This window comes from Effusibacillus sp. SKA8 (genome assembly GCF_058273125.1).
In genome coordinates this window covers 1-115,343 of sequence record NZ_JBZCSF010000010.1, presented here as the reverse complement: position 1 = coordinate 115,343, position 115,343 = coordinate 1, and the positions used below count along the sequence as shown (strand labels likewise).

The 115,343-nt window shown below is 54.4% G+C and carries 110 protein-coding genes, 2 pseudogenes and 2 riboswitches (1 of these 114 running past the window's edge); of the genes and pseudogenes, 11 read left to right on the top strand and 101 right to left on the bottom strand.

Translation table 11 applies throughout. The annotated features are described in order from the left end of the window. The 54 genes from AC4ED1_RS09950 to AC4ED1_RS09685 form a co-directional block, all read right to left on the bottom strand. On the bottom strand, window positions 1-430 hold the 5' portion of the coding sequence (locus AC4ED1_RS09950; RefSeq protein ID WP_490938131.1) for an ATP-binding cassette domain-containing protein. The gene continues 341 nt to the left of window position 1, outside the view; the window shows 430 of its 771 coding nt (coding positions 1-430); the start codon lies at window positions 428-430; the stop codon falls past the left edge of the window. A 72-nt stretch (window positions 431-502) separates the two neighbouring features. Next, window positions 503-1,288, bottom strand: a complete 786-nt coding sequence (gene ssuC / locus AC4ED1_RS09945) for an aliphatic sulfonate ABC transporter permease SsuC (protein WP_490938129.1) — start codon at window positions 1,286-1,288, stop codon at window positions 503-505. Beyond that, entirely contained in the window at window positions 1,285-2,430 is a 1,146-nt protein-coding gene (gene ssuD / locus AC4ED1_RS09940; protein WP_490938127.1) for an FMNH2-dependent alkanesulfonate monooxygenase, read from the bottom strand. The genes ssuC and ssuD overlap by 4 nt, the downstream gene beginning before the upstream one ends. Before the next feature lie 46 nt (window positions 2,431-2,476). Further along, entirely contained in the window at window positions 2,477-3,529 is a 1,053-nt protein-coding gene (locus AC4ED1_RS09935) for a sulfonate ABC transporter substrate-binding protein (protein ID WP_490938125.1), read from the bottom strand. A gap of 188 nt (window positions 3,530-3,717) precedes the next feature. After that, window positions 3,718-5,004, bottom strand: a complete 1,287-nt coding sequence (locus AC4ED1_RS09930; RefSeq protein ID WP_490938123.1) for a homocysteine synthase — start codon at window positions 5,002-5,004, stop codon at window positions 3,718-3,720. Window positions 5,005-5,032: 28 nt separating this feature from the next. After that, a complete protein-coding gene (locus AC4ED1_RS09925; protein ID WP_490938121.1) occupies window positions 5,033-5,968 on the bottom strand; it encodes an ABC transporter permease in 936 nt (311 codons plus the stop codon). After that, entirely contained in the window at window positions 5,968-6,771 is an 804-nt protein-coding gene (locus AC4ED1_RS09920) for an ABC transporter ATP-binding protein (protein ID WP_490938119.1), read from the bottom strand. The genes AC4ED1_RS09925 and AC4ED1_RS09920 overlap by 1 nt, the downstream gene beginning before the upstream one ends. Before the next feature lie 9 nt (window positions 6,772-6,780). Beyond that, window positions 6,781-7,881: an ABC transporter substrate-binding protein gene (locus AC4ED1_RS09915; protein ID WP_490938117.1), complete on the bottom strand. Its 1,101-nt coding sequence runs from the start codon at window positions 7,879-7,881 to the stop codon at window positions 6,781-6,783. Window positions 7,882-7,899: 18 nt separating this feature from the next. After that, window positions 7,900-8,631 (bottom strand): CoA-transferase subunit beta, encoded by a 732-nt coding sequence (locus AC4ED1_RS09910; protein ID WP_490938115.1) that lies wholly within the window; start codon window positions 8,629-8,631, stop codon window positions 7,900-7,902. Window positions 8,632-8,633: 2 nt separating this feature from the next. Then, window positions 8,634-9,419 carry a CoA transferase subunit A gene (locus AC4ED1_RS09905; RefSeq protein ID WP_490938113.1) on the bottom strand — a complete coding sequence of 262 codons (786 nt, stop codon included), beginning with the start codon at window positions 9,417-9,419 and terminating at the stop codon, window positions 8,634-8,636. A 27-nt stretch (window positions 9,420-9,446) separates the two neighbouring features. Then, on the bottom strand, window positions 9,447-10,124 hold the full coding sequence (locus tag AC4ED1_RS09900; protein ID WP_490938111.1) for a 3-oxoacid CoA-transferase subunit B: 678 nt from the start codon (window positions 10,122-10,124) through the stop codon (window positions 9,447-9,449). Further along, window positions 10,111-10,779, bottom strand: a complete 669-nt coding sequence (locus AC4ED1_RS09895) for a CoA transferase subunit A (RefSeq protein ID WP_490938109.1) — start codon at window positions 10,777-10,779, stop codon at window positions 10,111-10,113. The genes AC4ED1_RS09900 and AC4ED1_RS09895 overlap by 14 nt, the downstream gene beginning before the upstream one ends. 45 nt (window positions 10,780-10,824) lie before the next feature. After that, window positions 10,825-11,649, bottom strand: a complete 825-nt coding sequence (locus AC4ED1_RS09890; RefSeq protein WP_490938107.1) for an alpha/beta hydrolase family protein — start codon at window positions 11,647-11,649, stop codon at window positions 10,825-10,827. A gap of 61 nt (window positions 11,650-11,710) precedes the next feature. Next, window positions 11,711-12,871 (bottom strand): sulfate/molybdate ABC transporter ATP-binding protein, encoded by a 1,161-nt coding sequence (locus AC4ED1_RS09885; protein ID WP_490938105.1) that lies wholly within the window; start codon window positions 12,869-12,871, stop codon window positions 11,711-11,713. Beyond that, window positions 12,868-13,746 (bottom strand): sulfate ABC transporter permease subunit CysW, encoded by an 879-nt coding sequence (cysW, locus tag AC4ED1_RS09880; RefSeq protein WP_490938144.1) that lies wholly within the window; start codon window positions 13,744-13,746, stop codon window positions 12,868-12,870. Before cysW ends, AC4ED1_RS09885 begins: the two co-directional genes overlap by 4 nt. 39 nt (window positions 13,747-13,785) lie before the next feature. Beyond that, entirely contained in the window at window positions 13,786-14,622 is an 837-nt protein-coding gene (cysT, locus tag AC4ED1_RS09875) for a sulfate ABC transporter permease subunit CysT (RefSeq protein ID WP_490938104.1), read from the bottom strand. Between the two features lie 67 nt (window positions 14,623-14,689). Further along, window positions 14,690-15,730 carry a sulfate ABC transporter substrate-binding protein gene (locus tag AC4ED1_RS09870; protein WP_490938142.1) on the bottom strand — a complete coding sequence of 347 codons (1,041 nt, stop codon included), beginning with the start codon at window positions 15,728-15,730 and terminating at the stop codon, window positions 14,690-14,692. 186 nt (window positions 15,731-15,916) lie between these two features. Further along, window positions 15,917-16,120, bottom strand: a complete 204-nt coding sequence (locus tag AC4ED1_RS09865; RefSeq protein WP_490938102.1) for a YezD family protein — start codon at window positions 16,118-16,120, stop codon at window positions 15,917-15,919. Window positions 16,121-16,378: 258 nt separating this feature from the next. Further along, on the bottom strand, window positions 16,379-17,125 hold the full coding sequence (locus AC4ED1_RS09860) for a glycosyltransferase family 2 protein (protein ID WP_490938100.1): 747 nt from the start codon (window positions 17,123-17,125) through the stop codon (window positions 16,379-16,381). Next, entirely contained in the window at window positions 17,122-18,612 is a 1,491-nt protein-coding gene (locus AC4ED1_RS09855; protein WP_490938098.1) for an alkaline phosphatase family protein, read from the bottom strand. Before AC4ED1_RS09855 ends, AC4ED1_RS09860 begins: the two co-directional genes overlap by 4 nt. Next, entirely contained in the window at window positions 18,609-19,592 is a 984-nt protein-coding gene (locus AC4ED1_RS09850; protein WP_490938096.1) for an FTR1 family iron permease, read from the bottom strand. The genes AC4ED1_RS09855 and AC4ED1_RS09850 overlap by 4 nt, the downstream gene beginning before the upstream one ends. Beyond that, entirely contained in the window at window positions 19,571-21,316 is a 1,746-nt protein-coding gene (locus AC4ED1_RS09845) for a hypothetical protein (protein ID WP_490938094.1), read from the bottom strand. Before AC4ED1_RS09845 ends, AC4ED1_RS09850 begins: the two co-directional genes overlap by 22 nt. Next, window positions 21,313-22,098 carry a hypothetical protein gene (locus AC4ED1_RS09840; RefSeq protein WP_490938092.1) on the bottom strand — a complete coding sequence of 262 codons (786 nt, stop codon included), beginning with the start codon at window positions 22,096-22,098 and terminating at the stop codon, window positions 21,313-21,315. Before AC4ED1_RS09840 ends, AC4ED1_RS09845 begins: the two co-directional genes overlap by 4 nt. A gap of 99 nt (window positions 22,099-22,197) precedes the next feature. Continuing rightward, entirely contained in the window at window positions 22,198-23,358 is a 1,161-nt protein-coding gene (locus tag AC4ED1_RS09835) for a hypothetical protein (protein WP_490938090.1), read from the bottom strand. Between the two features lie 215 nt (window positions 23,359-23,573). After that, a complete protein-coding gene (gene thiC / locus AC4ED1_RS09830; protein ID WP_490938088.1) occupies window positions 23,574-25,355 on the bottom strand; it encodes a phosphomethylpyrimidine synthase ThiC in 1,782 nt (593 codons plus the stop codon). A gap of 155 nt (window positions 25,356-25,510) precedes the next feature. Next, window positions 25,511-25,625: riboswitch (TPP riboswitch) on the bottom strand. 72 nt (window positions 25,626-25,697) lie between these two features. Continuing rightward, window positions 25,698-26,963, bottom strand: coding sequence for a phosphoribosylamine--glycine ligase (gene purD, locus AC4ED1_RS09825; RefSeq protein WP_490938086.1), 1,266 nt, complete (start codon window positions 26,961-26,963; stop codon window positions 25,698-25,700). 322 nt (window positions 26,964-27,285) lie between these two features. After that, a complete protein-coding gene (purH, locus tag AC4ED1_RS09820) occupies window positions 27,286-28,869 on the bottom strand; it encodes a bifunctional phosphoribosylaminoimidazolecarboxamide formyltransferase/IMP cyclohydrolase (RefSeq protein ID WP_490938084.1) in 1,584 nt (527 codons plus the stop codon). A 131-nt stretch (window positions 28,870-29,000) separates the two neighbouring features. Further along, on the bottom strand, window positions 29,001-29,663 hold the full coding sequence (gene purN, locus AC4ED1_RS09815) for a phosphoribosylglycinamide formyltransferase (protein ID WP_490938082.1): 663 nt from the start codon (window positions 29,661-29,663) through the stop codon (window positions 29,001-29,003). Further along, a complete protein-coding gene (purM, locus tag AC4ED1_RS09810; RefSeq protein WP_490938140.1) occupies window positions 29,660-30,703 on the bottom strand; it encodes a phosphoribosylformylglycinamidine cyclo-ligase in 1,044 nt (347 codons plus the stop codon). The genes purN and purM overlap by 4 nt, the downstream gene beginning before the upstream one ends. A gap of 83 nt (window positions 30,704-30,786) precedes the next feature. Next, complete coding sequence (purF, locus tag AC4ED1_RS09805) at window positions 30,787-32,202, bottom strand: amidophosphoribosyltransferase (RefSeq protein ID WP_490938080.1); 1,416 nt, start codon at window positions 32,200-32,202, stop codon at window positions 30,787-30,789. Beyond that, window positions 32,187-34,454: a phosphoribosylformylglycinamidine synthase subunit PurL gene (gene purL, locus AC4ED1_RS09800; RefSeq protein ID WP_490938078.1), complete on the bottom strand. Its 2,268-nt coding sequence runs from the start codon at window positions 34,452-34,454 to the stop codon at window positions 32,187-32,189. The genes purF and purL overlap by 16 nt, the downstream gene beginning before the upstream one ends. Continuing rightward, complete coding sequence (purQ, locus tag AC4ED1_RS09795) at window positions 34,447-35,127, bottom strand: phosphoribosylformylglycinamidine synthase subunit PurQ (RefSeq protein ID WP_490938076.1); 681 nt, start codon at window positions 35,125-35,127, stop codon at window positions 34,447-34,449. Before purQ ends, purL begins: the two co-directional genes overlap by 8 nt. A gap of 4 nt (window positions 35,128-35,131) precedes the next feature. Beyond that, window positions 35,132-35,380: a phosphoribosylformylglycinamidine synthase subunit PurS gene (purS, locus tag AC4ED1_RS09790; RefSeq protein ID WP_490938074.1), complete on the bottom strand. Its 249-nt coding sequence runs from the start codon at window positions 35,378-35,380 to the stop codon at window positions 35,132-35,134. Beyond that, on the bottom strand, window positions 35,377-36,096 hold the full coding sequence (purC, locus tag AC4ED1_RS09785; protein ID WP_490938072.1) for a phosphoribosylaminoimidazolesuccinocarboxamide synthase: 720 nt from the start codon (window positions 36,094-36,096) through the stop codon (window positions 35,377-35,379). The genes purS and purC overlap by 4 nt, the downstream gene beginning before the upstream one ends. A 100-nt stretch (window positions 36,097-36,196) precedes the next feature. Continuing rightward, window positions 36,197-37,558 carry an adenylosuccinate lyase gene (gene purB / locus AC4ED1_RS09780; RefSeq protein WP_490938070.1) on the bottom strand — a complete coding sequence of 454 codons (1,362 nt, stop codon included), beginning with the start codon at window positions 37,556-37,558 and terminating at the stop codon, window positions 36,197-36,199. A 28-nt stretch (window positions 37,559-37,586) separates the two neighbouring features. Further along, a complete protein-coding gene (gene purK, locus AC4ED1_RS09775; RefSeq protein WP_490938068.1) occupies window positions 37,587-38,741 on the bottom strand; it encodes a 5-(carboxyamino)imidazole ribonucleotide synthase in 1,155 nt (384 codons plus the stop codon). Window positions 38,742-38,752: 11 nt separating this feature from the next. Then, entirely contained in the window at window positions 38,753-39,247 is a 495-nt protein-coding gene (purE, locus tag AC4ED1_RS09770; RefSeq protein WP_490938066.1) for a 5-(carboxyamino)imidazole ribonucleotide mutase, read from the bottom strand. A gap of 198 nt (window positions 39,248-39,445) precedes the next feature. Then, a riboswitch (purine riboswitch) is annotated at window positions 39,446-39,547 on the bottom strand. A gap of 168 nt (window positions 39,548-39,715) precedes the next feature. Continuing rightward, window positions 39,716-40,123, bottom strand: a complete 408-nt coding sequence (locus AC4ED1_RS09765) for an HI0074 family nucleotidyltransferase substrate-binding subunit (RefSeq protein WP_490938064.1) — start codon at window positions 40,121-40,123, stop codon at window positions 39,716-39,718. After that, entirely contained in the window at window positions 40,110-40,406 is a 297-nt protein-coding gene (mntA, locus tag AC4ED1_RS09760; RefSeq protein WP_490938062.1) for a type VII toxin-antitoxin system MntA family adenylyltransferase antitoxin, read from the bottom strand. The genes AC4ED1_RS09765 and mntA overlap by 14 nt, the downstream gene beginning before the upstream one ends. A gap of 55 nt (window positions 40,407-40,461) precedes the next feature. After that, a complete protein-coding gene (gene ispG, locus AC4ED1_RS09755; RefSeq protein WP_490938060.1) occupies window positions 40,462-41,547 on the bottom strand; it encodes a flavodoxin-dependent (E)-4-hydroxy-3-methylbut-2-enyl-diphosphate synthase in 1,086 nt (361 codons plus the stop codon). 168 nt (window positions 41,548-41,715) lie between these two features. Further along, window positions 41,716-43,092 carry an NCS2 family permease gene (locus tag AC4ED1_RS09750; protein WP_490938059.1) on the bottom strand — a complete coding sequence of 459 codons (1,377 nt, stop codon included), beginning with the start codon at window positions 43,090-43,092 and terminating at the stop codon, window positions 41,716-41,718. A gap of 36 nt (window positions 43,093-43,128) precedes the next feature. Continuing rightward, window positions 43,129-44,664 carry a glutamine-hydrolyzing GMP synthase gene (gene guaA, locus AC4ED1_RS09745; protein ID WP_490938057.1) on the bottom strand — a complete coding sequence of 512 codons (1,536 nt, stop codon included), beginning with the start codon at window positions 44,662-44,664 and terminating at the stop codon, window positions 43,129-43,131. Window positions 44,665-45,165: 501 nt separating this feature from the next. After that, a complete protein-coding gene (locus AC4ED1_RS09740) occupies window positions 45,166-46,317 on the bottom strand; it encodes a murein hydrolase activator EnvC family protein (RefSeq protein ID WP_490938055.1) in 1,152 nt (383 codons plus the stop codon). A 526-nt stretch (window positions 46,318-46,843) separates the two neighbouring features. Continuing rightward, window positions 46,844-48,253 (bottom strand): group II intron reverse transcriptase/maturase, encoded by a 1,410-nt coding sequence (gene ltrA / locus AC4ED1_RS09735; RefSeq protein WP_490938053.1) that lies wholly within the window; start codon window positions 48,251-48,253, stop codon window positions 46,844-46,846. A 463-nt stretch (window positions 48,254-48,716) separates the two neighbouring features. Beyond that, window positions 48,717-50,336 (bottom strand): chaperonin GroEL, encoded by a 1,620-nt coding sequence (gene groL / locus AC4ED1_RS09730; protein ID WP_490938051.1) that lies wholly within the window; start codon window positions 50,334-50,336, stop codon window positions 48,717-48,719. Between the two features lie 42 nt (window positions 50,337-50,378). After that, complete coding sequence (gene groES / locus AC4ED1_RS09725; RefSeq protein ID WP_490938049.1) at window positions 50,379-50,663, bottom strand: co-chaperone GroES; 285 nt, start codon at window positions 50,661-50,663, stop codon at window positions 50,379-50,381. A gap of 279 nt (window positions 50,664-50,942) precedes the next feature. Next, window positions 50,943-51,608 (bottom strand): HAD family hydrolase, encoded by a 666-nt coding sequence (locus tag AC4ED1_RS09720; RefSeq protein ID WP_490938047.1) that lies wholly within the window; start codon window positions 51,606-51,608, stop codon window positions 50,943-50,945. A 67-nt stretch (window positions 51,609-51,675) separates the two neighbouring features. Then, window positions 51,676-52,416 (bottom strand): twin-arginine translocase subunit TatC, encoded by a 741-nt coding sequence (gene tatC / locus AC4ED1_RS09715; protein WP_490938045.1) that lies wholly within the window; start codon window positions 52,414-52,416, stop codon window positions 51,676-51,678. 11 nt (window positions 52,417-52,427) lie between these two features. Continuing rightward, window positions 52,428-52,961: a molybdopterin-guanine dinucleotide biosynthesis protein B gene (mobB, locus tag AC4ED1_RS09710; RefSeq protein WP_490938043.1), complete on the bottom strand. Its 534-nt coding sequence runs from the start codon at window positions 52,959-52,961 to the stop codon at window positions 52,428-52,430. Continuing rightward, the gene (locus AC4ED1_RS09705) at window positions 52,954-54,219 is read right to left on the bottom strand and encodes a molybdopterin molybdotransferase MoeA (protein ID WP_490938041.1); all 1,266 of its coding nucleotides are present in this window, start codon (window positions 54,217-54,219) and stop codon (window positions 52,954-52,956) included. Before AC4ED1_RS09705 ends, mobB begins: the two co-directional genes overlap by 8 nt. Further along, window positions 54,216-55,193, bottom strand: coding sequence for a molybdopterin-binding protein (locus AC4ED1_RS09700; protein ID WP_490938039.1), 978 nt, complete (start codon window positions 55,191-55,193; stop codon window positions 54,216-54,218). Before AC4ED1_RS09700 ends, AC4ED1_RS09705 begins: the two co-directional genes overlap by 4 nt. 12 nt (window positions 55,194-55,205) lie before the next feature. Beyond that, the gene (locus tag AC4ED1_RS09695) at window positions 55,206-55,700 is read right to left on the bottom strand and encodes a hypothetical protein (protein ID WP_490938037.1); all 495 of its coding nucleotides are present in this window, start codon (window positions 55,698-55,700) and stop codon (window positions 55,206-55,208) included. Between the two features lie 107 nt (window positions 55,701-55,807). Beyond that, window positions 55,808-56,521: an SDR family oxidoreductase gene (locus tag AC4ED1_RS09690; protein ID WP_490938035.1), complete on the bottom strand. Its 714-nt coding sequence runs from the start codon at window positions 56,519-56,521 to the stop codon at window positions 55,808-55,810. A gap of 13 nt (window positions 56,522-56,534) precedes the next feature. Then, window positions 56,535-57,143, bottom strand: a complete 609-nt coding sequence (locus AC4ED1_RS09685) for a 5-formyltetrahydrofolate cyclo-ligase (protein WP_490938033.1) — start codon at window positions 57,141-57,143, stop codon at window positions 56,535-56,537. Window positions 57,144-57,381: 238 nt separating this feature from the next. On the opposite strand from AC4ED1_RS09685, the gene abc-f reads away from it, so the two are divergent. Further along, a complete protein-coding gene (gene abc-f / locus AC4ED1_RS09680) occupies window positions 57,382-59,349 on the top strand; it encodes a ribosomal protection-like ABC-F family protein (protein WP_490938031.1) in 1,968 nt (655 codons plus the stop codon). Here abc-f and AC4ED1_RS09675 read toward each other — a convergent pair. The 8 genes from AC4ED1_RS09675 to AC4ED1_RS09640 form a co-directional block, all read right to left on the bottom strand. Next, the gene (locus tag AC4ED1_RS09675) at window positions 59,246-61,147 is read right to left on the bottom strand and encodes a hypothetical protein (protein ID WP_490938029.1); all 1,902 of its coding nucleotides are present in this window, start codon (window positions 61,145-61,147) and stop codon (window positions 59,246-59,248) included. The two genes, abc-f and AC4ED1_RS09675, sit on opposite strands and share 104 nt — an antisense overlap. A gap of 128 nt (window positions 61,148-61,275) precedes the next feature. Then, window positions 61,276-62,688, bottom strand: a complete 1,413-nt coding sequence (locus AC4ED1_RS09670) for a PAS domain S-box protein (protein ID WP_490938027.1) — start codon at window positions 62,686-62,688, stop codon at window positions 61,276-61,278. Between the two features lie 423 nt (window positions 62,689-63,111). After that, entirely contained in the window at window positions 63,112-64,212 is a 1,101-nt protein-coding gene (gene tsaD / locus AC4ED1_RS09665) for a tRNA (adenosine(37)-N6)-threonylcarbamoyltransferase complex transferase subunit TsaD (protein WP_490938025.1), read from the bottom strand. A 5-nt stretch (window positions 64,213-64,217) separates the two neighbouring features. After that, window positions 64,218-64,700: a ribosomal protein S18-alanine N-acetyltransferase gene (gene rimI, locus AC4ED1_RS09660; RefSeq protein ID WP_490938023.1), complete on the bottom strand. Its 483-nt coding sequence runs from the start codon at window positions 64,698-64,700 to the stop codon at window positions 64,218-64,220. Then, the gene (tsaB, locus tag AC4ED1_RS09655; RefSeq protein WP_490938021.1) at window positions 64,700-65,482 is read right to left on the bottom strand and encodes a tRNA (adenosine(37)-N6)-threonylcarbamoyltransferase complex dimerization subunit type 1 TsaB; all 783 of its coding nucleotides are present in this window, start codon (window positions 65,480-65,482) and stop codon (window positions 64,700-64,702) included. Before tsaB ends, rimI begins: the two co-directional genes overlap by 1 nt. Continuing rightward, window positions 65,470-65,937 (bottom strand): tRNA (adenosine(37)-N6)-threonylcarbamoyltransferase complex ATPase subunit type 1 TsaE, encoded by a 468-nt coding sequence (tsaE, locus tag AC4ED1_RS09650; protein ID WP_490938019.1) that lies wholly within the window; start codon window positions 65,935-65,937, stop codon window positions 65,470-65,472. Before tsaE ends, tsaB begins: the two co-directional genes overlap by 13 nt. An 11-nt stretch (window positions 65,938-65,948) precedes the next feature. Then, window positions 65,949-67,046, bottom strand: coding sequence for a thiamine-phosphate kinase (gene thiL, locus AC4ED1_RS09645; protein ID WP_490938017.1), 1,098 nt, complete (start codon window positions 67,044-67,046; stop codon window positions 65,949-65,951). A gap of 36 nt (window positions 67,047-67,082) precedes the next feature. Continuing rightward, on the bottom strand, window positions 67,083-67,958 hold the full coding sequence (locus AC4ED1_RS09640) for a cation diffusion facilitator family transporter (protein ID WP_490938015.1): 876 nt from the start codon (window positions 67,956-67,958) through the stop codon (window positions 67,083-67,085). Window positions 67,959-68,354: 396 nt separating this feature from the next. Between AC4ED1_RS09640 and AC4ED1_RS09635 the strand changes: the two genes are divergently transcribed. From AC4ED1_RS09635 to AC4ED1_RS09625, 3 genes are all read left to right on the top strand, one after another. Then, complete coding sequence (locus AC4ED1_RS09635; RefSeq protein ID WP_490938013.1) at window positions 68,355-68,606, top strand: hypothetical protein; 252 nt, start codon at window positions 68,355-68,357, stop codon at window positions 68,604-68,606. An 85-nt stretch (window positions 68,607-68,691) separates the two neighbouring features. Beyond that, window positions 68,692-69,777 carry a hypothetical protein gene (locus AC4ED1_RS09630; protein ID WP_490938011.1) on the top strand — a complete coding sequence of 362 codons (1,086 nt, stop codon included), beginning with the start codon at window positions 68,692-68,694 and terminating at the stop codon, window positions 69,775-69,777. Continuing rightward, window positions 69,778-70,311, top strand: coding sequence for a methyl-accepting chemotaxis protein (locus AC4ED1_RS09625; RefSeq protein ID WP_490938009.1), 534 nt, complete (start codon window positions 69,778-69,780; stop codon window positions 70,309-70,311). Window positions 70,312-70,433: 122 nt separating this feature from the next. Here the strand turns inward: AC4ED1_RS09625 and AC4ED1_RS09620 are convergent, their stop codons facing one another. After that, window positions 70,434-72,638 carry a Tex family protein gene (locus tag AC4ED1_RS09620; RefSeq protein WP_490938008.1) on the bottom strand — a complete coding sequence of 735 codons (2,205 nt, stop codon included), beginning with the start codon at window positions 72,636-72,638 and terminating at the stop codon, window positions 70,434-70,436. Between the two features lie 333 nt (window positions 72,639-72,971). Between AC4ED1_RS09620 and AC4ED1_RS09615 the strand changes: the two genes are divergently transcribed. The 3 genes from AC4ED1_RS09615 to AC4ED1_RS09605 all read left to right on the top strand — a co-directional run bounded on the left by AC4ED1_RS09615 (window position 72,972) and on the right by AC4ED1_RS09605 (window position 74,282). Next, window positions 72,972-73,259 (top strand): DUF3055 domain-containing protein, encoded by a 288-nt coding sequence (locus AC4ED1_RS09615; RefSeq protein ID WP_490938006.1) that lies wholly within the window; start codon window positions 72,972-72,974, stop codon window positions 73,257-73,259. 146 nt (window positions 73,260-73,405) lie between these two features. Continuing rightward, the gene (locus AC4ED1_RS09610) at window positions 73,406-74,008 is read left to right on the top strand and encodes a DedA family protein (protein WP_490938005.1); all 603 of its coding nucleotides are present in this window, start codon (window positions 73,406-73,408) and stop codon (window positions 74,006-74,008) included. A 28-nt stretch (window positions 74,009-74,036) separates the two neighbouring features. Further along, window positions 74,037-74,282, top strand: coding sequence for a DUF1450 domain-containing protein (locus AC4ED1_RS09605; protein ID WP_490938003.1), 246 nt, complete (start codon window positions 74,037-74,039; stop codon window positions 74,280-74,282). 6 nt (window positions 74,283-74,288) lie between these two features. Here the strand turns inward: AC4ED1_RS09605 and AC4ED1_RS09600 are convergent, their stop codons facing one another. From AC4ED1_RS09600 to AC4ED1_RS09575, 6 genes are all read right to left on the bottom strand, one after another. After that, on the bottom strand, window positions 74,289-75,149 hold the full coding sequence (locus AC4ED1_RS09600; protein ID WP_490938001.1) for a lipid II flippase family protein: 861 nt from the start codon (window positions 75,147-75,149) through the stop codon (window positions 74,289-74,291). A 23-nt stretch (window positions 75,150-75,172) separates the two neighbouring features. Then, complete coding sequence (locus tag AC4ED1_RS09595; protein ID WP_490937999.1) at window positions 75,173-75,880, bottom strand: gamma-glutamyl-gamma-aminobutyrate hydrolase family protein; 708 nt, start codon at window positions 75,878-75,880, stop codon at window positions 75,173-75,175. A gap of 98 nt (window positions 75,881-75,978) precedes the next feature. Further along, window positions 75,979-77,241: an adenosylhomocysteinase gene (locus AC4ED1_RS09590; RefSeq protein WP_490937997.1), complete on the bottom strand. Its 1,263-nt coding sequence runs from the start codon at window positions 77,239-77,241 to the stop codon at window positions 75,979-75,981. Between the two features lie 102 nt (window positions 77,242-77,343). Next, complete coding sequence (gene codY / locus AC4ED1_RS09585; RefSeq protein ID WP_490937995.1) at window positions 77,344-78,126, bottom strand: GTP-sensing pleiotropic transcriptional regulator CodY; 783 nt, start codon at window positions 78,124-78,126, stop codon at window positions 77,344-77,346. A 415-nt stretch (window positions 78,127-78,541) separates the two neighbouring features. Beyond that, complete coding sequence (locus AC4ED1_RS09580; RefSeq protein WP_490937993.1) at window positions 78,542-78,958, bottom strand: sirohydrochlorin chelatase; 417 nt, start codon at window positions 78,956-78,958, stop codon at window positions 78,542-78,544. A gap of 14 nt (window positions 78,959-78,972) precedes the next feature. After that, a complete protein-coding gene (locus AC4ED1_RS09575; RefSeq protein ID WP_490937991.1) occupies window positions 78,973-79,107 on the bottom strand; it encodes a hypothetical protein in 135 nt (44 codons plus the stop codon). A 137-nt stretch (window positions 79,108-79,244) separates the two neighbouring features. Between AC4ED1_RS09575 and AC4ED1_RS09570 the strand changes: the two genes are divergently transcribed. After that, window positions 79,245-79,727: an acyl-CoA thioesterase gene (locus AC4ED1_RS09570; RefSeq protein ID WP_490937989.1), complete on the top strand. Its 483-nt coding sequence runs from the start codon at window positions 79,245-79,247 to the stop codon at window positions 79,725-79,727. 115 nt (window positions 79,728-79,842) lie between these two features. On the opposite strand, the gene alaS is transcribed toward AC4ED1_RS09570, so the two are convergent. The 11 genes from alaS to AC4ED1_RS09515 form a co-directional block, all read right to left on the bottom strand. Further along, window positions 79,843-82,482: an alanine--tRNA ligase gene (gene alaS, locus AC4ED1_RS09565; RefSeq protein WP_490937987.1), complete on the bottom strand. Its 2,640-nt coding sequence runs from the start codon at window positions 82,480-82,482 to the stop codon at window positions 79,843-79,845. 629 nt (window positions 82,483-83,111) lie between these two features. Beyond that, a complete protein-coding gene (locus tag AC4ED1_RS09560) occupies window positions 83,112-83,882 on the bottom strand; it encodes an L-lactate permease (RefSeq protein WP_490937985.1) in 771 nt (256 codons plus the stop codon). Window positions 83,883-83,974: 92 nt separating this feature from the next. Further along, window positions 83,975-84,154, bottom strand: a complete 180-nt coding sequence (locus AC4ED1_RS09555) for a hypothetical protein (protein ID WP_490937983.1) — start codon at window positions 84,152-84,154, stop codon at window positions 83,975-83,977. Between the two features lie 141 nt (window positions 84,155-84,295). After that, entirely contained in the window at window positions 84,296-84,646 is a 351-nt protein-coding gene (locus AC4ED1_RS09550) for a type II toxin-antitoxin system PemK/MazF family toxin (RefSeq protein ID WP_490937981.1), read from the bottom strand. Window positions 84,647-84,649: 3 nt separating this feature from the next. Beyond that, complete coding sequence (locus tag AC4ED1_RS09545; protein WP_490938138.1) at window positions 84,650-84,901, bottom strand: CopG family ribbon-helix-helix protein; 252 nt, start codon at window positions 84,899-84,901, stop codon at window positions 84,650-84,652. A gap of 91 nt (window positions 84,902-84,992) precedes the next feature. Beyond that, on the bottom strand, window positions 84,993-86,138 hold the full coding sequence (gene alr, locus AC4ED1_RS09540; RefSeq protein WP_490937979.1) for an alanine racemase: 1,146 nt from the start codon (window positions 86,136-86,138) through the stop codon (window positions 84,993-84,995). A gap of 156 nt (window positions 86,139-86,294) precedes the next feature. Then, window positions 86,295-87,302 (bottom strand): outer membrane lipoprotein-sorting protein, encoded by a 1,008-nt coding sequence (locus AC4ED1_RS09535; protein WP_490937977.1) that lies wholly within the window; start codon window positions 87,300-87,302, stop codon window positions 86,295-86,297. A gap of 378 nt (window positions 87,303-87,680) precedes the next feature. Continuing rightward, window positions 87,681-88,547: an alpha/beta hydrolase gene (locus AC4ED1_RS09530; RefSeq protein ID WP_490937975.1), complete on the bottom strand. Its 867-nt coding sequence runs from the start codon at window positions 88,545-88,547 to the stop codon at window positions 87,681-87,683. A gap of 150 nt (window positions 88,548-88,697) precedes the next feature. Beyond that, window positions 88,698-88,904: a copper chaperone CopZ gene (gene copZ, locus AC4ED1_RS09525; RefSeq protein WP_490937973.1), complete on the bottom strand. Its 207-nt coding sequence runs from the start codon at window positions 88,902-88,904 to the stop codon at window positions 88,698-88,700. Between the two features lie 34 nt (window positions 88,905-88,938). Then, window positions 88,939-91,134 carry a heavy metal translocating P-type ATPase gene (locus AC4ED1_RS09520; protein WP_490937972.1) on the bottom strand — a complete coding sequence of 732 codons (2,196 nt, stop codon included), beginning with the start codon at window positions 91,132-91,134 and terminating at the stop codon, window positions 88,939-88,941. Window positions 91,135-91,181: 47 nt separating this feature from the next. Further along, on the bottom strand, window positions 91,182-91,454 hold the full coding sequence (locus AC4ED1_RS09515) for a metal-sensitive transcriptional regulator (protein ID WP_490937970.1): 273 nt from the start codon (window positions 91,452-91,454) through the stop codon (window positions 91,182-91,184). A 147-nt stretch (window positions 91,455-91,601) separates the two neighbouring features. Between AC4ED1_RS09515 and AC4ED1_RS09510 the strand changes: the two genes are divergently transcribed. Further along, the gene (locus tag AC4ED1_RS09510) at window positions 91,602-91,877 is read left to right on the top strand and encodes a ubiquitin-like small modifier protein 1 (protein WP_490937968.1); all 276 of its coding nucleotides are present in this window, start codon (window positions 91,602-91,604) and stop codon (window positions 91,875-91,877) included. Between the two features lie 3 nt (window positions 91,878-91,880). Then, the gene (locus AC4ED1_RS09505; RefSeq protein WP_490937966.1) at window positions 91,881-92,174 is read left to right on the top strand and encodes a MoaD-like domain-containing protein; all 294 of its coding nucleotides are present in this window, start codon (window positions 91,881-91,883) and stop codon (window positions 92,172-92,174) included. Window positions 92,175-92,275: 101 nt separating this feature from the next. Here the strand turns inward: AC4ED1_RS09505 and AC4ED1_RS09500 are convergent, their stop codons facing one another. From AC4ED1_RS09500 to AC4ED1_RS09420, 17 genes and pseudogenes are all read right to left on the bottom strand, one after another. Continuing rightward, window positions 92,276-94,108 carry an aldehyde ferredoxin oxidoreductase family protein gene (locus AC4ED1_RS09500; RefSeq protein ID WP_490937964.1) on the bottom strand — a complete coding sequence of 611 codons (1,833 nt, stop codon included), beginning with the start codon at window positions 94,106-94,108 and terminating at the stop codon, window positions 92,276-92,278. Between the two features lie 281 nt (window positions 94,109-94,389). Further along, the gene (locus tag AC4ED1_RS09495; protein WP_490937962.1) at window positions 94,390-97,668 is read right to left on the bottom strand and encodes an efflux RND transporter permease subunit; all 3,279 of its coding nucleotides are present in this window, start codon (window positions 97,666-97,668) and stop codon (window positions 94,390-94,392) included. After that, window positions 97,668-98,882, bottom strand: coding sequence for an efflux RND transporter periplasmic adaptor subunit (locus tag AC4ED1_RS09490; protein ID WP_490937960.1), 1,215 nt, complete (start codon window positions 98,880-98,882; stop codon window positions 97,668-97,670). The genes AC4ED1_RS09495 and AC4ED1_RS09490 overlap by 1 nt, the downstream gene beginning before the upstream one ends. A gap of 111 nt (window positions 98,883-98,993) precedes the next feature. Then, complete coding sequence (locus AC4ED1_RS09485) at window positions 98,994-100,187, bottom strand: MFS transporter (protein WP_490937958.1); 1,194 nt, start codon at window positions 100,185-100,187, stop codon at window positions 98,994-98,996. 104 nt (window positions 100,188-100,291) lie between these two features. Then, complete coding sequence (gene rraA / locus AC4ED1_RS09480; protein WP_490937956.1) at window positions 100,292-100,771, bottom strand: ribonuclease E activity regulator RraA; 480 nt, start codon at window positions 100,769-100,771, stop codon at window positions 100,292-100,294. Window positions 100,772-101,234: 463 nt separating this feature from the next. Further along, window positions 101,235-101,915 carry a L,D-transpeptidase family protein gene (locus tag AC4ED1_RS09475; protein ID WP_490937954.1) on the bottom strand — a complete coding sequence of 227 codons (681 nt, stop codon included), beginning with the start codon at window positions 101,913-101,915 and terminating at the stop codon, window positions 101,235-101,237. Window positions 101,916-102,016: 101 nt separating this feature from the next. Beyond that, window positions 102,017-102,424 carry a hypothetical protein gene (locus tag AC4ED1_RS09470; protein ID WP_490937952.1) on the bottom strand — a complete coding sequence of 136 codons (408 nt, stop codon included), beginning with the start codon at window positions 102,422-102,424 and terminating at the stop codon, window positions 102,017-102,019. Window positions 102,425-102,524: 100 nt separating this feature from the next. Further along, entirely contained in the window at window positions 102,525-102,875 is a 351-nt protein-coding gene (spoVAE, locus tag AC4ED1_RS09465) for a stage V sporulation protein AE (RefSeq protein ID WP_490937950.1), read from the bottom strand. Between the two features lie 13 nt (window positions 102,876-102,888). Next, on the bottom strand, window positions 102,889-103,893 hold the full coding sequence (spoVAD, locus tag AC4ED1_RS09460) for a stage V sporulation protein AD (protein ID WP_490937948.1): 1,005 nt from the start codon (window positions 103,891-103,893) through the stop codon (window positions 102,889-102,891). A 3-nt stretch (window positions 103,894-103,896) separates the two neighbouring features. Beyond that, on the bottom strand, window positions 103,897-104,370 hold the full coding sequence (spoVAC, locus tag AC4ED1_RS09455; RefSeq protein WP_490937946.1) for a stage V sporulation protein AC: 474 nt from the start codon (window positions 104,368-104,370) through the stop codon (window positions 103,897-103,899). A 32-nt stretch (window positions 104,371-104,402) separates the two neighbouring features. Beyond that, window positions 104,403-105,263 carry a DUF421 domain-containing protein gene (locus AC4ED1_RS09450; RefSeq protein ID WP_490937944.1) on the bottom strand — a complete coding sequence of 287 codons (861 nt, stop codon included), beginning with the start codon at window positions 105,261-105,263 and terminating at the stop codon, window positions 104,403-104,405. A 69-nt stretch (window positions 105,264-105,332) separates the two neighbouring features. Then, the gene (locus tag AC4ED1_RS09445) at window positions 105,333-105,539 is read right to left on the bottom strand and encodes a DUF1657 domain-containing protein (protein WP_490937942.1); all 207 of its coding nucleotides are present in this window, start codon (window positions 105,537-105,539) and stop codon (window positions 105,333-105,335) included. A 169-nt stretch (window positions 105,540-105,708) separates the two neighbouring features. Further along, window positions 105,709-106,422 (bottom strand): iron-sulfur cluster repair di-iron protein, encoded by a 714-nt coding sequence (gene ric / locus AC4ED1_RS09440; RefSeq protein WP_490937940.1) that lies wholly within the window; start codon window positions 106,420-106,422, stop codon window positions 105,709-105,711. Window positions 106,423-106,439: 17 nt separating this feature from the next. Beyond that, window positions 106,440-106,673, bottom strand: a complete 234-nt coding sequence (locus AC4ED1_RS09435) for a DUF2249 domain-containing protein (RefSeq protein WP_490937938.1) — start codon at window positions 106,671-106,673, stop codon at window positions 106,440-106,442. A 124-nt stretch (window positions 106,674-106,797) separates the two neighbouring features. Further along, window positions 106,798-109,847: pseudogene (locus AC4ED1_RS09430) on the bottom strand (type I restriction endonuclease subunit R). A 38-nt stretch (window positions 109,848-109,885) separates the two neighbouring features. Continuing rightward, on the bottom strand, window positions 109,886-110,530 hold the full coding sequence (locus AC4ED1_RS09425; protein ID WP_490937936.1) for a DUF4276 family protein: 645 nt from the start codon (window positions 110,528-110,530) through the stop codon (window positions 109,886-109,888). 5 nt (window positions 110,531-110,535) lie between these two features. Beyond that, window positions 110,536-111,750, bottom strand: coding sequence for an AAA family ATPase (locus AC4ED1_RS09420; protein ID WP_490938136.1), 1,215 nt, complete (start codon window positions 111,748-111,750; stop codon window positions 110,536-110,538). Window positions 111,751-111,947: 197 nt separating this feature from the next. Between AC4ED1_RS09420 and AC4ED1_RS09415 the strand changes: the two are divergent. Continuing rightward, window positions 111,948-112,604 (top strand): annotated as a pseudogene (locus AC4ED1_RS09415) (transposase); the annotation flags it as partial. A gap of 121 nt (window positions 112,605-112,725) precedes the next feature. Here AC4ED1_RS09415 and merA read toward each other — a convergent pair. The 4 genes from merA to AC4ED1_RS09395 are packed head-to-tail and all read right to left on the bottom strand — an operon-like array spanning window position 112,726 to window position 115,257. After that, entirely contained in the window at window positions 112,726-114,366 is a 1,641-nt protein-coding gene (gene merA, locus AC4ED1_RS09410; RefSeq protein ID WP_490937934.1) for a mercury(II) reductase, read from the bottom strand. Window positions 114,367-114,379: 13 nt separating this feature from the next. Further along, window positions 114,380-114,700: a heavy-metal-associated domain-containing protein gene (locus AC4ED1_RS09405; protein ID WP_490937932.1), complete on the bottom strand. Its 321-nt coding sequence runs from the start codon at window positions 114,698-114,700 to the stop codon at window positions 114,380-114,382. Window positions 114,701-114,715: 15 nt separating this feature from the next. Then, window positions 114,716-115,018 (bottom strand): mercuric transport protein MerT, encoded by a 303-nt coding sequence (gene merT, locus AC4ED1_RS09400; protein WP_490937930.1) that lies wholly within the window; start codon window positions 115,016-115,018, stop codon window positions 114,716-114,718. Further along, window positions 115,015-115,257: a hypothetical protein gene (locus AC4ED1_RS09395; RefSeq protein WP_490937928.1), complete on the bottom strand. Its 243-nt coding sequence runs from the start codon at window positions 115,255-115,257 to the stop codon at window positions 115,015-115,017. The genes merT and AC4ED1_RS09395 overlap by 4 nt, the downstream gene beginning before the upstream one ends. Between the last annotated feature and the right edge of the window lie 86 nt (window positions 115,258-115,343).

Here is a 115,343-nt window from a genome sequence, read left to right as displayed (position 1 = left end):
TCGCCAGCGCCACACGCTGGCATTGCCCGCCGGACAGGACGCCGGGCCAGTCCCGGGCCCGGTCTGCCAGTCCCACCTGCACCAGAGCCTGCTTCGCCTTTTCGCGCCAGTCGCCCTTCAATCCAAGTCCGACATTCTCCAATACGCTCCTCCAGGGCAGGAGACGTGCATCCTGGAACATCACCCGCGCGGTCGGATTGAGCCCCCGAATCGATTCTCCGTTTGCCAGAATTGTCCCTTTGGTTGCAGACTCCAATCCGCCGATTAACCGCAACAATGTACTTTTGCCGCAGCCGCTGCGCCCAATGATCGCCACAAACTCCCCGGGCTTCACTTCCATGTCCACTCCGCGCAAAACTTCCTTGGAATCGAAAGCCTTTTTTACGCTCTGAAGCTTCAAATGCGTTCCGTAAACGGCAGGCTTCACCATAAAAAACCCCCTCTCAAAGCAAACCCGCCCGCGATATCGCCGGTTTCCGTTGTACCGCATCAATCCAGCAAATTACGAAATCTGATAGCCGGGATTCCATTTCAGCCATCTTCTCTCCAAAACTTTAGCCGCCGTGTCCGCCAGCTTCCCGAATAAGGCATACAGCAAAATGCTTAAAACCACAACATCCGTTTGCATAAATTCCCTGGCATTCATTGCCATATAACCGATTCCCGCATCCGCCGAAATCGTTTCCGCCACGATCAGAGTCAGCCACATGATTCCGAGCGAGAAGCGCACGCCTACCAAAATCGACGGCAAAGCCCCCGGCAGAATCACCTGCCAAAACAGCGCCCCCGCATTCAGCCCGTAGACTCTTCCCATCTCGATCAGTTTCGGATCAACCGACCGGATGCCGTGAAACGTGTTCACATAAATGGGAAACAGCACTCCCAATGCGACAAGGAATAATTTCGCCTCCTCGCCGATTCCAAACCACAGGATCACCAGCGGAATCATGGCGAGGTGCGGAATGTTTCGGATCATTTGAATCGAGGTGTCGAACAGTTTTTCGGCGATCGGAAAAATGCCGTTCAACAGCCCCAGCACCAAACCGATGCCGCCGCCGATGAGAAACCCGAGGATCGACCGTTGAAAACTGATGGAAATGTGCCGGAACAGTTCCCCTGATTGAATCAAATCCGCCCCCGCGCGAAAAACGTCTGTCGGCGCCGGCAACACTCTTGCGGAAATCCAGCCGTATTGCGAAAAAAACTGCCAGACCACCACAAACAACACAGGCAGTCCCCACGGAAGCAGCCGCTTTGCGGACGGCCCGTCAAACCTTCCCCTGCTCATACGACTCCTTCCTTCCGCTTGGGGAATTGATCGTTTGCGACAATTTCGCCAAACGGGCTCAACCCGAGGCTCTTGACGGGTGTCGGGGCGTTTTCGAGCGGCAGCAGTGGAAACAGCAGTTCGGCAACACGGTACGCCTCTTCAAGATGCGGATACCCGGAGAGAATGAATTTCTCGATCCCAAGGTCGGCGTATTCCCGCATCCGCGCCGCTACCGTTTCCGGATCCCCTACCAGCGCGGTACCGGCTCCGCCGCGGACAAGACCGATTCCCGCCCATAAATTCGGACTGATTTCCAGCGACTCCCTGCTTCCGTTGTGCAGCCGGGCCATCCGGCGTTGCCCTTCCGAATCAAACCGGGCGAAAACCTGCTGCGCCGAAGCGATTGTCTCGTTATCCAAATACCGAATCAGTCGGTCGGCCGCTTCCCACGCTTCCCGTTCCGTTTCCCGCACAATTACATGCAGTCGGATTCCGAACCGTACCGTTCTCCCCTGTTCCGCCGCCAACCGGCGCACTTCCCCGATCTTCTCCGCCACTTGCGCCGGTGGTTCCCCCCAAGTCAGGTAAACATCGACATGTTTTGCGGCAACTTGGTGCCCTGCGGGTGACGACCCCCCGAAGAACAGCGGAGGATGCGGATGTTGTACAGGAGAAAACAGCAGTTTTCCGCCCTTGACCTGCAGATGCCGGCCGTTGAAATCGACTTCTTCTCCTCTGAAAAGCGCCTTCCAGACGCTAAGAAATTCGTCAGCCGCCTCGTAACGCTCATCATGATCCAGGAAAATTCCATCCCCGGCAAGTTCTACGGGATCGCCTCCCGCAACCACATTTATCAGCAAGCGGCCGTTTGAAATTCGGTCAAAAGTCGCTGCCATCCGTGCCGCGGCGGACGGGAGCAGCACCCCGGGACGAACCGCGACCAGGAAACGCAGCCGCTGGGTCACAGGCAATAAGGAAGCAGCCAAAATCCATGAATCCTCGCAGGATCGCCCGGTCGGCACCAAAACTCCGCTATAGCCAAGAGTTTCAGCCGCTTCGGCAATTTGGCGAAAATAGGAATACGTTGTGGCACGTCCTCCGGTTGTCGTTCCCAAATAACGTCCGTCCCCATGTGTGGGCAAAAACCAAAAGATTTGCATGTTCATCGGTCTCCTCTCTTGATTGAAATCTTCTCTTGATTAGAATCTATTGATTGGACGACAATACGGCATCCTTCACCTGAATCTGTTTCGGAATAAGTCCGACCTGCAGGAAGGTGTCCGCGATTTTTTGCTGTTCGGCAATTACTTGACCGTCAATAGCTTTCACGCCATAATCCCTGCGTTTTGCCGCCCGCTCCAAAGACGGAACGTCAATTCCCAATTCGGGAGAAAGAAATGCGGCAACCGCGTGCGGATCATTTTTCGCCCATTCGTCCAGTTTGCCGATTTCATCCAGCAAAGCTTTGACGATGTCGGAATGATTCTGGGCGAAGGAACGCGTCGCCAAATAAAATTCCCGATTTGCCACCAGGTCTTTGCCATCCGAGAGAACACGGGCTCCAGTTGCCTGCTGTGCCGCCGCGTAAAACGGATCCCAGATCACCCAGGCATCGACACTCCCCCGTTCAAATGCCGCCCGGGCATCCGCCGGAGGAAGATAGACCGGGTGGATGTCACTGATCTTTAAGCCCGCCTTCTCCAATGCTTTGACCAGTAGATAATGGACATTCGATCCTTTGTTCAGGGCCACTTTTTTCCCTTTCAAATCCGAAACGCTTTGAATCGCCGAGTTTTTGGGAACCAGAATGGCTTCCGATTCCGGACTGGACGGTTCGGCCGCAACATACACCAGCGGGGTACCCGCCGCCTGGGCAAATATGGGCGGGGCTTCTCCCGTATGCCCGATGTCAATGCTCCCCACGTTCAGCCCTTCCAACAGTTGGGGGCCAGCCGGGAATAATGTCCATTGGACGGAATATCCCTTCTCCGCCAAACGTTGTTCCAGGCTCCCTTTGGTTTTGAGAATATTGAGTGTCCCATATTTCTGGTAGCCGATTCGTACCACATTTTGCTTGTCTCCGTCATTCGCTCGGGCGCCAGATGCCGAAGCATCCGCTGTCTGTTTCTCCTGTGCGCTTTTGCCTTGCGTCCCGCAACCGGCCAAGACGGCGGATAATGTCAACAGGCCAACCGCTGCAACCATGAACAGCCGCACTGCCGACGTTATCGGTTTCCTTGCGTGTCTTTTTAGCCGCATTCCACATTCCTCCCCTTCTGGTACTTTGGGAAACTGATATTCCCTACACTCCTCCGTTTAACCCTTTCGTCGCCCTCACCTCCCATCCACAAAATAAAAGGCCTCTATGCTCTTGCAGCAGCAAGAGACAGAAGCCTCCGGTTGACCAGTCGGCAAAACGATGAATTGTAAATTGAATCAAGGATCATTTATCTTTGACTATTCTTTAACGCTTGATCCAGATCATAGATCAAATCGTCAACCGTTTCCGTGCCAATCGACAAGCGGACCAGATCCGGCGTGACTCCGGTGGACTGCTGCTGCTCTTCCGTCAACTGCTGATGGGTGGTACTCGCCGGGTGAATCACAAGCGATTTCGAATCCCCCACATTGGCCAAATGGGAAAACAGCTTCAACGAATCGATAAATTTGCGTCCCGCTTCGAGTCCGCCCTTGATGCCAAATGTTAAAATCGCCCCCTGTCCTTTCGGAAGATACTCGCGGGACAGCTTGTAATAGGGACTTGACTCAAGTCCCGGATAATTCACCCAGCTGACAAGATCATGGTTTTCCAGGAATCGGGCCACAGCCAGCGCGTTCCGGGAATGGCGTTCCATGCGCAGGTGCAATGTCTCAAGACCTTGCAACAGCTGGAACGCGTTAAACGGTGAAATTGCGGCGCCGAGATCCCGCATCAATTGGACCCGCGCTTTAACGATATACGCAAGGTTGCCGAGCGCCTTCGTGTAGGAAATTCCGTGATAGCTCGGATCCGGCTCCACGAGTCCCGGAAATTTGCCGTTCGTCCAATCGAATGTGCCTCCGTCCACGATGACGCCGCCGATGGAAGTGCCATGCCCGCCGATAAACTTTGTGGCCGAGTGAACAACGATGTCGGCACCGTGCTCAAGCGGTCGGCACAGGTAGGGGGAAGGAAACGTATTGTCTATGATTAAAGGAACCCCCGCATCGTGGGCCACTTTCGCAACCGCCTTGATATCCAGGACATCGATTCGCGGATTTCCGATCGTTTCGGCGTACAGAGCCTTGGTCCGGCCGGTGACAGCCGGGCGGAAGTTCTCCGGATCACGCGGATCGACAAATTTCACATCAATGCCAAGTTTTTTCAACGTTACGGCAAACAAATTGTAGGTACCGCCGTACAGATTGGTGGAGGAAACGATTTCGTCCCCGGGTCCGGCAATATTCAAGATTGAATAAGTGATGGCCGCCTGACCGGAAGCCGTCGCAAGCGCCCCTACGCCTCCTTCCAGTTCGGCAACCCTTTTTTCAAATACATCTTGCGTCGGATTCATAATACGCGTGTAAATATTCCCGAATTCCTGCAGCGCAAAGAGATTTGCCGCGTGCTGCGTATCGCGGAACACATACGAAGTGGTCTGGTAAATCGGAACCGCCCGCGATCCGGTTGTCGGATCCGGCTCCTGTCCCCCGTGAACAGAAATTGTTTCAAGTCCCCATTTTCGCTCTGTCATTGCCATTTCCCCTTTCGGTGAAAAGTTGTTATCGTTGGTGTTTCCAGCGCAAAAAATACCTCTCCAACCTTTGCAAAATGGTCATTACGGCGGTCACATAAATACCAATGACAAGAATCCCGACAATTACCCTTGCATAGTCACCAAAATCGGTAAAATATTTGACATAGTACCCCAGTCCTGCAGTAGCGCCGATCAATTCCGCCGCCGTCAGCAAGATAAACGAAAGCACCAATCCGATTGCGGCCCCAGTGAATATCCCGGGCAGAGCACCCGGCAAAAGCACCCGGTAAAACATTGTGCCAGGAGACAGTCGTAACGTCCTTGCCGAATCGATTAACCGCCGCTCAATATGAACAACCGCGTTCAACGTGTTCATCAGAACCGGCCAAAATGCTCCGATAAAAATGACAAATGCCGAAGAGATGAAGAAGGAAGGCAGCAAGGCAATTGCATACGGAACATAAACAATCGGCGGAATCGGACTGGCAATGCTGGCAACCGGACGAATCAATTCGCGAATTCTTCGATTCCAACCGGCAATCAGCCCAAGTGAGACGCCGGTCGCAAGCGCTGGGCTGTATCCCGTTACCAGCAGCTTGGTTGACGCCACAATGTGGACAAATAACTCTGCCCTGTCGGACAAAAAGGCATCCAGCACGCGGCTTGGCGATGGAAACAAGAACGGGTCTAACCATCCCCACTTTTCGGTTGATCCCTCCCAAAGGCAGAAGACAACCACGGATACAATCGATACATCCGCCAAAACCTGTTTGGAGCGTTGACTCTCTTTTCTGGAGACCCATAATCCCGCTAATAGTAAAAGCAGGTTTCCGGCAATAAGAGTCCGCAGCAAGCGCTCCTCTGACCCGCCGGATACACTTGGCAACAACCTGACAAAAGCGGCAGCCATTCCCCACAGGAATAAGGAAAATAATATCCGTCCGTCCAAAAACCGCCCCATTACGAAACCACCTTTTCCCCAATCCCTGTTGCACCATCACTCTGAAGGAGAACCAGCAAACGAGCCCTCAGTTCCGTATACCGCTGCGTCACAAACAGATGGTTGCGAATTCTAGGCCTGGGAATCCCAACCGATATCGTTTCTTTGATTCTCCCCGGGCCAGGCGTAAAGACTACAATCCGATCAGAAAGCATGATCGCTTCGTCAATATCGTGAGTCACCATTACAACGGTCTTCTTTGTTTGCTGCCGGTTCCACAGATTCAGCAAGCAATCCTGAAGATTGGCCCGAATCGCCGCGTCTACGGCTCCAAAAGGCTCATCCATCAGAAATACCGGAGAATCGAGGGAAAACATCCGCGCGAGCGCAACCCGTTGCTGCATTCCCCCGGAAAGTTGAGCGGGATATTTTTTTCCGGCCCCGGTGAGTCCTACCATTTCCAGCAAACCATCGGCGATCTTTCGCAATTCCGGTAAAGGAGTATTCGGACGCACCTGCCGGAGCGCAAGTACCACATTCTCCTGCGCGGTCATCCAGGGAAAAAGCGAGTAACTTTGAAAAACGACCCCCCGCTCCAGGGACGGCCCCGCTATTTTTTTACCGTTGCAATAGATCTCCCCTTGCGTCGGCTGCAAAAGACCGGCTAACATGTTCAACACGGTGCTCTTGCCGCAACCGCTTGGACCAATCAAACTTACAAACTCTCCCACTTCGATCTCCAGATTGATTTGGCTTACGGCAAGGTGAATTTCCTTGGATTCCTTGTAAGCATAAGAAACATTTCGAATCGATATCGCCGCCATCGCTGTCTCCTACAAATTGGCTTCCTTAAATTTCTTTTGTTGTTGCTTGTAAAATTCGTCCACCGGATTTTGTTTGACAAGTGCGTTTAACGCTTCTTCATACAAGGCTGTGTTAATATTCTTGCCGATGCTTTCTTTCGACTTTACGTAATCGATTTTTTGCATGCCTTCCCAGAATTTTTCCACCCCATGCTTGTTGGGGTCAGCTGAGATCACCATCCTCCCGTTATAGGCATCTGTCTCGATAATCCGTTTATCCACTTTCACATATTTTGCAACAATGTCTACGGTTTCTTTGCGGTTTTCACGGTAAAATTTTTCCGCGCGAATCAACCCTTTCATAAACTTGACGTAATCCTCACGCCGCCGTTGAAGCTTGTCGTTTAAGGCGACTTGCCGGCAGCACGGATGATCCTTGAAGTATTCGTCAGAATACTTGACTACTTTCAATCCCTGATCCTTTGCCAGTTCGATATAGGGAGCCCAGACTACGCCAGCATCCACCGATTTGTTTTTAACAGCCTGCAAAACGTTGTTGGGTGAATCCAATTCGACAACCTGCACATCCGTTTTCCAATCCAGTCCGGCCTCTGCCAGCGCTTTTCTCCATACGGCGTCACCGGTTTGCAGTTTCACGGTTGCCACTTTTTTCCCCTTGAAGTTTTGAATGTCTTTCAATTCATTTTCCTTTTCGGGTTGGGAAATGACCGCCGCGCCGGTTCCACCTGCTCCCCCGATGATCATCAAGTCGGCGGCCCCTTTGTCGATAAAACTGAGTGGGGCAGCTGTCCCAAACGCACCTACATCCAATTTTCCAGCCTTGATGGCGTTTAAGCCTTCACCCGAATTTGTGAACTGAACCAACTCCACATTAAGCCCCTCTTCGGTAAAATAGCCTTTTTCCTTGGCCACGAAATACAGAAGATCGATGGTTGCGGGCAAATACCCGATCCGAAACACATCCCCGGCCGCTTTTTGTCCGGTATCCTGCTGACCCTGAATTTGCTTGTTTGAATCGACAGGCGCCGCGGATTGGCTGCAGCCCGACAGAGCGACAAGCCCCGCTATACCGGCAATAAAAAGCGATTTGCGGTAAACCTGATTTTTCATTTTCACTACCTCCTGTTGTTAAAACTCCACCAACCTTACTTTTTGCGGGTCAAGACGGTTTAACAGGTCGAGCTCATTTTCCGCCGGTTCATCCGCGACGGCGAAATCCTTTGATTTGATGATTTCAAATCCCGTGTTTTCCTGCACTTCTTGCAATGAACTGTGCGGAAAAAGGCGCCAGAGTTTTAGCAGGCCGTCCTCTTTCGCAAAAACCCCGAGCGGAGTCACGACTTTATCCACATTGCCGGAAGCGGTCGTGAAATCCAACTTCCGGACAAAGCCCCGCTTATCGTGCTTGCTCTTCCATAGGATCGCTCTTTTAACGGTTGGTAGCAGTACGGCACTCCCGGCTCCACCCGGAAGACGGACTTTGGGACGGTCGAATTCCCCGATCACACTCATATTGATGTTACCCCTGCCATCAATCTGAACCCCGCTCAGGAAGGCTACATCCAGCCCTCCCCGTGCCGACAGGTCAAAAATCTCCGTCAGTGGGAAATAACTTGCCGTTCCTTCCGTTAAGCGATAATCCGCGGTCGAGTGAAGGGGATAACTCTCCGGCGTGGCATTTACGCCTCCGGCTATGCTGAGATACACCAATTCCGGCGCATGCAGCTTCCTGGCAACCTGGACAGCCAGCATCGGCAACGGGGAAGCGACCCCATGGAAAACTCTCTCGCCGTTTTTCAATAGTTTCGCGATCGTTAACACCATGATATCGGCCGGTGTATAACCTGCGTTTCCCGCCATTCCTACCTCAACTCCCCGAGATGGATTTCAAGCTGCTCCGGTTCCAACTTCAGATATGCGGCAATTGCTTCATAGTTTGCGTCGTAGAAAGGAAGGCAGCTTCCCGGCAGGGCGCCGCCGGGAACTTCCGCCACGGCAGTGACTAAAAATCCCGGAATCACGGTTAGCTCCGGCCTTGCAGCGAACTCCTCCGAAGGAAGAATTTTTTCCGTCGTAAGAATCACCTGTTTTGCCGCACGCGCCATCAAAACATCTTCAAACACCGATCCGTAAATTCTCCCGTTTCCAAGTTCGTCCGCCTCATGCACGTGAATGACGGCGAAATCCGGTTGTAAAGCGGGAATTAAAACCACTTCTCCTTCTCCATACGGATTGGGGATTTGTTGAAATCCCCTGGTTTCCGGCAGTTGGCTGCCTTGAAACCCATTGATCGGCTGAAACGGAATTCCGTAAGAGGCGGCTCTTAATCCGGCAATGACACTGTAGCAAGCGTGTTCGGCCGCTTTGATTCTGCCTTTTTCCACCTGCTTCCGGTAATTCGGAGACAGTCCGATGGTCTCAAATCCGATATATCCGGCATGAACGGCAGATACCGATTCCGCCAGACACAGCAGATCCACGTCATATGCACCCGCGGTTTTTATCAACTCCAATCCTCTTTTTTTCTGTCTGGCCAACTCCCTGGCAAAAGCAGCCGGAGACCGGTGAACCGCGTTGCCGCCCAGCGCCAATTTTGCCCCGTCCGGAATGAGCGCCGCCGCTTCCTGAAGAGTTTTTACCTTGTTCATGACTTTCCCCCTTCTCGAAAAATGGGTCTATACCTGCAGGACAACATCCGGCTTCCCGATTCGCATTCCTTCCGCTCCGGTAAACGAAGCGCCGGTTTTCCGCCGCACTTCAGCGAGCGATACTCCGGGTTGCAACTCCAGCAAATGAAGTCCAATCGGTGTCAGCTCAAAAACCGCCAGTTCGGTAACGATTAAATTCACAATTCCCTTTCCGGTCAAAGGCAGCGTGCATTCCTTTAGAATCTTGGGTTCCCCGGTTTTGGTCGTATGCTCTGTTGCAACAATCACCTTTTTGGCCCCGGCCGCAAGATCCATCGCCCCGCCGATCCCCGGAGTGAATTTGCCCGGAATGCACCAGTTGGCCAAATTTCCGTATTGATCAACCTGAAGAGCGCCCAATACCGTGACATCGACGTGTCCGCCGCGAATGATTCCGAACGATAGAGCCGTATCGAAAAAAGCGCCGCCGGGCACAACCGTTACCGGATTGCCGCCCGCGTTAAACAAATCGGGATCTTCCGCACCGGGTTCCGGCGAAGGCCCCAACCCGGCCATCCCGTTTTCGGATTGCAAAATTACCCGCGTCCCCGGCGGAATATAGTTGGCGACAAGCGTCGGCAAACCGATTCCGAGATTGACCAGATCACCGTCTTTCAATTCTTTCGCGATACGCTCGGCAATGAGCACACGGCTATCCCTGCTCACGAGACCCACTCCTTTCCTTTGGGACGATTAAATCGATAAAAATTCCCGGAGTATGTACGATATCCGGCTCCAGTTCACCTATCTCCACGATGGTCTCCGCTTCGGCAATGACCAAATTGGCCGCCGTCGCCATAATCGGATTCCAGTTTCTTGCGGTTTTTCTATGAAACAAATTTCCCGCTTTGTCGGCGATACTGGCTTGGACGAAAGCCACATCGGCTCGTAGCGGAAGTTCAAGCAAAAATTGCTTTCCGTTTACTTCCACCACTTCTTTTCCTTCCGCGACAAACGTACCTAGACCTGTGGGGGTCAAAACACCCCCTAACCCGTATCCGCCTGCTCGAACACGTTCCACTAAAGTTCCCTGAGGCACAATTTCGACTTCAAGTTCGCCCGCCGCAAATTGTCGCTGCGTTTCAGGATTTGTTCCGATATGGGAAGTAATCACTTTCTTCACCTGTCGGTTTGCGATCAACTTTCCGATTCCCATATTTTCATAACAGGTATCGTTGCTAATGACCGTCAAATTCTTCACTTTTGCCTGCACCAGCGCCTCAATCAAAGTTTCCGGCCCATTTAAAAAACCTCCGATCATTATGGTATCGCCATCGGAAACCTTGGCAACGGCCTCTTCCGCAGTGACAATCGGTTTCATAGTTCACCCTTCCCCCTGTTGGTAAACTATCATTTTGACCGTAGTTTATATCACCCAGTCGGTCCACTCCACATTTCGCCGATCCGCGTCAAGCCAGCTGCTTGTAGCCTTCAGCAAACGCTCTGTGTGGCTGGCTGACGAAAATGTATGGTCGGCGCCAAGAATCACTTCTTTGTCGCATTTTCCGCCGGGTCTCAACCAAAATGCGCGCTGATAGAGGAAACAGTATTCAACCGGCACCTCCCGATCGTCGCTGCCGTGCACCAGCAGAACGTTCCCGGAAAAATTCCGCAGCTGCATAAGCGGTTGATACTCTGCCAAAGAGCTAAAAAACCGGCCGGTGAGCGAATATCCGCGATAATCGACAGATTGGGTCTGCCGAATCCGCTCATAATTTTTTTCCCCGACAATACGGACAATATCGGTAAAGGGATTCGCCACCGCCGACCATAAAACCAGCGACTTCACCCGGTGGTCCTGAGCGGCCGTAAGCAATGCCACGGCCCCGCCCAGACTGTGGCCAAGCAAAACGACCCTTTCAGGATCGACATGTTCGACGCTTACGGCATAATCGAGAACATGGCGGGTTTGCTCGATCAGACTGTCCATGCCGCCGGCGCCGTAATCACCGGTACTTTCCCCGCAGCCTCCATAGTCAAACCGGAGAACCCTGTATCCGTTGTCGGCAAGGTGCCGGGCCGCCTTGACAAACAGACGGTCGACCCCGATCCGGTTTCCGACAAAACCGTGGCAAATTACCACGATCGGGTATTGCCTCCTGTCCTTGTCTCCCCCGCTTGGAGCGCACGGATCGTGCAGGGTGGCAGCCAGCTCCAGATTGCCGCTGCGAATCGTAAAAACATGTTCCAAAAATAATCCCTCCTTCCAACGAAAGACCCCCTTCCCCCGCGAATAACGCGAGATACGGGGGCTAAGAAACCTTAATTTCAGAAATCTTCATTTTCGCATTCATCCCAGATGCGGACAGGCTGAAATCTTCCGGCCCGCCCGAAGCATACTGCTGTGCGGATCCGCCTTCAAGAAACACTTTTACCTTTCGAAACTTTACAAAAACGGGTTCATCCACCCTGAGATCGAGTGTGCGATAGTTCTCGCCGCTCATTTCGGCCTCAATCCAATCTCCTGTATCACACCTTTCCAGGATCGTCCGTACGGTCGGCCCTACGATGTTGATGTGCCTGACTCGGGCTTCGATGGCCGCATGTGCCGGATTTTGCCGCGCGACTTCCACATCGTGGGGCCGCACAAAACAAACCGCTCGCGCATTCTGTATATCGCGAAATTCCGGTGTGTCCACTTCAAGAGCGCCAATCCGCGTTTTTCCCCCGTGCGCAAGCCCGGCCAAACGGTTGACTCTGCCCAGAAAATCGAATACAAACGGGGTAGCCGGCTCACAATACACCTCTTCGGGTGTGCCGACCTGCACCACCTGGCCCGAATTCATCACCACCACACGATCCGCCACTTCCAGCGCTTCTTCCTGGTCATGGGTGACAAATACACTGGTAATGTGGAGTTCGTCGTGAATTTTTCGGAGCCAGCCGCGCAATTCCTGGCGAACCTTCGCGTCCAAAGCCCCGAATGGCTCATCAAGCAGCAACACTTTGGGTTCAATCGCCAGCGCCCGGGCCAAAGCGACACGCTGGCATTGGCCGCCGGAAAGCTGCGAAGGATATCGTGTTGCTAACTCTTCCAGTTGTACCAGTTTAAGAAGCTCACACACCTTGGCACGAATCTCTTCTTTGGAAGGGCGTAGTTTACGAGGACGCACCCGCAGCCCGAAGGCAACATTCTCAAAAACGGTCATATGCCGAAACAACGCGTAATGTTGAAACACGAAACCGATTCCCCGGTCGCGGACGCTCCGGCTTGTCGCGTCTTCCCCGTCAAACAGGATCTGTCCTCCGTCCGCCTCTTCCAAACCCGCAATAATCCGCAACAAAGTGGTTTTTCCGGAGCCCGAAGGACCCAGCAATGCCACCAGTTCGCCTGTCTCAATCCGCAGATTGATATCCGAAACGGCGGCAAACGAACCGAATTTTTTGGTAATATTGCGCACCTCAATACTCATGTCGTTACCTCGCTTCCCAATGCGGCTGTCCGTTCTTCTCCCTCGTTTAGTTGCCGGGACTTCCATTCGACCAAACTCTTGACAACCAATGTCACAAGCGCCAATATCGCCAATAATGAAGCCACCGCAAACGCAGCCGCAAAATTGTATTCATTGTAGAGAATTTCCACATGCAAAGGCATTGTGTTCGTGTGTCCCCGGATGTGTCCGGAAACGACCGATACGGCCCCGAATTCCCCCATCGCCCGCGCGTTGCAAAGAATCACGCCATATAACAATCCCCATTTGACGTTAGGAAGGGTAACGCGAAAAAACGTCTGCCAGCCGTTGGCCCCAAGAATTCTTGCAGCCTCTTCTTCTTCGGTTCCCTGGGCCTGCATGAGAGGAATCAATTCCCGTGCCACAAAAGGAAAGGTCACAAATACCGTGGCCAGAACGATTCCCGGTACGGCAAATATGATCTTAATCCCGTGGGCTGCCAGCCATGGTCCGAAAAGTCCCTGCGCGCCGAACAAAAGCACAAAGATTAAACCCGAGATAACCGGCGATACGGCAAAAGGCAGGTCGATCAGAGTAATCAAAACGTTTTTGCCGGGAAACTCGAACTTGGCTATCGCCCAAGCGGCGGCTGTGCCGAAAATCAGATTTAATGGCACGGCAATCGCTGCGGTCAGAAGTGTCAGCCGTATCGCCGCCAACGCTTCCGGCTGGCTGATTGCCGTAAGATAGGCCGCAACCCCTTTTTTCAACGCCTCGGAAAAAACGGTGACCAGCGGGACGACAAGAAACACCCCGAGAAATCCTAACGCGATCCCGATCAACGTCCAACGGAACACCGCCTGAACCATATTGCGGTGACGGTTGCTTGTCGACATATTTTGTGTCAAAAAAGTATGCACAGACACAACCTCCCCCTAGCCCGCCAGATGGCGTCGTCCGCTGCGCCATTGCAGCAGATTGATCAGCAGCAACAGTATAAACGACACAACAAGCATAACCACCGCAATCGCGGTTGCACCCGCATAGTCATACTGCTCCAGCTTCGTCATAATGAGCAGCGGTGTAATCTCAGTGCGCATCGGCATGTTGCCGGAAATAAAGACGACCGATCCGTATTCGCCGATAGCCCGGGCGAAAGCCAGCGCGAACCCTGTCAGTACCGCCGGAATCAATTGCGGCAGTATCACCCGGAGGAACGTCTGCCAGCGGGTGGCTCCCAGGGTGGCGGACGCCTCCTCAACCTGTTTGTTAAGTTCCTGAATGACCGGCTGCACGGTTCGTACAACAAACGGCAGACCTATAAAGGTAAGCGCTATGATCACTCCCAGCGGCGCATAAGCCGCCTTGATGCCCACCGCTTCAAGATACCGGCCAATCCAGCCGTTTTGAGAATACACGACCGTTAGAGAAATGCCCGCCACGGCAGTCGGCAACGCGAAGGGCAAATCGACGAGCCCGTCAATAATGCGTTTGCCCGGAAATTGATAACGAACCAAAACCCAAGCCACCAACAACCCGAACACCGCATTGACAAGAGCCGCCGCAAAAGAAGCCCCGAAACTGAGCCGGTAGGACGCCACGACACGCGGTGCCGTGACAATTTCAAGGAATTGGTCCCAACTCAATGAGAACGTCTTAAAAAAGAGCGCGGAGAGCGGAATCAACACGATCAGGCTTAGGTAAAGCAGGGTGAACCCCATCGCCAACCCGAATCCGGGCAGGACACTGTGCCGCTTCAAAATCTTTGCCATTTCATCACTCCCCTATGAGCGTCCGTATCCCTGTGTACTTTTACCGACCGTCCCGCTGCTTTTGATACTACTTCTGATAGATTTGGTCAAACACGCCGCCATCGGCAAAATGCGTTTTTTGCGCCTTCTGCCAACCGCCGAACACCTCGTCGACCGTAAACAGGTTCAGCTTCGGAAACTGATCGGCATATTTGGCCGCAACCGATTGCAAGCGCGGACGATAATAATTTTTGGCGGCGATTTCCTGGCCCTGTTCCGTATAGAGATATTCAAGATAAGCCTGAGCCACGGCACGGGTTCCGCGTTTGTCGACCACCTTGTCGACGACGGCGACGGGCGGCTCCGCAAGGATACTGACAGACGGCACCACGATTTCAAATTTGTCTTTTCCAAATTCCTTAAGCGATAGAAATGCCTCGTTTTCCCAAGCGATCAGCACGTCGCCGATGCCCCGCTCCGCAAAAGTCGTCGTCGAGCCGCGGGCGCCGGAATCCAGCACCGGAACGTTTTTATACAGGCGGCTCACAAAATCTTTGGCCTTGCTCTCATCGCCGCCGTTATTCTTAAGGGCATACCCCCAGGCCGCCAGGTAATTCCAACGCGCTCCGCCCGAGGTCTTCGGATTGGGAGTAATAACCGACACGCCCGGTTTGACCAAATCGTCCCAATCTTTGATTCCTTTCGGGTTTCCTTTGCGAACCAGGAACACAATCGTAGAGGTATACGGAGAACTGTTGTCCGGCAATCGCTTTTGCCAGTCGGCCGGGATTAGCTTGTTAGCCGCAAGCTCGTCAATATCGTAGGCGAGCGCCAGCGTCGCCACATCCGCTTCCAGTCCGTCGAGAATCGCGCGGGACTGTTTGCCCGATCCGCCGTGGGATTGTTTGACGTTAACGGTCTGACCGGTCTTGTCTTTCCAATACTTAGCAAACGCGCTATTGAATTCCTGATAGAGTTCCCGCGTGGGATCATAGGAAACATTGAGCAGTTCGACGGTTTGGCCAGCGGCTTTTGAATTCGCATTCGCCCCGGAATCGGTTCCGCTCGCCGGCGCGCCGCCCCCGCTCCCGCATCCTGCAAGTCCGGCTAGCAATCCGCCCGTAATCATCAACTGAATCCATTTGTAGACACGAGGTTTTTTGCGGTCTTTAGGTTTTACTGTCATAACAATCTCGCCTCTTTCTCAATGTTGTTGTGAACAAAGCAAAAAGGCCCCTTGTCATGCAGGAATCCTGCACGATAACGGGAGCCTTCGGTGGTCCGATCGGCACATGCCATTTTTGGTTTGTAAGAGTTACTTGTTCCCTTTCCGGGAAGAACGACTTTCAACCGGATTGACACGTTCCAGAGGGTAGCGCAGCTTTTCCGTCCGTTCGATCTGCATGATCCGGGAATCATGCACAACAATGTGAACGGAACCGTACTCAAGATTGTTGAGGGCGTTACGGATACGGTCAATCCATACATCCGGCGGCGTTTGATGATTCTTTTCCGACATTGCACTCCCCTCCCTCTATAAAAATTTTTAATGATGAAAATAACAAAAACTTATTCATTTACCCGAAAAAGACGGCACCCCCGTTCACATAGGCTCATCACCCGGTGCCTTATACCACTCTATGGCGGGCGTTTGCCAGGGGATACAATTTTTCGAAAAATAATTCCCGAGTAAATAGGTTTGTTTTTAAGTAATTTTGGTTGTTACCAATTTACATCGCATTCGGATAATTGTCAATACTCTATTTCAACGGATAGTTTATTCCCTGAAAGAGGCCTGCATTTCGGGTTCAAATTCAGCCTGGCGGCCGCTTCCCGGCTTTCGTCTCAACTCCCGCACAATCGCCGGCAAAACATTCGCCAGATACGCCCAGAAGCGGATAAACGACCGCCCAGTCGTCCGCACTTTATAAGGAATCGGCACTTCCGCCATGCGATACCCTTGCCGCACGATATTCAGCGTCATCACTTGCGCGTAGTTGTAATCGTGGATAATATCCATCGTCGCCAGAACTTGCCGCGAAAAAGCGCGAAACCCGGTCTGCCCGTCCGTGATTTTTCTGCGCAAAATCAGCATTTGCAGCAAAGTGAAAAAATAGTTGCCCAACCGCCGGTGCAGCTTCATGCCGCGAATCGTGCCGGCAAACCGGGAGGCGAGGACATAGTCGGCCTCTCCTTTCCGGATCGGCGCCAATACTTGCGGAATATAATCGGCCGGGTATTCGTCGTCCGCATCGATCATCACGGCAAAATCGGTCCCCAGCCGATAAGCTTCCCTCAGCCCTTCCCGCACGGCGGCGCCCAATCCGCGGTTTTTCGGGAAAGACACGACATAATCCGCGCCAGCTTCCCAGGCGACGGCCACCGTTCGGTCCGTCGACCCGTCGTCGACAACAAGGACTTCCACCCGCAGCCGGGGATCAAAATCCCTCGGCACTTTCCGAATCACGTTCGCAATCGAGTCTTCTTCGTTCCATGCGGGAATGACCACCATCAATTTCTTCATGCTGTAGCCCCTTCACTGCTGACTGTCTCAATCGCTTCCAAGAGCACGGGTCCGCGCGACTTGTCCGGGAACGGAACCCCCAGCAGACAGGCGATCGTCGGTGCCAAGGAGACAATGCTGCGGTGTTCTCTGACGACCACTCCCCGCCGGATACAAGATCCATGCAGGATGAAAGGCACATACCGCTCTCCGGCATCGAGGTGGCCGTGCCCGCCGATTCCGTTCCCCTGACCGTGGTCGGCCATCACCACCAACACCGTGTCGTCCATGAACCCTTCCTGCTCCATCCACCGGCAAAAATCCTCGATCAGCCGGTCCGACTCTTCGATTTTTTCCAGATACTCCGGATACATGACCCCGCGGCTGTGCCCCGTCTGATCCACCGCAATCATTTGGATCACCATCAGATCCGGATTTTCCCGTTTCATGATCTCCTTCGCCCGGGACATAATCTTCTGGTCGACAATGTCGTTGTTCTCAACCGCCGTAAAGCTTTCGACATAATCGCCGAACGCGTCGATCAAGTGGGCGCATCCGAACAGGACTCCTTTTTTCCCATTCTGTTTCAATTTGTCAAAAACACTTTCAACGCGAACGCCCAACTTCCAGACCATATTCGACCGAATCCCGTGTTCGCGCGGATAAGTGCCGGTAAACATCGACGAAAAACAGACAACGGTGCGGGCCGGGTAAACCGTCTCCATGGAGTCGTAGTACACGCCGGTTTTTCGCAAATAATCGAGGAACGGCGTATCCGCCTCCTCCAAGCGCTCCTTGCGGCAGCCGTCAATGACGATCACAACGACCCGCTTGGCAAGCGGAGCGGCTAACCCGACGCTTTTCGTATAGGCCGGATATTCCTGCGGTTGCCAATTGAACAACAGCTTGTGCACCAACCAACTGTAAACGGCGACCGCCGCAACGAAGCCGGCGTACGGCACGGCGAACGGTTCAAGCGATGGGGACACGCCCACCCCGGCCGCGTCCCAGCGCCCCGCTCCAAGCCGGAAGTAGCTCCAATCCAGCGCCTGCAGCAGCAAAAACGCTTTCGGAAGCTGCTCGAACACATTGCCGCTTGTGGAATCCGTATTTTTCAGAAACAACTTCCAGATCCGCGTGAAATTCCACCAGGTCGTTCCAATCCGCAGATGGTAATACAGTGTCCCCCAGAAAAAAAAGGTGAAAAACGCATACAAACCTGACGCCCACAACAACAGACCGCCGTTCCAGTGGCCGAACAGCCCGGCAAACGCTGCCAGCGGCGGCAGCAAAAACCAGCGCAGGTGCAGGGGGAAGTCGTAGATGTAGTACAAGAGAAACAGCGGAAGCGTGACAACCGCCGCTTTTCCGAGACGCGGCAGGTCAACCGCGAAACCGTTCGCAACCAGAAAAACAGACAAGACGAATACAGGAGTAAACGTCTTGCCCTCGTTCAGCACGTTCCAGCATCTTGCAGCAAGAATTTCGAACCGGGTAGCGGATTTCACGATTCTTTCGCCACCTTTGCGTTGCCGGCAACCGGCCGTCCTTCCGCCGCCTTCGCGTCGGCCGTTTGCTCTTCGCGAGCCGCGGCTTCCGTCTTCGCCGCTTGAGGTTGTACGGCCGACTGCGCATTACGGCGAAGGATCAAGAAGTACAGCGCCACAAAATACCCGATATAAAGCAGCACCTCTTCCAGCGAAGGACTGGCAGAATAGCCGAACAGCGCCTTCAGGAAAATTCCGACCTGTCCCGACAAAATCGGCTCTTTGCCGGTATCTCGCACATAGTGCTCGTAATCGATGGGATGCTCCGGCATCAACCAGGTCAGGTCATAAAGGTGCGGCATCACGCTGCCGACCAGATTCAGGTCCTGCATCATGGAGAATCCCTGCACCAAAAGACCCGCCGCGATCAGGATAATAAACGCGCCGGTCACCTTAAAAAAGATTTTCAGCGGAACCCGCATCGTGCCTTTAAAGAAGAAGTGGCTGACAACCGCCGCCAACACAATCCCGGTAGCGGCTCCCCAGCCTTGCATGGCGGCTCCGATGTTGCCTCCCGTGATCGCGGCAAAGAAGAACACCGTTTCGACCCCTTCCCGCAGCACGACAAGGAAAGAGTGAACGACCATGCCGAACACGTTGCCGGCTGTGATGAACCGATCGAGTTTGCCTTCGACTTTTCCTTTGATATCCCGGCTTTGCCTGGCCATCCAGAATACCATCTGGGTCAAGAGGAGAGCGGAGACAAACATAATCCCGATTTTCAAATACATCTCACTGCCCATCGCGGCAAACCCGGTCAGGACAACCTGGAACAGCAGCGCGACCGCAAAGCTCGCTGCCACGGCAAGTCCCGCGCCGGACCAGACGTATTTGACAAATTCGGGACGCTGAACCCGCTTCAAGTACGTCGTGATAATTCCCACGATTAACAAAGCTTCCAACGCCTCGCGAAACGTGATCAAAAACGCTTGGATTTCCATGCTGTTTCCCCCTTGCCCTTCCGCAATTCTTCATGCAATGCCGGCGTACCTTCGTAGAGAGTGATTGTGTGATAAGTGGGATATAACCAGGGACTTCCTGTAAACACCGCCACTTCCCGAAAAAGCTGCTTGACCGGCCGGTCCATCCCCTCAACCAGCGCGCTTGTCGCCAGAATCCGGGCGGGCGGCTCCGGATACTGCAGAATCTCCTTCCGGAAGTCCTCCCACTTGCGCAACCGGATCGCGGTATGAGCCGGACTTACGTAGTGGAGAACCCGTTGTTCTTCCCATGTAAAAATCAGAGTGTTTTCCGTCGAAACATTCGCCTTCACATAGCGGGCAAGTTGCATCATTGGGGATTCGGTCGCATGAGCTTCCTTTAAAAGCGGATACGAAACGCCAGTCATCGCAATCCCCCAGACAACTCCCAAAACCGTGAAGATTCGCCGCTGCAAAACAGTGTGTAGCGGCGCCGCCCAACCGGCCAGCCGCCACAGCCCCGTCACCAGCAAATAAAGAAGCGGCGGCAGCAGCGGCAGTATGTGTCTTGGCTTCTCGACATTCTGCGCAAAAAACGCCCAAAGCAGATAAGGAACGATCCAGATCAGTAAAAATACCGCTTTTCCGGCGGGAAGCCGGTGACCAAAGCCACCCGTCAACCCCAACCTTCCGCCAGCTGCAAAAAGGCGAATGGCGCTTGCTGCGGCAAGACCCACGGCGCCCGCCGCAATCAGAACCGTCGAAATCCACCGCCACACTTCCGTTTTCAAAAACACTTCCGGGAAGCCGTCAATTCCGGCAAACCTGACGTCTTCCGGCCAGATCGCCCCCAACCCGGCCGCTCCGATCTGGTGGAAGAAAAAAAGTCCGGCACGGGCCAAAAGCGCGCGGTCCAAAAACGTTGAGCCGGCATGATAAACGCCCCCCCAGTCGGAGAAATGGCCGCCCGTAAAAGACACGGCCACCGCCAGAAACGAATCGATGCCGCCCGTTGAAACAATCAAGGCCGATAACCAGACCGCACAGGTGACGGCCACCGCCCCGGCGGAAACCGCTGCAAGGCCAAGCCGCCGCATCACCGGGAGCCCGGATGTGCGAAACACACGAACGACCGCCCACAACCAGAGGGCTGACAGCGCCCAATAGGAGACGCGAACTCCAAGCAACAGCCCCAACGTGATTCCTGCCGCCAGCAAACACCATGCGGCCGGACTCGTCAGCCACCGCGCAGCTCCGTTTCCCGGCTTTCTCCCCACCCGTGCGGTCCCGCCGTCTCCCGCCGCGCTCCACGAAAAATACGCGAGCCAGGCGGCCAGAAGCACGCCGAGCGATTCGGACATCGGCTGAATGCCGGTCACCAGCGGCAGCGGAGCCAACGCGTATAACCATACCGTGATCCGGGCAATCGCCGGAGACCCCATTTTATGAAACAACAGCCAGAGCGGAATGACCGTCAAACCGCTCGCTGCGGCTGACAATACGCTCAACGCCAAAAATGGGTCCTGCAGCCATAGCCAAAACAGGTGCGCAACCAAAATGTAGACCGGATATCCCGGAAAATGCGGCTGCATCCGGGAGAGATCATACTGCTCAAGGGCAAGCGCAAAATCCACGTCGTCCCATCCGGTCGGGTACGGGGCGATGAACAAAAGCCTTATGGCGACCGCAACCGCTGTCGAGACGACAAGGCCGACTCCTGCCCGCAACCGTTCCCGCCGGCTCACTTTCGCATCTTCTTTCGCGTGAATACGACAATTCCCGCGACGACGGCCACAATCATGGCGATCGGAATCCAGTTCTTCACATCGGAAAAATCGGTCCCGACTTGTTGGGTCCGGTTTTTCTCATTGCCGGGACCGCTGCCTTCCGTAAAATGGCCGATCTCCAAACTCTGCAACCCGACTTGTTTCTGCAAGGACTTCAAAATGGTTTCTTTGCTGGCTTTGAAGGCGGCCGGATCCGGCTCTTTCACACCGACGCCGAACAACCCCGGATTCCCCAAAGATTGCAGCGCTTTCTCGAACTCCTGCCGCAGCGCGGCATCTAACGCGGGATCTTTTTGCTTCACTGCCGGCGAAAGGGCTTCATACGTGGCGTTCGCTTTCGCGATCAGCAGCTTGCCTTGCTTGTAATTCTGAAAATCTTTTTCGATGTTGTCGAGCCGTCTGGCGATATTCAAAACCAGGATCTTCTGCATGTCGGAAATGACGTTTTCCTTCTTCCTGTCCTTTAAGTTCGCCAATACCGATGCCGCCGGTTCGGTTCCCATGTGCATGTCGAGTTCCTGCTTGACGGGCTCGAACACCGCTTTGGCCCCGTCAAAATCGGGTGGTGTTTCGTTCAGTTTCGCCACTATTTTTTTGTACGCTTCAGCCACCGGCTCCTCATTCGGGTCCCCGTACGAATAGGCGTTTGCCGTAGCCGGGACCCATCCGGCAACCCATATCAACACAAAAGCGCCAAGCAACCCGTTGTGCAGTCGCTTCCATATCCCTGACTTTCCCATTGCTGCCACCCCTCCGCTCCGCCTTAACCAAGCGGAGTCCACTGTTACGGTCGAATGTGTGCAAACGGGGTACCCGGTTTCCCGGATACCCTTTTTATACTATTTTCCTGCTTTTCCGAGTTTATCCAACGCAGGTTCGATCTCTTTTTTATAGAGCGCTTCCGCTTTCGTCTTGTCGTTCGCCTTCGCCGCTTTCACCAGTTCGCCCGCTTTTTCAAGCAGCGCCTTGGTTTCGGCTTCGCCCAGCAATTTCTTGGCGTCCGCCTCGATCACCTGAATGAAGAGAGCGCCTTCCAAAGCGGTGACAGCTCCTTTGTCCTTGCCGAAATTCTCGAAGGATTCCTTGTATTCACCCTTCGCAACACTTGCAAAGGCGCGGACAAACGCTTTGTTGATTTCGTCGCCTTTGATGTCTTTCGCGGCCGTTTTCAGATCGAATTTGTTTTGGATGAATTCCGCGTCTTCTTTGGCGGATTTCGCAAGGTACCCGTAAAGCGACTGATAGAAAGCCCATCCTTCCGCCTGCTCCGCCTTCGGGTCTTTCCCCTCCCGTACCGCCTTCTCAATCTTGTAAGCGTACCCTTGCGCGCCGCCAACCGCAAGATAGAACGCCTTCATCAAAGTCTTGTCGACCACTTGCTTTGCCAGAGAGAAATCGAGTTTGTTGCCGCCCTCGATTGCGGTGGCCATATCTTGCAACGCGCCGTCAATCGCGGCCGCCAGTTGGGTTCCATACGCCTTGTCTCGCTTCTCGACAGTGGATTTGAGGACACCGTTGTAGTACGCTTTTGCCTCCTCGACTTCCTCCTTGGCTTTCGTCTTGTCGGAGAAATGCTCCTCCGCTTCTTTCAATTCGTGGCGGAGAGTCAAGAAGAACGCCTTTTGGCCAAGCTTGTTAACGATTTGCTCGACGATGTCGGATTTCAACTGACCGTCTTTGCCCGCTTTGACCGCATTGGAAATTTGCTGGTCGAGCTCTTCCTTGAACTCGCTGTCGCGAGCTTGCACGAACGTCTTGAACTGATCGTTGTAGAGCTTTTCGATTTTGTCGTAATCCACCTTGCCGCCGTCTTTGCCTTTGGCCAGCTCGTCAACCATCTCCTTGTACGCCTTGACTTGTGCGTCGGCAGCCGATTTTTGCTCTTTCGGAGCCTCTTGTTTCGGCTGTTCCGCCGGTTTACCAGCCTCTTGCTTCGCGCCGCAAGCAGTTAAAACCAATGAAGATGCAAATACTGCAATGGCCCATTTCTTGTATAACACGTCGTTTCTCCCCCTGAATATGTAGTTTGTTTGGAATGATTCCAATTTAAATGATAATGATTATCAATTCCAATATTAGAATACAACGAGCCGGGTGTTTTGTAAAGGGGGAAAATCAAAAAAGAAAGCACCCCAAAGGGTGCATCATTCAGCAATACAGTCATTCGGCCATCTCCCGTCCGATCTCCGGCACTCGTCGCATGCCGTGTACTCCCTCACCGGTAAATTTGCCCGCCGCTTTCCCGGAATTCCTTCGCCTTTTCCTTCAGCCCCTCTTCGATCGCCGCCTCAAAGTCAACGCCCTTGGTTTCGGCATATTCGCGGATATCCTGCGTGATCCTCATGCTGCAGAATTTGGGGCCGCACATCGAACAAAAATGCGCCGTTTTGGCCCCTTCGGCCGGAAGCGTTTCATCATGATACTCCATTGCCCGTTCCGGATCGAGGGACAGGTTGAACTGGTCGCGCCACCGGAATTCGAAGCGTGCCTTGGAGAGGGCGTCGTCCCGTTTTTGGGCGCCAGGATGCCCTTTTGCCAGATCGGCAGCGTGCGCCGCAATCTTATAGGCGATCACTCCTTCGCGAACGTCGTTTTTGTTCGGAAGGCCCAGGTGTTCCTTCGGGGTCACGTAACAAAGCATCGCAGTGCCGTACCAACCGATCATCGCCGCGCCGATCGCGGAAGTGATGTGGTCATAACCTGGCGCGATATCGGTCGTCAGCGGTCCCAACGTATAGAACGGCGCCTCATGGCAGATTTCCATCTGGAGATCCACATTTTCTTTAATCTTGTGCATCGGAACATGGCCGGGGCCTTCGATCATCACCTGAACGTCGTGTTTCCAAGCGATTTCGGTCAGTTCGCCCAGCGTTTTCAGTTCGGCGAATTGGGCCTCGTCGTTGGCGTCGGCGATCGATCCCGGGCGCAAGCCGTCTCCCAGCGAGAAGGCCACATCGTAGGTTTTCATGATTTCGCAAATCTCTTCAAAGTGGGTATACAGGAAGTTCTCCTGATGATGGGCGAGGCACCACGCCGCCATAATCGAGCCGCCGCGGGACACGATGCCGGTTACCCGTTTGGCGGTCAGCGGGATGTACCGCAAAAGCACGCCGGCGTGAATCGTGAAATAATCGACACCCTGTTCCGCCTGTTCGATCAACGTGTCGCGATAGACCTCCCAACTGAGATCCTCCACCACGCCGTTCACTTTTTCCAGGGCTTGATAGATCGGAACCGTTCCGATGGGAACGGGAGAATTGCGGATGATCCATTCGCGCGTAGTGTGGATGTTCTTTCCCGTGGACAGATCCATGACCGTGTCCGCGCCCCAGCGAATCGCCCAGGTCATCTTCTCGACTTCCTCTTCAATCGACGAAGCGACGGCGGAATTTCCAATATTGGCGTTCACTTTCACGTGAAAATTGCGCCCGATAATCATCGGCTCGCTTTCCGGATGGTTGATGTTCGCCGGAATGATCGCGCGGCCGCGGGCCACCTCTTCCCGGACAAATTCCGGCGACACCCCTTCCCGTATCGCGATGAACTCCATCTCCGGCGTAACGATGCCGCGGCGGGCATAGTGCAACTGTGTCACGTTTTTTCCCGGTTTCGCCCGCAGCGGACGGCGCTTGAGCCCCGGAAAAATCTCGCGGTTCGCCCGGGGATCGTCTGCCCGCAACCCATCGTCTTCCGGTTTGACTTCCCTCCCCTCATACTCTTCCACATCGCCCCGTTCCAAAATCCAACCGCGGCGCAAAGCCGGAAGCCCTTTTCGAATATCGACGGAACATGCGGCATCCGTATAAGGACCGCTTGTGTCGTAAACGCGAACGGGTTCGTTTTCAACCTCTCCCTGCGGAGTCGTCGACGGATGCAGTTGGATTTCCCGCATCGGAACCCGAATATCGGGGCGCGAACCCTGCACGTACACTTTGCGGCTCCCCGGAAAAGCGGACTTCAACTCGATGGCGGGCCGGTCTTGCAAACTTTTGGTCATATCCTTACCTCCTTTTTTTCGGAAACGACCCGAGCTTGGCAGACATGACCGGATAAAAACGGCAGGATTGGCTGTACAAGAAACCGGGTCCCGTTCAAAAACAGGACCCGGCCGACAATCCGCAAACGGGCAATCGCAAGCCTATCCGCGAAAAGATGCAAGCCAAACTACTTTCCCACGCTGGTATGATCCAGATCAGGTCCCGAGAGTCAAGGAACTTCATCGCGTTCCTTTCTCAGCCCAAGCTCTTGGGCACCCCTAGTAGCAACACTTTTTTTCTTACAATTCTAAATTACTCCAAGTGAAGAAGGTTTACAAGGCGGTTTTTGAAAAATTGCCTGGCTATTCCCGAAACGCTTTGTCGGAAATATCCGTCCGGTAGTGCATGCCTTCGAAACGGATGGATTTTACCCCGCGATAAGCCGCTTCTTTGGCTGCTTTCAAATCGGGCCCAAAGCCGGTTATGCCGAACACCCGGCCGCCGTTTGTGACAAACCGCCCGTTGGCGGCGGCAGTTCCCGCATGGAATGCCACCACTTGTTCCGGCAACCGGTCAAGCCCTTCAATCACGTCACCCTTCCTGTAAGCACCGGGATATCCTTGGGCCGCAAGAATGACACAAACGGCAGCCCCATTTTTCCAGGAAAGATTCACTTCGTTCAACCGGCCGTCGATCACCGCCTCCACCACGTCAACCAGATCGTTCTCCAACAAAGGCAGCACAACCTGCGTCTCCGGGTCGCCAAAACGGGCGTTAAACTCAATCACCTTCGGGCCTTCCGCCGTCAGCATCAATCCGGCGTACAGCACGCCTTTGTACGGCGTTCCTTTTGCCGCCAGCGCCTGAACCGCCGGGCGAACAATCGCCGCTTCCACTTCCCGCAACAGATCTTCGGTTACTTTGGGCACCGGCGCATAGGTTCCCATGCCTCCGGTATTCGGGCCGCGGTCCCCGTCGAAAACTTGCTTGTGATCCTGCGAGGGCACCATCAGTTTCACCGTCGTTCCATCCACAAATGCCATAACCGTCGCTTCTTCGCCCGCAAGAAACTCTTCGACCACCACCTGGCTTCCCGCCTCGCCAAACGCCTTCGCTTCCATAATCGTCCGGACGGCATCCTCCGCTTCGGCGAGGGTTTGCGCCACAATCACGCCTTTTCCCGCCGCCAAACCATCCGCTTTTACGACGATCGGGGCGCCTTGTTCCCGAATGTATTGCAAAGCGGCTCGCATATCCGTGAAAGTGCGGTACTTGGCTGTGGGAATCCCGTTGGTCAGCATCAAATCCTTGGCGAACGCCTTGCTGCCTTCAATCAGGGCGGCCGCTTTGCACGGTCCGAAAATCCGCAGCCCGCGCCGCTCAAACTCGTCCACCACACCCGCCAAAAGGGCCGCTTCCGGTCCGACCACCGTCAGATCGATTTTTTCCCGCTCCGCAAAATCGGCCAACCGGTTGACCGCATCCGCAGGAATCGCGACACACTCCGCCAGTTCCGCGATCCCAGCATTGCCCGGAGCGCAGAACACCTTTTGCACGCGCGGGCTTTGGGCTAGCTTCCAGACAAGAGCGTGTTCACGACCCCCGCTTCCGATCACGAGCACTTTCATACAATTGCCCTCCTTTTTCGACAGACAAGGTCTGACCTCCTGTTTGCATGCGGTTCTGACCTGCCGTATCTGTGCATCTGCAGCCATACAAGGTCTGACCTGTGTTTGACATCCGCTTCTTTTTCCGCACGCGCCTTTTTCGCTCCCGTCTGTCAAACGATGTCACGCGATGCGGGATTTTGAACGCGAACACGGGTCAGACCTTATTTTTCAATTTGTTGTCTTGTGGCTATCGCATTTCCAAGCCATTTCGCGTCATATCTTGGCAGATTTCTCCGCTGCTTGTCGAATTCAAAAATTCGACAAGCAAATCGGCAAAAAATTAATGCTTAAAGTGCCGGATTCCGGTAAACACCATCGCAATTCCCAAACGGTCCGCCGCCTCGATGGATTCCGCGTCTTTAATGGAACCGCCCGGCTGAATGATCGCCGTGATTCCCGCTTTCCCCGCCTCTTCAACGGTATCGGGCATCGGGAAGAACGCGTCGGAGGCAAGCACCGCTCCTTTCGCCAGATCGCCCGCCTGTTCAATCGCGATTTTGGCGGCTCCGACCCGGTTCATCTGCCCGGCGCCGATGCCGATGGTTCGGTTCTCGCGCACCAACACGATCGCGTTGGACTTGACGTGTTTGACCACCTTCCAGCCGAACAGAAGCTGTTTCAATTCTTCCTGCGTCGGCTGGCGGCGGGTCACCACTTGCAAGTCGTTCTCCGAAACGGCCTTCCGATCCAGGTCTTGAATCAACAAACCGCCTTCCACTTTCAATGTGGTGCGGGAAACGGAAAGCGCGGACGCGGATTGTTCGCCGTCAGGGCCTTTGGCGGCGCTGTCCGCCCCTCCTTCTCCGACTGCCACTTCCAGCAGCCTGAGGTTTTTCTTTTTGCTCAAAATGTCAAACGCCGCCGGCTCAAAACCAGGCGCCAGAATAATTTCCAGGAACAGTTCGGACATTGCCCGGGCGGTCTCAACGTCCACTGGGCGGTTCAATGCGATGATGCCGCCAAAGATGGAGACCGGGTCCGCCTCGTACGCTTTCTTCCAAGCCCCGCAGATCGTATCCGCAATTCCGACACCGCACGGATTGGTGTGTTTCACCGCTACAACAGCGGGTTCCCTGAATTCCTTGACGATGGAAAGCGCCGCGTTGGCATCGTTGATGTTGTTGTAGGACAATTCTTTCCCGTGCAGTTGTTTCGCTCCCGCGATGGTGTCCGCGCCCGCAGCCGGTTCGCGATAGAACGCCGCTTTTTGGTGCGGATTTTCGCCGTACCGGAGATCCTGCGCTTTTTCGTAAGTCAGCGTGATCGTTTCCGGGAACTCTTCCCCTGTCTGGCTCGTCATGTACTGAGCCACCAGCGCGTCGTAGGCGGCGGTGTGACGGAACACCTTGGCCGCTAGGGCAAGGCGGGTTTCTTCCGGAATCGGTTGTCCCGCGTCGAGACTTTCCACTACCAAGCCGTAATCGGCAGCGTCCACCAGCACGATCACATCGCGGTAATTTTTCGCGGCGGCGCGAAGCATGGAAGGTCCGCCGATGTCGATGTTCTCGATGGCTTCCTCATGGGTTACGCCCGGTTTGAGAATCGTTTCTTTAAACGGGTAGAGGTTCACCACAACCAGATCGATCGGCCGGATCCCAAGCCTTTCAATCGCCTGCATATGCTCCGGATTGCTTCTCACAGCCAATAAACCGCCGTGTATGTTCGGATGGAGGGTTTTCACCCGTCCGTCCATAATCTCCGGAAAGCCAGTGACATCCGAAATGCCCGTCACCGGGATGCCCTCTTGTTCGAGCAGTTTCGCGGTTCCTCCGGTCGATACAACCTCCACGCCGTGCCGGACAAGCGCTTTCGCCAGTTCCACCACGCCGGTCTTGTCCGATACGCTGATTAACGCCCGTTTCATGGCAAAAAAACCCCCCAACCAAATCCCCATCAAAGTAACGCGAACACCTCCGCCAAACTGACGTCAAGCTTCGCCGCGCGTTCCGAATCGATCCGCCGCAAAAGATGACGCAGTGGCATTCGGGTTCCGAATTACTTTGACGGGGACTGTTCATGATGTTTTTTATATTCCACCGTTCTCCCGTTTAGCGTGATCCAACCCCTTGCAAAATCAGCGACCACCCGTGGCAACAGCCGATGCTCCACCGCGTGGATTTTCGCCGTTAGCGTCTCTCTCGTCTCGTTCTCTTCAATCATGACTATTTCTTGGGCGATGACCGGCCCCGTATCCATTCCTTCATCCACAAAGTGGACGGTCACTCCCGTCCGCTTCACGCAAGCTTCCAAAGCCTGTCCAATCGCATCCTTGCCGGGGAACATCGGAAGCAGCGAAGGATGCAAATTCAGGATGCGGCCGCGATACGGTTCCAGCAGAGTCGGCCCCACCAGCCGCATATAGCCCGCCAGTACGATAAAATCGACTTGCTTCTCGGTGAGTTCCGCTAGAATGCGCGCTTCATAAGCGGCTTTGTCGGGATACTCCTTCGGCACGACAACCAGTGCCGGAACCCCCGCCTGCTGCGCCCGGTTCACCGCCTTCGCTTCCGGTTTGTCGCACACCACCAGCACGATTTCCCCTCCGCCGAGGTTGCCTTCCGCAGCGCGTTCCAACAATACCTGCAAGTTGCTCCCGCTGCCCGAGGCAAACACGGCGATTCGCTTTCCTGCGGTTTGTTCTGCCGCCCGCCCGCTCATACGGTTCCCTCGATTCCGGGAATCCGGACTTCCCGTTTGCCTTCGACAATTCGTCCGATACGGTATGCCCGTTCCCCCAGACTGATGGCTTCCTTGACAAAATCGTCCGCCTGCTCTTCCGGAACCACCGCAACCAGGCCGATCCCCATATTGAACGTGCGATACATATCGACTGCCGGGATCTGCCCTTCCCGCTGCAACAACTCGAAAATCGGCAGCACCGGCCAGGAACCGGTCCGGATCTCCGCCGCGCATCCGTCCGGCAACACCCGCGGAATGTTCTCGAGAAAACCGCCGCCGGTGATATGGGCCATTGCGCGAACATCAAACTTTCCGCAAAGGGCGAGGCCGTTTTTGACATAAATACGCGTTGGCGTCAAAAGCTCTTCCCCGAGTGTTTGCGCGAGACCGTGGGGCTGCGAATCCAGAGAGTACCCGCGATCTGCAAGGAAGACCTTGCGAACCAGCGAGTACCCGTTGGAGTGCAGCCCGTTCGAGCCGAGCCCGATCAGTACGTCGCCCGGCCGCACCCGGCTGCCATCGATCATCTTGCTTTTATCGACGATTCCGACGGCAAAGCCCGCAATGTCGTATTCCCCGTCGCCGTACATGCCGGGCATCTCCGCTGTCTCGCCGCCCACCAGCGCACAACCGGCCTGTACGCAGCCGTCCGCGATGCCTTTGACGATTTGTTCGGCCGTCTCGGGAACGAGCTTTCCCGTAGCCAGATAATCCAGGAAAAACAGGGGTTCCGCGCCCATCACGAGGATGTCGTTCACACACATGGCAACCGCGTCGATACCGATCGTATCGTGTTTGTCCATCAGAAAAGCGATTTTCAGTTTGGTGCCAACCCCGTCAGTTCCCGATACCAAAACCGGTTCTTTATATTTGTCCGGATCCAGTTGAAAACCGCCGCCAAATCCCCCCAGTGCGGTAATCACTTCAGGCCGGAGCGTGCGGGCGACATGCGGTTTGATCCGGTCAACCGTCTCGTTGCCTGCGTCGATATTGACACCCGCTTGCGCGTATGCGTCCAACCGCGATTGTCCCTGAGAATCTGAAGGAGCAACGCGATCTCCCTGCGATGCGCCCGTTCGGTTCTGTTCGCTCACGTTTCCCCCTACCTTTCCAGCATGTGTTTTTCGAGGTCTTCGTAGATCTCGGTCGGATACCGCCCGGTAAAGCAAGCGTTGCAAAATTTGTGATTCGTTGTGTCTTCCTCCCCGAACGCCCGAAGCATCGCCGTTTCCGACAGGTAATGCAAAGAATCCGCCCCGATATACTCCCGGATTTCATCCACCGTTTTGTTCGCGGCGATCAATTCGTTTCTCGCCGACGTGTCAATCCCGTAAAAACAGGCGTGTGTGACAGGCGGCGACGAGATCAGCAGATGCACTTCCGTCGCGCCGGCGTCCCGCAGCATTTTGACAATCCGTTTGGAAGTGGTGCCGCGAACGATGGAATCGTCGATCAGCGCGACCCGTTTTCCTTCCACCACTTTGCGAACGGCCGACAACTTCAGTTTCACCCCGCGTTCGCGCAGTTCCTGGCTCGGCTGGATGAACGTCCGGCCGATATATTTGTTTTTGATCAACCCGATTTCGTAAGGAATGCCGGTCGCTTCCGCATATCCGATCGCGGCGGAGATGGAGGATTCTGGAACGCCGATCACGACATCCGCCTCCACCGGATGCTCTTCTGCCAAAAGCTTGCCGAATCTCTTGCGGATGGAGTGGACGTTCACCCCGTCAATGTCCGAATCCGGACGCGCAAAATAAATGTACTCAAAGGTGCAGAGCGAGGTTTTGGAAGAGAATGCGAATTTTTCCGAACGCAGGCCGTTTTTGTCGATGATCAGCATTTCGCCCGGTTCAACGTCCCGCATGAATTCGGCGCCAATCGTATCAAACGCGCACGTTTCGGATGCAACCACATACGCGCCTTCGAATTGGCCAAGCGCCATCGGGCGCAATCCGTGCGGATCCCGCATGGCCAACAGCTTGTCGTCAGTCAGAATCAGAAACGCATACGCGCCTTTCACGACGGATAGCGATTCTTTGACGTTCTCCTCGATTGTCGGCAGTCCCGACTTGGCGATCAGGTGGGCGACCACTTCGGTATCGCTGGTCGTTTGAAAAATACTTCCCTGCCGTTCCAGTCTCCCGTGAATTTGGTACGCGTTGATCAGATTCCCGTTATGGGCGAGCGCCATGTTGCCGCGTTGGAATCCGAACGTCAACGGCTGCGCATTGGCAACGGAAGAATCGCCCGTCGTCGAGTAGCGGACATGGCCGATTGCCGAATGACCTTTCAGCGTCTTGAGAATATCTTCGTTGAACACCTCGGACACAAGCCCCATGCCCTTGTGCGAATACAGTTTGCGGCCGTCAACGGTCGCGATTCCCGCGCTTTCCTGGCCGCGGTGCTGCAGGGCATAAAGGCCGTAATAGGTCAGTTCCGCCGCATTTTCATGGCCGAATATCCCAAATACGCCGCATTCCTCATGCCATTTGTCCGAATTTATTTCATGATGCATGGGATGGCACCTCTCCATGTAGTTGCAAGTTTGTCAACCTGTTCGTCAACCGCAACTTGGCCGTTTACGGCGATCACGAGGTTCGTTCCTTGCACGCGGCCGATGCGGGCACACGGAATTTTATGCTCCCGTGCGAGAGCTTCAAACTCTGCCGCCTTGTCAGGCTCCACTTCCAGGATGATCCGGGAAGGGCTTTCCGCAAACAGGGCAAAATCCGGTCGCAGCTCTGTCGTCAATTCAACAGCCGCTCCCTTTCCTCCCGCGATTGCGGACTCCGCCAGCGCGACCGCCAGTCCGCCTTCCGCACAGTCATGGGCCGAGCGGACAAATCCCTTTTGAATTGCGGAGAGCGTAAAGCGCTGGACCGATTTTTCCAATTCGAGATCGATGACGGGCGCTTTTCCCGCCACCTGGCCGTGGACAGTCTTGAGGTATTCGGAACCGCCGATATCCGCATTGGTCACACCGGTCAGATACAGCAGGTTCCCTTCCTCCTTCCAGTCCGATGTCGTGATGTGGTCAAGATCGTGCACCAGACCGACCATTCCGATAATCGGCGTCGGATAGATGTCGATGCCGTTCGTTTCGTTGTAGAGCGAAACGTTGCCGGAAATCACCGGCGTTTCCAGCGCACGACAAGCTTCCGCCATCCCGTCGGCCGATTTTTCCAATTGATACATGATTTCCGGCTTCTCCGGGCTTGAATAGTTGAGGCAATCAGTTACCGCAAGCGGTTCGGCCCCCGTACAAACAACATTCCGCGCCGCCTCGGCGATTGCCAGCTTGCCGCCCGTTTCCGGGTCAAGGTAAACATAGCGGCCGTTGCCGTCCGTCTTCATCGCCAACGCCTTGCGGGTTCCCCGAATCGAGACAACCGCCGCGTCAGACCCGGGGCGCACCACCGTCGATGTGCGAACCATGTAGTCGTATTGCCGGTACACCCATTCTTTCGATGCGATCGTCGGCTGACGCAGCAGGGTGTGCAGGACATCGCCGAGATCTTGCGGCTCCGGCAGCGTATTGATATCAAACGATTCCGTCTCGTCGAGATAGGCCGGGCGCTTCGCCGGGCGGTGGTATACAGGCGCGTCGTCAACCAATGTGCGGACCGGAATCTCGGCCGCCACTTCGCCGCCTTCCTTGATCCGCAGCATGCCGTCGTCCGTCACACGACCGATGACGGTCGCTTCCAGGCCCCATTTTTTGAAGATTTCTTCCGCAATGTGTTCCTTGCCGCGCTCCATAACGACAAGCATCCGCTCTTGCGACTCGGACAGCATAATTTCGTATGGCGTCATTCCTTCCTCCCGCCGTGGTACAAGCGCGACATCCAGTTCCAGTCCGGAACCGGCGCGAGACGCCATTTCGGAAGAAGAAGAAGTCATGCCGGCGGCTCCCATGTCCTGAATCCCGACAACAGCTCCGGTTGCAATCAGTTCCAGGCACGCTTCCAGCAGCAGCTTTTCCATAAACGGATCGCCGACTTGCACGGCGGAACGCTCTTTCGAATGCGGGTCTTCCGCCGAAGCGAATGTGGCGCCGTGAATGCCGTCCCGGCCGGTGCGGGCACCGACGACCATGACCGGGTTGCCCACGCCCGAAGCGTTTCCTTTTGTGATTTTGTCTTGATCGATTACCCCCACGCACATTGCGTTAACCAACGGGTTGTGCGTATAGCGCTCGTCAAACACTACCTCGCCCGCAACGGTGGGGATGCCGATACAGTTTCCGTATCCGGCGATTCCCGCCACAACATGGCTGAACAGGTAGCGGTTGCGCGCATTATCCTCAATCGGACCGAACCGAAGGGAGTTGAGCAGGGCGATCGGGCGCGCCCCCATTGTAAAGACGTCGCGAATAATCCCGCCTACACCGGTGGCAGCCCCTTGGTACGGCTCAATCGCCGACGGGTGGTTGTGCGATTCGATCTTGAAGACGACCGCTTGATTGTCGCCGATATCGACAATTCCCGCGTTTTCGCCAGGTCCCTGCAGCACCCGCGGCCCGGAGGTGGGAAACCGTTTCAATACAGGCTTGGAACTTTTGTAAGAGCAATGCTCCGACCACATGACCGAATAGATGCCGGTCTCGACATAGTTTGGCTGACGTCCGAGCAGCCCGACGATTTTTTGGTATTCATCATCCGTCAAACCAAAGGTGCGGTAGATTTTTTCGTCGGCGATTTGCTGCGGAGTCGGTTCGTTCCGTTCAGGCCGCCGGGGCGCTTGTTGCGCAGTCCCTTCGTTATGCACCGTGCTTCTCCCTCCAGTCGCGAAGAATTGATGTAAAAAGCGCACGGCCGTCGCTTGAGCCGAGCAGGTCGTGCACCGCGCGTTCCGGGTGCGGCATCATGCCGAGCACATTGCCTTGTTCATTGCAGACCCCCGCAATGTTGTCGACCGAACCGTTCGGATTCTTGCCGTAATACCGGAAGACGATCTGGTTGTTGGCCTTCATCTTCTTGAGCGTCTCGTCATCCACATAATAGTTCCCTTCGCCGTGGGCGATCGGGATGTTGATGATTTGCCCCTTCTGATAGTCCTTCGTAAAAGGGGTATCCGCGTTCTCCACCACAAGCGGCACGATTTCGCAATTGAACTGCAGGTGGTTGTTGCGGCGGAGAGCCCCCGGCAGCAAACCGGATTCGGTCAGAATCTGAAACCCGTTGCAAATTCCGATGACGAGTTTCCCTTCCGCAGCCGCTTTTTTCACCTGTTCCATGACGGGAGAAAATCTTGCGATCGCGCCGCAGCGCAGATAGTCGCCGTAAGAGAAGCCGCCCGGCAGAAAAATGCAATCGTACCCGGACAAATCGGTCGCGTGGTGCCAGACCGGGTCAACCGGTTCCCCCAACACGTCTTCGATGGCCTTCACAGTGTCGATATCGCAATTCGAACCTGGAAAAACGATGACGGCAAATTTCACGGGTTTACACCTCCGTCAGTTCGAACGTGTAGGTTTCGATCACCGTGTTGACCAACAGCTTTTCGCACATTTCGGTCACCCGTTCCGCCGCCGCCCGCTTGTCGTTGGTGTTGACTTTGACTTCGAGGAATTTGCCGATCCGGACGTCTTCCACTTCGTCATAGCCCAAAGCGTGCAGAGACTTGGTGACAGCCGATCCTTGCGGATCGAGAACGGACGGTTTCAAAGTGACGTGAATTTTTGCCAAAATCATTGATCATTTCCTCCCAGTCTCCGCAAAATTTCTTCATACGCTTCTTCCACCGACCCGAGGTCGCGGCGGAAACGGTCTTTGTCCAGCTTTTCCTTTGTATCCGCGTCCCAAAATCGGCAGGTGTCCGGCGAAATCTCATCCGCCAGAAGCAGGTTGCCTTCCGCGTCGATCCCGAACTCCAGTTTGAAATCGACGAGCAGCAGATTTTTGTCCGCCAGATACCCTTTCAGGTACACATTGATTTGCCGGGCCAAATTTTCAAGCTCGGCCACCTGTTCGGACGTCGCCAGTTCCAGCACGTCGATGTGGGAATGATTGATCAGCGGATCGCCCAACGCGTCGTTTTTGTAGTAAAATTCGATGACCGTTTTCGGCAAAATCGTGCCTTCTTCCCAGCCGATGCGCTGAGCGAGCGAACCGGCCGCGATATTGCGGACGACCACTTCCAGCGGCAAAATCCGGACCTTCTTGACAAGCATCTCCCGCTCCGACAAAGTGTCGATATAATGGGTCGGAATCCCCTTGGCTTCCAGCATCCGGAAGAACAACGAAGCGATCCGGTTGTTCAGTACCCCTTTCCGGTCGATGGTCCCTTTTTTCTGGCCGTTAAACGCGGTCGCGTCATCCTTGTACTCGACGATGACTTTGGTTTCATCGTCAGTCAGGTAGACTTTTTTCGCTTTCCCCTCATACAGCAGATCTCGCTTGACTGGCATGCCCTTTCCCCCTCTTTATCTATTATGACCGTGCAAAATCCAGACCGGCGCCCGCCGCGGACAGCCGATCAGAAGCCGCAGAAACCGCCGGCTGCCGGCTTCACTTCTCGATATGGCGCAACAACTGGCTGGCAAGCCCCGTATAAGCGGCCGGAGTCAGCTCAAGCAGCCGGGCTTTGTCGGCGACAGGCAACTCCAAACCTGCAATGAATGCTCGCATGGCTGCCGCATCGACTTCGACGCCGCGCGTCAGTTCCTTCAGCTTTTCGTACGGGTTTTCATGCCCGTTTTTGCGCATCACCGTCTGCACCGCTTCGCCGAGAACTTCCCAGTTCCCGTCCAAATCGCGGGCAAGCGCCTGCTCGTCGACCGACAATTGTTGCAAACCGCGCAGCGCCGCCTGGATGGCGATACATGAATGGGCGATGCCGACACCGATGTTCCGCAGCGCGGAAGAGTCAGTCAGATCCCGCTGCATGCGCGAAACCGGAAGTTTCAGCGCCAAATGCTCCAGAACCGCGTTGCTTACACCAAGATTCGCTTCCGAATTCTCAAAATTGATCGGGTTCACTTTGTGCGGCATTGTCGAGGACCCGACTTCCCCCGCCACCGCCTGCTGTTTGAAATATCCGAGCGAAATGTAAGACCAGATATCGCGGTCGAAATCGATGGCGATGCTGTTGAACCTTGCGATCGCCATGAACGCTTCTGCCAGGTAATCGTGCGATTCGATCTGTGTGGTAAGAGGGTTGTAGGTCAGTCCCAGCCCTTCCACGAACGATTGGGCGATGCTTTCCCACGGCGCGTCCGGATAGGCCGCCACATGCGCGTTGAAGTTGCCGACCGCTCCGTTAAACTTGCCGAGGTATTCAAGTTCCCGCACCTGCTGCAGTTGCCGCTGCCACCTGCGGACAAAAACGGCCAGTTCCTTTCCGACAGTTGTCGGGCTCGCCGGCTGTCCGTGCGTGCGGGCAAGCATCGGCACCGCTCTTGTTTGAGCCGCGAAGTCGGCGACCGCATTTGTCAGTTTTTCCGCCAGCGGCAACCAGATTTGCCGGATCGCGCCCTGCAGCATCAAGCCGTACGCAAGATTGTTGATGTCCTCCGAAGTGCAGCAGAAATGGACGAACTCCGCGACATCCGCGAGCGACGTATCTTTAATGCGGCGTTTGATGTAGTACTCCACCGCTTTTACATCGTGCTTGGTAACAGCTTCGATTTCCTTCACTTCAAGGGCGGCCGCCTCGTCAAAATCGGCTGCCAGCTTCCGCAAAAATTCAATCTCCTCCTCCGTGAAGGTGCGGACATCCTTGATCCACTCACTTTGCGACATGGCAATCAGCCATTCGACTTCCACGTGAATGCGGTATTTGATCAACGCCCACTCCGAAACGTAATTCTCCAGGCCGGCCAGTTGCTCCCGGTACCGTCCGTCCAGTGGAGACACCGCTTGAATCGACATGATGCAAACTCCCTTTCCGCTCTTTTACTCAGTTCCAGATCCCCAATCTGTCTATCATTGCGAGGGCCTCTTCGACTGTTGGCGCAAGCACGTTGAGATGGCCCATTTTTCGTTTCTTTTTCGCGTCTGCTTTGCCGTACAGATGAAGTTTGATTCCGTCCCCCAAGAGATCGGCTTTCGCCAGCACCGGTGCAAGATGTTCCCCCAGAATGTTCACCATCACGACCGGTGTCAGCAGTTTCGTGTCGCCAAGCGGCAAATTGCATACCGCACGCACATGTTGTTCAAACTGGGACGTCATGCAGGCATCCATCGTAAAGTGACCCGAGTTGTGCGGCCGCGGAGCGAGCTCATTGACGAGCAGCGTGCCCTCTTTCCAGAACATCTCCACCGCGATCAAGCCGATGACGTCCAGCTTCTCGGCGATTTGGCGGGCCAGAGCCTGCGCGAGCCGGTCCGCTTCCTCCGGAATCCGGGCCGGCGCCATCGACAGGTGCAGGATGTTGTCGCGGTGTACGTTTTCCGCTGTCGGGAACGTGCGAATTTCACCTTTCCCGTTGCGGGCGGCAATGACCGACAGCTCCTTGTCAAAATCAACCCAATCCTCCAGCACCAGTTCAGGCCTTTTTGCAGTGCTCAGCTTCTCCCACGCAGCTTCGACATCCTCCGGCTCCCGCAGGATGTATTGGCCTTTTCCGTCATAGCCGCCGGTTGCCGTTTTCAGCACGCCAGGCAGCCCCAAAGCGGCAACCGCCTGCCGCAGGTCTTCGTACGAGCGGACCGGCCGCCACGGGGCCACCGGAACGCCGATCTCCTGCAAGGCCGTTTTTTCCCGGATGCGATGCCTTGTCACGTGAAGAACATGCCCGCCTTGCGGCAGAAACGCTTCCCGCTCCAGCGTCCGGACCATCTCGTCGCTCACATTTTCAAATTCGTAAGTCAGCACATCGGAAACGCCGGCCAACTTGCGGGCAACTTCCAGATCATCAAGCGGCGCGACAAACTCCAGATCCGCCACCTGCCCGCACGGGGAGTCCGGAGTCGCGTCCATGGTCGCGATCCGATATCCCATCTCGCGGGCTTTTAAAGCGATCATGCGGCCGAGTTGCCCCCCGCCGAGAATTCCGATCGTCCCGCCGGGCAAAATTCGATGGAGCGCCCGCTGCTCGCGTGATATTGTCATCGCCGCGTTCTTCACGTCAAATCCCCGCTTTCAAGCACCCGCTGCCGCATCTCCGCACGCCTTTTTTCGAGCCGTTCCCGGATCTCCGGCCGGGTCGTTCCCAGAATCTGCGCTGCCAGCAATCCGGCATTGGCAGCGCCCGCCTTGCCGATTGCCACTGTCGCCACCGGTACCCCCGCCGGCATCTGGACGATCGACAGCAGGGAATCCAAACCGTTAAGCGATGACGATTTGACCGGAACCCCGATTACGGGAATCACCGTCTTCGCCGCCACCATGCCCGGCAGGTGGGCGGCGCCCCCCGCACCGGCAATAATGACTTGCAGACCGCGTTCAACCGCCGTCGCCGCGTATTCAAACATCAGATCCGGGGTGCGGTGAGCGGATACCACTTTTTTCTCGTAAAGGATTTGCAGTTCGTCCAGGATCGTGCACGCTTCGCGCATCGTTTCCCAGTCCGACTGGCTGCCCATGATCACGCCCACCAACGGTTGCAACCCACTCATTGTGATGCCACCTCCAAGCGCTTGTTCTTATTATTCCGATTCCTAAAAAACAGAAACCCAGAACGGGCAAGTTTCTTCTCGTGAGCGAGCGAAACCTGCCCGCCTGGGCTTTTATCCCTTCGGTGTCAGCCGTGAAACCGGCATGTGAATCGCTTGGACCGGACATTATCAATACCCGACAAAGTGATAATCGGAACCCTAGATTCGCTTTCAGCTCGTAGTCCGGTTATTTACGGTAACCGGGTAGAGACTTTCGGGCCATATTCCCGAGGATATACGAGAGAACAATATTCGTTTGTCGACATCTGTCTATCAACAGTGTACCAATCACGGGAAAAGGTGTCAACGGAAAAGACGAACGTTTGAATTGGGGACGTTTCAATTGTTCGGATGTATCGCTCATTCGCCAGCTTGGGAGGCAAATTTTTAGTCACGGAATATCCTCCTAAATCAGTCTGTCAAAGCGGATTAATCCTTGGGTTGCAAGCCGAACCGTTTCAGAAGAAACCGGTATGTACGTTCCATCTCGGGAAAATATTGTTTGATATGGCGATAAATTCGCAACGCCGATTCCTCATCGTAAACATGCGATGTCTCGTTACGATCCTTCAACATTTGCAGCCAATCTGTTTCATTCTCCAGCCAATGAACTTGATAAGCGCGTTGCAAAGTTTCACGCGGGGTATTTGTCTGAATCCCTTCCTGAGCCAACAGACGCTTCAGTGTTTTCCAATAAAGCTCAATCACAAACTCAAATCTTTGTATGGTCCCATCTACGACCAAGCTCGAATCTCCCGGCACTTGTAAAGCCTCGCCAAGTCTTTGCAAAGCTTTTCCCAAGTTTTTGAGACTTTGAACCGATTTAGGATCGTTCATACAGAACCTTCCCCTCCTCCGTGATTTTCTTCTTCAATTCAGGTGATGCTTCTTCCCATTTCACGATGTCGACGGGAAGCAATGTGTCAATTTGATCGAATAGAAATATAAGATCCAACCATTGTCGCTGGCTGATGGCAGGGGCTTCAATCGCCAAATCGATATCGGAACGTTCATCCGCGTCACCCCTGGCACGCGATCCAAAAAGGATAACCCGGATTACTTCCGGTTTTCCCGACAACAACCGTATCAATTGCTCCCGAACCCGCTCTTCCATCACCATCGCTTGTCCTCCCCGGAAAAAACGGCACCCGTGAAGTCCGAGGCACCGTTGTTTGCTACGTCAAAGAACCTGTTTTTTCGTATTTTTCGGCCAGCAGGTCAATCTCCTTTTTCAGTTCCGCCACCAAATCCTTCTCCGGAACCTTCCGGATCACCTTTCCGTGCCGGAAAAGCAGCCCTTCGCCAACCGACCCGGCGATGCCGATATCCGCTTCCTTCGCTTCCCCCGGTCCGTTCACCGCGCACCCGAGAATGGAAACTTTAATCGGAGCTTTGATCTTTGAAACGTATTCCTCTATCTCGTTGGCGACACTGATCAGATCGATCTCGATCCGTCCGCAGGTCGGGCAGGACACCAACGTGACCGCGTTTGCGACGAGTCCGAAGGTCTTCAAAAGCTCGCGGGCAACCTTCACTTCCTCGACAGGGTCGGCGCTGAGCGAAACGCGAATCGTGTTGCCGATTCCCATCGACAGCAAGGTTCCCAGACCGGCGGCGCTTTTCACAGTCCCGGCAAATAAAGTGCCGGCCTCCGTAATCCCCAAATGCAGCGGATAATCGAACGATTCGGCCGCTTTTTTATAGGCTTCGATCGCCAGCGGGACATCGGAAGCTTTCATCGAAACGACAATATTGCGGAAATCGAGATCTTCTAAAATCTGGATGTGGTGCAGGGCGCTCTCCAACATTCCCTGCGCCGTCGGATATCCGTATTTGTCGAGAATGTGTTTTTCCAGAGACCCGGCGTTCACACCGATCCGGATCGGGATATTGCGCTCTTTGCAGGCTTTGACAACGGCCTCCACTTTCTCCCGACGGCCGATATTCCCCGGATTGATTCGCACCTTGTCGACGCCGTTTTCGATTGCTTTCAAAGCGAGTTTATAGTCGAAATGAATGTCCGCGACAAGCGGAATCGAGATTTCTTTTTTGATGTGTTTAATCGCGGCAGCGGCTTCTTCGTTGTTGACAGTTACCCGAACCATTTGACAACCGGCTTCTTCCAACCGATGAATTTGCTCCACCGTCGCTTTCACGTCGTGTGTCTTGGTCATGGTCATGCTCTGGATGATGACCTGATCACTGCCGCCGATTGTCACATTTCCAACTTGAACAGGACGCGTTTCCTTTCTGTGATACATAGAAGCACAGTCTCCCATCTGTCGGATGTTCGTACTTATTATACTCGTTCGAAACCGATCGGGCTAGTGGCGGTACCGCGAGCCATAAGTCCGGCGTATTCGAAAAAAAAAAGAGGCGTGTGAACACGCCCCGAGCTTTTCCCCGTTCGAATCTTGCGAAGCCTTAGGTTATACATTCAATTCGGTGAACAGGAATCTGACGAGAATCAATGCGCTGAGTACCCACATCAGCCAGTGGATTTTGTGTTTTCCGCCGACCAGATTGTGGGCCAGCGCCAAAATTACGTAGAACAAGATCCCGAAAGAGATCCCGTTTGCGATCGAATAAGTGAACGGCATGATGACAATTGTCAAAAATGCGGGAATCGAGTAGACAAACTCCTCCCATTCGATGTCGCGCACCGCTCCCATCATCAATACCCCGACGATGATCAGCGCGGCGGCAGTTGCCTCACCCGGAACCAGCAAGGCAAGCGGAGCCACGAAGAGCGACAGCAGGAACAGAACGCCTGTGGTCACCGACGTCAATCCGGTCCGGCCACCCTGCGCCACACCCGCTGCGCTTTCGATATAAGCAGTGATGGTGCTCGTGCCAAGCAGGGCGCCCAAGCTTACGCCGCCTGCGTCAACCAGCATCGCACGCCCGATCCTTTCCTTTCCGCCCGGTTTGTCGAGCAGCCCTGCTTTAGCGGCCGTTCCGGTCAGTGTTCCGAACGTATCGAACAGTTCGACAAACGTAAATGTGAACACGATGGTCAAAAGGCCGGCGTTGAGGGCGCCTGCGACATCCAGCTTGCCGATTGCAAGATTGGAAAAATCAGGAATCCAGTGGGCATTGCCCAAAGCGGACAGGTTGGTGATCCCCATCGGAATCCCGAGTATGGTCGTGATGATAATTCCCAAGAGGATCGCGGCAGGCACTCGCATCGCCAGCAGAACACTCGTCAACAGCAGCCCGATCACCGTCAGCAAAACATGCTTGTCCGCAACGAAATTCCCCAGTTGCAGCAGCCAATCGAACCCGCTGATGTGATGCAGGGAAACAGCCGGATCCTTTCCAATATAAAATGCGGTGAGCAAACCGCTGTTTTTAAAGCCGATGATCGTGATAAACAGCCCGATCCCTACCGTCACGGCCGCACGGAGCGATTTCGGCACGGCGTCCAGCATCAACTGTCTGACTTTGGTCACGGTCAGAAGAAGGAAAATAATACCCGAAATAAAGACAGCGCCAAGCGCGATCGGCCAGGTGATTTTACCGCCGGAACTGAGAATGACCGTTGCAAAATACGCGTTTAGTCCCATGCCGGGGGCCAAAGCGATCGGGAAGTTCACCAAAAGCCCCATGGCGATCGTCACAATGCCCGCACCAAGAGCGGTTGCCACGAACACCGCGTTGAAATCCATGCCGGTGGCACCACCGGCCGTAAGCGTGATGGGATTCACGATCAGGATATAAGCCATTGTGATAAACGTCGTGATCCCCGCAATAATTTCTGTCTTGACGTCGGTGTTGTTCTCTTGCAGCCGAAACAACTTCTCCATCTTTCGTCCTCCCCAGCGAACGTCGGTTGTCCCGTGTTATTCCCACTCAATCGTAGCGGGCGGCTTCGAAGTGATGTCATAGACGACCCGGTTCACGTGCGGCACTTCATTCACGAGCCGCGTCGAAAGCCTTTCCAGCACATCATACGGAATCCGCGCCCAGTCGGCCGTCATCCCGTCTTTCGAAGTCACGGCGCGAATGCCGATGGTGTAAGCATACGTCCGCTCATCGCCCATGACGCCCACGCTCTTAATATCCGGCAACACGGCAAAATACTGCCAGATTTCGCGATCAAGGCCAGATTGTTTAATCTCGTCCCGCACGACCCAATCGGCTTCTTTCAGCAACATCAGCTTGTCCTCCGTCACCTCGCCAATGATGCGAATCGCCAATCCGGGACCGGGAAACGGCTGCCGCCAAACGATCTCGTCGGAGATTCCCAGCTCGCTGCCAAGCGCCCGCACTTCGTCCTTGAACAGTGTTTTGAGCGGTTCCACCAGTTTAAACCGCATGTCTTCCGGCAATCCGCCCACGTTGTGGTGCGACTTGATGGTGGCTGCCGTCGCCGTGCCGCTCTCGATGATATCGGTATAAAGCGTGCCTTGCGCCAAGTAGTCGAAGTGGCCTAGCTTTTTCGATTCTTCCTCAAATACGCGGATAAACTCTTCCCCGATGATTTTGCGTTTCCGTTCCGGATCGGTCACGCCCGCAAGACGCCCCAAAAACCGTTCTTTCGCGTCAATTTTGACGACGTTCATCTTGAACTCCTGAGCAAACGTCTGCATCACCAGCTCGGCCTCGTTTTTCCGCAGCAATCCGTGATCGACAAACATGCAGGTCAGATTGTCGCCGATCGCCCGGTGCACCAGGACGGCCGCCACGGATGAGTCCACGCCGCCGGACAGCGCGCAAAGAACTTTTTTGTCGCCCACTTCCGCCCGGATGTCGGCAATCGCTTCCTCGACATAGGAACCCATCGTCCATTCGCCTTGACAACCGCAGACTTCATACAGGAAGTTGCGCAGCATATCTTGCCCGCAGACGGAATGATTGACTTCCGGATGGAACTGCACCGCGTACAGTTTGCGCTCCGGCGCACTCATCGCGGCGACAGGCGCATTGTCTGTCGAAGCATCCACCTGAAATCCCGCTGGCGGCGCCACGACAAGATCGCTGTGGCTCATCCACACTTGCTGTTCCTTCGGCTGATTTTTAAAGAGAATCCCATCGGATTGCACGTTGAGGATCGCCTTCCCGTATTCGCGCACAGCTGCCCGTTCCACCTTGGCATGAAAATGGTGCGCCATCAGTTGCATGCCGTAGCAAATGCCAAGAACCGGAATCCCAAGCTCGAAAATGGCCGGATCGGCTTTCGGCGCCCCTTCCCCATATACGGAATTCGGCCCGCCCGAAAACACGATCCCTTTCACATTCATCGCCTTCAGTTCAGCCGCGGTCACCGTCGGCGGAAGCAGTTCCGAATACACGTTCAATTCGCGGATCCGCCGGGTGATCAGTTGGTTGTATTGTCCGCCAAAATCCAGTACGACAACAGATTCATGTTCTTTCATGGTATTGAATTCCAACCCCTCAGCACAAAAAATGCAAAAAATGACACCGGATCGTCCTCGTTTGCCCTTTCCCCTAGAATCAGCAAAGATTTACAGTTACATACGAGGCAGTTCCGATGTTCATGCCCACAAAACAAAGATACGGCTTCGCCGTAAATTCCGGATGCGACACCGCACCCCTGAGCCGATCGAAAGTCTTCAAGCTTACAGATGTAAAAACAGCCGCCCCTTCCCCCGTAGTCAGGGACAGTTACGGCAACCCGGCAGAAACCTGCCGACGCCTTATTTCCGGCATGATGCAAGTCTGTATCCGCCATCAGTTTACACGAACATTTTTGATAAGTCAACGCCTTTTCGTTCGCCTTTTCGTTCACCTCATTTTCCGAACAATCTGCTCCCACAGTTGACACAACTCTCCCGTTTCAAGATTTTGAAACGGACAAGAAAGAACACCCCCGCGCCCGATACCTGGGGGTGTTGCTGTTGCGTCTCCTGCCGATTTTAGAGTCCAAGGTAAGGTCCCGGATTGACATAGAGCATTTGACTGCCGCTGATGCCCGTGGCAACGGAAAAGTGCAGGTGCGGACCGGTTGATTGACCGTCGCTGCCGACAACGGCAATCTGCTGCCCGCGCTTGACTTCTTGTCCCACCGACACAAAAATCCCGTCACCGTACATGTGACCGTATACGCTCATAATGCCGCCCGCGTGTTCGATCACGACCCAATGTCCAAAACCGGACGCACGGCCGGCAAAACGGACAACCCCGTTGTCAACGGCGACGATCGGCGTGCCAAGCGGAGCCGCGATATCGATCCCTTTATGCATGGTGCCCCAACGCATGCCGTAACCGGATGAAATGACACGCGAGGACGGAACCGGCCAAGCCCAATTCCCGGCGCTTTTGATGCCTTTTCCGCCGTTAATCTGAGCGGCGATTGCAGCCGCAATCTGTGCCTCGATCGCGGCCATTTCGCGTTCTTCCCTGGCGGCTTCCGCTTCCGTAATCTTGCGTTCCTTCTGCACCTGAGCAAGGATCGCCTGCTGTTCCGATTTCAGCTTGTCCTGCTCGGCCTTGTTGGCGATCAAAGCGTCCTGGCGGACCTGGCGGAGTTCTTGCTCCCGTTTCAGGTTCGCCTGGATTTCATCCAATTTTCTCTTTTCTTCCTTGATCCCCTCCACCAGACGCTTGTCCTGATTGACCACCAGCGACAAAGTGCTCATCCGGTCGATGAAATCGCTGAAATCTGTCGAGGAAAACAGCACTTCCAGATAGGAAACGTCCCCGTCTTCATACATTACGCGGAGCCGCTGCTGCAGCAGTTTTTTGCGGGCTTCCAGCTTGTCCTGCGTTTTTTTGATCTCGATTTCCATTTCCCGGATCTTTGCTGCTCCGGCGTTAATCTCCGCCTGGATGGCGTTGATCTGCTGTTCCAGATCGGCGATTTGCTGGTTAATCACCGCCAGTTTTGCCTGCAGGTCCTTTTCCTGACCGCGCAGTTCCCGAATTTGTTTCAGACGTTGATTATATTGTTGACGAATTTCTTCGAGTCTTTGTTGGTCGGATTCAATGCTCGCCTGTGCCGTCGTCAAAAGAGGCGCCATCAACAAGACACCTGCCAGAATGCCGGCAACCGTTTTTTTCGAAGCCATGACCGCTCTCCTTCCTATCGATTCTTCATCGCGTCGAAAGCAGATGCACGGTAAATCCGCAGCGACATTCATACTATTTCGACGGCATTTTCGCTTTTCCTGTCGGTTCATGCGGATTTGACGCAAAAAAGTCAAATTTTTAGCGAAAAATGCCTGAGCGGTTTTTCGCACGTATCTATGGCAACATCGACATCGCGAAAATCTAGAAAAAAACTGCCCCTGGGTGATGTTTTCCACAGGGGCAGCTCCCCGCTACCATATCGGAACAACGTGTTAAATTCAAAAAGCCCCAAAATGAGGCTTTTGTTTAAAGGTTACGGACATCCAAAACGAAGTGTCCACGCTCGTGAAAAGCCAAGAGAAGCAGAACAAGATCCTTGCAACGTTGGCCTGCGATCCCTGGAACAGGAAACAGAGACCCGAGAGATGAAACGGATCCAACGATGGCTGGATCGGTTATACCAAATCGAGTAGGAGGGGGCGGCTAACCCCCGTCCTCTCACACCACCTAGCATGCGGGTCCGCACTAGGCGGTTCCAAAAGGTTGACGAAGCTCCAAATAACGAACAAGCAAACTTTTCAGCCCTTGTGCTTCCCAATAGGAAGTGTCAAGGGCATTATTTAGGTTGCGGGACATGGCCCATGCCCCGCGGCGGGAGTTGGCCATTTGGTGAACCGCAACTTCCGGGACCCCAAGTGCACGCAGTTCCCGATAGCGCGTTCGCACCCGTTTCCATTGTTTCCACAGGCACATCCTCAGCCGCCGCCGGATCCACTGGTCGAATGACTCGCAGTGGGTCTTGGCCGAGGCGATGTGGAAGTATCCTGCCCATCCTATGATGTAGCGGTTTACTTCCTCAATCCGCTGCTTCATCGATACAGGCCGGGTTCTGGATGTGATGGCGCGGATGCGTTCCTTGAACCACTCGATCGTTTTCGGCGCGAGCCGTAGGGTCCCCTGCCGATTCGGCAGAAAGCTGAATCCCAGAAACTTCCGCTTCCAAGGACGATCCACCGCGCTTTTCTCCCGATTGACCTTTAGTTTGAGCTTGTCTTCTACGAAGCGAATGACCGACTGCATCACCCGTTCTCCTGCTCGTTTGCTTGCAACAAAGATGTTACAGTCGTCTGCATAGCGGACAAACCGCAAGCCTCTACGTGTCAGTTCCTTGTCCAAGTCGTCCAGCAGAATATTTGCCAACAGCGGGCTTAACGGCCCTCCTTGCGGGGTTCCCTCTTCCGTGGTATGCACGACCCCGTTTACCATGACTCCGGCGTTCAGGTAAGCGCGAATCAGTTTCAAGACCCGCTTGTCCTTCACTTTTCGCGCCACTCGCGCCATCAGGATGTCGTGATTCACCCGGTCAAAGAACTTCTCCAGATCCATGTCGACCACCCACCGGTATCCTTCCTGGATAAAGCGTTGGGCTTGCCGCACGGCATCGTGGGCCCGTTTGCCCGGTCGGAATCCGTAGCTGTACCATGAGAATCCACCGTCGAAGAGGGGGGCCATCACTTGCAGAAGGGCTTGCTGGAGGAAGCGGTCCATTACGGTCGGGATTCCTAAAAGCCGTACCCCGCCTCCGGGTTTGGGGATTTCCACCCGTCTGACCGGTGCCGGTTCATACGTTCCCGTCAGGAGTTGGTGTTTCACCGTTTCCCAGTGGGTCTTGAGGTATCCTTGTAGCTCCGCTACCGTTACCCCGTCCACGCCGGGCACTCCTCCGTTCTGGACGACTCGTTTGTAGGCAAGTCGCAGGTTGTCTCCTTCCAGCATCTTCTCCAGCAAGTCGTTATGGCCTTCGCGAGAAGAACGATCGACTTGTGCCGACGATGAACTCGGCGCTCCGGCGGTCCCTTGCGGCTTCACCGCTCCCTCCCGCCGGCAGCCCTCGTATGAGGAATTCGGCTGTCGTCGCTCATCGCACGAACGCATCGGTTTCTTCTCTCCTTTCGGTTCGGCCCTTCCGCTTTTCGGCGTCCCGTACTCGCGTACTATGGCCTCTGCTGACTCCTGCAGGTTCAGCGCCGTCTTCCGACCGCGGTTACCAACACAGTTGGCGTACCCTGCAGGCCTCCCCAGATAAGAGCGTCATCTTTCCGCCCGCGCTTGCCCAAGTCTACCACTACAGTCCTTGGCGGCTTTGGATTTTGTTGTGTCTTGGCAACTCATCCGACTGTAACGGCCTCAAATTGGGTTCGTGTACCTCAAGCCGTGCGTTTGCCTCCGGCTTCCTTCAGATTCCGCCTCGCGACGGACACCCTTGCCCTTGGCTAACGGTAGGCGCTCGCCAGCCCCCGTTCGGGACTTTCACCCTAAAGATGACGCCCATGCTGGGCGTACAAACAAGAAACCCCTTGATTTACAAGGGGTTTCGCAACTCCTACAGGAGCTGTTATTACATCATGTCCATGCCGCCCATGCCGCCCGGCATGCCCGGTTTTTCCTTTTCCGGCTTCTCGGCTACGACAGCTTCAGTGGTCAGGAACATCGCAGCCACGGATGCAGCGTTTTGCAGAGCGGAACGGGTAACTTTCGCCGGATCGACGATACCCGCTTGGATCATGTCAACCCATTCGCCGGTAGCCGCGTTGAAACCGATGCCGACTTTTTCGGTCTTCAGGCGCTCAACGATCACCGCGCCTTCGAGCCCGGCGTTGTCAGCGATTTGACGAACCGGAGCTTCAAGCGCTTTGCGAACGATGTTGACACCGGTCAACTCGTCACCTTCAGCCTTGATGTTGTCAAGAGCACGGATTGCATTGACGAGAGCGGTTCCGCCACCTGCGACGATACCTTCTTCAACAGCGGCCCGGGTTGCGTTCAACGCGTCTTCAATGCGCAGTTTCTTCTCTTTCAGTTCGGTTTCGGTAGCGGCACCCACCTTGATGACCGCTACGCCGCCGGCAAGTTTCGCCAGGCGCTCCTGCAATTTTTCTTTATCGAATTCGGAAGTGGTTTCTTCCAACTGAACTTTAATCTGGTTGATGCGAGCGTCAATATCCGCCTTGTTACCGAACCCATCCACAATAATCGTATTTTCTTTCGATACCCGGACTTGACGGGCGCGGCCGAGTTGGTCGATGGTGGTGCTCTTCAGTTCGAGACCAAGCTCTTCAGAGATCACAGTACCGCCCGTCAGGATCGCGATGTCCTGCAGCATCGCTTTGCGGCGGTCGCCGAAGCCCGGAGCTTTCACTGCAACTGCGGTGAAGGTGCCGCGGAGTTTGTTCACAACAAGGGTTGCCAGCGCTTCCCCTTCCACGTCTTCCGCAATCAGCAGCAGCGGACGTCCGGATTGGACAACGCGCTCGAGAACCGGAAGGATTTCTTGGATGTTGCCGACTTTCTTGTCGGTGATCAAAATGTACGGCTCGTCGAGAACCGCTTCCATCTTGTCCGCATCGGTTACCATGTACGGAGAAATGTAGCCGCGATCAAACTGCATCCCTTCCACAACTTCGAGCTCGGTGGTAAAGCCTTTCGATTCCTCAACGGTGATCACGCCGTCTTTGCCGACTTTCTCCATCGCGTCGGCAATCAGGGTACCGATCTCTTCGTCGCCGGCCGAAATCGCCGCAACCTGCGCAATGTTTTCACGGCCTTCCACTTGCTTGGAGATGTTCTTGATTTCTTCCACGGCAGCACGCACCGCTTTTTCAATCCCTTTCCGGAGAATCATCGGGTTCGCGCCTGCGGTTACATTCTTCAACCCTTCGCGAATGAGCGCCTGCGCCAAAACGGTAGCGGTCGTCGTACCGTCACCGGCGACATCGTTGGTTTTGGTGGCAACTTCTTTTACAAGCTGCGCTCCCATATTTTCAAAAGCGTCTTCGAGCTCGATTTCTTTCGCGATCGTTACGCCGTCATTGGTGATGAGCGGAGAGCCGAACTTCTTTTCGAGAACCACGTTGCGGCCTTTCGGACCGAGGGTTACTTTCACCGCATCAGCGAGAGCGTCAACGCCCCGAAGCATCGCACGACGAGCATCTTCACGGAACTTAATCTCTTTAGCCACGTCAAACTTCCTCCTCTTTATGTAGGTTTTTATCTATTCGGGTTACTTTTGCACAACTGCCAGAATGTCGTTTTCGCGGAGAATCAGGTACTCTACGTTGTCATACTTCACTTCGGTACCGGCGTACTTCGAGAAGATTACGCGGTCGCCGACTTGCACATCAAGCGGAACGCGCTTGCCTTCCTCGTAACGGCCGGGTCCTACCGCGATCACTTCGCCTTCTTGCGGCTTTTCTTTTGCGGTGTCCGGAAGAACGATTCCGCTAGCAGTCTTTTCTTCACGTTCGACAACTTTGATCACCACACGGTCACCGAGCGGCTTAATCATGTAAATACCCCTCCTACAAGAAATATGGTTGTAAAATGTTTGTCGACTCTTGTTAGCACTCACCTTGAATGAGTGCTAACACAATTCTTATGATATTCGTTTCCATTTGTCTTTGCAAGCCCCCGAGGAGGAAAAATATAAAAATTTTTTCTCACGGCCACGTTTTATTCTATCCGGTGATTTTGGAAAAATACCCTTCTCCCCGATTTTCTTCATGAATTTTTTATTGGGAAAGTACAATGCGAAAGCGGCAGGCGACACAAGCTCCCCGCCGCTTGTTTACGCCTTGCCGCCCAGTTTTTCAATCAACTTTTCCAACCCCAACTCCGACAGCGAATTCAGCCGCAAGTCATACTCGCCGAATACCAGATTGGCGGTGACAAAATTGGGAACGACCACGCAATGCAGCCCCGCACGCTTCGCCGCCAACGCGCCATTGGGCGAATCCTCAAACGCGACCGCTTGGTGCGGCTTCACTCCGAGGCATTCGAGCGCTTTCAGATACAGCGCGGGATCGGGTTTCACCCGCTCCACGTCTTCCGCCGTCAGGATGCATTCGAAACGGTCGAGCAGGTTTAATTTTTTCAGCCAGCGCGTCACCCATTCCCGTCTTGAGCTTGAGGCCAACCCGATTCTCAATCCCAATCCCGCGGCTACCGCCAGGTACTCTTCAACGCCCGGCAGCGCCTTTTCCTTCTCCATCCGCAGGTCGAACATCTCTCTCCGCCGTCTTGCGACCGCTTCCCGGTCGATCGGTGTGCCGATACATCCTTCCAAATACGCGTAAGCGTCAAAAAAATCGGCGTGTGTCCCGACGCATCGCCCCCATACGTCGAGCGGAAGTTCCGCTCCGTGTTCCCGGTAGATTTCCTGCAGCACCCGATATTCGTGCGTTTCCGTATCGAAAATCAAGCCGTCGAAGTCAAACACAACCGCTTTGATCAAGTCTGTCCCACCTCCTGAAGCGCCAGTGACAAAAAAACCGGTCCGCAACAGACCGGCAGGCCTTCGTTTACTGTTCGGCAAGACCGCTTTCCCGCAGGCTCTTCAAACGCCGTTTGTATGCGATGCGGGACAGCGTCACGCCGATTTCGTACAGCAGAATCAAAGGCAGCGAAGTGATAATATCGGAAACCGGTTCCGGCGGCGACAGAACGACCCCCACCACCACCAGCAGGAAGTAAGCGTACTTCCGGTTCTTCGTCAAAAACTCGGGCGTCAAAATCCCCAACCGCGTCAGAAACAGCACCACGATCGGCAGCTCGAAGATAAAACCGAAGGGAATAACGATATTGGCCATGAACGAAAAATAATTTCCGGCGGTTTGCATCATCTCGAAATGTTCGGAACCGAGCGCCACAAAGAAACCGTATACGGTAGGGAAAATAAAAAAGTACCCGAACGCCAGTCCCGCAAAGAACACAAGCGAGATAACCGGAATAAAAACGACGCTCACCTTTTTCTCCAGATCGGTCAACCCGGGAGCCACAAACTTCCACGCTTGGTACAGAAACACCGGGAGTGTCATCCCAATAGCCGCAACCCCGGCCACGACCATGTACACCCGCAGAACTTCCGAGGGGCCCAGCACCACCATTTGGCTGCCCTTCGGCATTCCCCGCTGCAAAAAGGCAAAGATGTCTCCAACAAAGGCAAACGAGACAACCAGAAACAAAACAAACGCCAACAGGGTTATAATCAACCGTTTCCGCAGTTCCGCAAGGTGTTCGACCAAATGTTGCTCTTGATCCATTGCGCGTCCTCCTACTTGAGAGCAACCGTTTTTAAAATCAGTTCAACAAACGAATCGATATCATCCCTATCATACACCCGGACCGCAGGCGGAGCAAGCAGCGGTGTTTTGTCCACCGCGGCGACAGCCACCACGTTTTCCAGCCGTTCGTTTTGAAAAATCGCTCCCTGCCGGTCGGCCATGACGATTTTCGGAAGGTCCCCTTGCTTGTATCCCTCCACGATCACCATGTCGACCCCTTCCATCCGCGCCAGCATCTCTTGCAAAGTCGGAGGCGCCGGGGGCCATCCCTGGACCGCCCATTTGCCGGAACTTGCGATGGCGACGACATCGGCGCCCGCCTGCCGGTATTTGAAAGTGTCGGTCCCCTCATAATCGATTTGAAAATCGTGGGCGTCGTGTTTTAACGTGCCAACCCGGTAGCCCCTGCTTTTGAGATTGGCAACCAGCTTGCAGACAAGCGTCGTTTTGCCGGTGTTCTTGTAACCGACAACGGCGACAGCCCTGACCGGAGCGTTTGACAGGAAGGAATCCGGATTATTCACAACCGCTCCCTCCCGCCAACGGCATTTCAAGCAAATACGCTTCTACAAGGTCTCCTTTTTTCGCTTTGGTCTTGGCGCGAATCCGCACAAATCCCTGAATTCCGGACAGCGTCGACATCACCCCCGCGCTTTGTCCGAAGGACAGCGGATAGGCGGCTGCCCGCCCGGCTTCGATCGCGATCCGGGCCCGCAAAAAGCGGTCCATACCAATTACTTTCAACTGCGGATCGTCCGCCAGCACCACCTGAACGGGTGTGACCCGCGGCTGCAACCGACCTGCCATCGCCCGGATCGCCGGCTGCAAAAACAACATGGCGTTGACATATCCGGCCGCCGGGTTGCCGGACAAGCCGAATACCGGTTTCTCCTGGACCGTCGCGAACGTGAAAGGAGTTCCCGGCCGCATGTTGACCTTCCAAAAATTCACCCGGCCCCCCGCCAAGTGATAGGCCGCACGCATCACATCGAAATCACCGACCGACACCCCGCCGGTTGTCACCAGCGCGTCCACCGCCGGCATAGCCGTCCGGATCGCGTCCGCTACAGCGGCGACCTCGTCATCGACCTGATCGAGCAAATACGGGATGCCGCCCCAAGCGGAAATCAATCCCGCCAACATATACGTATTACTGTTGTAAATCTTTCCGTAAGAAAGGGGTTCCCCCACTCCGACCAATTCGCGGCCGCTGGACAGCACTCCGATCACCGGCTTGCGGTAAACGCGGACCGTCGATACGCCGGCCGTCGCCAGCAGTGCCATTTCCGCCGCACCGATGACCGCGCCTTGCGCCAGAACCCTGGCTCCCGCCTCAATGTCCTCGCCGGTGGCAGAGATTGATTCTCCGGTTTTGACCGGCAAAAGGATCTTGACCTGACGTCCATCGGGATTGCGTTGCGCGTCGGTCACCTCGAACCGGGCGATCGCATCGGCCCCTTTCGGGATGGGAGCGCCCGTCATGATCCGAATCGCCTCGCCCTCCTGCAACATGTGATCGGACACTTCACCGGCTCCAACACGTCCCCGCACTTGTAAAGTGACGGGATGTTCGGGGCTGGCGGACTGCACATCCGCCGCCCGAATCGCAAACCCGTCCATCATCGAGCGGTCAAATGGCGGAACCGGGGCTTTCGCGTAAATGTCTTCCGCCAGCGTGTAACCAAACGAGTCCCTGAGATGAATCCCGACGGAAGTCACGGGTCGGACCTGCTTCAGCACTTCTTCAATCGCTTCGTCGACAGAATAACCGACCTGCATCATTTGAGAAGACCTCCGTGTCCCAGTTCCGCAATCTCCCTGAGAGTGATTTGATCGCCTGCCAATATGCGCGGCAGGAACAAATCAAACGCTGTCTCCGCTTCGTACATGACGGCGCCCGGCAACCCGATAACGGCTGCATGGTTGATATACGCCAACATCATCATCGAACCGGGCAGAACCGGCACCCCGTAACACACGACTTCCGTCGCGAGTTCGCGGATCGCGCCCGGTGTGCGGTCATCCGGATCGACCGACATGCCCCCGGTACAAAGCACAAGCTCCGCGCCTCGCGCAAGAAACTCCCGAATGCCCGCCTGAATGTCTTCCTTGCTGTCCCCGACAATGATTTGTCCAAGCACATCAACCTGAAAGGGGGCCAATTTTTCGCGAATCCGCGGACCGAATCGATCTTCGATGCGCCCGCTTGCCACCTCGCTGCCCGTCGTCACGATTCCCGCTTGCAGCCGGTGAAATGGCAGGACGGTAATGACGGGCGCCGACATTCTTGCGATCGTCTCCGCCTGCATGATTTTTTGCTCTTGAATCACCAGGGGGATCGCCTTCATCGCCGCAACCGTTTCGCCGGGCTGTACGACGCGGTTGGTTTTTTTTGTAACAACAACCAATTCCCCAAGGGAGTTGATCATCAAAAGCGCCTCCGCATCGACTTTCAACAACCCATGAATCCGAGAGTTGAGGACGACCTTGCCCTCGGAAGGTTCCGACGCGGTCAGGTGATCTCCCATAACGGCGCGGGCAAGGCGGATGGCGGCAGCTTCTTCATGCAGTTCGCCCGGCTGCAGATCCAGCACATAGACGTGCTCTTTACCGATGTCGAGCAACAGCGGAATGTCTTCTTCCCGAATCACATGCCCTTTTTTGAAAATCCGGCCTTTAAACTCTCCCGGCACGATCCGGGTCAAATCGTGAGCCAGCGGCAATCCGACAGCGTCACGGACGTGAACCTCCTTCATCTTCCCGCCTCCTTACAGCAGAGGAAGTTCCTCAACCTGAAATTCGATCATCAGTTCGTCTTCTCTGCGGAAAAACCGGACATTCAGGCGTTCCTGGATAAACATCAACACCCGGTCAGGCACTCCCGCCGCGTCAAGTATCATCTGATGCGGCAACAGCACTTCGTCGACCGGATCGCCTTCGATATTGAGAAAATACTGAACATGCGGGGCCTCGTTTTGGTCCTCCGCCACCACAAACACATAAAGCGCCGGATACTTTTTGATCGCTTGTTTCCCAAGCTCCATGAATATCCTGAACAGGGCGGGATTGTAATCGTCAAGCACCAGAACTATTGGAGCCTCGGGCGACGTAGAGTTCACAAAGTCTTTGACAAACGCTTCCCGTCCGGTTTCATCTTGCGGATTCCGCAATCCCAGGTTGCATCGGAAATCCCATTCAAACCGGGCCATCCCTTCCAGCGACCCGCCATATCCCAATCCGATCAGATATTGCTCTCCCTCCATGTCGACACCTCTATCCATAATTTCCCATAAAAGTGAACCTTGAGCACTTTGATGGAGACCCAAAAACCATCCACAACGAATCGCTAGTGTTCACTTTCGCGGAGTATTCAATACTCCTGTATCATCGGATGAATCAGAATGTCATCGATTACCACTCCCTCCGGCTGGGAAGCGGCATAGAGAACGGCGCGGGCGACATCCTCCGCCTTCAGCCAATCTTTTTTGCGGGCGGATCCCTGTTCGCTGCCGGCAAAGCAGGTGTCCGTCATACCGGGCAGGATGTTGGTCACTTTGATTCCTTTCGGCTGCACTTCTTTCCGCAGAGCATCCGCAAACGCCCGCGCCGCAAATTTGGTCGCGCAATAACCCGCACCGCCCGCGAAAGTCCTGCGTCCCACGTCGGACGAAATATTGATGATGTGGCCGCTCCCTTGTTCGAGCATCGTCGGAAGAACCCTGCGGGAACAGAGAAACAGCCCCGTCACGTTCACATCGAACATCGTCTGCCATTCCGCCAGTTCCATTTCCAGAACCGGTTTGAAATAACCGACTCCCGCGTTGTTAACCAATATATCGATCCGTCCGAAACGGGACAGAGCCACGTCAAACATCACTTCAACTTCCTCTTCCTTTGTGATGTCGGCGGTTACGGTCAGCACATCATCCGTCCCCGCCTCCATCGCGCGCCCACGGACCCGCTCCAGATCTTCCGGCGTCCGCGCGACCAGCACCAGCTTGGCTTTTTCTCCGGCAAACGCCAGTGCCACCGATTCGCCGATCCCGCGGCTCGCGCCCGTGATGACAACCACTTTTTCACCCAATCGCGATCACCCCTTATGGACTCGTTTCACAATCCCAGACGGACTCCTCCGTCACAATCAGATCCAGATGTATGTCATGCTCTTCGAACGGTACGCGATCCACCAGTTGAAGCTCATATGCCAAACCGATTTTTAACGTGTCGGAACGCAGCAACGGAAGAAACCGGTCGTAATATCCGCCGCCGTAGCCAAGACGTCCGCCCCGTTTGTCAAAAGCGACTCCAGGCACAATCGCCACATCGATCGACGCAACCGGCAGTTCGGCCGCCTGCGATTTCCCCGCCAAACGATTGTCCGTGCCGGTCTTCGGCTCCCGAATCCCGTATGTTCCGACTTGCAGTTCCGCAAACGAACGGATCTCGACCGGGATCAATTTTCGTTCGGCTTTGACCGTAACCGGCACCGCCATCCGCTTGCCCGTTTGCCACCCCCATTTCAGTATGCCTTCCGTTTCGACTTCACCGCGAAAATCGAGATACAGCAAAATCGTCCGGGCGTCATGCACCCGGCGGATCGACAGCAGATTTTGCAAGACGGCTTTGTTTTTGGCCGATCTTTCGGCTGGAGACAGCGCGCTCCGCTTTGCCAGGACACGTTCGCGAAGTTCGATTTTTTTATTCATTCTAACCTCCCGGACAGACTATGAACACTTGTTATTTTAAACTACCATAAGCCGGCGCAAAACTGTGTGACAAATCTCTCACAAACCGGAACCTCGATTTTAAGGTATAAAAATTGGAAGGGCAGCGATTCCACATCCATGGATCGCTACCCTATGATAAAAATTCAACCATGTTGTCTCACATCCGATATGTAAGGTACACTTAAGGATGCATTGTTTGTACGGAAGGAGAAGCGGCATGATCGTTCTGTCAGCCAGCCAAATCGCAAAATCTTACGGAGCCGACGCGATTCTAAACGGTGCCACCCTGTCCGTACACGAAGGGGAACGCGTCGGGCTAGTGGGGGTTAACGGCGCGGGAAAGTCGACCCTGTTGAAAATTCTCGTCGGCGAGATAGCCGCCGATTCCGGCGAGGTTCACATCGGCAAAAACGTCTCGGTCGGTTACCTCTCGCAGCAAACGGGCATCCGGTCGGACAAAACCGTTTATCAGGAGATTCGCAGCGTGTTCGCCGATCTGTTCGCGTTGGAAGATCGAATTCGCAGCCTCGAAACCAGAATGGGCGATCCGTCGGTTTACGGGAACGACGCCTTTTACCAGTCGCTTGCGGACGAGTATGCCGCGCTTACCCATGAATTCGGCAACCGGCAGGGCTATGCGATTGACGCGAAAATCCGTTCCATCCTGAGCGGATTGGACTTTCCCGAAGCGATGTGGGAGCAGCCTGTAGAGTCTCTGTCCGGCGGCCAAAAAACCCGTCTGGCCCTCGGCAAGCTGTTGTTGCTTCAACCCGCGCTCCTGGTTCTGGATGAACCGACCAACTACCTTGACCTGCAGACGGTCACCTGGCTGGAGGAGTATTTGAAAAACTATCCGGGGTCCCTTCTGCTCGTCTCGCATGACCGTTACTTTCTCGATGCGCTCGTCAACGTCATCTACGAGTTGGATCGCGGCATCACCAAGCGTTATACCGGAAACTATTCCGCGTTTCTGGAACAGAAGGAAGCGGAACTCGCTCTCCGGGTCAAGCGGTATGAACAACAGCAAGCGGAAATCGCAAAAATGGAAGATTTCATCCGGCGCAACATCGCCCGCGCCACCACGGCGAAACGGGCGCAGAGCAGACGCAAAATGCTGGAGAAGATGGAACGTTTGGACAAACCGGTGACCTCGCCGGAACAGGCCCATTTTTCGTTTACTGTCGAGCGGCTAAGCGGCCATGACGTGCTGACGGTTGAAAATCTCTCCCTTGCGTACGGCGACAAAATCCTGTTCAAGCATCTGAATCTCCAGATCACGCGCGGGGAACGCGTCGCCCTGATCGGCCCGAACGGCATCGGCAAATCCTCCCTGATCAAAGCGATCGCCGGAATCCTGCCGCCTGCAGCCGGCAGCATCCGGCTGGGAGCCCACGTCAAGCTCGGCTATTACACGCAAGAGCAGGAGGACCTGGCTCCTGACAAAACGGTCCTCGGCGAAGTGTGGGATGCGTTCCCCCGGCTCGATCACACCCGGATCCGGATGGTGCTCGGTAACTTTCTGTTCTCGGGCGACGATGTGATGAAACCGGTCGCCGCACTTTCGGGCGGTGAGCGAAGCCGCGTCGCCCTCGCGAAACTGATGCTGCGGCAGGCGAATTTTATGCTGCTGGACGAGCCGACCAACCACCTCGACCTGCTCTCGAAAGAGATGCTGGAAGTGGCGCTCGACGACTATCCGGGTACCTTGCTGTTGATCTCCCACGACCGCTATTTTCTGAACCGGATCGCCACCCGCGTGATCGAGTTCACCGCCAGCGGCCTGACATCCTACCTGGGAAACTACGACGACTATCTGGCGAAAAAATCGGAACTCGCCGCCATGCGCGCCTCCGGCCTGCTGCCGGACACGATGTCCGGACGACATCCCGCAGGCGAAAATACCGCCGACAAGACGGCCGCCCTCTCCAAAGAGGAACGCGAAAGGCAGCGGCAAGCAGAGCGGCAGCGGCAGCGGGAAGAGAAGAAACGTTTGGCGCGGATCGCCAGCATCGAGCGGCAAATCGAGCAGACGGAATCCGACATCGCTTCCCTGGAAGCAAAGCTTTGCTTGCCCGAGATCTTTAACGACCCGGATCAGGCCCGCGCGACCAATCAGGCGTATCAAGACGCGAAAGAACGGCTGGAACGACTGTACGCGGAGTGGGAAACGCTTCACCAAGCCTGATCATGCACACCGTATAAAGAATCGGCAGCAGGATCATCACTGCAACCACCACTCCCGAATCGTTGGCGGCAAACCCAGCCAGGGCTCCCGCGACTCCTCCGGACAGAAACGGGGCGAGTCCCCCCCTTTTTTCAAGGAATTGTTCCACCCAGGGAAACGGCCGAAAAACGGCAACCGCCACAAACGCCAACATCGCAACAAACAGCGGCGCTCCGAAATAATCGCGAATCAAACGCAGATTCATCAGAAGCTTGCGCCGGATCAGACTGCCGATCTCCGCATAATGATCTTCCCGCGCCAAATCGATCACCCGGGAGACGTGAGTCGGACTTGCCGCATCTTGATGAAAAAGCACCAGTAACGCAACCGCACTTGCAACGGCCGTAAGCCCGACCAGCCAGCCGGTTCGCTTGGGTAATCCGAACAGGCCCGATAGGGCCACGGCTGCAGCTACGGCTGCCGTGATCGTTCCTCCCGCGTTCGCCCCCATTGCCGGGGAAGCGAAGAACACCACCAGCCCCGCCCCCAGGCCGACAAACACCCATCTCATCCAAATTCGCCATGCGGGACGCAGACACAACACATATCCGCACGCCAGCAACAACCAGGCGACCAGCAACCCCATGTATTCGTTTCCGACTCCGTAATACCGGGCTCCCACAATCGGATCGTAGGAAAGAATGGAAACTCGGGCCAACCGGCCACCTGTCGCCGCGTCAGCCACTATCGATCCGGACGTTGCAACCGCCAGCACCAGCAACCGGACCAGCAAATGCCGAATCCGCATCAATCCCCACGTCACGGCCAACAAAACCGACGGCAGGGCGACCGCCCACATCCAATTTTCGCTTCCCCATTGCCATTTTCCGAATACTGGAAAGGCAGGCAGCAGAAGAAACACAACGGGAACCGCAAGCACCGCGGTTCCGCCCCACATGAGCAGGGCGGCGATTTGCCCGCTTCTCTCCGTCCCTCTTCCCCGCTTCGCGAATTCCCGCAATACGGCCGCCATCAGCAGGAAAAGAACCCCTCCGCAAATACCAAAAACCGTATGCACAAACGGCCTTTTTTCGTAAATCGACCGCGTCTGCACGGCGATCCTGTGAACGATGTCCCACGCGTTGCCCGCTGGCGGGATGCCGTATATACTTTGCCCCGCCAGTTCCGCAGGCCGCTCCATCCGCAAAAAATCCAGAATGGTAGCCGTAACGTCCAAATTCGTAATGATGCCTTCCCGTTTTGTCGAGGCCGATGTCAGGAGACTGCCGGGTGCAATCGGACCTCCCGCGGCAAGAACAGGCGTTAATTCTTTCTTCTTGCCATCCTTTGCGGTCCGCGGCGATGCCAAGATGACCATCGTCGACGCGTTCGCTTGTTTCAGGAGCTCTCCCGCCAGCCTGTCCAGCGACTGCATCGCTTGTTTGCGCAATGCGACATATTGTGCGGCGGAAATCCGGTCTTTTGCCGATTCGGCTTTCGCCAGTCCGTCCCATTCGATAACCGTAAGGCCAGCGGGGGACACACCCTCTTTCCAATCGTTCAACATTCCGTCCCACGCGTTTGCATTCATCATTCCGACGCCTCCCGCCTCCGCCCAATGACGCAATGCGGGAAGAGCGTCAGCATGAAGCTCCGCTTCCTCCAGTAAATCCGCAATCACCACTACCGCCTGCCGGCTGTCCCGCACGGAAGAAGCGGCAACAGCCTGCCAGGATACGTGATCGCCATCCGGCACATAAACCCCGGCCAACAAACCTGCCAGTACAACACCGAGCCAACACCCCCGCCTGTAAAACACCTCATCACCCCGGCCGTTTTTCCGTTAGGATGCCCACAATCCGGAAAACCAAACGGGTATGTCCCAGTTTTCCGCAAATCCGCAAAAGAAAAAAGCACCGCACGGGTGCCGGAAATTGCGGACGATTCTCATTTTATCGCCAAAGGCAGCCTGACCCAGAAAATCGCGCCCCGCCCCTCCTCCGATTCGACGGCAATCGTCCCGCCGTGATTCTGTATGATCCGGTACGACACGGTCAAGCCCAACCCCGTCCCCTCTTCCTTCGTGGTATAGAACGGTTCAAAAATACGGGCCAGCACCTCTTTCCGAATCCCGGGACCATTATCGGCAAAGGAAATTTCACAATCCCCTTCCGCAACGCGGATGCCGATCGAAAGCCTGCCGTTCAGCTTGATCGCCTCAAACGCGTTACAGATCAGATTGATGAACACCTGCTTGATCTGTTCCACATCGATTTCACAGATGACGGGAATGTCTGACGGTTGAAACTGCAGATCGATATTGCGCAAAAGCGCGTCGCTGTTCATCAGCGCTTTGACATCCTCCATCACTGCATTGACGTCGACCAGGCGCAAATTGGGGTTTGTCGGCTTCGAAAGCAGCAGGAATTCGCGGATAATGTCATTGACACGATCCAGTTCGTCCAGGATGATCCGGAAGTATTCCTTTTCCGGCGCATCATCCCCGTACTTGCGGCTGAGCAGTTGGACAAATCCCCTGACGGAGGTCAGCGGGTTGCGGATTTCATGGGCGGTTCCGGCCGCCAATTCGCCGACGACCGCAAGCTTTTCCGACTGCCGGATCTGCTCTTCCAACAGTTCCAGCAAGGTGATGTCTTTATACGTCAACATCGCTCCCAATGCATGATCATACTTGTTTCGCAAGACGCGAATCGAGACAAGCATGTGCCGCGTCCGGCCTTCTTTGTCTTCCAAACGAACCTTGATATCTTTAAATTCCCGTTCATAACGGAGGGTTTCAGACAGCTTGTCCAATATTTCCCGACCGATCGGGAACACTTGCTCGAATTTTCGGTTTTTTACCTTTTCGTGCGACAGGCCGGTAATTTCTTCCGCACCTTTGTTAAAACCGGTGATGATGCCTTCCGTATTCAGGGTCACCACGCCGTCCGCTATATGGTTCAAAATCAGCGACGCATGTTCCTCCGCCGCACGCAGCCGGTTCATCTCGGAATTGTCGACGAACGTCGCAATAATTCCGATTTGCCGGCCATTATCGTCCAGAAGTGGCGTTGTCGAAGTGACAACCGGGATCTCCGATCCGTTCTTTGCAGGGCAATAGCTCTCGAAACCGAAGAAGGGCTGTCCGGATTGCAGAGTTTTCCAGAAAATCTCTTTGTCGCCGTTCAACAAGTGGTTGACCTTCAGAAACCCATCGATCTCCTCGCGGGTATATCCCGTCATCCTTTCCGCCACCTTGTTGACATACGTGACGGTCCCGTCACTGTCGTATGTGACGATTCCAACGGGAATCGAGTCAAGAATCCGTTTGCAGAATTGATCTGAACCGCTTGGTCTCAAATTACCACCCCCAGCCCTCTTTCCCGATAAAAATTCAGTTCTACCTGCGAAATGGAAATCCCTTCTTTATGGTCAGTGATTTTTGTTACAGAAAAGGGCTGCCATCCACATTATCCACAGGGTTATCCACAATACAAACCGCACTAAACTAAGAATACCTTAGTTTATCCACAGCTCTCACATTTGATTCACATAATATCTGGTGATAATTCCCCGCTCCGATTTCCCTTTACCGGCATATATCCGCCAATTTATCCACAAGACTCTGTGAACAATTCCGTTCAATTGTGGAAACATCTGTGGAAAACTGCAGAACATCATTAAAAAATCCTGGAAACACGATACAAAAACAGGCTCTACACCGTGATCTGTCCACAATGTAAGAGCCTTTCAACGCAAGAGTTTTCCTCTGTTTGTATTCCGTCATGACCCGGTCAAATCCGTAAACGGTCCCTCTTCCCATTTGGGCAAGGGCAAGCTTGCATAGGCGTTCAAGTCGAGATTGTGGAACCGCCCTTTTTCGTAAAACGGGTGAGCGGCCGCGGCGATCATCGCCGCGTTGTCCGTACATAAAGACAAAGGCGGGAACATGACGGCAAATCCTTCTTGCCGGGAACGCTCCCGGAGCTTCTCGCGAAGTCCGCGGTTGGCTGCCACGCCGCCGGCGACAACCACGTTGGGAACGCCGGTTTTGCGTACGGCAAGCACCGTTTTTTCCACAAGCACATCGAGTACGGACGCTTGAAAAGCGGCCGCGACATCCGCGGGTTCCAACTTTTCGCCGCGCTGTTTTGCGTTATGCAAAGCGTTTATTACAGCCGATTTCAGTCCGGAAAAACTGAAATCCAGCGATCCTTCCTCCAGCCAGGCTCGCGGAAACGAGATTTTTTCGAGGTCTCCTTCCTGCGCCAGCCGGTCGATCACCGGCCCGCCCGGATAGGACAACCCCATCGCTCTCGCGACTTTGTCGTACGCCTCTCCCGCCGCGTCGTCGCGCGTGCGGCCGAGAAACTCAAACTTCCCGTGTTCCGGCATCAAGACGAGCTCCGTATGGCCGCCGGACACCACGAGCGCCACCAGAGGCGGCTCCATTCCGCCCGCCAGGAAGTTCGCGTAAATATGCCCCGCGATATGATGCACGCCGAGCAAAGGAAGCGATTTCGCGTAGGCAATCGCTTTGCCCGCCGTAACGCCAACCAGCAGTGCGCCGACAAGCCCAGGTCCGTATGTGACCGCCACCGCAGACAGGTCGTCGAGCGTCACTCCCGCTTTTTGCAAAGCCTCATTCACCACAAGGACGACGTTCTCCACATGCCGGCGGGACGCCACTTCCGGCACAACACCGCCGAACTGCCGGTGGATTTCCGCCTGCGACGAAATGACATTGGACAACACCTCCCGGCCGTTGCGGACCACCGCGGCGGCCGTCTCGTCGCAACTCGTTTCGATCCCGAGAATCAGGGAAGGTTTGCCCGCTTCCCTGTCGCTTTGATATTTGCTTTTGATTCGTTCCAACCAGCCCATTGAATTTATCCTTCCATTCCGTCCAGCCGATGCTGATCAGGGTCCAACTCCGCCCACATAATCACGGCATCTTCCTGATTGTCCGAATAATACCCTTTGCGAATCCCGTGGCTTTGGAAACCGAGTTTTTGATAGAGATTCTGCGCCGGCTTGTTTGACACCCGCACTTCCAAAGTCATGCGGGAGGCACCGTTCTCTACGGCAAGCGCCATCATCCGCCGCAGCAGATTTTCCCCCAATTTCCGGCCCCGGTACGCCGGGTCGATGGCGATATTGGTGATATGGGCTTCGTCGATGATCACCCACATTCCCGCATACGCGACGATACGCCGCTCGATTTCCGCGACGATATATTTCGCAAAATGGTTGCGCGTCAGTTCCCCTTCAAAGGCCGCTCGCGACCAGGGCGCCGAAAAGGATTGCTGTTCGATCTCCAAAATCCGGTCGATATCCGACAACTGCATCCGGCGATACGTAACCCCGCCCATCACGCACCGTCCTTCTCGCGTACATCGGCTGTATCCCGCAGCGTCAAAAGTTTCGCTTCCGCCTCCACTAGCTGGAGATATTCCGGGACGAACCGTTCCGCTTCGGCCACCTCGCCCGCCTCGATGCGTGCAATCCCTTCCTCCAGCAAATGGGCGGCGCGGACCAGTTTTGGCTGGCCGCTTTCTGGAAAAAGCGCCCGTTCTCCAAACCGCCCGACGATCAGGTCCCGGTTGTTGTCCGCTCCATCGCCCAGAAACATCACTTGCGGCACCCTGCCATCGGCGGCCCGTTCCGCAAGCCGCCGCTCGATCACCGGGAAAAAAGCTTCCAACTTCCGCAGCGCGTCCGGTTCAATTTTGACAAAATCCGCCTTGCCGCTTCCCACCCCGGTATTTTGCCGTTCATACAACGCGCAATAAGCTTGCCGCCTTCTCGCGTCAAACAGCGGACATACCAGCAGATCAGACGCTTTGTAATGAAGGGCCAGTCCGTTCAGGCTCGATACCCCGACAAGCGGGATTTGCAGGGCCCACGCCAACATTTTCCCTGTGGTGACGCCGATTCTTACTCCCGTATACGAGCCGGGTCCATGCCCGGCGACAATGCCTTTCAACCGGTCCGGCGTCAGATCGGCGCTCTCAAGCAGGCATTCGACCATCGGCATCAGACGGTTGGAATGATTTTTCTTTACCACCACCGAAGCTTCCGCCAACAACCGGTCTTTTTCCCCGATTGCGACAGTCAGCGTCTGGGTGGCGGTGTCCACCGCTAAATACGGCATGTTTGGTTCAACTCCTCAAGCAAACCGGCAAAGCGCGGTCCCCGACCCGCAATTTCGATCAGCCGCTGCGAATCTCCCGTCTTGCGGATCGTCACTTGCAACAGTTCTTCCGGCAGCAGGAATGCGATAGATTCCGCCCATTCAATCACGGAGACGCCGTCCCCGTACAGATATTCCTCAATCCCGAGACCCTCGGAGCCCGCCTGTTCCCCAAGCCGGTACACATCCATATGATAAAGCGGAATTCGTCCGTCATATTCCCGTATCAGCGTAAAGGTCGGGGAATTGACCGGTTCCTCCACGCCTAGCCCTTTTGCCAGTCCCTGCGTGAAGGTGGTCTTCCCCGCCCCCAGATCGCCGGACAATGCGAGAACGTCCCCCGGTTGCAGCAGACGCGCAAGCTGTTCGGCGATGAATCGGGTTTCTTCCGGCGTATGTGTCGTCCTCCGGAACACGTCAAGGCCCCCTATTCCGCAAAATGATTGTAGCCGCGGGCAGGCAATGGAGTCTCCCCGCCTGTCGCCTTGTCCAACAATACGCCCGTTCCCGGTGTTACGCGTCCGATCAACGTCACCCGGATGCCGTTGAGATGGCACGCGGTAACGACAGCTTCGTACGCCAACGGGTCAAGCGTGCCCACCAACTGGTAGTCTTCGCCTCCGTATAACGCCCAATCGGTGGCGCTATCCCCGTTGATCCTGGAAAAATTGGCCACCGCCGGAGCGATCGGGAGCCTGCTCTCTTCGATTCTGATCCCGACTCCGCTCGCCGCCGCAATCTCATGCAGTTCACTGGCCAACCCGTCCGATATATCGTTGCAGGAGGTACAGCCTCCGCTCTCAGCCAAAATACGCCCCGCCCGCACCTGCGGAACGGGCCGTTGATGAAATCTCGCCAACTCCAGTTGTTCGTCGGGCGGCACCAGACACTTGCACCCGCTGGACAAAAACGCAAGCCCGGCGGCCGAGCCTCCGAGCGAGCCCGTCACAAACACAAGATCTCCCGGCCGCGCTCCCGAACGGAGCAGCACCTTTCCCTTTTCCACCTCGCCGTTGACAGTGACAGAAATCACCAGCGGCCCGCCGGTTTTTACGATGTCCCCGCCGATCACATGAGTACGGTATTCGGTGCAGATTTCCGCGATTCCCTCATACAAATGTTCCAATTTTTCGACCTCGTAAGAAGGGGGAATGGCCAACGTGACCACAGCGTGGCGGGGAATTCCCCCCATCGCCGCGATATCGGACAGCGAGGCGGCCATCGACTTCCAGCCGAGGGAACGAAAATCGATCGTGTCGGACCGGAAATGCACTCCCTCAACGAGCATATCGGCCGTCATCACAACATGGCACGCGGAATCATAAGACAAAACGGCGGCGTCGTCCCCGATGCCCACAACCACCGTTTGATCCGCGGCGGGCAATTTGGCCCGCAGCCGGTCAATCAATCCAAACTCCCCGATGTCCCGCAAATGCACGCCCGTCGCCCCTTCCGATTCCTTCATTTTTTCATTATAACCCTCCGCGGAAAGGCCGGGCAACTTTGAAGCTTTTTCGATTGCCATTTCGCCATGCGCCGCGCCGTCAACAACAAGAACGCGCTAACCTTCCGGTTCCAGCGGTTCGATGTGGACGTGGACATTGATGATATTGTGCTCCCGCATCAATCTTTGCTCGATTTGCTCGGCTATGTCATGGCTTTCCACAACGCTTAGCCGGGGATCGACCAGGACGACGACATCGACCAGCAGGCTGTTGCCGTGGACACGCGCTTTCATGTCTTTCACCGCCTCCACGCCGGCGACCGCTTCGGCCGTCCGCCGCAAATCGGCAAGCCGCTCTTGGTCGAATCCGTCCGTAAGATGGTGGGAAGCCTCCCAAAAAATATCCCAACCGGTTTTAACGATCATGATTCCCACAACGGTGGCCGCCAAAGGGTCCAGCCACGGAAGGCCGTACCGGGAACCGAAAATGCCGGCGGCAGCTCCGACGCTGACCAACGCGTCGGAACGGTTGTCTTTTGCCGCCGCGCTTACCGCCTGGCTGTTGGTTTTTTTTGCTAAATTCAGATTGAAACGATACACGAGAAACATGACGAGCGAACAAAACAAGGCGGTCCACGCAGCCGTCAAGTCGGGCGGTTCGACCTTCCCGGCGATCAAAGAGCGGACCGCTTGCAGCAGCACTTGAATCCCGGCGGCGACCATAATAAACGAAGCGATCAGCGAAGCAACCGTTTCCGCCCGAAAATGTCCGTAAGGATGATCTTCATCCGGCGGTTTCCGGGACACTCTGAGACCGATCAGCACCGCCACCGACGCGATGATGTCCGTTGTATTGTTCACCCCGTCCGCAATCAGCGCCTGGGAGCGGGTGACAAATCCCACGATGATTTTTGCCGCAGCAAGGGCCAAATAAGCGGCAATGCTCACCCAGGCCCCTTTTTCGCCCATTTTGATCTCGTCGTACCGTTCCAAACCGAAAACCTCCAGCAATTACTCGTAAAGCCATATTACTAAACGAAGCCGATGTGGGTCTACGGAAACATTGTTTCCTCGGACCAGAAATGTAGAGCGGGGGAAAATAAGTTGCATGCGACAAAAAACAAAAAGAACGGTTCTGTCGATTGGCGCCTCCCCGCCCGACGGCGACCGGCGGAATTCCGTTTCTCAATCCCCGCTGGCTTGAGGTTTTTATTATAATCAAAGCTTTAAAGCCGCATACAGGCTTACATGATTCGGCACAGCGCACATGCCATGTATTAAGAAATTATTTATGACATAATTTGTTGTATTTCCTTAGTGGTCCTGCCAACTCAACCGAAAAATCGTACAATCGGTTGAAGAAACATTTGAGGGAATCGCCGGACCCGGGTGGAATTGCTGAAAGACTGGTCCAATGAACAATGGTCCCACATGGAAAACGCGGCGATGGAAATCGAACGTATTCCCCCGGAGGAATGGCGCCGCCACCTGGCAATCCGGCTGCAAAAAGCCGTTTTCTTTACCGAATTCTTTTTGGTGACACCCGAGAAGTCTACGCATCTACATACGGGAATCACGAGGGCGCTTCCTATGCCCGGGCAAGCAACAACGGCATCGGGCGCGTCATCCGACATGTCATAAAAACTGACAAACGGCTTCTCTACGGACCTGCGACAGATCGAATGACGTTAGAGATCGGTCCGCGCACCTCCACGATGAAGTGACCTTGTTTTTTCTGCAACCCGTTCACCGGCAAAACAAACTCAGCCACATATTGGTCGGTCGTATCCCGAACGACGTGTTGGGCGGCTTGATTCAGCGGAAAGCGGGACACGTTTACCGCGACTCCGGGGACAACTACCTGTTTATGGCCAAGTCCAACTTCGATCCGGACATCCAGCCAGGCATCGCTTTGTCCCGCAGCCGTTTTGAGGATCGCACATTCACCCTCGGCGAAAACCTAAAAGACGGTGTCCACACCAAACATTGGGGAGTCGTCAAAATCCAAAACCACACGGAATTCGAAATCCGGTTTACAGACCCGGCCACCAACGAACTGCACCCCGGAGTCATGAACACGATCAAAAAAGGCTCCAACCTGTTCGTTCGTTTTCCCGGTTATTCCGACTATCGCCATATCCCGGTCATCGGCAAAGGGGTGACGTTTCAGTTGCCCGGTTCCCCCGATGTCTGGGGCATGATGTGCGAAGCCGACCTCGAAGAAGTGTACAGGCGCAGGTCCATCAACTGGACTCTCGGCAAATACTTTACGGTCTTGACCTTTCTGGGAATCGCCCTGCATCTGCTCCTGGCCGCAACCGGCTTTTTCCCGAACTGGCTGGTCGGGGTTATGGAAGCACTGTACGGTGTGGTGGCAATGTTCATCTTTTATCGACGCGCAATCTCTCCCATCGCCTCCCGCTTGGCGCATATGACGCGCATTATCCGCCGCATCGCGGAAGGCGGTGGGGATCTTACAATCCGTTTGGACAACGCGATGCTGACCAACGACGAAACGGGGAAATTGGGCCGTTGGGCCAACAACTTGATCGATAGTCTGGACGGACTGATCAGCAAAGTCAAAACCGCGGCACTGGATGTGGAACACACAAACAGTTCGCCGCGGGAAAAGACGGTCCTTGTCGAACAAAACTCCTCGCTTGTCATCAGAAGCATGAACGACATGCTGGAAGGAATGCACTGCCAGTTGGCGGATGTGCAGCAGGCGATGAGACAGACGGAGCAGGTCGGCGAAACGCTTCGCTCGATGGAACAATTATCACAAAAACAGCTCCTTGAGGCGCAGGGATAAGTGGAAAGCATCAGCGAAAAAATGAGAGACATCGTGGACCACGTCCATCACGCCCCGGAACTGCCCAACGCCTTCGTTGAGCATTCAGAGAAAATCAGCCGTATCGTCGACACGATCAACAACGTGGCCAAACAAACAAACCTGCTGGCGCTGAACGCAACGATTGAAGCCGCCGGAGCCGGGGAAGCCGGACGGGGATTTGCGGTGGTGGCAGAAGAGATCCGGAAATTGGCAGAGCAAACCACGGCATCCACGGAAGAGATCAGCCGGACCCTGGAAGAAATCGAGACCGATTCCCGCCAAGTTCAAGAAGCGATCCGAAACGGCAGCGAACAGGTGGAAAAAGGAGCCGATTACGTCGAGGCGGTAAAAGAAGTTCTCACCTCGATGTCGCAAGCCTCCGCCACTCACCCGGACGTGACGGAACAGATGGTGCAAATGATACAGGATGTCCATTACGATTCCGGACAAAGTTCGCTGGTGGTTTTAAATTTGCGGCGTTTAATGGGCAAGTTCAAACTCTCGACCAACTGATCCGAAAGCCACTTTCACCGTCCGGCACTCTCCGGCTGGAGAACGATTATGCGACCGTTCCCGATTCGCTAAAACGCAGTTCGCAAAAAACACGTGCCTGCCACCCCAGGCAGCCCCGCGATTCAATTCGATTGCTGCAGCCCTTTCATCGAAAGACCGACCCGTCCTTTTTTCAGATCGACGTTTTTGACCCGGACGTTAACGATATCCCCCACCGCCACGACATCCATCGGGTGACGCACATAGCGGTCCGACAATTCGGAAATATGCACGAGTCCGTCGTTTTTCAAACCGATGTCGACAAACGCCCCAAAATCCACCACATTCCGGACCGTACCTTTTAACACCATGCCTTCGGCCAGATCCTCCAGTTTCAACACGTCGGTCCGGAACACCGGCGGCGGCAGTTCTTCCCGCGGGTCGCGGCCCGGCTTCAAAAGCGCCTCGGCAATATCCCGCAGGGTGGGCACCCCGATTCCCAATTCTTCCGCCATTTTGCTGACATCGATCATATTCAGGGACCGTTTCAACGCTCCTCGCCGTTCTGGATCGTTGACGTCCCCAACTGTAAAACCCAATTTTTGCAGCAGCGATTCGGCCGCCCGGTACGATTCCGGGTGAATCGGAGTGTTGTCGAGGGGATAGTCGCCGTCCGGTATCCGCAAAAAACCGGCCGCCTGCTCGAAGGTTTTCGGTCCGAGCCGCGGTACGTCGGACAGTTGATGGCGGGTTTTGAATTTGCCGTTTTTCTCCCTGTAGGCGACAATCCCTTTCGCCACCGGCGCGGAAAGCCCCGATACGTAAGCGAGCAGCGACGGCGAGGCGGTGTTCAGGTCAACGCCGACCGAGTTGACCACCGATTCCACCACACGGGCCAACTGTTCCTCTATCCGCTTTTGCGACACATCATGCTGGTACTGCCCGACGCCGACCGATTTCGGGTCGATTTTCACCAATTCCGCCAACGGGTCCTGCAAGCGTCTCGCGATCGAAATCGCGCTTCGTTCCGCCGCATCCAGCTCCGGAAATTCCTCGCCCGCGAGTTTCGACGCGGAATAGACGCTGGCGCCCGCTTCGGAGACGATTACGTAAACGATTTTCCGCGGCATTTCTTTCAGCAAATCCGCGACAAACTGCTCGGTTTCCCGCGATGCGGTGCCGTTGCCGATGGCGATAACGTCCACGCCGTGTTTTTCGATCAAACCCGCAAAGATTTTTTTGGCATCCTCCACCTTGTTTTGCGGCGGAGTCGGATAGGCGACGGCGATATCCAGGACTTTTCCCGTTTCATCGACAACCGCCAGTTTGCATCCCGTGCGGTATGCGGGGTCCACGCCCATCACCTTTTTGCCGCGAACCGGGGGTTGCAGCAAAAGCTGCCGAAGATTGCCGGAAAATACTCGAATCGCTTGCTCCTCCGCCTGTTCGGTCAAGATCGCCCGAACTTCCCGCTCGACCGCTGGCGCGATCAACCGTTTGTAAGCGTCCTGAATCGTTTCAACCAAATAGGGCATCGCCTCCGTTTGCGCCACCGGCGCGTTGGCACCCTCCCCATTCTTTGGCAGAGCCCGTTTTTGCAAACCGTCCAGGATTTCTTCCACCGGCGCCTTGACCGAGATCTTTAAAAACCCTTCCCGCTCCCCGCGGTTCATGGCCAGAATCCGATGCGACGGAACCTTGCCGAGCGGCTCCTCAAATTCGTAATACGCCTCATAAACCGACTCGGCGCCGGGGTCCGCCGCCTTGCTGACCAGCGTCCCCCGCTTCAAAGTCAATTCCCGGATGAATTTCCGGTTTTCGGCGTCGTCCGCCACTTCTTCCGCAAAGATGTCCAACGCTCCCCGCAGAGCTTCTTCCGCGGATGAAACCCCATTTTCTTCCGATATGTATTGCGCCGCCCGCAGCAGAACGTCCTCTTTGCCGTCTTGCACCAACCACTCGGCAAGCGGTTCCAACCCCTTATCTCGCGCCACGGACGCTCTTGTTTTCCGCTTTGGGCGGTACGGGCGGTAGATGTCCTCCAGCTCCGTCATGTTCTTCGCCTGCCGGATGGCGGCTTCGATTTCGGGGGTCATTTTCCCCTGTTCGCCAATCAGCCGAAACACTTCTTCCCGCCGCGCGTGCAAATTCCGCAGCGATTCCAGCCGTTCCTGGATGGCGCGGAGCCGGTTCTCGTCCAACTCCCCCGTCATCTCCTTCCGGTAACGGGCGATAAACGGGATCGTGTTGCCTTCGTCCAGCAAACCGATCGCCGTTTCGACCTGTTTTCTGCGAAGCTGCAATTCCTCCCCGATCAATTGCGCAAAATCAGGTGTCACCAAAGCCATCGTATCCCTCCGTTCCCGTTTTTCATTGTACCACTTGCCAGAGACGCATTCGAGAGGTTGCCCTACACATGTATCGCCAGTCAACCCGGACACACCCGGCTATCCGTTTGAAGTGGATCAATAAAAAACAAGTCAAATTTATTCACACAATCTTCATATAACCGCAACAAAACCTTAATATTTTGTCCTATCAGACAGAAAACGACAAAATCTTTTTCGTTTATTTTAAAAATGGATCTTTATTTTTTGGATCAAATGAGATATGATTAGATCATACAAAATCACCCGCCTAACGGCGTGGTTTGCAATCTGCAGACAAGGGAGGCGATTCGAATGGATGAAATTTTGTTCGATGAAGTGGAAACCACCCGCACCCGTCATATCGGGTTCATCACCGGGGGGACGCGCTTTGATTTCACGCTGACGAATTCCGAACACTTTTACGGAAAGACGATTGTCACGTGCCTTCAGTCCAATCGAAGCGCACTCCTGGACAGTGACGACATCGAAAATGTCGATTACCTGGCAAAATGGTTCAATTTGACTCCTGAAGACGCACAACATCTTTCGAATTTTCTGAAGGTACCTCTTGCGAATTCCGTTCGTACCGAACAATACTGATCCGCGCAACCGATCTGCGTCCAACAACCCCCCGGATTTCCGGGGGGTTTGTTTTTGGGATGCCCGGTACTTTTTTTCGGGGCATAGATCGGACAGACGTGATGTACTTTGTACTAGTGTGGTAAAATCTGAGGGAGGAACCGGACATGTTGGCAACGCTTTGGCAGACCTTCCTGACATGGGTGCACCATGCGGGGTATCCCGGCATGGGTGTGGCTCTTCTGTTGGAGGGACTCGGCATTCCTTTTCCCGGAGACGCCGTTATGGCATTCTACGGGTATTTGATCTCGAACGGCCATTTCTCCTATGCACAAGCCGTGTTCTGGTGCACGGCCGGTTGTTGGTCCGGTTCGATTCTCGCCTTTGCCGTCGGTAAGACATACGGCATTGGTTTCCTGCAAAAATTCGGCCGTTTTCTGCTGCTCAAACCCGATCATGTCCGCTTCACCGCCAAATTATCCGAACGCTACGGCATCTGGGTGCTGGTGATCGGCCGCTTTCTGCCGGGTGTCCGCACCGTATCCAGTTATTTTGCGGGAATCGGCGGTATGGCATGGCCGACGTTCCTGTTGATGTCGTTGGTCGGGTTTGCGGTTTGGTGCGCGGTTTGGGTTGGGATCGGAGTCTGGTTTGGTAAACACGCAACCGTAATCCTGTCGCAAGTCAGCCGGTTCCTGCTGGTCATGATGCTGGCTGCCGGGGCGGGGGCGGGTGTGTGGTTTTTGTTGCGACGACACACAATCAAATGAGTTTTCTTCATCTGGGAGGATGCATGGGGTGACACTCAAGAAAATCGAATATTGTCTTTGCAATTTGCAAAACAACGGATCGCAGTTGATATACGATACGGTACGAAAAGAATTTCCGCAGATCGAGCAAAACCGTTGGGGATGTCTTGGCAACTGTTCCGAATGTTTCAAAAGACCCTTTGTCTTAATCGACGAAAAAGCGATCATTTCCGCCCCGACCCCGGACGAACTGTTGGGCAAAGTGCGTGAGATGATCAAAACCCCCATCGCATGACGGGGGTTAACTCACAAAAATCTGATGGAACAGCTTCGCCAGCCAGGCGACCAGCTTCGCGCCCGGATACAGCACCAGCAGTGAAAGGACGGTACCCGCAAGGCGGCTGAGCGCCAGACAGACCATCGAAGACTTGACGACACCCATGTCGATCTTGCGATGAATCCCCTGGTCCATAATGATGGCTCCCCGCGGATCGACCAGAAACAACAGCAGAAACGCCGCGATCGCGTTGATGGCGGGCGAGAAACTGATGGCGGTCCCTTTGTATTCGGGTTCCAGCGAGCCCGCGTAGTACGCGGCAATCGATCCAACCGTAAAAAACGCATACAGGATCGCGTTCATCACGATCATGTCCTTCGGCACACCCTGCAGGCTGATTCCCTTCCACATGCTCCACTTCGGCCAACGCCAGCATCGGGCCAGTTCCCGTAACCCCTGCCTGGTGAAAAACAGCGATTGAAACACGCGCATCGCCGTTCCCTGCCGCTCCATCCGGTTGATTCCCAATTCGTAGAACTTGTCCGTGGCCGGCAGCAGCGCGATGGCAAAGGCCGTTCCAACCGCCGCCCCCAGCAGAACAAACTGCAGCGCAGCCAGAGGATCGAAACCTTGGCTGACCGATCTGTCAGTCAGCGCTCCAATCGGCGTCAGATAGAAAAAAGTCGTCATCCGCGATCCGAATGTCAGCATGGCAAACAGGGAATTCGCAATGGCGAGCTGCCTGGTGCGGACCCCCGCCAACCGCGCCGCATACGCGGTCGTATCGAAAAAATTCGTGAAGGCGATCATCAAAAAGATAAACAGCAGATAACCCGCCCCGATCTGACCGCCCGTGATGCTTTCCAGCCACTCCAACCGATTCACATCCCAACAACCCGTCAAGACTCTTAGCACATATCGACAAACGTTTGAAACAAGTTACAAAAAACCGGATGCCGCCGCCACATGTTTTCCGGGTGCCATTGCACACCCACCGCAAAGCGGTGCCGCAAACTCTCAATCGCTTCCACCACGCCGTCTTGGGCGATCGCGGACGCGACAAAGCCGGGAGCGACCGTTCTTACCGCCTGATGGTGAAAACTGTTGACCCGTATCCGTTCCACCTGCAAGATCTCCGCCAGTTTCGTGCCGGCCGCAATCACCACTTCGTGCGAGGCGTGCCAACGCGGAGCATGCTGCATGTGCTGCAGCACTTTGCGCTTTTGCGCGGCCAGATCCTGATACAGCTTTCCGCCCGCCGCCGCATTCAGCACCTGCATCCCCCGGCAGATGGCAAAAATCGGCTTGTCGCGCCGCAGGAACTCTCCGGTTAATTTCCATTCCATCTCGTCCCGGGCGGGGGAAACTTCACCCAGTTGGCAAATCGGCTCCTCCCCGTAATAAGAGGGGTCCAAATCGACTCCCCCGGTTAACAGAAGTCCATCCAACCGTTGTGCCATCGCAAGAATCAGGTCTTCTTCCGTCACCATCGGCAAAACCACAGGGAGCCCGCCAGCCTTGGCGATAGCGGCCGTGTAATCGTCCCCGACAAAAACTCCCTCGACACCCGAGCGCAATGTGTAAACGGAGCTTGTTACTCCAATCAGCTTGCACATGGACCGATACCTCCAAAAGGCAGCCTGCCATGGGAGCATGAATCGCGCTGCAGTTTCCGCGTATCTATCCTATGTGGCAAAAAGCTGACTTGCCTCCGCTACTCCGTCCAACTGGCGAGGTAGCGTTTCTGGTCTTCGGTCAATTCATCGATCTCAATACCCCAGGTCTTTAAACGAAGCTCAGCCACAGATTGGTCGAGATGACTCGGCACCGGATAAACTTTCGGCTGCAGCTCCGACCTTTTTTCCACGACATGACGCAGCGACAGTGCCTGCAGGGCAAACGTCATGTCCATCACCTCAACCGGATGTCCGTCTCCCGCCGCCAGATTCACAAGACGTCCCTCCGCCAAAAGATACACTTTGCGTCCGTCAGCAAACGTGAATTCTTCGATGTTGTGGCGGACCTTCCGAACGGTCTTCGCCAAGGCGTTCAGATCCTGTCTGTTGATCTCCACGTCAAAGTGACCCGCGTTGCAAAGCACGGCACCATCCTTCATCACGTAAAAATGTTCGGCCGTGATGCAATCCTTGTTGCCGGTGACGGTCACGCAAATATCCCCGACGCGGACCGCATCAATCATCGGCATCACTTCGAATCCGTCCATCACCGCTTCCACCGCTTTGATCGGATCGACTTCGGTGACGATCACTTTCGCGCCGAGCCCTTTCGCCCGCATGGCGACCCCCTTGCCGCACCAGCCGTAACCAGCCACAACCACAGTCTTGCCGGAGACGACCAGGTTTGTCGTGCGCATGATGCCGTCCCACACGGATTGTCCCGTCCCGTACCGGTTGTCGAACAGGTATTTGCAGTACGCGTCGTTGACGGCCATCATCGGGAACTGAAGCTTCCCTTCTTTCTCCATCGCCCGCAGGCGAAGAATGCCGGTGGTCGTTTCCTCACATCCCCCGATGATGCTTCTGGTTTGTTCAAAACGCTCATGATGCAGGGTCGACACCAAATCGCCCCCGTCGTCGATAATCGCGTCCGGTCGGAAATCCAGTGCCAGATCAATATGTCGTTTGTATTCCTCCGGGGTCGCTCCATACCAAGCATATGCGTAAATTCCGCCATCGACCAAAGCGGCCACGACATCATCCTGCGTCGACAAAGGATTGGATGCGGCAACTGCCACTTCCGCCCCCCCGGCTTGGATCACCTTTGCGAGATAGGCGGTTTTGGCTTCGAGGTGAAGGCAGATGGTCACCTTCTTGCCTTGAAACGGCTTTTCTTTTTCAAACTGGTTCTTGATGCTGTTCAACAGCGGCATATGGGCAGCGGCCCAGTCGATTTTCAACTTGCCCTGCGGCGCCAGCTTCAGGTCGCGAATTTGCGATCGGGCTGCCGTGACCGACATATTCATCACCTTTTTCATTCAAATTCCGTTTTTATCATACCACAAAATAAGCCGTCCGTTGGAGCGCCCAACAAAAGCTCCACGGACGGCTGCCGCCGCGGCTTAACGGCTGTGCAGTTTTTCGAGCTGTTCAAGGAACAGCGGATTCAAAACTTTGATGTAAGTGCCTTTCATCCCCAGCGAACGGGATTCGATCACGCCGGCCGATTCAAGTTTGCGAATCGCGTTGACGATCACGGATCGGGTGATGCCGACGCGGTCGGCGACTTTGCTCGCAACCAGAAGCCCTTCGCTTCCTTCAAGTTCCTGGAAAATGTGATGAATCGCTTCCTGTTCGGAGAAAGACAGAGATTCGAGAGCCATCGCCACAATCGCGCGATTACGGGCCTGCAGTTGGATTTCTTCCTGCTGGGCCCGCATGATCTCAATTCCGACAACGGTCGCCCCGTATTCGGCCAAGATCAGGTCGTCGTTGTCGAACTGTTTGTTCAGACGGGCGAGCAACAGGGTACCCAGACGTTGACCGCCGGCACGAATCGGCACGATCGTGATGTTCTTCTTCTTAAACACTTCGTTCTCTTCTTCCGAGAACACGTACAGCGGTTCCTTATTCTGCAAATTCTTGACGGTTTCGTCAAATTTCAGCAATGTTTCGTTAAAGTCACCCGGGAACCGTTTCTCAACGTTCATGATCTGATTCCATTCGAGGGTCAATTCGTATTCGGCAAGTCCGTATCCCAAGATTTTACCGCTTTTCGCCACGATGTAAACGTTGGCGCTGATCATTTCGCTGAGAAGCTTCGCCAACTCTTTAAAGTCCACACCTTGCAAAGCGGATTTTTGCAAAAGGCGGTTGAATTTCTGGATTTTTTCCAAAAGAGGCAATGTAGGTCACCTGCTTTTCCTAATTTTTAAATTTCCATAACCATATATAAAGTATTCCAACAAGAAAAAAATTTCAACCTTTTTTCTTCGAATCTTCAAAACTTCACAAAATGTTAAAAAAGAATGATCAAATATAACATTTCCGACACATGTCGCCAGATTTCGATAATAACCTTATAGTATGCAAATTATTCCCAAATTTCAAGATGAATGATCGTCTTTCGCTCACAATCTCTCATTATAGCCAATTTGCAATCCGCTTACAACTTCTCGCTCTTTCCAAATTTCTGCTACACCGTGACCGTGCGACAGTCCGCAGCCAAAGAAAAAAGAGGGGGTTGCCCTCGGGTTTGCGCTTGATTGCACCTGTCCTTCTGTGCCAATGGACTGCAAAGGCCTTTCTCGCCAAATTTTTTCATTCCGTCGTCTCCTCCGCCGCCAAGCTTTCCCTGATCCGATCCTTCAGCACCTGGACAATCCGCGGGTCAAACCCGATCGGTTCCGCAAAACGCATCGCCATGCCGCGATAATTGGACACCTCTTCCCGCACGATCGATTCCGCCTTCCGAACCAGAAAACCGTCCGACAGGAAGTAAGGAATCACGTTCAAGGTCGTAACCCCTTTTTTTACGCAGGTCAAAATTGCTGTCGGTATATCCGGCGGCGTGAGATCGAGAAAAGCGACTTCCACCACTGCAAAGCCTTTACGCAAGCGTATCTCCTTCGCGACCCGATACAAGCCGTCAGCGGCGTTCTCCAGCAGAGAACCGTGCCCGATCAGCAGGATTCCTTCCATCTCCACACCCTCCCGCTTCATGATCAGAATACGCAAATCCGCTTCCCCGCTTATTCACAAACAACGGACCATTGCCGTCTCAAAGGCCGTGCCAACTCCCGCGACAGCCTCGCCAATCGCCGTGTAGAACGCAGTCCGACCGCCTCGGAAATGTGTCCGGCGACCCACACCGCCGTTGCGTTCATTTGTTTCACTCCTTCGATCCTTACCTCCATTGTAACGAAGACCCCCGCGTCTGAGAACTATAAACGGTCGTAACATTAGGGATTCTTTGCCGTTTCGTGTACACTGTTGGTATAAGACAGCGAGAGGAGCGGATACCATGTCTTTAAAACCCAAGAAACCTTCCGAATCGCGAACTGAGATGACCGATATCATCCTTCCCGCGCAGGCCAACACCCACGGCACGATTTTCGGCGGAGAAGTGATGTCTTACGTCGACCGCATAGCGGCGATTGCTGCGGCACGCCATTGCGGGCAACCGGTTGTCACCGCATCGTTTGACAGTCTGGACTTCCTGTCTCCCATCCGGGTCGGCGAAGTGATCATCCTCCGGGCTTCCGTCACCTGGACCGGTCGCACCTCCATTGAAGTGATGGTGACCATTGAAGGAGAGAACATTGCAACAGGAGAGCGGCGGGTGACCGGAGTTTCCTTCTTGACGCTGGTCGCCGTCGACGCGAAAGGCCACCCGGTCGCGGTTCCCCCGATCGAACCGGAAACGGAAGAAGAAAAATACCAGTATGAATTGGCGAAAGAACGGGCAGCGCACCGCAAGCGGCGGCGCGAGAGATTTGACTTTTGAGAAGATTGACCGGATATGTAAAAAAGCCGCCTCACACAAAGAGCACACCGCGTTTTGCGGCGCTCCCTTTCGGTTGAGGCGGCCCGGAATGGCAGTTCCGTCGTAACGGGTGCCCTTATACGCTTGCGATCTGGCTTTTCAGGATTTCCGGAACCTGGGCGATGGCCTCCGGCAGCTTGGAAGCGTCACGACCGCCCGCTTGCGCCAGTTCCGGCCGACCGCCGCCACCACCGCCGGCGATTGCGGCAACTTCCTTCACAATCCTGCCGGCCTGCAAGCCTTTTGCCACAAGGTCTTTCGTGACTGCCGCAACAAAGTTCACTTTGTCCTCATTCGTGCTCCCGACCACCACCACGCCGGAATCAAGCCGGTTACGGAGGTCTTCCGCCACATTCCGCAAGCCATCCGCATCAAGACCGGACAACTCCGCCGCAATGTACGGAATGCCTTCCACGTTTTGGACTTTCCCGGCCAAAGCCTTCACTTCGTAGGAAGCGAGTTTTCCTTTCAAAGACTCGATTTCCTTCGTCAATTCCTTGATATTCGACTGCAACACGTCAACCCGGAACGGAATATCGTTTACGCTGGATTTCAGTTTGCCCGCCACTTCCTCCAGGAGCCTGGTTTGCTGCCGCAGATATTCATAGGCGCCGCGCCCGGTCACCGCTTCGATCCGCCGGATTCCCGCACCGATCGACGATTCGGAAACGATCTTGAAGATTCCAATTTCCCCGGTACGCCCGACATGACAGCCGCCACAAAGCTCGATCGAATAATCGCCCGCCTTGACCACGCGCACCACATCGCCGTATTTTTCGCCAAACAGCGCCATCGCTCCCAGCCGCTTCGCCTCTTCGATCGGCATTTCCCGAATCTCGACCGGGTTGTTGGCCCAGATCTGCTCGTTGACTTTCTGTTCGACAAGGGCAATCTCTTCCGGTGTCATCGCGCTCAGATGCGAGAAGTCGAAACGCAAACGGTCCGCTTCCACGAGGGAGCCCGCCTGCGCCACGTGTTCTCCCAGTACTTCGCGCAGCGCTTTGTGCAACAAATGGGTACCGGTGTGGTTTTTGATGATGTCGGCTCGTTTTTCGACATCGACAGACGCTTCGACCGTGTCAAACACATCGACTTCGCCGGACACCACTTTGACCTTGTGAACGTGGTAGCCGTTTGGAGCCTTTTGCACATCGAGCACCTGCAGTTGCGCTTTCTCGCCGACCGAGATCATTCCCGTATCCGCCACCTGACCGCCCGACTCCGCGTAAAACGGGGTGTGATCGAGAATCATGTCGACAACGTCGCCCTCTTGCGCCGATTTTGCGATGGAACCATCCTTGATCATCGCCAGCACTTTGCCGGAAGAAGCCAGTCTGGTGTAGCCGACGAAAGCGGAAACCAACTCGCCGAGTTCTTCAAAAACCGTGTTTTGCACCTGCATCGAAGATACGTCCTTACGGGCGGCGCGTGCACGCTCCCGTTGATCCTGCAGCGCTGTTTCGAATCCTTCGCGGTCTACGGACAACCCGTTTTCAAGCGCGATGTCCTCTGTCAAGTCAATCGGAAACCCGTACGTATCGTACAGGCGGAACACGTCTTCGCCCGGAATGATCGTTTTGCCTTCCGCTTTGACGCGGTCGATCACTTCAGCCAGGAGATTTTCGCCTTCCTGCAGAGTTTCGGAGAACCGCTCTTCTTCAGCTCTGATCACACGCTCGATAAACTCCCGTTTTTGTACCACTTCCGGATAGTAGACGCCCATGATGTCTCCGACCACTTTCACCAGCGAATACAAAAACGGCTTTTCGATTCCGAGGGTTTTCCCGAACCGCACGGCCCGGCGCAGCAAACGGCGAATGACGTAACCGCGGCCTTCGTTGGACGGAAGCGCTCCGTCGCCGATGGAGAACGTCACGGTCCGCACATGGTCGGCGATCACCTTGAAGGCAACATCCCATTCTTCATTCTGACGATAAGGTTTGCCTGACAGGCGGCTTGTCTCTTCGATGATCGGGAGAAACAAGTCGGTGTCGAAGTTGGTCTCGCCGTTTTGCAGAATCGAGCAAAAACGCTCCAATCCGGCCCCGGTGTCGATATTTTTCTTTGGAAGCTCCGTATAACTTCCGTCCGGATTGTGGTTAAACTGGGAGAACACCAGATTCCACACTTCAAGGAAACGGGTGCCGCCGTCCAAATCCGGATGGAACTGTTCCGGCTGCCCTTTATCCGGATACCGGTCGTAAAAGATCTCGGAACACGGTCCGCAGGGTCCCTCGCCAATGTCCCAAAAATTGTCGTCTTTTGTGCGGGCGATTTTGTTTGCCGGAATCCCGATCTCTTCGTTCCAGATCTTGAACGCCTCGTCATCCTCGTGATGAACCGTCACATACAGCCGCTCTTTGTCGAAACCGATCCACTCTTTGGAAGTCAGAAACTCCCACGCCCAATGAATCGCTTCCCGCTTGAAATAATCCCCAATCGAGAAGTTGCCGAGCATTTCGAAAAACGTATGGTGCCGAGCGGTCCGGCCCACATTTTCGATGTCGTTTGTGCGGATGCATTTCTGGGAGTTGGTCAGCCGTGGGTTCCTCGGAATCTCGCTGCCGTCAAAATACTTTTTCAGCGGCGCCATTCCCGCGTTGATCCACAGCAAAGACGGATCGTTGTAAGGCACCAGACTGGCGCTGGGCACGATTTCATGCCCTTTCGATGCAAAAAACCGGAGAAACTTTTCGCGAATTTCTGCTGATTTCATCAAAATCCTCCTTAAAACACGGACGTTTTAAGCGGAGTGACCTCTGAACGTTTTCCTCCGCCATGCGACACGTACGATGCGCTAGAGTGTCGAATCCACCGTACGGGCGACGCTTGGATCCGACGACGCCAAAAAGCCTTTCGTCCACCACAGGGACGAAAGGCCTCACTCTCGCGGTACCACCCTGATTACCTACCCTCTCCCATCAAAGTCACGGTTTACCCACCAATATGGCGTCACACTTCGACGCAGCTTCCGAATACTTTGGCGGAGACCCTATCATCTGCCAGAATCCCGGAACCTTGACGGGGGACCCGGAAAAGGGCCCGGACAGATCCCTCACATGTGCTGTAACGGGCACAAACCGGCAGGGATTGACTGCACTTGGAAGTAGCTTCCGATACCCTTCACAGAGGAACCCTTTCAGCCGCGGAGTTCCCTCTCTGACTGTGGACTGTATCGTACTCCGTTTCCGCAACGTGTTGTCGATGTAACGATTTCGTCACCCATTATAGCGGTGCCTTGTCTTTGCGTCAACTGATCGGATCGGACGGACACCAGTCAGGCGGACAAGAGGGACGAGAGAGGCGGATCGTTCAGTCGGGCAGACAGTTTCCAGACCGCTCCCCTTAGCCGTACATATACGCGAACGCCATAAGCGTCACGATCCCCAACACCCCCAACGCCAGCAGTCCGACCCGCCGCAAGAGTTCCCCCTCGCGGCCGCTCACGCCTGCCACGGCAGCCCCGAGAGCGACCCGTGACAGGGAGGCCATCGTCAAGTTGGCCGCCGAGGTGTTTTGCACGGCCGCGGCCAAGTCAGCCGGAAGCCCGACCGTCATGGCCATGCCGGTCTGGAAATGCATCCACATCGCGTTCGCCGCAGCGTTCGATCCGGTGACCCAACCGCCCAATCCGCCCACCAACGGCGCCAGTACGGGAAAAGTCGCCCCCGCATCCCTCAGGGACTCCGTGACAATTGCGATCATTTGCGCGTCTTTCATCACGGTTCCGGTCAATACAAATCCTATGGTGGAAAGCGCCGCCGGCCGCACCTGCCGCCACATGTCAGCGATGCTATGCAGCACCTCCGGCAGCATCATGCGAAACATCCGGACGACCGCCGCGCAGGTCAACAGCAGCGCCGTGCCGGGACTGTAAATGTAAGGATGGCTTTTGAACCAAGTGCCGACTTGCGGAATTTCACCGAGCAGCCGGGTTGCCGCAACCAATGCGAGGAACACGGCATAAGGGAAAACCGCTTTTTTAAGCGAAACCTGCGATTTTTCCGGCGTCCGCAAACGGGCTTGCCGGTTCTTCCAGGCAAAACTCAGAACCGTTCCCGCCACAAGCCCCGCGAATACACAGGCCGACTCTACCGAAACAAACCGGTTGCTCAAATACAATCCACCCGACATGAGTCCGGCTGCCAACAACACGTCGCCAACCTGCCTGGCTGTCTCCAACCGCCAGAGACAACCGCCACGGCAAACTACCAGTAAAGCAGAATGGGAATCGCGAAAAGAGCGCTCAGCACTCCCAAGCGGACCACATCAACCCCGGCAATCTCCGCCCCCACCCCCGCAACACTCGTTTCAACAGCCCCGCGCCTGAATACCAGCAACAGCGCCAATATCAAAATCAGTGGACTCAATGCGAAAAAAACAGTCACACAGGTCCCTCCCGCGCCCGGCACAACCGTTCCTGGCACAACGGTTTCCTTTGCCTCCCGGCGAAATAAGATGTATACTATAGCAGGATCTTCGTCGTGAAATAAAATAAGCCCATCTCAACGGGCTTCGTTGCTACCGTATTAAAATTCGATCAAACCGAGCGAAATCATCAGGGCGTCATTGACTCTGGCCATCAGTTCATCGTCCAGGTGGGTAATTTTATCGGTCAACCGCTGTTTGTCGATCGTGCGGATCTGTTCCAGAAGGATGACCGAATCGCGTTCCAGTCCGTTGGGTTCCGCTTTAATCTCAACATGCGTGGGAAGTTTTGCCTTTTGGATCTGTGCGGTAATGGCCGCCACAATCACGGTCGGACTGAACCGGTTGCCGATATCGTTCTGAAGGATGAGCACGGGGCGGAACCCACCCTGTTCAGAACCGACCACGGGTGACAATTCTGCAAAAAACACATCCCCACGCTTGACGTTCAAGGGCTACACCCCGCTTACGAGCCGATCTAATGTGTGGTCCGCTTCCTCTTCCGCAAAAAACGCTTCTGATGCAAGATTCAGATTAATCTTGGCCATTTCCATGTATCCGCGTTGCATGGTCTCGCGGATGTCCCGTTTTTTCCGTTCATTCAGATACAGCCTCATCGCTTGCCGAATCAGTTCACTCCGGTTCGAGTTTTCTTGTTCCACAATACCATCCACTTCCTGAAGAAGATGATTTGGGACACTGATCATAATGCGTTTTGTCTTGGACAAAATCCGGCACCCCCGACACTATACCTAATCGTACCCACTTTGGTATTATACTCGTCTGACGCTCCTCATGTCAAAAGTCTGAATTCTTTATTTCCCCTGAAGAGACGTATTTTCTGGGAACTCTTTTGCCAAGGTCGCAGGCGACTTCGTAAGAAATGGTTCCCATCCAGTCGGCCACTTCATCCAGCGAAATAAACTCTTCTCCCTGTCCGCCGTACAAAACCGCCTCATCGCCAAGCTCCACATCTTCGATATCGGTGACGTCCACCATACACTGGTCCATACAGATCCGACCGATGACCGGCGCCCGTTTTCCCCGAATCAAAACTTGAGCCTTCCCGCTCAAAAGCCGCGAAAATCCGTCGCCATACCCAACGGGAAGTGTGGCGATCACCGCTTGTTCCCGCTGCACTCTGGTTGCTCCGTAAGACACTCCGGCCCCGCGCGGCAATGTTTTGAGATGAACGACGTGGGACAGAAAGCGGATCGCCTGCCGGAGCTGCACCTTTGAACGGTTGACTTCTTTTGATGGATACAGACCGTACAGCGATATGCCTATCCTTACCATATCATAAGCCATATCGGGATACTCGATCGCCGCTGCGCTGTTTGCAATGTGCCTGAACGGAATCCGAATCCGCCGTTTCTCGAGTTCGGCCAGCAGTTTCTTCCATCTGGCAATTTGCCCCTGTGCGTAAGTTTTATTCGCTTCGTCCGCCGTGGCAAAGTGTGAAAACACACCTTCCAGGTCAATGCCTTCCCGGTTTCGGACCGCGCTGATGAAATCGGCCGCTTCCTCCGCCTGCAGCCCGATTCTCCCCATGCCGGTATCCACTTTTACGTGCACGTGCGCCGTTTTCCCCAGAGCAACGGCCGCTTTGGCGAGCGCATCCACCAACTCGGTTTGAAACACCGTCTGCGACAAGTTCCAGCGCAACACCTCTTCCGCCGCCGCAGGCGGCGTGAACCCCAACACGAGAATCGGCGCTTCGATTCCCGCATGTCGCAGTTCAATCCCTTCTTCCACACAGGCCACGGCCAAGTAGTCGCATCCCGCCGCAAGTGCGCGTTTTGCGACCCGCACCGCGCCATGGCCGTATCCGTCCGCTTTGACGGATGCCATGATTCGCGTGTGGGGCGGGAGAATCCTGCGAAACTCCCGGATGTTGTGCGCGATGTGATCCAGATTCACTTCCGCCCAAGTTGGTCGAATCATGTCGCCGTCCCGCTCCAATCTTTTATTCTTTAAGCCTATCAAGCGCCCGCCGAATCCGTCAAGCCCTCGGTCGGCGGCACTGTCGGTCGGCGCAGCGGCGCGGGAAAAGGGCGATCCCCCACCCCGAAAGATTCCGGTCTTGCGATCCGGACTCGGTCATTTGCCGACTGTTCCCATCGTCGATTGGGCAATTCTTGTCATTTCGGATACCGGTAAAGCGGAAGTCATCGAAAATTCCACCCCGCGGCAGGTCCAGTACATGGTTTTGACGTCTCCCGCTCCTGTGACAACCGCGGGTGTCCCAAACAGATCCTGCACTTTGGCTTCCGGCAGCACTGCCGTTCCCGGGGCTGGACGACGTTCCGCAATCGTCACCGTCTTGCCCGCCGCATCCTGATAGAACAGATACATCGCGCCGTCTTGTTCTTTGATTTCCTTCAGTGTCATGCCTGTTGGCAAATAGGTGGGTTCGATCACGCCAAAATCGGTCTTGCCCGCCGTCACCGACACCGCTCCTTTGTCCGTACCAAGCGCCATCGCGGCCTCTGGCGTAAAATCATCTTTTTTAAAGTTTACGTCTGTTTCAAACGACTCGTAATCGACCGTGACAATCTGCTGATCTTCTTTACCGAGCAACACCATTTTTTTCGGGTGGAGTTTTCTGTCTTCCAGGACGATTTGCTGTTTGGTGATCAGCGGATTTTCCGGCGTCATCCGCATCTCAATCACGACAACGCCCTCTTGAGTCGAAAATCGCTTGTCGGTCTCGTTCAGGATTCTGTCGATCATCGCATGATACAAATACACGTGCCCTCCCTGATTCTCCGTCCAATCTCCCCGGAACCGGAAGCTCTTTTTCAGCTGGGGATTGACGACAAAAATGCCCTCGTCGTTTCGGACAATCACCTGGTTGATGTCCCTCTGCTCGTTGCCGAGCGCAATCCGGTAGAAGTTGGGGGCTTGGAACCAAGTCTCAATATAGTACTTCGTGGACGAAGACGGCGTTTGCACCGACATCATCGCTTTGCTTTTGTAGGATTTCAGGTCTTTGCGAACTCCCTCGAGATCTTTCATCACATTTTCCATCGTCCGTTTGCCGCAAGCGACCAGCCCCAGGCTCAGCACCAGGACAGTCACCATGAAAAGAACAAACGATTTGCGCATAGTACCACTCCTTTTTTCATCCAACGGCTGTCCGTCCATCTGATTCCAAGATATTCGGCCAGTCCCGGGAATAGTACAAGGCAGCTTTTCCCAATCCCGCCCATTTTCGTTTTCTCGGGCGTTTGTCCCTGCCGTTTTGTCCGTCAATTGCATGTATTATACTGACGGATCCGGAAAGGAGGGATTTGCATGTACGGTGTTTTCGGCAACTATACTCGCTGGGCAGTGGTATTTCTGATCATCTTCGTACTGTTCATCCTGCTCATTCCAGATGGTGTCACCGCTTCGCCATAAATTTAAAAAACCTGCCGTTTGCGGCAGGTTTTTCGCTGTCTTTTTTCGCTGGCCGACAGTTGCCGGAGACGAAGACATCTTTTCCTAAACGCGTTCCTGCAACCAGTCGACGATGTGTTGATAGATCAGTTCCTTGCCGTGATCCTGCAGGATCCGATGTTTGATACGGGGAAGCAGCATCAGTTGTTTATCCGTCACCTGTAAAGAATCGTAAAATTCTTGGACGGAAGCCGGATCGATTATTGTATCGTCCGCACCGCAGAGACATAATACGGAAAGTCCGAAATTTTTTGTCCTGTTTAATGCCCGGTGACCGTTAACCAGGAGTTCGGTGAACCAGCGAACAGAAAATTGATTGGTGGACAAAGGATCAACATCTTCTGCCAATTCACCGTCAAAAATGGATTTAAAGCAGGGAATCCTTGTTGCGACGGTTCTCCACTTACGCAAATCCACACAAAGCTCCGGTTTTATTCCGGACATGACATACGCCGCACAATACAGGGAAACCGGAATGCGGAAACGGAGCCTTAAAGCCGGAGCTGACAGAATCGCTCCCCGAAGAAAGCTCCGGCGTTCCTGGCCGTAACGGATTACAATCGTTCCGCCGAGACTGTGTCCCAATAAAAAAACGGGTTCTCCAGGATGCTTTTTTCTTACATACTCAATAAACAGATCAAGATCATCCAGGTACTGACTAAAGGAAGACACATGCCCGCGTTTTCCCGGCGACTGACCGAACCCCCGCAAATCCAACGCATAGAAAGCGATGCCGCGTTGGGAACAATAGATTCCCAATTCGGAAAACTGTCCTGAGTGTTGCCCCGCGCCATGGACCAACACAAGAATCAGCCGGGGACTTGTTGGAACCAGGGAACGATAGAAAAGCTCCATCTGATGATCGGGACGAAAACGCTGTCCAACATCCCAAAGAGAACTTTTCATTAACATAAAAAATAACGGGCTCCTTCTGCTGGAGATTTGGACAACTCACGCAGTAAGTATGAGCATCAGCCGGAGCCCTTAATACTGGAAAAGAAAAGAAATTTTTAGTTAACACGCACCTTTGCAGCAGGCCGTTTTTCGTAAAGACGCCGAATTTTACACCACGTCGTAACCGGCGTCTTCAATCGCCTCTTTCATTTGCTCGACAGTAACCGCTCCGTCCCAGTACTCGACGGTTACGGTCCCCCCTTGCAGGTCGACGAGCGATCGTTCCACCCCATCCAGTTCCGCAAGCGCCCCTTCGATCGCCTTCACGCAATGACCGCAAGACATCCCTTTTACATTCAGTGTAACGGTTGCCATCTTTCACTCCTCCTTAAAAATAGGGTTTCATTTATCACATCGTGTGCCAACGCTTCAGCAGAAGCGAATTGGACACGACAGATACGGAACTGAGCGCCATCGCCCCCCCTGCCAAAATCGGACTGAGAAATCCGATGGCGGCAAAGGGAATCCCGATGATGTTGTAGATAAACGCCCAAAACAGATTTTGCTTGATCTTTAGCATGGTCATTTTCGACAAACGAATGGCATCCGGAATGCTCCGCAGATCGCCGCGCATAAGGGTGATGTCGGCCGCTTCCATCGCCACGTCCGTGCCGGTGCCGATCGCCATGCCGACATCGGCCGCCGCGAGAGCAGGCGCGTCGTTAATCCCGTCGCCGACCATGGCGACGACTTTTCCCTGCTCCTTCAGCTTGATCACTTCTTGTGCTTTATGCTCGGGCAGAACTTCCGCCAGCACCCGGTCGATTCCCACTTCGCGGGCGATCGCCTCGGCCGTCCGGCGGTTGTCGCCCGTGATCATCACCACTTCAATCCCCATATCTTTCAGGACGCGGATCGCTTCGGCCGACGTTTCCTTCACAGTATCCGCCACCGCAACGGCTCCGGCAAAAGATCCCTCCACCGCTACGATTATGACGGTTTTGCCCTCGCTTTCAAGCGACTCGATCCACTCGATATGCGATGACACGTCAACATCGTTGTCGCTCATCAGTTTGAGGTTGCCGATCAGCACCCTTCTCCCGTCAACCTCCGCCTCGATTCCATGGCCGGGAACCGCTTTGAATTTTTTTGCCGGAAGCAACGGAACGCCTTGCGCCTTGGCCCGTTCGACAATTGCCGCTCCAAGCGGGTGTTCGGAACCGGCTTCCGCGCTGGCAGCAATCCGCAGCAGTTCCCGCGCCGACTTGAGATCAACCGGTATCAAATCGGTCACTTCCGGTTTCCCTTTTGTAATGGTGCCGGTTTTATCAAGCACAACCGTCGTAATCTTATGGGCCGTTTCCAGCGATTCGCCGCCTTTGATGAGAATTCCGCTTTCCGCTCCGCGGCCGGTTCCCACCATGATCGCGGTCGGAGTCGCCAGTCCCAGAGCGCAGGGACACGCGATCACAAGCACGGCCACCGCGTGGATCAAGCCTTGTTGAAAATCTGCCAACCACCACGTAAGCAAAAAGGTCAGAGCCGCTATGCCCAATACGGACGGCACAAAAATTCCCGCAATCTTGTCCGCCAAGCGTTGGATCGGCGCTTTCGACCCCTGTGCTTCGTCGACCAGGCGGATAATCTGGGCCAATGCGGTATCCTTGCCGACTTTTGTCGCCCGGAACCGGAACGAGCCGTGTTTGTTCAGCGTGGCTCCGATCACCTCGTCGCCCGGCGACTTGCTGACAGGTACGCTTTCGCCTGTCAACATCGACTCGTCCAGTGTCGAGTGGCCTTCCACAATCACGCCGTCCACCGGCACTTTTTCGCCGGGTCGAACCACAATCAGATCGCCCACCCGCACCTCTTCAATCGGCACATCGATCTCCTGGTTGTCACGGATGACGCGCGCGGTCTTGGCCTGGAGCTTGATCAGCTTTTTAATCGCTTCCGACGTCTGCCCTTTCGCCCGCTGTTCAAGGAGTTTGCCGAGCAGGATCAATGTGATGACCACCGTGGACGCTTCGTAATAAACTTCCCCGGATTCCCGGAACGTAAAATATACGCTGTAAAAATAGGCTGCGGAAGTGCCCAGCGCCACCAGCACATCCATGTTGGCGTTGCCTCCGCGAAGGGATTTGTAAGCACCTTCGTAGAAGCGCCAGCCGATCCAAAACTGTACAACCGTCGCCAGCGCGAACTGCAGGTAGACCGACAGCATCACTTCGTATTTGGCAAACATCCCGGTCATCTGAATCAAAAATGGCAGCGTCAAAAGCGACGAGATGATCACCCGCAGTTCCAGTTTTTCGTACTCTCTCCGCCGACGCAACTGTTCTTCCTCTTCATTGACCCGAACGATTTCTTTTGCGCCGTATCCCGTTTTTTCGACGACTTCGATCAGCTTCTTGACGTCGGTGACTCCCGGTTCGTATTCAATCACCGCTTTTTCGCTGGCGAGATTCACATTCGCCTTGACGACGCCCGGCGCTTTATTCAGCCGTTTCTCAATACGCGTCGAGCACGCCGCACAAGTCATTCCCGTAACCGCCAGCTCGATCCGTTCCTTTTTCCCGGTTTTTTCCGGAATCGTTCGACTCATCCTGTCTCCCTCCTGTCTCCCCGGCAGGGTAGGTACCCGTCAAATCATTATTTTGCAAACACGCGAATGACTTCCAGCAATTCGTCAATATGTTTGGACCCGTCACCCTCTTTAATCGCGTGGGCGACACACCCCCGGGTGTGGCTGTCAAGCAGACTGAGCCCCACTTTGTTGGTGGCCGCTTTGACCGCCGCCAACTGCGTGAGGATATCGACACAGTAACGGTCCTCCTCAATCATCTTCTGTATGCCGCGAATCTGGCCTTCGATTTTTTTCAGGCGTTTCAGCAAATCATCCTTATCGCAATGATAAGCATACATAGGGCCCGCTCCTTTCCGGCAAAACTTCTGTCTGTATGTATTTATACGATACCCCGCTAGGGTAGTCAACAAACAATTTGCGAACTTTTTCCCGTAATTTGTGATAACTTAGAAATGAGAGGTGTTAGAAATTTAGAGGTGATGGTCATGGTGGTTAAAGTGTTTGCCACGTTCCGGCAAATCGTGTCCGGAAAGGAAGTCTCGCTCGACATCCGGGAAGGACAGACCGTTCGGGATCTGCTCCTCGCTCTTATCGAACGGTTTCCCGCATTTGAAAATGAACTGTTCGATACGGAACAACGCCTACTGCCTCATGTGCATGTATTTGTCAACGGCAAAAATATTATTCACGGCGGCGGACTTGAAACCGTCCTTGCGGAGACAGACGAAGTCGCTCTCATTCCGCCCGTGGGAGGCGGATAATCATTGCTGCGGCTTGAATTTCGCGGACTCTATCGGTCAGCGTACAAACAGTTTTTGTTGGAGCTTGGCGGAAGCGAGAAAGCGCCGCCCGCATCCGGCGAAAGCGGTGCGACAGGCAAAAAACCTGTCTTGATTGAAGGAGAGGGCTGGCTCGCACAATTGGAGCCGGAAGACATGCTTATTTTTTCAAAAGGGATGGGGATTCCGCGTACGTTTATCACCTTTTCGGGAGAGCCGGAAACGGTCAACCGGGTGGTGGGGCGGTTCCGTCTGAAAGCCCTGCGGGGCGGGGGCTAACAGCCTTAGTCACATGGCCTTGCCTCCGGCACAAACAAAAAGAAGGCTCCACAGCACCGTGAAACCTTCTGAATTTTTAATTCCCCGACGATGTCGGGCGATTACGCGATTACTCCGTCTTCCCGGTCCGCAACCGGCTCGATTCCCAGTTCGCGCAGCTTCTGCGCCGACACAACGCCGTTGATCCAACCCCGTTCCCGATAGTATTCCTTCAGCATTTCCGGCAGTTTGCTGACTTCTCCCTGGCTGCCGCCGGTTCCGCCTTCCGTCAGGAAGCGTACTGGCAATGTGTCGTCTTTGCCGTCAAAGCCCGCCAGGTTGTTATAATAGCGTTCTAAGTTGTAGATTCGCTCGCCGATTTTGAACACGTCTTCCATCGTGATGTCGATCCCGACCACCGCCGAATACTGTTCCGCATACTCCTGCGCCCCTTCGGCAAAGGCCGAGAACTTGCAGATGTCCAGCGAATCGGAGAACGAATGCAGATCCTGGAAGATCTTGAGCAACGCCCCTTTGCCTTCCGCTTTCAAGCGGTCGGTCGGTTCCGGAATCCCCATGATCTCGCTTGCCACCGTGTATCCGCGCAAATGGCAGGCACCCCGGTTGCTTGTCGCGTACCCCAATCCGATTCCTTGGATGCCCCGCGGGTCATACGCCGGGATCGACTGGTTCTTCACAACCATCGCCAGATTGGGCTCCCCGAATGCGGCGGCAGCCCGGCCGGCTCCTTCCGCCAGAACGTTGCCGATTCCCTCGCGCATGGCCGTCTTGCGAATCCACTCGATCATCCGGTCGGCATCGCCCCAGTCGATCTCTTCCCGGTGCAGCCCTTTTTCATACGCTTCCATTGCAGTCGACAGGGCATTCCCCATCTCGATCGTATCCAGTCCGTACTCGTTGCACCGGTCGATCATGAAAGCAATGGCTTCCTTGTGGTTCGTGCCGCAGTTGGCTCCCAGCGCCCAAGCCGATTCGTACTCATAACTTTCCACGCGGGTCTTGTATTTTCCGTCCGGCACCTCGACCAGCTTTTTGCAAGCAACCGGACACGCGTGACAGGTCGGTTCTTCCGCGAGGATCGTGTCCCGGATCGTCTCGCCGCTGATGTCGTCCGCGCCCTCAAAGTGAGAAAACTGCGAGTTCCTTGTCGGCAAAGCGCCCGCAGTATTGGTCACGTTCATCAGCACATTGGTTCCGTAACGCGACAAACCGCCCTTGTTCGGCGCGGTGACCGGGCTTTCCAGAATCGCCTTCAGCCCCTTGCGGACCGCTTCCTTGTATTTTTCCTCGTCCGCCGGTTTCGGCATGTTGGATTTGCCCTTGATGACGATCGCTTTCAGGTTCTTGTGCCCCATCACCGCGCCGGTGCCGCCCCGTCCCGCGGAACGGTCGTGTTCGTTGATGATGGAGGCGAATCTTACGAGATTCTCACCCGCCTGCCCGATCGCCATGACACTGATATCCTTGCTGCCATAGCGCTCCTTCAATTTCCGAATGGTCGCCCTTACGCCCAATCCCCAAAGCTCGGAAGCGTCCCGCAGTTCGGCATGACCGTTCTCCACATACAGATAGACGGGTTTGTCGCTTTGTCCTTTAAAGACCAATGCGTCAAAATTGGCCCATTTCAGACGCGCGGCCGTCCAGCCGCCCATGTGCGAATCAGTGACGGTGCCGGTCAGCGGCGATTTGGTGACCACGCACAAACGGCCGCTCATGTTGACTCGTGTGCCTGTCAAAGGCCCGGTCATTACGCACAACAAGTTGTCCGGCGAGAACGGTTCCACCTGCGGCCCATTGTCCAACAGATACTTGACGCCGAGTCCCCTTCCGCCGACATATTTTCTTGCGTCCTCCTCATGGATTCCTCGATATTCAACCGTCCGGTTGGTCAAATCGACCCATGCCACCCTGTTGCGATATCCTCCTAAACGCATACCCGTCCCCTCCAAATTTTATAAAAATTCAAACTATTTATTTTTTATTATACATCAAAGTTTCTGCATGACAAATATCCAACTTTTCACCGACAGGTTATCCCTGACTTGCCGTACGCTTAAAATAGAAAAAAACGCTTCCGGCGCCGTCAGCGCCTTCCCGCTCCGTTGCCGGGTCGGAAAAGGTGAGCGGGCGGATGCCGAAAGCGTTTCTGACACGCAAATCCCAAATTATGCCCGTACCGGTGCTGATATTCCCAGCAAGCTGCGTCAGATGTGTCTTATAAGGCAATCGTATCGTCGGCGCATTGAATCGATTGGTTCTTCATGCGGCGCTTTGCCCGCGCGGTTTCCACCATGCAATAGACGACCGGGATGACAAACAGCGTCAATACGGTCGACGCGATCGTCCCAAACATCATGGAAATGGCCAATCCCTGAAAAATCGGGTCAAACAGGATCACGAACGCCCCCACCACCACGGCCGCCGCCGTCAATACAATCGGTCTTGCCCGGACGATCCCCGCTTCGATCACCGCGTTTGTCAGGGTTTGCCCCTCATCCCTGCGCCGTTTCGCAAATTCCACCAACAGGATCGAGTTCCGCACGATGATCCCCGCCAGCGCAATCACCCCGATCATCGACGTGGCGGTAAAGAAGGCGCCAAACATCCAATGCCCCGGAACGACCCCAATCAGCGTCAGCGGAATCGGGGACATGATGATGATCGGCGTGATGAACGACTGGAACCAGCCGACGACCAACAGGTACATGACAACCAGCGCCACCGCAAACGCGATCCCCAGATCGCGGAACACTTCGTACGTGATTTGCCATTCCCCGTCCCACTTCATTTTGATCCCGTCTTCCAACCAGGGCTGGTGTGTCAGGTACTGTTCCACTTTCACGCCGCTTGGCGTTTTCAATCCGGCGATTCTGTCCCACATGTCGGCAATCGAGTACCCGGGGCTTTCCTGCCCCCCGGCCACGTCTCCCACTACGTAAACCACCTGTTGCAGATTTTTCCGGTCGCGGGATTTCTCGGCCACCCCTTCCTCAAGCGACGCAATTTCGCCAAGAGGAACCAGTTTGCCGCCAGGCGCGGGAATTTGAATGCTTTTCAGGCTGTCGATGCTGGAACGTTCGCCCCGTGCAGGCTGTACCTTGATCACAACCGGCTCCAGTTCGTGCGGCGGGTGAAGCAGTCCGACTTTCGCCCCGTTCAGCATCATTTGCAGGGTTTCCACCACCTGCTGGTCGGTGATCCCGTTCAGCCGGGCTTTTTCATTCATGACAAACCGGAATTCCGGCTGATCTTCTTCCATCATGATATCGACATCGACGACACCCGGCGTTTCCCGGAAGATCTGTTCCGCCTTTTTCGCCACTTCCATCTGTTCTTCCCGGTTGTTGCCGTAGATTTCCAGAACCAGAGTGGAGAGCACGGGCGGTCCCGGCGGAACTTCCACCACTTTTGCGTTTGCCTTGTATTTCTCCGCTATCGCCTGAACTTCCGGCCGGATTCGCTTGGCAATGTCGTGGCTCTGGTCTTCCCGGTGATGTTTTCCTGCCAGATTCACCTGAATGTCCGCCACGTTGGGCCCTTGCCGGAGAAAATAGTGGCGCACCAGTCCATTAAAGTTAAAAGGCGCGGAAGTGCCGATATACATTTGGTAATCGGTCACTTCGTTGACGGTGGCAAGGTAATCGCCGATCGCTTTGGTGGCGGATGCCGTCTCTTCCAAAGTGCTGCCTTCCGGCATATCGATCACAATCTGAAATTCGCTTTTGTTGTCAAACGGCATCATTTTCATCGGCACCGCTTTGGTGTAAAAAAGAGACATCGAACCGAGCAGCAAGACGACTACTCCCAGCAGAAAACCGTAGCGTTTTTTCTTTTCGTAGAGCATGGCAGAGATGACTCTTGCGTACCATCTCGCCAAACGGTGCGATTTTCCCGCCATCGCGTCGTTTGCCGAAATCCGTTGTTCGGCAGGCGCCGGTTCCTTATGGCCGTCCTTTTTCAGGAAACGGTACGCAAACCAAGGCGTCACGACAAACGCGACAAGCAGCGAAAAGAACATGGCCACCGACGCGTTGATCGGAATCGGCGACATATACGGCCCCATCAGTCCGCCGACAAAGGCCATCGGCATCAGTGTCGAGATGACGGTAAAGGTAGCCAGGATGGTCGGATTTCCCACCTCGTCAACCGCCTTTACGGCAGCTTCCAGCGGAGGCAGTTTCCCAACCGTAAACCAGCGGTGGATATTCTCCACGACAACGATCGCGTCGTCCACCAGGATCCCGATGGCAAAAATCAGCGCAAACAGTGTGACCCGGTTGAGCGTGTAGCCGTACATGTAGCTCAAAAAGAGCGCCAGTGCCAGCGTGACGGGAACGGCAATCCCCACGACAAACGCTTCCCGGGTTCCCAACGCCACCCCGATCAGAAGAGTTACGGAAATCGTTGCGATCAGCAGATGTTCCATCAACTCATTCGATTTTTCTTTGGCGGTGTCCCCGTAATTGCGGGTAACTGTTACCTGCACGTCTTCCGGAATCACTTTCCCCTTCAGGTCATGAATCTTCTTTATGACATCGTCCGCAATCCAGACCGCGTTGCTGCCCGGTTTTTTGGAGATGGCGATGGTGACCGCCGGAAAAATTCTCCCAGCCTGTTGCTCAATTCCTTTTTCTTTCGCCTGTACCCCGGCTCCGAACAGCACGTACTGATCGACTTCACCGGGGCCGTCCAACACCTTGGCGACATCTTTCAGAAACACGGGCCGGTCTTTATACACGCCGACAACCAGTTTTTCCACTTCTTCCGCATACAGCAGGTAAGTGCCCGCTTTTACTTTAAACTGCTCGTTATTGCGGGCAAATTCTCCCGCCGGCGCGGAAATGTTCGATTCCTGCAGGGTCTTGGCCACCGCCAGCGGCGAAATCCCGTACGCCGACAGCCGGTTCGGGTCGATTTCCACCCGCACCTGCCGCTCCCTGCCGCCAATCAATTGCGTCTTCGACACATTCTGGATCTTCGTGATTTCGTCATTGACCACGGCGGCAATCCGGCGCAAGGCATAATCATCCAGATTCCCGCTCCACAGGGTCAGCGATACGATCGGCACATCGTCAATCGTCATCGGTTTTACCAGCGGATTCATCACTCCGGGCGGCATCTGGTCCATGTTGGACATCAGCTTATTGTATAAACGGACGACTGCCTGATCCAGATCAGTGCCCACATAAAACCGCGCCGTGATCATCGCCATTCCCGGCCGGGAAGTGGTATAGATATATTCCACTCCATCGATTTCCCATAATTTCTTCTCCAAAATTTTGCTGACGCGATCCTCGACGTCTACCGCCGTCGCACCCGGATAGGGAATAAAAACGTCGATCATCGGAACGGAAATTTGCGGTTCTTCCTCCCGCGGCGTATTCACGACCGCGAAGAATCCGAGCAGCAAAACGGCAATCACCAGGAGCGGCGTCAATTTGGAATCAATGAATGCTTTTGCGATCCTTCCGGACAATCCCAATTTATTGTTCATCAGTCGCTCACCACCTCAGAGCCGTCCGCCACTCTGTCGGTTCCCTCGACGACAATCCGTTCCCCAGCCGCCAAACCGCTTAGCACTTCCACCTTGCCGTCACGTTCCCGGCCGAGGGAGACATAGCGAAGGTGTGCCCGGTTCCGCTCATCCAGCACAAAGACGCCGGTAAACTGCGACCAGCGAACCACCGCCGTTTGCGGAATATACGTGGCTTTCACCTCGCCTGTGGAAAAAACGGCTTTGCCAAACATGCCGGGTTTGACGTCCGGCTCATCGGGAATCGCCGCTTTTACGTTAAACGTGCGGCTTGCCGGGTCGATTCGCGGTGTGATTTCCGTCACTTTGCCGATAAGATTTTTGTCAAGGGCATCGATATGCAGCTTGACTTCATCGCCCAATTTGATTGACTTTGCCATTCGTTCGTCGACATAGACCTGCAGCGAATACGGGCCTTTCTCAAGCGCGATCAAAGGCATGCCCGGCGACGCCATATCTCCCTGATCGACGATCTTGCGGGTGACGACTCCATCGAAAGGCGCGCGAACCGTCGCATCGTTCAAATTCACGGCCGTCGCCTCGTAAGCGGCCACCGCTTTGTTGTAATTGGCCAGTATCTCGCCCTTTTGCGCCTGTGCGACTTTCAGTCCCGCTTCCGTTTGTTCCAGTTGCGCTTTTGCCGCCAGGTACTCGGTTTCCGCATTGTCGTAATCCTGCTTGCTGGCGGCGCCGTTTTGATACAAACTTTTGACCCGGTTATATGTAGCTTCCGCATTCTGAAACCGAGCCTTGGCCAACTCCACCCCCGCCTCCGCCTGTTTGATCGCCTCTTCAATCCTGCCTTGCGCAGCTTCGGCTTCCTGGATTCCGGCCCGGGCCTGGCTCGTATAGGCGCTTACCTGTGACGGATCAAGCAGAATCAGCGGGTCCCCCTGTTTTACCCGATCGCCTTCCGACACCAGGATTTGCCTTACGGATGCCATGATCTTGCTTGAAACTTTCGCCTCCTTATCCGAGACAACCGTCCCCGGTACCGTGACTCCCATGTCGGAGGCCGTATCCTCCACCCTCATCACTTTCACGTTGGAAACCTTTGCACGGTTCGGTTCGGTTTTTCCGGGTTCCACTTTCTCCTTGAAAAACCCGCCGAGAACCAGGATGAAAATTCCGACCGGCAGGACCAGAAACAGTGTGATTTTCAGCCACGGCTTCATGATGGACCTCCTTCTCAAAAATCGCTTCCAAAATACCCCATGGGGTAATATTATGTGCGCAACCATCCTTTGTCAATAAGATCATTTTTTTATGTAATGCGTATTACAAATTCAAGCGGAAGCGGACACTGCCCCATTTTTGATCCCGTCTTTCGGCAGCCGGATTCCGAGCAGCCAACCAAGGACGGGAATTGCCAACAGCAGTTGAATCAAGACGGAGATCCCGACAATGTTTGCGAAATAGCCCATCACGGCGGCTCCGACGCCCCCGGCCCCAATCGCAAATCCGATCATCAGTCCGGATACCATCCCCACCTTGCCCGGCGCCAGCTCTTGCGCATAGACGACCGACACGGCAAAGCTGCACAAGCTGATAAACCCGACCAGAAATACGTTGACCAATGCCCAAAATCCGGTTAAGTACGGAAGCAGAACCATAAACGGAAGCGAACCGGCCATCGAAAAAATCAGCACATTCTTTTTGCCGAAACGATCTCCCAGAGGCCCTCCGAAAAACGTCCCGATCGCTCCCGCCAACAAAAACACAAACAGATAATACTCCGCCATCTCTTTGCTCATCCCCGTTTCATTGATGTAATACAGGGGAAGGAAGCTGGAGATGCCGCTGTGAATCCAGGACCGCAGGCTGACGACTCCCACAAGCATGGCCAGTGCGCCGTATTGATCTTGACCCGCCGGAACCGCCCTCGCCTTTTTGCGATTCCCCGTCCAGCTCTTGTACCACCGCGCGACAACCGTCAGCGCTGCGATGCTGAACAGCGCGGGCACCAGCAGCCAATAAGCACCCTTGAGCCCAAACGGCAGAAACAGGAGCGGAATCATCAGAGGTCCCACGGCCTGCCCGGCGTTGCCGCCCACCTGAAAAATCGATTGGGCCAATCCCTTTCTCGGCCCGGCAGCCAAATGGGCAACCCGTGAACCTTCCGGATGAAAAGTGGCGGAACCGAGTCCGATCAATATCACCATCAGCAAAATGTCCGCAAAACTGTCGGACAGTCCAATGCCGGACAGCCCAAGCCCGGCGAACAGGGCCGCCAACGGCAGCAACCACGGAAGCGGTTTTTTGTCCGTCAGATATCCCAATACCGGCTGGAAAAAGGAAGCGGTGATATTGGCGACCATCACGACAATACCCAATTGGGCATAGTTGAGCGCAAGGTGCTCATGCAAAACCGGAAGCATCGCCGGAACGATCGATGTCAGCAAATCCTGCAAAAAATGAGCCGCGCATACGAAATAAAGAATCTTGTACTGAGTTGCCGACTGCTGTTGCAGCATTTCCATGCCAGCATGCCTCCTCCCCAATCCTTTGCCACCTACCGCAATCGCCGCGATCCCTGGCATCGGCCGCGCAACCCGGATGCCAGGGATCGAACCCGTCTTTGGCTTTAAATCAGCGGTCTTGGCGAAACGACGATGCCGTCCTCATCCGCATAAACATAATGTCCCGGCGTCCATTCCACGCCGCCAAACCGCAACACGATATCCCTTGAACCTTTTCCTTCTTTCTTGCTCTTTAAAGGCATGCTGCCCAATGCCATGACTCCCAGCGGCAATTCCGCGATGTCAGCCACGTCGCGGGCGCATCCGTGAATGATCACTCCGGCCAGACCGCGAGATACCGCCAGGGCGGCCAATTGGTCCCCCAACAGCGCACACCGTCTGGAACCGCCGCCGTCAACAACCAGCACGGTTCCGGGCTCCACCGTTTCGATTGCCTGGCGGACCAGCACATTGTCATTCAGTACGTGCACCGTGGCAATCGGGCCGGAAAACCGCTTTTTCCCTCCATAAGAGACCATCGGTATTTCGCAAATTTGCAGCTCTTCATGAAATTGATCGCACAAATCGGCAGTTTTGAAATTCATTTTCGCTTCTCTCCTTGACTTTTTTCTACCAGTTTACCACTTCTTGCGGCTTCGTTGGCAACTTTGTGCACACTTGGCCGGATTCCGTCACCCCCGCTGTCGCAAAATGGACCGCTGCCTAGGGCTCCGGTCCAATCCCATCGCCAGCTCCCCCAATATGATAAAGCAGATTGCAACAAGGAGGAGAGTGGAATGGCCGCACAAATCGGCACTGCGACAAACAGAAGAACGTCCTTGACGACACAGCGCAGAATTCGGCAAACTGCCCGCAATTTGATCGGCAACATTGTGGTAGTTCGTACTTTTGTGGGGAATTTTACAGGTTGCCTGCTCAGCGTCGGACTTACATCGATCCGTCTCCGGGTCTTCAGCGGAATTGACAGGCGGTTTGTAATCATTCGAATTCCGATTGGGCTCATCTTTGATATCTTCCGTTTTCCCTGCCCGTAGCGCGTTTCATCGCTCATTCCACCAACCCGAGTTCCTGATAGTCCCGTTGGCCGACAACGCCGTCCACAGGCAATCCGCTGGCTTTTTCAAACGCTTTCAACGCTTGTTCCGTAGCCACGCCAAACCGGCCGTCGCATTTTCCTTTGTAAAAACCCGCGCTGCGCAGTCGGCTCTGAACCAGTTGCACATCGGCCCCACTGTCCCCAGCCGCCAACCGCCGCGGGTCGAGAGCCGGCTCCCGCAGAGGATGCCCGAGCACGGAGACACGGGTTCCGATGCTCACCCAATCGTATAATTCCTCGACGTCCCGGTTAAACATGTGCACGCAACCGTGGCTGGCGTCGTGTCCGATCGACCCCGGCCGGTTCGTGCCGTGGATGCCATAGACACCCCAGGACACATTCAATCCGATCCAGCGCGTGCCAAAACCGGAACCCCAATTCTTGTATTTGTTGATCACTTTCCATTCCCCGACCGGCGTCGGTGTTGCCGGCCTGCCCAAAGCGATCGGATATTTTTTATATGTAACCCCGTTTACCAGCACAGTCAGCTGATTGCGCAGCGGATCGATCTGCAGGGAAATTTCTCCCTCCGGCGGCAAAGAATTGGCCAAGGTCCCGGCAGATGCGAGGCAGACAGATACGGCGACAAATAAAACAAGGAAACCAACGGTAATTTTTTTGATCGGGTTCACTATTCTCACCTGTTGAAAACTAAATTTCGGCTTCCGTACAGAAGCCGGAAAAAGCCACAGTTGTTGCAAACCCGACTGTGGCTTTTCACGGATCGATCCTTTTACGCGTACGCCTCCTCCAGACTTTTGGCGGCCGGAATTTGCCCGACGATTTTCACGGGCGTGATTTCTTTCCGCATTTCACGGATGTGATCGCTTACCCGGTTGGAAAGAAACTCGTTCAAGAGTTGTTCGTAGACTGTGATTTGATCGGCTCGCAACGAATTGATCTGCTCTTCGATTCTTTTCAGCAATTCTTCGCCTCTTGCGCTTGCGGTCTTCTGGGCGGCGGTTTGTGCCCGGTTCGCCTGCGATTCCCATTCGAGCACCTTGGCGCTGATCGCTTGCCATTCTTCCTGAAGCTGTTGAAAACTCCGCTTCAACGCGGCAAGCTCCTGTTGGAAGTCCGCCGGTTCGCTTCTGAACACTGGCATGGTTCCGTACGGCCACTGTCCCCAAGCATAATACATGTTGAACACTCCTCCCAATATTAAGTAAATTCACCGGATACATGAATACTGTATTGGGATGGAGATGTCCCATGTTCTTTGTCCGTGCGGAAATGGGCGCTTACCCTCTGGGCCGGAACACGACGGCTCCCAGAAAACCGAATACGATGGCGGCTGACACCCCGGCGCTTGTCACCTCAAAAATCCCGGTCAAAATCCCGATCAAACCGTGCTGTTGCGCTTCCTGCATCGCCCCGTGCACGAGGGCGTTGCCGAAACTGGTGATCGGAACCGACGCACCCGCTCCGGCAAACCGGATCAATGGGTCGTAAAGGCCGAGCCCGTCCAATATCGCCCCCGCCACCACCAGCACAGACATGGTGTGGGCAGGGGTCAGTTTCACGACATCCATCAAAAATTGGCCGATCAGACAAATGAATCCTCCGACTAAAAACGCCCACAAAAAAATCACGCCAAACCCTCCTTCACTCCGCTTCGATCGAAACGGCATGCGCGATACAGGGAATGCTTTCACCCTGTTGGTACGAAATCGGCGAAAGCAGAGCGCCTGTCGCAACCACCAGAATGCGCTTCAATTCCCCTTCCCGCATGCGGCGGAACAAATGGCCGTATGTAACGGCCGCCGAACACCCGCATCCGCTTCCCCCCGACCAAACGTCGGGATTGTCCCCGTAAATCATGATTCCGCAGTCCTGGTACCGGTCCAATGGAATCTCAATCCGGTGCTTCTGCAGGAGTTCGCATAAAATGCCATGCCCGACCCGTCCCAAATCGCCCGTCACAACGAGATCGTAATAGTCGTCCGGCAGCTGCCGTTCCCGCAAGTGAGTCTCGATGGTGTTGAAAGCGGCGGGCGCCATTGCCGCCCCCATATTGAAAGGATCCTTGATTCCCATATCGACCACCCGGCCAATCGTCGCAGAGGTTACGCGCAAGCCGTCGCCTTTTCCGGAGACCACCGCCGCGCCGGCCGCCGTGACGGTCCACTGCGCGGTCGGCGGTTTCTGCGAACCGTATTCGGTCGGATACCGGTATTGTTTTTCCGCCGTTGCATTGTGGCTGCACGTCGCAGTCAGCACATAATCGGCCGACTGGCTGTCGGCGATCAAAGCGGCCACCGCCAGACTTTCCATGGAAGTGGAACAAGCGCCAAACATGCCGATAAAAGGGATGGTCAAGGTGCGTGCCCCGAAACTCGACGAAATGATCTGGTTCAGCAGATCCCCGGCCAGCATGAAATTGATCCGCTCTTTCGTGAGTCCCGCTTTTTCGATCGCTTTGTCGCACGCTTCTTCCAGGAGCACTCTCTCCGCTTTTTCCCAACTGTCCTGGCCGAGCGTCAGATCGCCGTGCAGGGTATCGAAATCCTTGGCAAGCGGCCCGTTCGCTTCAAAGGGGCCGCCGATGGCAGCCGACGACAAGATCGCCGGTTTGTTCGGAAACACCCAGGTTTGGTGCCCTTGCAACATCTTTTACCCCCCCATCCGGATCAGCGTCTTGATCAGCCCGATGAAAAAAGCGGAGACAACGCCAAATACGATGACGGACCCGGCCAACTTGAACATGTTGCCGCCGACTCCCAACACAAACCCTTCGCTCTTGTGTTCGAGTGCCGCCGAAGCGATGGAATTGGCAAATCCGGTCACGGGAACCGCCGTTCCGGCACCCGCCCACTGCGCGATCCGGTCATAAACGCCAAATCCCGTCAAGAGAACCGACAGCAAGATCAGTACGGCAACAGTCGGATTGCTGGCCGTTTTTTCGGTGAATCCGAAATAACGGACAAACATCTCCTGCAGCGCTTGGCCGATCACACAGATCAAGCCGCCAACCACAAAAGCCCGCGTGAGGTTTTGCAGCAACGGCCGGGGCGGTTCGTGGCTTTTCGCCACTTCTTGGTAACGCCGCTGGGTCAGGGTCAGCTTTTTCAGCTTTTGGTTCGCCAATTTTGTTTCACCCTCCTGACAATTTCTTCTTGTTATCGGGTCATCAAGGGCGTGACTTGCTCCACCACCCGTTGCAGCCGTTTCGCCTCATTCTCATAGAGCTTCTTGATGTCCGAATCCTCTGTCGACAACGCGTAGATTTCCAAATCCGCCTGGCATTTCTTGAGAGTGGCATAAGTCAATTGCATCGTCTGCGGCTTCGGTACCTGAATTTTATCGTCGTACAAGTCGAGATACAGTTGGCCATTGCTGTCGACCTGCCCCAGAAACACATTCTCCAACGCCACTCCGGCCTTTTCCAGTTCCGTCTGCAGCCATTGCCGGTTGAACCCGATGGTCGCCAGCGGCTCGTCCATGATCGCCCCGTCCATAATGACCGCCTGCGGTTCCTTGTCCGGTGCGACTTTCAGTCCGAAGTGCTTGGGAGTCAGTGGCTGATTTTCTGATTTCAACAAGACGCTGACCGAGCCGTTCGGCTCCATCACCGCAAATTCGACGTCGGCCGCCTTGAACGCGTTTTTTAACCGAAGCTCTGCCATCAGTTCCTCAGTCGTCATTCGCACTTTCTGCAGATTGTCTTCGAGAATCTTGCCGTCCTTGATCAGCACGGTTGCGTTTCCGTCCACAATGTTGCGGATGGCCTTGCTCTTTAACTGCAGCCACCCGGTCAGTACCGGAAACAGCCCGCAAACCGTCATGGCGATCAACCCGTAAATGATCGGTCCGTCAAGATCGGTGGCGATGACGGCCGCGACCGATCCGATGGTGATCCCGATAATGTATTCGAAAAACGTAATCTGCGAGAGTTGCCGTTTGCCGATCCATTTTGTCAACAAAAACAGGTAAAGAATCGCAACAACCGAACGAACGATTATATTAAGCCACTCGGGCATAACTCCTCCTCCTCATAAAAGGGGGTGGGAGAGGATTCCTCTCCCCGGAAAACTTGAACCAACAACGGCTTAAAAACCTTTGTATTGCGGTTCCTGCTTCTCCATTTCGGTGACTCGCTGCTCCAAAGTATTGACAATCGCTTGCGTGTTTTGGGCCGCTTGTGTGTAGATTTGCTTTGCATTTTTGTCCTGCGTGTTGATGGCAAACGTTTCCAGGCTCGCCTGTGCGCTTTTCAGGGCCGCCAAAGTCTGTTTGACTTGCGACGCAACCGTCATTCCTGATCACCCCCTTGACGAAATATAGCATCAGCCAAAAAATGCAGCTTATTCGTGCTGGCGGAAGAATATTTGAAGAATGTTTTTGTAAGGAATAAAAATGAAAAAGCCCCTTTTGGTGGTTGATTTGCCAAAAAGGGCCTATCGCCGCCGGAGGCTGGTTCGCCCGTCAGTCTTTGTCACGGGCCAGCCGCGGGAACAAAATGTTATTTTCCAGGTGAATATGTTGGAACAGGTCCGATTCCAATTCCTCCAACTTTTGAAAGGTCAGCGTGTATGTCCTGCAAGCTCCCGCCGGCAACCGGTAGTGATCCGTAACGTGTCTCATCTCCCTCAAGAGATCGCCCGCCGCGCTGTGTTCGCTTTCCAGTTCGGCGACGGCGCGGCTCGTTTTTTCTAAAAGCTCTGGTGACGGGTTGGTTTCATACTGTTTAAGCAACGGGAAAATAACCTCTTCTTCCTTGATCAAATGTTGCTCCAATTCCATTTTCAGACTGTGGAACAGCTTGTGCAGCTTGGACAGCACCTCGCCGTGCGCCGGTCCGTGAACCCTCAGGATTTTGGTGACAAACTCGCTCAACAACGGGAGCTCCTTTTGCAGATAGACATGATGCGTGCCGACGATATGATCGATCAAGTCGCTGTTTGATGCCGTCCTCCAATCGATGTCCCCGTTCATGGACTTCGCCGTTTCGCTGTAAAGTTGGTTCAATTTTCCCAACACTTCGGCCTCATCGAGATTTTGCCGGCGGATCGCCTCGGACAAAGGTCTGTTTCCGCCGCAGCAAAAGTCAATCTTGTATTCCTTGAAAACGTTGCTTGCTTTTGGGAAATTTGCCACAATCTCGCCGATTTTTTCGGAGCCGTTGAATACCGGTTGCATCTCCTGGTCCCCCCTGCTCAAATCCCGCGATAGAACTGCACGATAAAATGATCCGGTTCCACCTGTTCCACTTTGTGCTTAAAACCTTTGGCCGCCATCAGCCGCAGCAGCGGAACGGGTTCAAAAGTCGCATGCAGTTGAAAAATATCGCTTTCCTTAAGAGTTTCAACTTTCTGCATAATCACTTCAAACGGGTCCTGTTTGGCCCGCAACATCTCCCTCACATCGAGTTCAACCAGATTGCCCTCCATGTTTCGCCCTCCATTCAGCTTTTCCGTCCCTCCAATTTCAAGTTTAACGTTCCAGCCGCAAGATGCTGTGCCATAAATCACAGCCGCCGGCTTTTTTCTCGGATTTTTATACAATCTTCACCGGTCAATATTTAAACTCTTCAACCTCATTTTGGCACATCAATTCCGCCTGTTTCAAAACCGTTTCAATCGCCGACTTTTCCAGATCCGGCGGATAGCCGTACTTTTTGCGCAACCGCTTGACCGTAATGCGCATCTGGACACGGACGCTTTCGCGAAGAGTCCAGTCCACCCGGATATTGTTTTTGATCGCCTGTGTCAGTTCATGGGCAATCTGCTTGAGTACCACATCGCCCATCAAATCTTTGGCCGACTCATTGGCTGCCAGGGCGTCGTAAAAAGCGGCTTCCTCCCGCACCAATCCCAGGTCCTCACCACGCTTGACCGCTTCCTCAAGCATCGCGGAGAATTTTTTGGACTGGATATAGTTGGTCCTTGAAACGGCTTTCACTTTCCCCTGCAGCAACCGTTTCAACAGCTCGACCGCCAGGTTTTTCTGCTTGAGCCCACGCACATGTTCCAGAAATTCATCCGACAAAATGGCGATGTTCGGTTTGCGCAACCCGACCGCTTCCAGAATGTCCACCACTTGATCGGAAATTACCGATTTGGAAATCAGTTGGTTTAACTGGGCGTTCAGTTCACTGGTGGTTTTCTTTTTGTTTTCGGTGGTGATGATTTTGACAATGCCCGATTTGACCGCCTTGAAAAATCCGATTTCAAGACTTGCTTGCCGGGCTGTTTCAGTGGTGGCGCACAGGGCAAACGCGTGCGACAACTCTGTCGCATAGTTCAGAAAATTCCGCTTGCTTTCCTCGCCCAAACCCAGTACACGGTCCACCGTCTCGACGACTGCTTTCATCCGTTCCGATGCTTTGTCGGAACGGTGCTTGCTGTAGTCATGGCCGTGCAGCAATTCCCGGATCAACTGCAGCCTTTCGAGCATCAAATCGACCGCCTGGCCGGTGTCGATGCCTGCGGTTTTGCGGTCGCTTTCCGTATATTGCTGCAACGCCGATTTGAGCGAGTCGGCGATCCCAATGTAATCGACCACCAGACCGCCCGGTTTTGTCACGGAAGACACGGTTGACGCGGGCGATCGCCTGCATCAGGTTGTGGCCTTTCATCGGTTTGTCGACATACAAGGTGTGCATGCATGGCACATCGAAACCGGTCAGCCACATGTCCCGCACAATCACGATTTGCAGCGGGTCGTTGACATCTTTCATCCGCTTTGCCAAAAATTCGCGCCGGCGTTTGCTGCCAATATGCGGCTGCCATGGTTCCGGGTCGCTGGAACTGCCAGTCATCACGATTTTGATTTTGCCCTGATTGTCATCGTCACTGTGCCAATCAGGCCGCAGCTCAACAATCGCGTTATAGAGATCGACCGCGATCCGGCGGGACATGACGACGACCATGGCCTTGCCAAACATCGCTTGCTGCCGCTGTTCAAAATGCTCGACAATGTCCCTGGCAATCTGTTTGACCCGTTTTTCCGCACCGGCCAGCGCCTCGAGCCGGGCCCATTTCGATTTTAGGCGTTCTTTCTGGGTATATTCCTGATACTCGGTAATTTCCTCATATTCTTCGTCGATCACGGGCCGCTCCGACTCCGCCAGTTCCAGCCGCGCAATCCGGCTTTCGTAGTAGATTTTGACGGTTGTCCCGTCTTCCACGACGCGGGTCATGTCGTAAATGTCAATATAATCACCAAACACCGCCGACGTGTTTTTGTCCGCCAGTTCTACAGGCGTTCCAGTGAAGCCGATAAAGGATGCGTTCGGCAAAGCATCCCGCATGTATTTGGCATAGCCGTATTTGACTTGGGCTTCCTCAACCCTTTGTGACGATCTCCGCTGCAAAGCCATACTGGCTGCGGTGGGCTTCATCGGCGATCACAATCACGTTTCGGCGGTCCGTGAGAACCGGGAATGTGTCTTCCTCGCGAGCAGGAACAAATTTGTGGATCGTGGTAAAAATAATCCCGCCGGACTCGACCGACAGCAGCTCCCGCAAATGTTTGCGATCATTGGCCTGTTTCGGTGTTTGCCGCAGCAAGTCTTTGCACTTGCTGAAGGTTACAAACAGCTGGTCGTCGAGGTCGTTGCGGTCGGTTACGACCACAATCGTCGGGTTATCCAGGGCAAGTACCAGCTTTCCGGCATAGAACACCATAGACAGGCTTTTTCCTGAGCCCTGGGTGTGCCAGATAACTCCGATTTTGTGGTCTCCATCCGCCTGAACGGCCCGTTCCGTGGACGCCAGCGCTTTGTTGGTCGCATGATACTGATGGTATCCTGCCAGGATTTTGATGATCTGATCACCGTCGGTCTGGAACAGGAGAAAGTGTTTGATGATGTCCAAGAACCGGCGTTTTTCAAACATCCCCTTAATAAGGACTTCCAACTGCGGCATGGTGGCGGGCGCAACGCCGTCGCCCTCAATCGTCCGCCACATCATAAACCGCTCTTCATCCGCCGTCAACGTGCCCGCGCGGGCGTTCACCCCGTCACTGATCACCAGAAACGAGTTGTAGGTGAAAAGGGAAGGAATCGTTTTTTTGTATGTCTGCAGCTGGTTATAGGCTTCGCTGATCCCCACTTCTTCGTTGGACGCACTTTTCAATTCCACCACGACCAACGGAATGCCGTTCACAAAGACGACGAGATCCGGCCGTTTTTCGCCGCTGTTCTCCATCACCGTAAACTGATTGACTACCAGAAAATCGTTGTTTTCCACCCGTTCCGGGTCCGTCTCAAAGACCCAAACCTTGCCGATACGGGTGTCCCCATCCGGAGTGCGGTATTCCACATCGATCCCATCGGTGATCATGCTGTGGAAGGCTTTGTTGTTAATGAGCAGACTCGGGCTTTGCGGCACTTCGATCTTGCGGATCGCTTCTTCGATCGCTTCCCTCGGCAGATGGTTGTTGATCCGCATCAAGGCATCCCGCAGCCGGTCTTTTAAAATCACTTCGTGATAATACCGACGCTCCGGATATTCCACTTCCGGCGAGATATCGGGACCGTATGCCTTTTCGTAATGAAGTTCCTCAAACCACTCCAGCGCCGCTTGTTCGAGATCGCTTTCCGTATAGGATGTGATATACATGGCGCACCTCTTTTGCTAATGACAAATAAACACACAAATTAACAAAGGGAAACAACCTTCCGAACAAAATGTTGCAAACTACCCGATCGGTTTCGCTTGAGATCGAGATGGGGAGCAATGGCCTCCGCCCATTCAAATTTTCGTCTCCCGACAACGGCGTATCCTTGTTTTTTCAGACCTGACGCTTTTTCCGAACAAACCGCGTTGGCCAATACTTCCCACGTATCACATATACTATCCTGGACATATTGTTCTAGCACGGACTTTTTTGCCTTGGGGTAGGCCGTCAGAACAGCTTCCGGGTCACCGAGCAGCCAGGCTTCGATTTCCTCGACCGCCAGACAGAATGCGGTTCTGGGAGCCGGTTCACACTGACGCAAGCATGCCACCAATTCTTGCTTGAAAGCTCGGCAATCGCGTTTGTCCGTATCCACAACCACAATCACAGCGTCATGTTTACTCAAACTTCGACCATAACCACGCAAACGTTGGGGGAGTGCGTCAAGCAAAATTCGTTTCCTGGGATCCGACTCCCGCGCAAGGTTTTGAGGCAGTTTTCCCACGCCTTTATAAGAATGGGTTCGAAACGAAAATTCTTTGTTGTAATCGAGTTTAATTTTTTCAAGCAAATGCCGAACAACGATTTCGCCAGATCGGTCTTCCACCAAAACTTCAAAATGCACTGCATTTACCCCCGGTCGAAGTACTCACTGTACCACAGGCTTCCAAGCGGAATACCTTCCTGCACCATACTCTGTACGATCGGATCGTCACTTGCTCTCCGGATCACAGAAAACCCGTCTTCTTGTTTCTCCAGGATCCATACCTCCTCCGGAGATAGCGCGTCGGCAAAATATGGACTATGGGTCGTTACAAAAATTTGCGTACCACTCTGCTTGTTATTAGCATGACGCCGGAATTCATGAGCAAGCGATTCAAGTAATTTATGATGAAGACCGTTTTCTGGCTCTTCAATACAAATAAACGGATGCGGGTCCGGATCCTCCAGAAGCAATAAATACGCGAAAAGTTTTAATGTCCCATCCGACATTTGCTGTGCAAAAAACGGATCCTGAAAGGCACGATCGTTAAATTGCAGCAAAAGCCGGTTATCGTCGGTCCGTTTGGTCGAAATCTTGTGGATACCAGGGATCTTTTCCGCGATCCTGCGCAGAATATCCTGGAATCGTTCCGCATACTCACGCTCCATGTATTGAACGACATTTCCCAAATTGTCGCCATGCATGTTCAAATGTTTCTGCGGACCGGCCATAGGAAGACTTCTTGCCGCATCCGGAGTAAAGTAACTTAAATACCAGCCTTCCAGAAAATCGCGAAAAGCCGCAATTCTCGGATGTTCTTTCAACACCCCAATCGTTGCGATCCCGAGATGACGGGTATCTGTCAATTCAATCGGAACTTTCTCGGAGACTTCTTCACCCAGGCTCATCCCTTTCCAGGCCTCACCTTTCCCGTTTTTCAAGTCAAGGAAAGAAAAGGGCTGGCCGACTGTTTGATTTTTTCTTCGCTGCCGCAATCGTTCCGATTTGACATAAGGCCGTTCCGATGCATCCAATGCAATCTCAAGCTCATATGTGATCGGCCGTTCGGTGGGGGAATTCCGATAGTAAAGTTCGAACCGTATGGACTCTTGAACGTCTTTGGAGATAATGTTGGCAAATCCCCCCCGCATCTTGGCATCGCAAGCCTCTTCTACCCCCATCTTCAAACAATCGGACAAAAAACCGAACGCATCAAATAATGTGCTTTTTCCCGATCCATTTCGACCGATCACCACGACAAGCCGCGTTAATGCTTCACTGGTTTTTCGATCGTTCCAGAGCCTGCCGATTTTTACGTCTTTCAGGATTCCATAGTTTTGAACCCGAAAGCCTTCCAACATTCCCATCCGGATCACCTCGCTTCGCAACGGTCCTATCTATAATTTATATTTTACCACAATTTTAATGTACTTATAATTCAACGTTTCACCCGAATTTCGAAAGTGACATAGCTTTAAATTGCTAAAAAAGTGCCCTATTCTTTGGTAGAATGGTGTTTGAGAGAACAACATCACCCAAAGAAAGGAGCACCTTTTAGGTGAAGTCTACCACAAATACCTCCCAAATCAAAACTGAATTTACCCTAAAGAACGCCACTTCCTACGCCGGTGGCAAGGTTGTCTTGGATTTCCTTGAGAAAATAAAGTTGGAAGCTGCCTTTCGACAACTCGACTGTGCCAAAGGCGGCAACTCCATCTTTCCTTTCTGGAAGATTCTTCTCTATCTTGTAGTCGGCTGGCTGTTCGGTTGTCAACGATTGTTCCACTTTCGTACCCTTCAAAACGACTCTCTCATCAAGCGATTCTTAGGTGGACGGTGTCCTCATCATTCCCTGCTTTACAAGGAACTGGGGCGACTTGCCGCCAAGAGTTCTTCGTTGAAATGGCAGCTTCGGCAGCTTACTCACCATGTCATAGCCCCTCATTTACCGGAATCTCTCATTCTGGATTTTGATTCAACCGTGGAGACGGTCTATGGAAACCAAGAAGGAGCAGAAATAGGAGTGAATCCACACAAACCCGGTCGAAAGAGCTACCATCCCCTTCTCGTGTTTGAAGGGCAATCCCGTTTTTGCTTAAATGGGGTGCTTCGTCCAGGTAATACGCACTCCTCTACCAATGCGATTGAGTTTGCCGAAGCCACACTACAGTTGCTTCCTTCCAATTCCAAAGTCAAATACGTCCGATTGGAGAGGCAGGGGAAGACGAGAGAAAAGAATCAAAAAAAAGAGCCGAGTCAGAATCCGAGTTTCTTCATCGGTCCGTCACAGCTATATTTTTGGATGTCAACCGTGATCTATGGAGGGTTCTTAAAGTTTACCCTGCACAGCAGGACAATTTCGAGACATCTTTATCAAATGTTAACGCCGCCAATTTCAAACCTTCTGCCATGGCTAAGTATGGGGCAAGACTTTCCCTTAAATCCTCTGCGGTTAAGCCGAATTTCACTGCCAATGTGCCTGCGTAAATGACATCCCCTGCATTTTCGGCAACCACATGCACTCCCAATACTTTCAACGTATGGGCATCTGCCACCAATTTGAACACACCGGTGGTTTCCCGATTCACGATCGCTCTTGGCACAGCATTTAGCGGCAGAACCGATGTTTTGACCTTATATCCCTTTTCCTTTGCCTGTTTTTCGGTTAACCCTACGGTGGCAATCGAAGGATTGGTAAAGGTTACACCTGGAACGACCTCCAGGTTTGCTTTTCGATTGGCTCCGCCAATGGCGTTATCTGCCGCAATTCCGCCTTCATACGCGGCAACATACACGAATTGCGGACCTAATGTAACATCTCCTGCAGCATAAACTCTCGGATTGTTCGTGCACAAATATTCGTCAACGACAACTTCCCCGCGGGAACCCGTCTGAACGCCCGCCGCTTCCAGATTAAGGGCTTCAGTATTGGGCTTTCGTCCCGTTGCAATAAGTAATTCATCCGCTTCAATCACCTTTTGTTTTCCGTTTACCGTTATATAGACTTTTTTGATATCTCCCTGTTGCTCCATTCGTTCGTATGTTACCCCCGTTACAAGGTTGATCCCTTGTTCGGTTAATGCCTGCTTGACCACCTCTGCAATTTCGGGATCATACTTGCGTAAAAAGGTATCTCCTCGTTGCAGTATGATTACTTCTGTTCCCAAATGGTTAAACAGAGTCCCCAATTCCAGCCCGATAAAACCCGCTCCAATCACGACAAGACGCTTGGGGAGCCTTTTTCGTTCCAGCAAGGTGGTGCTGGTTACATAGTCGACATCTTTTAATCCTGGAATATCAGGGATGTCGGGGGATGCTCCTGTCGCAATCAGAAAGCGTTTGGCGGTCAGTTGGCGACCGCTAACCTCCACCGTTTTCTCATCGATAAACTTTGCCTCGCCGTGGATCAGCTCAAAGCCATAATCATCAATCAAATCCTCATATTTTTGTTTTCGAAGTTGGCTGACCAGCTCGTTTTTTTGTTTGACTACCGATGCCAAATCGACATCACCTGCGGATGTATGTAATCCAATAAACGGGTTCGTTTTCGCCAGGTGATAAATCTTCCCCGCCCGCAGAAGTGTTTTCGATGGAACACAGCCGATATTGACACAAGTTCCTCCAACCGTTCCGCGTTCAATCATGGCAACTTTTGCCCCATATTCCACCGCTTGAATTGCCGAAGCGAAGGCCGCAGCTCCTGATCCGATGATCAGGTAATCGTAATCGCCTTCATCGCCTAATCTCATTTTTTGCTGTGGTTTGATTTCTTCAGCTTCTCCAGGCTGATATTTCGCTTCCTCAATCGCTTCTTGTGCTTTTTTCACATCCACGTCATCCGGGAGTTCAAATGTCGCCTCCCCATGACGGTAACTTGCCTTGATATGGACTGCTCCAATATTCTCCAATGCAGTGGCAATATGTTCTTCGCATCCCGTACACGTCATGCCTTGAACCTTTACGCGATATGTTTTCAAGTGAATTCCTCCTTTATTTCACGCCATAGTCCAAATCCGAAACCGCTTTTTCGAGCGTTGGTATATCCGTTTTTGACGGATCAAAGGAAACCATTACTTTGCCCGTACTTCCTTTCGTTTCCATGGTTACCCACTTGACACCCCCTACCCGTTTGATTGCAGTTTGAATCACAAACGGGCAACTGGCACAATACAACCCGGTCACTGTAAAGGTTGCCGTATGATTGCCTTCATGATGACTCTCCATGGTATTTTGCACCGCTTTTTCCTGGCTACACGCAGAAATCAGCAATACCATGGACAAAAACACGACACCGATGATCCGTCGATTCATCTGAAAGCCCCCTTCCTACAAATGCCCCTTTGCTTTTAAGGTGTAGATCAACATTCCGAAAACCCAAACGGTTGTAAACCATAATCCCATTTCCGCACTTTTCTTTCGGCATTTTCTCCCATATACCAGGTAAAACGAAAAACCAAGAAGTACGAAGGTGACAATCACTAAGGGAACCTTATATTTTGTTGCAAAAATAGCTAGGCTTCCGGCAATCCCTGTCAAACCAAGCGGAATCAAGATGATCGGTCCCAAACAACATCCAGCCATGACAAACGCCGAGAAGATGGTCGCAAGTTGTGATATTTTTTCCTTCATGATTCTTTCCCTTTCCCGGCACAACAAGTGCCGTTTTGCCCCCGAAACATTTTCCTCCATCCCATGTACAGAGATAAAGCGAATAACACAGCCAGGATGATCATCGTAACGGTCCGATATTGGGCGATATACGTACCGATTGCGGTTCCCGCCAGCAACGGAATCAGGAAAACCAAATGGCAGGGACAGGTTGCCACCGCAACAAGAAACCAGCCGACCCCTTTTAGTGTCTCTCCCATCATCATCACCTCTATTTTTCCATTATGTAGCCGCTCACGCTATTTGGCGATGAATTTCTCACCGCCATTGACGTGAGCGTTGTACC

What these genes read in the sequence shown, in the direction of transcription:
- AC4ED1_RS09915 (WP_490938117.1), bottom strand. Translation starts at nt 7,881, where the DNA reads ATGAAAAATCAGGTTTACCGCAAATCGCTTTTTATTGCCGGTATAGCG.
- purN (WP_490938082.1), bottom strand. Translation starts at nt 29,663, where the DNA reads ATGAGCGGGCGGGCGGCAGAACAAACCGCAGGAAAGCGAATCGCCGTG.
- AC4ED1_RS09490 (WP_490937960.1), bottom strand. Translation starts at nt 98,882, where the DNA reads ATGAAGCCGTGGCTGAAAATCACACTGTTTCTGGTCCTGCCGGTCGGA.
- AC4ED1_RS09700 (WP_490938039.1), bottom strand. Translation starts at nt 55,193, where the DNA reads ATGAAGGAGGTTCACGTCCGTGACGCTGTCGGATTGCCGCTGGCTCAC.
- merT (WP_490937930.1), bottom strand. Translation starts at nt 115,018, where the DNA reads ATGAAGGAAAAAATATCACAACTTGCGACCATCTTCTCGGCGTTTGTC.
- abc-f (WP_490938031.1), top strand. Translation starts at nt 57,382, where the DNA reads ATGATCGTTCTGTCAGCCAGCCAAATCGCAAAATCTTACGGAGCCGAC.
- AC4ED1_RS09895 (WP_490938109.1), bottom strand. Translation starts at nt 10,779, where the DNA reads ATGAAACCGATTGTCACTGCGGAAGAGGCCGTTGCCAAGGTTTCCGAT.
- AC4ED1_RS09470 (WP_490937952.1), bottom strand. Translation starts at nt 102,424, where the DNA reads ATGTATTATGCTTGGGGACAGTGGCCGTACGGAACCATGCCAGTGTTC.
- AC4ED1_RS09905 (WP_490938113.1), bottom strand. Translation starts at nt 9,419, where the DNA reads ATGAACAAGGTAAAAACTCTTCAGGAAGCGGCGGCGCTCATTCCGGAC.
- AC4ED1_RS09925 (WP_490938121.1), bottom strand. Translation starts at nt 5,968, where the DNA reads ATGGGGCGGTTTTTGGACGGACGGATATTATTTTCCTTATTCCTGTGG.
- AC4ED1_RS09450 (WP_490937944.1), bottom strand. Translation starts at nt 105,263, where the DNA reads ATGCCCGAGTGGCTTAATATAATCGTTCGTTCGGTTGTTGCGATTCTT.
- AC4ED1_RS09545 (WP_490938138.1), bottom strand. Translation starts at nt 84,901, where the DNA reads ATGATCAGTGTCCCAAATCATCTTCTTCAGGAAGTGGATGGTATTGTG.
- guaA (WP_490938057.1), bottom strand. Translation starts at nt 44,664, where the DNA reads ATGAAAGAACATGAATCTGTTGTCGTACTGGATTTTGGCGGACAATAC.
- AC4ED1_RS09850 (WP_490938096.1), bottom strand. Translation starts at nt 19,592, where the DNA reads ATGGAAATCCAAGCGTTTTTGATCACGTTTCGCGAGGCGTTGGAAGCT.
- AC4ED1_RS09705 (WP_490938041.1), bottom strand. Translation starts at nt 54,219, where the DNA reads ATGATGCAGGTCGGTTATTCTGTCGACGAAGCGATTGAAGAAGTGCTG.
- spoVAD (WP_490937948.1), bottom strand. Translation starts at nt 103,893, where the DNA reads ATGTTGCAAGGGCACCAAACCTGGGTGTTTCCGAACAAACCGGCGATC.
- AC4ED1_RS09935 (WP_490938125.1), bottom strand. Translation starts at nt 3,529, where the DNA reads ATGCGGCTAAAAAGACACGCAAGGAAACCGATAACGTCGGCAGTGCGG.
- cysT (WP_490938104.1), bottom strand. Translation starts at nt 14,622, where the DNA reads ATGGCAAAGATTTTGAAGCGGCACAGTGTCCTGCCCGGATTCGGGTTG.
- AC4ED1_RS09530 (WP_490937975.1), bottom strand. Translation starts at nt 88,547, where the DNA reads ATGTTAATGAAAAGTTCTCTTTGGGATGTTGGACAGCGTTTTCGTCCC.
- tsaD (WP_490938025.1), bottom strand. Translation starts at nt 64,212, where the DNA reads ATGGGCTGGTTGGAACGAATCAAAAGCAAATATCAAAGCGACAGGGAA.
- AC4ED1_RS09840 (WP_490938092.1), bottom strand. Translation starts at nt 22,098, where the DNA reads ATGGGAAAGTCAGGGATATGGAAGCGACTGCACAACGGGTTGCTTGGC.
- groES (WP_490938049.1), bottom strand. Translation starts at nt 50,663, where the DNA reads ATGATTAAGCCGCTCGGTGACCGTGTGGTGATCAAAGTTGTCGAACGT.
- AC4ED1_RS09520 (WP_490937972.1), bottom strand. Translation starts at nt 91,134, where the DNA reads ATGAGTCGAACGATTCCGGAAAAAACCGGGAAAAAGGAACGGATCGAG.
- AC4ED1_RS09435 (WP_490937938.1), bottom strand. Translation starts at nt 106,673, where the DNA reads ATGGAGGGCAATCTGGTTGAACTCGATGTGAGGGAGATGTTGCGGGCC.
- AC4ED1_RS09870 (WP_490938142.1), bottom strand. Translation starts at nt 15,730, where the DNA reads ATGATTACGGGCGGATTGCTAGCCGGACTTGCAGGATGCGGGAGCGGG.
- AC4ED1_RS09495 (WP_490937962.1), bottom strand. Translation starts at nt 97,668, where the DNA reads ATGAACAATAAATTGGGATTGTCCGGAAGGATCGCAAAAGCATTCATT.
- copZ (WP_490937973.1), bottom strand. Translation starts at nt 88,904, where the DNA reads ATGGCAACCGTTACACTGAATGTAAAAGGGATGTCTTGCGGTCATTGC.
- purD (WP_490938086.1), bottom strand. Translation starts at nt 26,963, where the DNA reads ATGAAAGTGCTCGTGATCGGAAGCGGGGGTCGTGAACACGCTCTTGTC.
- alaS (WP_490937987.1), bottom strand. Translation starts at nt 82,482, where the DNA reads ATGAAATCAGCAGAAATTCGCGAAAAGTTTCTCCGGTTTTTTGCATCG.
- AC4ED1_RS09420 (WP_490938136.1), bottom strand. Translation starts at nt 111,750, where the DNA reads ATGTTGGAAGGCTTTCGGGTTCAAAACTATGGAATCCTGAAAGACGTA.
- AC4ED1_RS09930 (WP_490938123.1), bottom strand. Translation starts at nt 5,004, where the DNA reads ATGACAGAGCGAAAATGGGGACTTGAAACAATTTCTGTTCACGGGGGA.
- AC4ED1_RS09685 (WP_490938033.1), bottom strand. Translation starts at nt 57,143, where the DNA reads ATGAATAAAAAAATCGAACTTCGCGAACGTGTCCTGGCAAAGCGGAGC.
- rimI (WP_490938023.1), bottom strand. Translation starts at nt 64,700, where the DNA reads ATGGGCGGGGTTACGTATCGCCGGATGCAGTTGTCGGATATCGACCGG.
- AC4ED1_RS09485 (WP_490937958.1), bottom strand. Translation starts at nt 100,187, where the DNA reads ATGGAAATGCTGCAACAGCAGTCGGCAACTCAGTACAAGATTCTTTAT.
- purF (WP_490938080.1), bottom strand. Translation starts at nt 32,202, where the DNA reads ATGCATCATGAAATAAATTCGGACAAATGGCATGAGGAATGCGGCGTA.
- AC4ED1_RS09570 (WP_490937989.1), top strand. Translation starts at nt 79,245, where the DNA reads ATGTCTTTAAAACCCAAGAAACCTTCCGAATCGCGAACTGAGATGACC.
- AC4ED1_RS09865 (WP_490938102.1), bottom strand. Translation starts at nt 16,120, where the DNA reads ATGTCGGAAAAGAATCATCAAACGCCGCCGGATGTATGGATTGACCGT.
- thiL (WP_490938017.1), bottom strand. Translation starts at nt 67,046, where the DNA reads ATGGCAATCGAAAAAGCTTCAAAGTTGCCCGGCCTTTCCGCGGAGGGT.
- AC4ED1_RS09695 (WP_490938037.1), bottom strand. Translation starts at nt 55,700, where the DNA reads ATGGAGGGAGAGCAATATCTGATCGGATTGGGATATGGCGGGTCGCTG.
- AC4ED1_RS09590 (WP_490937997.1), bottom strand. Translation starts at nt 77,241, where the DNA reads ATGTCGGTCACGGCAGCCCGATCGCAAATTCGCGACCTGAAGCTGGCG.
- AC4ED1_RS09500 (WP_490937964.1), bottom strand. Translation starts at nt 94,108, where the DNA reads ATGCGTTTAGGAGGATATCGCAACAGGGTGGCATGGGTCGATTTGACC.
- AC4ED1_RS09920 (WP_490938119.1), bottom strand. Translation starts at nt 6,771, where the DNA reads ATGGCGGCGATATCGATTCGAAATGTTTCTTATGCTTACAAGGAATCC.
- AC4ED1_RS09620 (WP_490938008.1), bottom strand. Translation starts at nt 72,638, where the DNA reads ATGGCTTTGGTGACACCTGATTTTGCGCAATTGATCGGGGAGGAATTG.
- tsaB (WP_490938021.1), bottom strand. Translation starts at nt 65,482, where the DNA reads ATGCCGTATTTAGCGGTGGACACCGCCACCCAGACGCTGACTGTCGCA.
- purK (WP_490938068.1), bottom strand. Translation starts at nt 38,741, where the DNA reads ATGACAATATCACGCGAGCAGCGGGCGCTCCATCGAATTTTGCCCGGC.
- AC4ED1_RS09615 (WP_490938006.1), top strand. Translation starts at nt 72,972, where the DNA reads ATGGATGAAATTTTGTTCGATGAAGTGGAAACCACCCGCACCCGTCAT.
- AC4ED1_RS09885 (WP_490938105.1), bottom strand. Translation starts at nt 12,871, where the DNA reads ATGAGTATTGAGGTGCGCAATATTACCAAAAAATTCGGTTCGTTTGCC.
- AC4ED1_RS09610 (WP_490938005.1), top strand. Translation starts at nt 73,406, where the DNA reads ATGTTGGCAACGCTTTGGCAGACCTTCCTGACATGGGTGCACCATGCG.
- ispG (WP_490938060.1), bottom strand. Translation starts at nt 41,547, where the DNA reads ATGTATCACAGAAAGGAAACGCGTCCTGTTCAAGTTGGAAATGTGACA.
- thiC (WP_490938088.1), bottom strand. Translation starts at nt 25,355, where the DNA reads ATGACCAAAAGTTTGCAAGACCGGCCCGCCATCGAGTTGAAGTCCGCT.
- AC4ED1_RS09515 (WP_490937970.1), bottom strand. Translation starts at nt 91,454, where the DNA reads ATGTATGCTTATCATTGCGATAAGGATGATTTGCTGAAACGCCTGAAA.
- purB (WP_490938070.1), bottom strand. Translation starts at nt 37,558, where the DNA reads ATGTCGATTCAAGCGGTGTCTCCACTGGACGGACGGTACCGGGAGCAA.
- purH (WP_490938084.1), bottom strand. Translation starts at nt 28,869, where the DNA reads ATGAAACGGGCGTTAATCAGCGTATCGGACAAGACCGGCGTGGTGGAA.
- AC4ED1_RS09910 (WP_490938115.1), bottom strand. Translation starts at nt 8,631, where the DNA reads ATGGCGGGAAACGCAGGTTATACACCGGCCGATATCATGGTGTTAACG.
- AC4ED1_RS09445 (WP_490937942.1), bottom strand. Translation starts at nt 105,539, where the DNA reads ATGACGGTTGCGTCGCAAGTCAAACAGACTTTGGCGGCCCTGAAAAGC.
- AC4ED1_RS09405 (WP_490937932.1), bottom strand. Translation starts at nt 114,700, where the DNA reads ATGAATCGACGGATCATCGGTGTCGTGTTTTTGTCCATGGTATTGCTG.
- alr (WP_490937979.1), bottom strand. Translation starts at nt 86,138, where the DNA reads ATGATTCGACCAACTTGGGCGGAAGTGAATCTGGATCACATCGCGCAC.
- AC4ED1_RS09395 (WP_490937928.1), bottom strand. Translation starts at nt 115,257, where the DNA reads ATGGGAGAGACACTAAAAGGGGTCGGCTGGTTTCTTGTTGCGGTGGCA.
- purS (WP_490938074.1), bottom strand. Translation starts at nt 35,380, where the DNA reads ATGATTTTGGCAAAAATTCACGTCACTTTGAAACCGTCCGTTCTCGAT.
- AC4ED1_RS09860 (WP_490938100.1), bottom strand. Translation starts at nt 17,125, where the DNA reads ATGAAGAAATTGATGGTGGTCATTCCCGCATGGAACGAAGAAGACTCG.
- purC (WP_490938072.1), bottom strand. Translation starts at nt 36,096, where the DNA reads ATGCCAGTCAAGCGAGATCTGCTGTATGAGGGGAAAGCGAAAAAAGTC.
- purE (WP_490938066.1), bottom strand. Translation starts at nt 39,247, where the DNA reads ATGAGTGGGTTGCAACCGTTGGTGGGCGTGATCATGGGCAGCCAGTCG.
- AC4ED1_RS09575 (WP_490937991.1), bottom strand. Translation starts at nt 79,107, where the DNA reads ATGAACGCAACGGCGGTGTGGGTCGCCGGACACATTTCCGAGGCGGTC.
- mntA (WP_490938062.1), bottom strand. Translation starts at nt 40,406, where the DNA reads ATGGTGATGGAAGAGCGGGTTCGGGAGCAATTGATACGGTTGTTGTCG.
- AC4ED1_RS09510 (WP_490937968.1), top strand. Translation starts at nt 91,602, where the DNA reads ATGGTGGTTAAAGTGTTTGCCACGTTCCGGCAAATCGTGTCCGGAAAG.
- ltrA (WP_490938053.1), bottom strand. Translation starts at nt 48,253, where the DNA reads ATGCGTTCGTGCGATGAGCGACGACAGCCGAATTCCTCATACGAGGGC.
- ssuC (WP_490938129.1), bottom strand. Translation starts at nt 1,288, where the DNA reads ATGAGCAGGGGAAGGTTTGACGGGCCGTCCGCAAAGCGGCTGCTTCCG.
- AC4ED1_RS09535 (WP_490937977.1), bottom strand. Translation starts at nt 87,302, where the DNA reads ATGCGCAAATCGTTTGTTCTTTTCATGGTGACTGTCCTGGTGCTGAGC.
- AC4ED1_RS09740 (WP_490938055.1), bottom strand. Translation starts at nt 46,317, where the DNA reads ATGGCTTCGAAAAAAACGGTTGCCGGCATTCTGGCAGGTGTCTTGTTG.
- ric (WP_490937940.1), bottom strand. Translation starts at nt 106,422, where the DNA reads ATGCAACCGGTATTCAACGGCTCCGAAAAAATCGGCGAGATTGTGGCA.
- rraA (WP_490937956.1), bottom strand. Translation starts at nt 100,771, where the DNA reads ATGAATTTCAAAACTGCCGATTTGTGCGATCAATTTCATGAAGAGCTG.
- cysW (WP_490938144.1), bottom strand. Translation starts at nt 13,746, where the DNA reads ATGTCGACAAGCAACCGTCACCGCAATATGGTTCAGGCGGTGTTCCGT.
- AC4ED1_RS09595 (WP_490937999.1), bottom strand. Translation starts at nt 75,880, where the DNA reads ATGTGCAAGCTGATTGGAGTAACAAGCTCCGTTTACACATTGCGCTCG.
- ssuD (WP_490938127.1), bottom strand. Translation starts at nt 2,430, where the DNA reads ATGCAAATCTTTTGGTTTTTGCCCACACATGGGGACGGACGTTATTTG.
- tatC (WP_490938045.1), bottom strand. Translation starts at nt 52,416, where the DNA reads ATGGATCAAGAGCAACATTTGGTCGAACACCTTGCGGAACTGCGGAAA.
- AC4ED1_RS09765 (WP_490938064.1), bottom strand. Translation starts at nt 40,123, where the DNA reads ATGAACGATCCTAAATCGGTTCAAAGTCTCAAAAACTTGGGAAAAGCT.
- AC4ED1_RS09750 (WP_490938059.1), bottom strand. Translation starts at nt 43,092, where the DNA reads ATGGAGAAGTTGTTTCGGCTGCAAGAGAACAACACCGACGTCAAGACA.